The sequence below is a fragment of the Cytobacillus gottheilii genome, assembly GCF_001636345.1.
Lineage (GTDB): Bacteria > Bacillota > Bacilli > Bacillales > Cytobacillaceae > Cytobacillus > Cytobacillus gottheilii.
This window is the reverse complement of the sequence record NZ_KV440945.1, coordinates 3,199,947-3,315,289: the sequence shown is the minus strand read 5'-3', so window position 1 is coordinate 3,315,289 and position 115,343 is coordinate 3,199,947. Positions and strand designations below refer to the sequence as shown.

112 protein-coding genes and 1 pseudogene (2 of these 113 cut by a window edge) are annotated in these 115,343 nt (G+C 39.2%); 71 read left to right on the top strand and 42 right to left on the bottom strand.

The window, feature by feature from the left end; genetic code table 11:
• From A6754_RS15975 to hxlA, 4 genes are all read left to right on the top strand, one after another.
• On the top strand, nucleotides 1–440 hold the 3' end of the coding sequence (locus A6754_RS15975) for a TRAP transporter large permease (RefSeq protein WP_066447912.1). Its footprint begins 847 nt before the window's first position; the window shows 440 of its 1,287 coding nt (coding positions 848–1,287); its start codon lies beyond the left edge, outside the window; the stop codon is at nucleotides 438–440.
• Between the two features lie 28 nt (nucleotides 441–468).
• Nucleotides 469–1,143 (top strand): ribose-5-phosphate isomerase RpiA, encoded by a 675-nt coding sequence (gene rpiA, locus A6754_RS15970; protein WP_066447906.1) that lies wholly within the window; start codon nucleotides 469–471, stop codon nucleotides 1,141–1,143.
• Nucleotides 1,144–1,191: 48 nt separating this feature from the next.
• Complete coding sequence (locus A6754_RS15965; protein ID WP_066447900.1) at nucleotides 1,192–2,142, top strand: sugar kinase; 951 nt, start codon at nucleotides 1,192–1,194, stop codon at nucleotides 2,140–2,142.
• Nucleotides 2,143–2,203: 61 nt separating this feature from the next.
• Complete coding sequence (gene hxlA / locus A6754_RS15960; RefSeq protein WP_066447896.1) at nucleotides 2,204–2,821, top strand: 3-hexulose-6-phosphate synthase; 618 nt, start codon at nucleotides 2,204–2,206, stop codon at nucleotides 2,819–2,821.
• Between the two features lie 74 nt (nucleotides 2,822–2,895).
• Here hxlA and A6754_RS15955 read toward each other — a convergent pair whose 3' ends face one another.
• From A6754_RS15955 to A6754_RS15940, 4 genes are all read right to left on the bottom strand, one after another.
• Entirely contained in the window at nucleotides 2,896–3,993 is a 1,098-nt protein-coding gene (locus tag A6754_RS15955; protein WP_066447894.1) for an ABC transporter ATP-binding protein, read from the bottom strand.
• Between the two features lie 153 nt (nucleotides 3,994–4,146).
• Complete coding sequence (locus tag A6754_RS15950) at nucleotides 4,147–5,037, bottom strand: PucR family transcriptional regulator (RefSeq protein WP_066447886.1); 891 nt, start codon at nucleotides 5,035–5,037, stop codon at nucleotides 4,147–4,149.
• Nucleotides 5,038–5,165: 128 nt separating this feature from the next.
• Nucleotides 5,166–5,366 carry a hypothetical protein gene (locus tag A6754_RS15945; protein WP_066447881.1) on the bottom strand — a complete coding sequence of 67 codons (201 nt, stop codon included), beginning with the start codon at nucleotides 5,364–5,366 and terminating at the stop codon, nucleotides 5,166–5,168.
• A 93-nt stretch (nucleotides 5,367–5,459) separates the two neighbouring features.
• Nucleotides 5,460–5,669, bottom strand: coding sequence for a YheE family protein (locus A6754_RS15940; protein WP_066447878.1), 210 nt, complete (start codon nucleotides 5,667–5,669; stop codon nucleotides 5,460–5,462).
• 207 nt (nucleotides 5,670–5,876) lie between these two features.
• Here A6754_RS15940 and A6754_RS23235 point away from each other — a divergent pair, with 207 nt between their 5' ends.
• On the top strand, nucleotides 5,877–5,999 hold the full coding sequence (locus tag A6754_RS23235) for a hypothetical protein (RefSeq protein ID WP_257298207.1): 123 nt from the start codon (nucleotides 5,877–5,879) through the stop codon (nucleotides 5,997–5,999).
• Nucleotides 6,000–6,041: 42 nt separating this feature from the next.
• Here the strand turns inward: A6754_RS23235 and A6754_RS15935 are convergent, their stop codons facing one another.
• The 4 genes from A6754_RS15935 to A6754_RS15920 are packed head-to-tail and all read right to left on the bottom strand — an operon-like array spanning nucleotide 6,042 to nucleotide 11,054.
• Nucleotides 6,042–7,235 (bottom strand): YheC/YheD family endospore coat-associated protein, encoded by a 1,194-nt coding sequence (locus tag A6754_RS15935; protein WP_066447875.1) that lies wholly within the window; start codon nucleotides 7,233–7,235, stop codon nucleotides 6,042–6,044.
• Nucleotides 7,232–8,593: a YheC/YheD family endospore coat-associated protein gene (locus tag A6754_RS15930; RefSeq protein WP_066447872.1), complete on the bottom strand. Its 1,362-nt coding sequence runs from the start codon at nucleotides 8,591–8,593 to the stop codon at nucleotides 7,232–7,234. The genes A6754_RS15935 and A6754_RS15930 overlap by 4 nt, the downstream gene beginning before the upstream one ends.
• Nucleotides 8,571–9,671, bottom strand: coding sequence for a YheC/YheD family endospore coat-associated protein (locus tag A6754_RS15925; RefSeq protein ID WP_066447869.1), 1,101 nt, complete (start codon nucleotides 9,669–9,671; stop codon nucleotides 8,571–8,573). The genes A6754_RS15930 and A6754_RS15925 overlap by 23 nt, the downstream gene beginning before the upstream one ends.
• Nucleotides 9,672–9,674: 3 nt before the next feature.
• Entirely contained in the window at nucleotides 9,675–11,054 is a 1,380-nt protein-coding gene (locus A6754_RS15920) for a YheC/YheD family endospore coat-associated protein (protein WP_066447866.1), read from the bottom strand.
• Between the two features lie 121 nt (nucleotides 11,055–11,175).
• Here A6754_RS15920 and A6754_RS15915 point away from each other — a divergent pair, with 121 nt between their 5' ends.
• The 7 genes from A6754_RS15915 to A6754_RS15885 all read left to right on the top strand — a co-directional run bounded on the left by A6754_RS15915 (nucleotide 11,176) and on the right by A6754_RS15885 (nucleotide 19,371).
• Entirely contained in the window at nucleotides 11,176–12,315 is a 1,140-nt protein-coding gene (locus A6754_RS15915; RefSeq protein ID WP_066447863.1) for a DUF445 domain-containing protein, read from the top strand.
• 231 nt (nucleotides 12,316–12,546) lie between these two features.
• Nucleotides 12,547–12,897 (top strand): YlbF/YmcA family competence regulator, encoded by a 351-nt coding sequence (locus tag A6754_RS15910; RefSeq protein ID WP_066447861.1) that lies wholly within the window; start codon nucleotides 12,547–12,549, stop codon nucleotides 12,895–12,897.
• Between the two features lie 217 nt (nucleotides 12,898–13,114).
• Nucleotides 13,115–13,636 (top strand): D-glycero-alpha-D-manno-heptose-1,7-bisphosphate 7-phosphatase, encoded by a 522-nt coding sequence (locus A6754_RS15905; protein WP_066447856.1) that lies wholly within the window; start codon nucleotides 13,115–13,117, stop codon nucleotides 13,634–13,636.
• 122 nt (nucleotides 13,637–13,758) lie between these two features.
• Nucleotides 13,759–14,625: a Cof-type HAD-IIB family hydrolase gene (locus A6754_RS15900; protein ID WP_066447852.1), complete on the top strand. Its 867-nt coding sequence runs from the start codon at nucleotides 13,759–13,761 to the stop codon at nucleotides 14,623–14,625.
• A 202-nt stretch (nucleotides 14,626–14,827) separates the two neighbouring features.
• On the top strand, nucleotides 14,828–16,327 hold the full coding sequence (locus A6754_RS15895) for a coproporphyrinogen III oxidase (RefSeq protein WP_371806978.1): 1,500 nt from the start codon (nucleotides 14,828–14,830) through the stop codon (nucleotides 16,325–16,327).
• 463 nt (nucleotides 16,328–16,790) lie between these two features.
• Nucleotides 16,791–18,410, top strand: coding sequence for a long-chain fatty acid--CoA ligase (locus A6754_RS15890; protein WP_180320289.1), 1,620 nt, complete (start codon nucleotides 16,791–16,793; stop codon nucleotides 18,408–18,410).
• A gap of 187 nt (nucleotides 18,411–18,597) precedes the next feature.
• The gene (locus A6754_RS15885; protein ID WP_257298199.1) at nucleotides 18,598–19,371 is read left to right on the top strand and encodes an enoyl-CoA hydratase; all 774 of its coding nucleotides are present in this window, start codon (nucleotides 18,598–18,600) and stop codon (nucleotides 19,369–19,371) included.
• A gap of 170 nt (nucleotides 19,372–19,541) precedes the next feature.
• Here the strand turns inward: A6754_RS15885 and A6754_RS15880 are convergent, their stop codons facing one another.
• Nucleotides 19,542–19,727, bottom strand: a complete 186-nt coding sequence (locus A6754_RS15880) for a YhzD family protein (protein ID WP_066447839.1) — start codon at nucleotides 19,725–19,727, stop codon at nucleotides 19,542–19,544.
• A 137-nt stretch (nucleotides 19,728–19,864) separates the two neighbouring features.
• Between A6754_RS15880 and A6754_RS15875 the strand changes: the two genes are divergently transcribed.
• The 6 genes from A6754_RS15875 to A6754_RS15850 all read left to right on the top strand — a co-directional run bounded on the left by A6754_RS15875 (nucleotide 19,865) and on the right by A6754_RS15850 (nucleotide 28,042).
• Complete coding sequence (locus tag A6754_RS15875) at nucleotides 19,865–20,764, top strand: ABC transporter ATP-binding protein (protein WP_066447837.1); 900 nt, start codon at nucleotides 19,865–19,867, stop codon at nucleotides 20,762–20,764.
• Nucleotides 20,757–22,010 carry an ABC transporter permease gene (locus tag A6754_RS15870; RefSeq protein WP_066447834.1) on the top strand — a complete coding sequence of 418 codons (1,254 nt, stop codon included), beginning with the start codon at nucleotides 20,757–20,759 and terminating at the stop codon, nucleotides 22,008–22,010. The genes A6754_RS15875 and A6754_RS15870 overlap by 8 nt, the downstream gene beginning before the upstream one ends.
• 129 nt (nucleotides 22,011–22,139) lie before the next feature.
• Nucleotides 22,140–23,363, top strand: coding sequence for a metallophosphoesterase family protein (locus tag A6754_RS15865; protein ID WP_066447831.1), 1,224 nt, complete (start codon nucleotides 22,140–22,142; stop codon nucleotides 23,361–23,363).
• Nucleotides 23,364–23,367: 4 nt separating this feature from the next.
• The gene (locus A6754_RS15860) at nucleotides 23,368–26,367 is read left to right on the top strand and encodes an ATP-binding protein (RefSeq protein WP_257298194.1); all 3,000 of its coding nucleotides are present in this window, start codon (nucleotides 23,368–23,370) and stop codon (nucleotides 26,365–26,367) included.
• A 99-nt stretch (nucleotides 26,368–26,466) separates the two neighbouring features.
• A complete protein-coding gene (yhaM, locus tag A6754_RS15855) occupies nucleotides 26,467–27,411 on the top strand; it encodes a 3'-5' exoribonuclease YhaM (protein WP_066447828.1) in 945 nt (314 codons plus the stop codon).
• 445 nt (nucleotides 27,412–27,856) lie between these two features.
• Complete coding sequence (locus A6754_RS15850) at nucleotides 27,857–28,042, top strand: sporulation YhaL family protein (RefSeq protein WP_066447826.1); 186 nt, start codon at nucleotides 27,857–27,859, stop codon at nucleotides 28,040–28,042.
• A gap of 51 nt (nucleotides 28,043–28,093) precedes the next feature.
• Here A6754_RS15850 and A6754_RS15845 read toward each other — a convergent pair whose 3' ends face one another.
• On the bottom strand, nucleotides 28,094–29,023 hold the full coding sequence (locus tag A6754_RS15845; RefSeq protein ID WP_066447825.1) for a peptidylprolyl isomerase: 930 nt from the start codon (nucleotides 29,021–29,023) through the stop codon (nucleotides 28,094–28,096).
• A gap of 425 nt (nucleotides 29,024–29,448) precedes the next feature.
• Between A6754_RS15845 and A6754_RS22455 the strand changes: the two genes are divergently transcribed.
• Complete coding sequence (locus A6754_RS22455; RefSeq protein WP_139785739.1) at nucleotides 29,449–29,532, top strand: YjcZ family sporulation protein; 84 nt, start codon at nucleotides 29,449–29,451, stop codon at nucleotides 29,530–29,532.
• A 58-nt stretch (nucleotides 29,533–29,590) separates the two neighbouring features.
• Nucleotides 29,591–29,686, top strand: coding sequence for a YjcZ family sporulation protein (locus tag A6754_RS15840; RefSeq protein ID WP_066447818.1), 96 nt, complete (start codon nucleotides 29,591–29,593; stop codon nucleotides 29,684–29,686).
• Nucleotides 29,687–29,899: 213 nt separating this feature from the next.
• On the opposite strand, the gene A6754_RS15835 is transcribed toward A6754_RS15840, so the two are convergent.
• From A6754_RS15835 to A6754_RS15820, 4 genes are all read right to left on the bottom strand, one after another.
• Entirely contained in the window at nucleotides 29,900–30,079 is a 180-nt protein-coding gene (locus A6754_RS15835; RefSeq protein WP_066447810.1) for a hypothetical protein, read from the bottom strand.
• 220 nt (nucleotides 30,080–30,299) lie between these two features.
• Nucleotides 30,300–30,848, bottom strand: a complete 549-nt coding sequence (locus A6754_RS15830) for a DUF3267 domain-containing protein (RefSeq protein ID WP_066447807.1) — start codon at nucleotides 30,846–30,848, stop codon at nucleotides 30,300–30,302.
• A 311-nt stretch (nucleotides 30,849–31,159) separates the two neighbouring features.
• Nucleotides 31,160–31,735, bottom strand: coding sequence for an HTH-type transcriptional regulator Hpr (locus A6754_RS15825; RefSeq protein WP_066447804.1), 576 nt, complete (start codon nucleotides 31,733–31,735; stop codon nucleotides 31,160–31,162).
• A 632-nt stretch (nucleotides 31,736–32,367) separates the two neighbouring features.
• Entirely contained in the window at nucleotides 32,368–32,736 is a 369-nt protein-coding gene (locus A6754_RS15820; protein ID WP_066447801.1) for a YtxH domain-containing protein, read from the bottom strand.
• Between the two features lie 179 nt (nucleotides 32,737–32,915).
• On the opposite strand from A6754_RS15820, the gene yhzF reads away from it, so the two are divergent.
• Entirely contained in the window at nucleotides 32,916–33,095 is a 180-nt protein-coding gene (gene yhzF, locus A6754_RS15815; protein ID WP_066447798.1) for a membrane protein YhzF, read from the top strand.
• Nucleotides 33,096–33,126: 31 nt separating this feature from the next.
• On the opposite strand, the pseudogene A6754_RS15810 reads toward yhzF, so the two are convergent.
• From A6754_RS15810 to A6754_RS15795, 4 genes and pseudogenes are all read right to left on the bottom strand, one after another.
• Nucleotides 33,127–33,718 (bottom strand): annotated as a pseudogene (locus tag A6754_RS15810) (LysE/ArgO family amino acid transporter).
• A 157-nt stretch (nucleotides 33,719–33,875) separates the two neighbouring features.
• Nucleotides 33,876–34,397 carry a tryptophan transporter gene (locus A6754_RS15805; protein ID WP_066447795.1) on the bottom strand — a complete coding sequence of 174 codons (522 nt, stop codon included), beginning with the start codon at nucleotides 34,395–34,397 and terminating at the stop codon, nucleotides 33,876–33,878.
• 134 nt (nucleotides 34,398–34,531) lie between these two features.
• A complete protein-coding gene (gene serC / locus A6754_RS15800) occupies nucleotides 34,532–35,614 on the bottom strand; it encodes a 3-phosphoserine/phosphohydroxythreonine transaminase (RefSeq protein ID WP_066447793.1) in 1,083 nt (360 codons plus the stop codon).
• Nucleotides 35,615–35,772: 158 nt separating this feature from the next.
• The gene (locus tag A6754_RS15795; protein WP_066447790.1) at nucleotides 35,773–36,192 is read right to left on the bottom strand and encodes an HIT family protein; all 420 of its coding nucleotides are present in this window, start codon (nucleotides 36,190–36,192) and stop codon (nucleotides 35,773–35,775) included.
• Nucleotides 36,193–37,046: 854 nt separating this feature from the next.
• On the opposite strand from A6754_RS15795, the gene A6754_RS15790 reads away from it, so the two are divergent.
• From A6754_RS15790 to A6754_RS15780, 3 genes are all read left to right on the top strand, one after another.
• On the top strand, nucleotides 37,047–37,787 hold the full coding sequence (locus A6754_RS15790) for an ABC transporter ATP-binding protein (RefSeq protein WP_066447782.1): 741 nt from the start codon (nucleotides 37,047–37,049) through the stop codon (nucleotides 37,785–37,787).
• The gene (locus tag A6754_RS15785; RefSeq protein ID WP_066447780.1) at nucleotides 37,780–38,997 is read left to right on the top strand and encodes an ABC transporter permease; all 1,218 of its coding nucleotides are present in this window, start codon (nucleotides 37,780–37,782) and stop codon (nucleotides 38,995–38,997) included. The genes A6754_RS15790 and A6754_RS15785 overlap by 8 nt, the downstream gene beginning before the upstream one ends.
• 63 nt (nucleotides 38,998–39,060) lie before the next feature.
• Entirely contained in the window at nucleotides 39,061–39,786 is a 726-nt protein-coding gene (locus A6754_RS15780; RefSeq protein WP_066447778.1) for an EcsC family protein, read from the top strand.
• Between the two features lie 33 nt (nucleotides 39,787–39,819).
• Here A6754_RS15780 and A6754_RS15775 read toward each other — a convergent pair whose 3' ends face one another.
• The gene (locus A6754_RS15775; protein WP_066447777.1) at nucleotides 39,820–41,025 is read right to left on the bottom strand and encodes a M20 family metallopeptidase; all 1,206 of its coding nucleotides are present in this window, start codon (nucleotides 41,023–41,025) and stop codon (nucleotides 39,820–39,822) included.
• Between the two features lie 274 nt (nucleotides 41,026–41,299).
• Here A6754_RS15775 and A6754_RS15770 point away from each other — a divergent pair, with 274 nt between their 5' ends.
• Nucleotides 41,300–41,962 (top strand): phosphatase PAP2 family protein, encoded by a 663-nt coding sequence (locus A6754_RS15770; protein WP_066447774.1) that lies wholly within the window; start codon nucleotides 41,300–41,302, stop codon nucleotides 41,960–41,962.
• A gap of 115 nt (nucleotides 41,963–42,077) precedes the next feature.
• Here the strand turns inward: A6754_RS15770 and A6754_RS15765 are convergent, their stop codons facing one another.
• Together A6754_RS15765 and A6754_RS15760 are read right to left on the bottom strand one after the other, a co-directional pair.
• Nucleotides 42,078–43,484 carry a hypothetical protein gene (locus tag A6754_RS15765; RefSeq protein ID WP_066447771.1) on the bottom strand — a complete coding sequence of 469 codons (1,407 nt, stop codon included), beginning with the start codon at nucleotides 43,482–43,484 and terminating at the stop codon, nucleotides 42,078–42,080.
• A gap of 301 nt (nucleotides 43,485–43,785) precedes the next feature.
• Nucleotides 43,786–44,301 (bottom strand): antibiotic biosynthesis monooxygenase family protein, encoded by a 516-nt coding sequence (locus tag A6754_RS15760; protein WP_066447769.1) that lies wholly within the window; start codon nucleotides 44,299–44,301, stop codon nucleotides 43,786–43,788.
• A gap of 258 nt (nucleotides 44,302–44,559) precedes the next feature.
• Between A6754_RS15760 and hemE the strand changes: the two genes are divergently transcribed.
• The 15 genes from hemE to A6754_RS15680 all read left to right on the top strand — a co-directional run bounded on the left by hemE (nucleotide 44,560) and on the right by A6754_RS15680 (nucleotide 61,595).
• Complete coding sequence (gene hemE, locus A6754_RS15755) at nucleotides 44,560–45,606, top strand: uroporphyrinogen decarboxylase (RefSeq protein ID WP_066447767.1); 1,047 nt, start codon at nucleotides 44,560–44,562, stop codon at nucleotides 45,604–45,606.
• 25 nt (nucleotides 45,607–45,631) lie between these two features.
• Nucleotides 45,632–46,567: a ferrochelatase gene (hemH, locus tag A6754_RS15750; protein ID WP_066447764.1), complete on the top strand. Its 936-nt coding sequence runs from the start codon at nucleotides 45,632–45,634 to the stop codon at nucleotides 46,565–46,567.
• Between the two features lie 26 nt (nucleotides 46,568–46,593).
• Entirely contained in the window at nucleotides 46,594–48,030 is a 1,437-nt protein-coding gene (hemY, locus tag A6754_RS15745; RefSeq protein ID WP_066447759.1) for a protoporphyrinogen oxidase, read from the top strand.
• 135 nt (nucleotides 48,031–48,165) lie between these two features.
• The gene (locus tag A6754_RS15740; protein WP_066447756.1) at nucleotides 48,166–48,738 is read left to right on the top strand and encodes a TetR/AcrR family transcriptional regulator; all 573 of its coding nucleotides are present in this window, start codon (nucleotides 48,166–48,168) and stop codon (nucleotides 48,736–48,738) included.
• 71 nt (nucleotides 48,739–48,809) lie between these two features.
• Nucleotides 48,810–50,978: a YhgE/Pip domain-containing protein gene (locus tag A6754_RS15735; protein ID WP_066447753.1), complete on the top strand. Its 2,169-nt coding sequence runs from the start codon at nucleotides 48,810–48,812 to the stop codon at nucleotides 50,976–50,978.
• A gap of 315 nt (nucleotides 50,979–51,293) precedes the next feature.
• The gene (locus A6754_RS15730; RefSeq protein WP_066447751.1) at nucleotides 51,294–52,028 is read left to right on the top strand and encodes an MBL fold metallo-hydrolase; all 735 of its coding nucleotides are present in this window, start codon (nucleotides 51,294–51,296) and stop codon (nucleotides 52,026–52,028) included.
• A gap of 13 nt (nucleotides 52,029–52,041) precedes the next feature.
• The gene (lplA, locus tag A6754_RS15725; protein WP_066447748.1) at nucleotides 52,042–53,031 is read left to right on the top strand and encodes a lipoate--protein ligase; all 990 of its coding nucleotides are present in this window, start codon (nucleotides 52,042–52,044) and stop codon (nucleotides 53,029–53,031) included.
• A 150-nt stretch (nucleotides 53,032–53,181) separates the two neighbouring features.
• Entirely contained in the window at nucleotides 53,182–54,735 is a 1,554-nt protein-coding gene (locus tag A6754_RS15720; RefSeq protein ID WP_066447746.1) for a fatty acid--CoA ligase family protein, read from the top strand.
• A 142-nt stretch (nucleotides 54,736–54,877) separates the two neighbouring features.
• Nucleotides 54,878–55,657 carry an enoyl-CoA hydratase-related protein gene (locus A6754_RS15715; RefSeq protein ID WP_066447745.1) on the top strand — a complete coding sequence of 260 codons (780 nt, stop codon included), beginning with the start codon at nucleotides 54,878–54,880 and terminating at the stop codon, nucleotides 55,655–55,657.
• A 505-nt stretch (nucleotides 55,658–56,162) separates the two neighbouring features.
• Entirely contained in the window at nucleotides 56,163–57,152 is a 990-nt protein-coding gene (locus A6754_RS15705; protein WP_066447739.1) for an ABC transporter substrate-binding protein, read from the top strand.
• Between the two features lie 28 nt (nucleotides 57,153–57,180).
• Nucleotides 57,181–58,188: an ABC transporter permease gene (locus tag A6754_RS15700; protein WP_066447736.1), complete on the top strand. Its 1,008-nt coding sequence runs from the start codon at nucleotides 57,181–57,183 to the stop codon at nucleotides 58,186–58,188.
• Nucleotides 58,163–58,957: an ABC transporter ATP-binding protein gene (locus A6754_RS15695; RefSeq protein WP_066447733.1), complete on the top strand. Its 795-nt coding sequence runs from the start codon at nucleotides 58,163–58,165 to the stop codon at nucleotides 58,955–58,957. Before A6754_RS15700 ends, A6754_RS15695 begins: the two co-directional genes overlap by 26 nt.
• A 203-nt stretch (nucleotides 58,958–59,160) precedes the next feature.
• Complete coding sequence (locus tag A6754_RS15690) at nucleotides 59,161–59,895, top strand: AzlC family ABC transporter permease (RefSeq protein ID WP_066447732.1); 735 nt, start codon at nucleotides 59,161–59,163, stop codon at nucleotides 59,893–59,895.
• Nucleotides 59,885–60,190, top strand: a complete 306-nt coding sequence (locus tag A6754_RS15685; protein WP_066447730.1) for an AzlD domain-containing protein — start codon at nucleotides 59,885–59,887, stop codon at nucleotides 60,188–60,190. Before A6754_RS15690 ends, A6754_RS15685 begins: the two co-directional genes overlap by 11 nt.
• 112 nt (nucleotides 60,191–60,302) lie before the next feature.
• The gene (locus A6754_RS15680) at nucleotides 60,303–61,595 is read left to right on the top strand and encodes a M48 family metallopeptidase (RefSeq protein WP_066447727.1); all 1,293 of its coding nucleotides are present in this window, start codon (nucleotides 60,303–60,305) and stop codon (nucleotides 61,593–61,595) included.
• Between the two features lie 61 nt (nucleotides 61,596–61,656).
• Here A6754_RS15680 and A6754_RS15675 read toward each other — a convergent pair whose 3' ends face one another.
• A complete protein-coding gene (locus tag A6754_RS15675; protein WP_066447725.1) occupies nucleotides 61,657–61,893 on the bottom strand; it encodes an IDEAL domain-containing protein in 237 nt (78 codons plus the stop codon).
• A 193-nt stretch (nucleotides 61,894–62,086) separates the two neighbouring features.
• Between A6754_RS15675 and A6754_RS15670 the strand changes: the two genes are divergently transcribed.
• On the top strand, nucleotides 62,087–62,626 hold the full coding sequence (locus A6754_RS15670) for a competence protein ComK (protein WP_066447723.1): 540 nt from the start codon (nucleotides 62,087–62,089) through the stop codon (nucleotides 62,624–62,626).
• 109 nt (nucleotides 62,627–62,735) lie between these two features.
• Here the strand turns inward: A6754_RS15670 and A6754_RS15665 are convergent, their stop codons facing one another.
• On the bottom strand, nucleotides 62,736–63,134 hold the full coding sequence (locus tag A6754_RS15665) for a YhjD family protein (RefSeq protein ID WP_066447720.1): 399 nt from the start codon (nucleotides 63,132–63,134) through the stop codon (nucleotides 62,736–62,738).
• A gap of 233 nt (nucleotides 63,135–63,367) precedes the next feature.
• Here A6754_RS15665 and A6754_RS15660 point away from each other — a divergent pair, with 233 nt between their 5' ends.
• The 6 genes from A6754_RS15660 to addA all read left to right on the top strand — a co-directional run bounded on the left by A6754_RS15660 (nucleotide 63,368) and on the right by addA (nucleotide 75,489).
• The gene (locus A6754_RS15660) at nucleotides 63,368–65,353 is read left to right on the top strand and encodes a S9 family peptidase (protein ID WP_066447716.1); all 1,986 of its coding nucleotides are present in this window, start codon (nucleotides 63,368–63,370) and stop codon (nucleotides 65,351–65,353) included.
• Nucleotides 65,354–65,709: 356 nt separating this feature from the next.
• Nucleotides 65,710–66,651 (top strand): LCP family protein, encoded by a 942-nt coding sequence (locus A6754_RS15655; protein WP_082851706.1) that lies wholly within the window; start codon nucleotides 65,710–65,712, stop codon nucleotides 66,649–66,651.
• Between the two features lie 87 nt (nucleotides 66,652–66,738).
• On the top strand, nucleotides 66,739–67,353 hold the full coding sequence (locus A6754_RS15650; protein ID WP_066447712.1) for a TVP38/TMEM64 family protein: 615 nt from the start codon (nucleotides 66,739–66,741) through the stop codon (nucleotides 67,351–67,353).
• A gap of 98 nt (nucleotides 67,354–67,451) precedes the next feature.
• Nucleotides 67,452–68,006, top strand: coding sequence for a signal peptidase I (lepB, locus tag A6754_RS15645; RefSeq protein WP_066447709.1), 555 nt, complete (start codon nucleotides 67,452–67,454; stop codon nucleotides 68,004–68,006).
• Between the two features lie 264 nt (nucleotides 68,007–68,270).
• The gene (gene addB / locus A6754_RS15640) at nucleotides 68,271–71,771 is read left to right on the top strand and encodes a helicase-exonuclease AddAB subunit AddB (protein ID WP_066447707.1); all 3,501 of its coding nucleotides are present in this window, start codon (nucleotides 68,271–68,273) and stop codon (nucleotides 71,769–71,771) included.
• Entirely contained in the window at nucleotides 71,749–75,489 is a 3,741-nt protein-coding gene (gene addA, locus A6754_RS15635; protein ID WP_066447706.1) for a helicase-exonuclease AddAB subunit AddA, read from the top strand. The genes addB and addA overlap by 23 nt, the downstream gene beginning before the upstream one ends.
• A 64-nt stretch (nucleotides 75,490–75,553) precedes the next feature.
• Here addA and A6754_RS15630 read toward each other — a convergent pair whose 3' ends face one another.
• The 6 genes from A6754_RS15630 to A6754_RS15605 are packed head-to-tail and all read right to left on the bottom strand — an operon-like array spanning nucleotide 75,554 to nucleotide 77,550.
• Nucleotides 75,554–75,772, bottom strand: coding sequence for a spore germination protein (locus A6754_RS15630; protein WP_066447704.1), 219 nt, complete (start codon nucleotides 75,770–75,772; stop codon nucleotides 75,554–75,556).
• 34 nt (nucleotides 75,773–75,806) lie between these two features.
• Nucleotides 75,807–76,205: a spore germination protein GerPE gene (locus tag A6754_RS15625; protein ID WP_066447702.1), complete on the bottom strand. Its 399-nt coding sequence runs from the start codon at nucleotides 76,203–76,205 to the stop codon at nucleotides 75,807–75,809.
• A gap of 4 nt (nucleotides 76,206–76,209) precedes the next feature.
• On the bottom strand, nucleotides 76,210–76,386 hold the full coding sequence (locus A6754_RS15620; RefSeq protein WP_066447697.1) for a spore germination protein GerPD: 177 nt from the start codon (nucleotides 76,384–76,386) through the stop codon (nucleotides 76,210–76,212).
• Nucleotides 76,383–77,024: a spore germination protein GerPC gene (gene gerPC / locus A6754_RS15615; RefSeq protein WP_257299194.1), complete on the bottom strand. Its 642-nt coding sequence runs from the start codon at nucleotides 77,022–77,024 to the stop codon at nucleotides 76,383–76,385. The genes A6754_RS15620 and gerPC overlap by 4 nt, the downstream gene beginning before the upstream one ends.
• 47 nt (nucleotides 77,025–77,071) lie before the next feature.
• Nucleotides 77,072–77,311 (bottom strand): spore germination protein GerPB, encoded by a 240-nt coding sequence (locus A6754_RS15610; RefSeq protein WP_066447692.1) that lies wholly within the window; start codon nucleotides 77,309–77,311, stop codon nucleotides 77,072–77,074.
• Between the two features lie 17 nt (nucleotides 77,312–77,328).
• On the bottom strand, nucleotides 77,329–77,550 hold the full coding sequence (locus tag A6754_RS15605) for a spore germination protein (RefSeq protein WP_066447688.1): 222 nt from the start codon (nucleotides 77,548–77,550) through the stop codon (nucleotides 77,329–77,331).
• A gap of 182 nt (nucleotides 77,551–77,732) precedes the next feature.
• Here A6754_RS15605 and A6754_RS15600 point away from each other — a divergent pair, with 182 nt between their 5' ends.
• The 4 genes from A6754_RS15600 (at nucleotide 77,733) to A6754_RS15585 (ending at nucleotide 83,445) form a co-directional block, all read left to right on the top strand.
• The gene (locus A6754_RS15600) at nucleotides 77,733–78,899 is read left to right on the top strand and encodes a DUF418 domain-containing protein (protein ID WP_066447685.1); all 1,167 of its coding nucleotides are present in this window, start codon (nucleotides 77,733–77,735) and stop codon (nucleotides 78,897–78,899) included.
• A 10-nt stretch (nucleotides 78,900–78,909) separates the two neighbouring features.
• A complete protein-coding gene (locus tag A6754_RS15595; protein ID WP_066447683.1) occupies nucleotides 78,910–79,815 on the top strand; it encodes a fumarylacetoacetate hydrolase family protein in 906 nt (301 codons plus the stop codon).
• A 211-nt stretch (nucleotides 79,816–80,026) separates the two neighbouring features.
• Nucleotides 80,027–80,386, top strand: a complete 360-nt coding sequence (locus tag A6754_RS15590; protein ID WP_066447680.1) for a YisL family protein — start codon at nucleotides 80,027–80,029, stop codon at nucleotides 80,384–80,386.
• Nucleotides 80,387–80,541: 155 nt separating this feature from the next.
• A complete protein-coding gene (locus A6754_RS15585) occupies nucleotides 80,542–83,445 on the top strand; it encodes a bifunctional diguanylate cyclase/phosphodiesterase (RefSeq protein ID WP_066447679.1) in 2,904 nt (967 codons plus the stop codon).
• A gap of 62 nt (nucleotides 83,446–83,507) precedes the next feature.
• Here A6754_RS15585 and A6754_RS15580 read toward each other — a convergent pair whose 3' ends face one another.
• On the bottom strand, nucleotides 83,508–84,071 hold the full coding sequence (locus tag A6754_RS15580) for a DUF2777 domain-containing protein (RefSeq protein ID WP_066447676.1): 564 nt from the start codon (nucleotides 84,069–84,071) through the stop codon (nucleotides 83,508–83,510).
• A 493-nt stretch (nucleotides 84,072–84,564) separates the two neighbouring features.
• Here A6754_RS15580 and asnB point away from each other — a divergent pair, with 493 nt between their 5' ends.
• Nucleotides 84,565–86,409, top strand: coding sequence for an asparagine synthase (glutamine-hydrolyzing) (gene asnB, locus A6754_RS15575; protein WP_066447674.1), 1,845 nt, complete (start codon nucleotides 84,565–84,567; stop codon nucleotides 86,407–86,409).
• Nucleotides 86,410–86,474: 65 nt separating this feature from the next.
• On the opposite strand, the gene A6754_RS15570 is transcribed toward asnB, so the two are convergent.
• Both A6754_RS15570 and A6754_RS15565 read right to left on the bottom strand, forming a co-directional pair.
• Nucleotides 86,475–87,827: an MATE family efflux transporter gene (locus tag A6754_RS15570; RefSeq protein ID WP_066447671.1), complete on the bottom strand. Its 1,353-nt coding sequence runs from the start codon at nucleotides 87,825–87,827 to the stop codon at nucleotides 86,475–86,477.
• Nucleotides 87,828–87,868: 41 nt separating this feature from the next.
• Complete coding sequence (locus A6754_RS15565) at nucleotides 87,869–89,647, bottom strand: glycoside hydrolase family 13 protein (RefSeq protein ID WP_066447668.1); 1,779 nt, start codon at nucleotides 89,645–89,647, stop codon at nucleotides 87,869–87,871.
• Nucleotides 89,648–90,094: 447 nt separating this feature from the next.
• Here A6754_RS15565 and A6754_RS15560 point away from each other — a divergent pair, with 447 nt between their 5' ends.
• The 5 genes from A6754_RS15560 (at nucleotide 90,095) to A6754_RS15540 (ending at nucleotide 96,389) form a co-directional block, all read left to right on the top strand.
• Entirely contained in the window at nucleotides 90,095–91,387 is a 1,293-nt protein-coding gene (locus A6754_RS15560; RefSeq protein ID WP_066447664.1) for an extracellular solute-binding protein, read from the top strand.
• 160 nt (nucleotides 91,388–91,547) lie between these two features.
• On the top strand, nucleotides 91,548–92,831 hold the full coding sequence (locus A6754_RS15555) for a carbohydrate ABC transporter permease (RefSeq protein WP_066447662.1): 1,284 nt from the start codon (nucleotides 91,548–91,550) through the stop codon (nucleotides 92,829–92,831).
• Between the two features lie 2 nt (nucleotides 92,832–92,833).
• Complete coding sequence (locus A6754_RS15550) at nucleotides 92,834–93,676, top strand: sugar ABC transporter permease (protein WP_066447660.1); 843 nt, start codon at nucleotides 92,834–92,836, stop codon at nucleotides 93,674–93,676.
• A 60-nt stretch (nucleotides 93,677–93,736) separates the two neighbouring features.
• On the top strand, nucleotides 93,737–95,284 hold the full coding sequence (locus tag A6754_RS15545; protein ID WP_066447658.1) for an alpha-amylase family glycosyl hydrolase: 1,548 nt from the start codon (nucleotides 93,737–93,739) through the stop codon (nucleotides 95,282–95,284).
• 76 nt (nucleotides 95,285–95,360) lie between these two features.
• Nucleotides 95,361–96,389 carry a LacI family DNA-binding transcriptional regulator gene (locus A6754_RS15540; protein WP_066447655.1) on the top strand — a complete coding sequence of 343 codons (1,029 nt, stop codon included), beginning with the start codon at nucleotides 95,361–95,363 and terminating at the stop codon, nucleotides 96,387–96,389.
• Nucleotides 96,390–96,434: 45 nt separating this feature from the next.
• Here A6754_RS15540 and A6754_RS15535 read toward each other — a convergent pair whose 3' ends face one another.
• Nucleotides 96,435–97,307, bottom strand: a complete 873-nt coding sequence (locus tag A6754_RS15535; RefSeq protein ID WP_066447652.1) for an SDR family oxidoreductase — start codon at nucleotides 97,305–97,307, stop codon at nucleotides 96,435–96,437.
• 176 nt (nucleotides 97,308–97,483) lie between these two features.
• On the opposite strand from A6754_RS15535, the gene A6754_RS15530 reads away from it, so the two are divergent.
• A complete protein-coding gene (locus tag A6754_RS15530; RefSeq protein WP_156495809.1) occupies nucleotides 97,484–97,993 on the top strand; it encodes a GNAT family N-acetyltransferase in 510 nt (169 codons plus the stop codon).
• Nucleotides 97,994–98,078: 85 nt separating this feature from the next.
• Here the strand turns inward: A6754_RS15530 and A6754_RS15525 are convergent, their stop codons facing one another.
• Entirely contained in the window at nucleotides 98,079–98,570 is a 492-nt protein-coding gene (locus A6754_RS15525; RefSeq protein ID WP_066447649.1) for a YajQ family cyclic di-GMP-binding protein, read from the bottom strand.
• 142 nt (nucleotides 98,571–98,712) lie between these two features.
• Between A6754_RS15525 and A6754_RS15520 the strand changes: the two genes are divergently transcribed.
• Nucleotides 98,713–99,591 (top strand): CvfB family protein, encoded by an 879-nt coding sequence (locus tag A6754_RS15520; protein WP_066447646.1) that lies wholly within the window; start codon nucleotides 98,713–98,715, stop codon nucleotides 99,589–99,591.
• Between the two features lie 66 nt (nucleotides 99,592–99,657).
• On the opposite strand, the gene A6754_RS22450 is transcribed toward A6754_RS15520, so the two are convergent.
• Both A6754_RS22450 and A6754_RS15515 read right to left on the bottom strand, forming a co-directional pair.
• Nucleotides 99,658–99,789, bottom strand: coding sequence for a DUF3941 domain-containing protein (locus A6754_RS22450; RefSeq protein ID WP_075981472.1), 132 nt, complete (start codon nucleotides 99,787–99,789; stop codon nucleotides 99,658–99,660).
• A gap of 143 nt (nucleotides 99,790–99,932) precedes the next feature.
• Nucleotides 99,933–100,799, bottom strand: a complete 867-nt coding sequence (locus A6754_RS15515) for a DegV family protein (protein WP_066447644.1) — start codon at nucleotides 100,797–100,799, stop codon at nucleotides 99,933–99,935.
• Nucleotides 100,800–100,924: 125 nt separating this feature from the next.
• Here A6754_RS15515 and A6754_RS15510 point away from each other — a divergent pair, with 125 nt between their 5' ends.
• The gene (locus A6754_RS15510; RefSeq protein ID WP_066447642.1) at nucleotides 100,925–101,755 is read left to right on the top strand and encodes a YitT family protein; all 831 of its coding nucleotides are present in this window, start codon (nucleotides 100,925–100,927) and stop codon (nucleotides 101,753–101,755) included.
• A gap of 21 nt (nucleotides 101,756–101,776) precedes the next feature.
• A complete protein-coding gene (locus A6754_RS15505) occupies nucleotides 101,777–102,493 on the top strand; it encodes a BsuPI-related putative proteinase inhibitor (RefSeq protein WP_066447640.1) in 717 nt (238 codons plus the stop codon).
• 55 nt (nucleotides 102,494–102,548) lie between these two features.
• Here the strand turns inward: A6754_RS15505 and A6754_RS15500 are convergent, their stop codons facing one another.
• The 3 genes from A6754_RS15500 to A6754_RS15495 all read right to left on the bottom strand — a co-directional run bounded on the left by A6754_RS15500 (nucleotide 102,549) and on the right by A6754_RS15495 (nucleotide 103,920).
• The gene (locus tag A6754_RS15500) at nucleotides 102,549–102,740 is read right to left on the bottom strand and encodes a DUF3813 domain-containing protein (RefSeq protein WP_066447637.1); all 192 of its coding nucleotides are present in this window, start codon (nucleotides 102,738–102,740) and stop codon (nucleotides 102,549–102,551) included.
• A gap of 2 nt (nucleotides 102,741–102,742) precedes the next feature.
• Nucleotides 102,743–102,901 carry a hypothetical protein gene (locus A6754_RS23035; protein ID WP_180320236.1) on the bottom strand — a complete coding sequence of 53 codons (159 nt, stop codon included), beginning with the start codon at nucleotides 102,899–102,901 and terminating at the stop codon, nucleotides 102,743–102,745.
• Between the two features lie 200 nt (nucleotides 102,902–103,101).
• On the bottom strand, nucleotides 103,102–103,920 hold the full coding sequence (locus tag A6754_RS15495; RefSeq protein WP_066447634.1) for a Cof-type HAD-IIB family hydrolase: 819 nt from the start codon (nucleotides 103,918–103,920) through the stop codon (nucleotides 103,102–103,104).
• Nucleotides 103,921–104,169: 249 nt separating this feature from the next.
• Between A6754_RS15495 and A6754_RS15490 the strand changes: the two genes are divergently transcribed.
• From A6754_RS15490 to A6754_RS15480, 3 genes are all read left to right on the top strand, one after another.
• Nucleotides 104,170–104,937: an alpha/beta fold hydrolase gene (locus A6754_RS15490; RefSeq protein WP_066447631.1), complete on the top strand. Its 768-nt coding sequence runs from the start codon at nucleotides 104,170–104,172 to the stop codon at nucleotides 104,935–104,937.
• Between the two features lie 85 nt (nucleotides 104,938–105,022).
• On the top strand, nucleotides 105,023–105,334 hold the full coding sequence (locus A6754_RS15485) for a metal-sulfur cluster assembly factor (RefSeq protein ID WP_066447629.1): 312 nt from the start codon (nucleotides 105,023–105,025) through the stop codon (nucleotides 105,332–105,334).
• A gap of 2 nt (nucleotides 105,335–105,336) precedes the next feature.
• A complete protein-coding gene (locus A6754_RS15480; protein ID WP_066451664.1) occupies nucleotides 105,337–105,675 on the top strand; it encodes a DsrE family protein in 339 nt (112 codons plus the stop codon).
• A gap of 84 nt (nucleotides 105,676–105,759) precedes the next feature.
• Here the strand turns inward: A6754_RS15480 and A6754_RS15475 are convergent, their stop codons facing one another.
• Nucleotides 105,760–106,461 (bottom strand): Crp/Fnr family transcriptional regulator, encoded by a 702-nt coding sequence (locus tag A6754_RS15475; protein WP_066447621.1) that lies wholly within the window; start codon nucleotides 106,459–106,461, stop codon nucleotides 105,760–105,762.
• A gap of 362 nt (nucleotides 106,462–106,823) precedes the next feature.
• Here A6754_RS15475 and moaA point away from each other — a divergent pair, with 362 nt between their 5' ends.
• Nucleotides 106,824–107,840: a GTP 3',8-cyclase MoaA gene (gene moaA, locus A6754_RS15470; protein WP_066447620.1), complete on the top strand. Its 1,017-nt coding sequence runs from the start codon at nucleotides 106,824–106,826 to the stop codon at nucleotides 107,838–107,840.
• A gap of 72 nt (nucleotides 107,841–107,912) precedes the next feature.
• Here moaA and ric read toward each other — a convergent pair whose 3' ends face one another.
• Nucleotides 107,913–108,593 carry an iron-sulfur cluster repair di-iron protein gene (gene ric / locus A6754_RS15465; protein WP_066447618.1) on the bottom strand — a complete coding sequence of 227 codons (681 nt, stop codon included), beginning with the start codon at nucleotides 108,591–108,593 and terminating at the stop codon, nucleotides 107,913–107,915.
• Between the two features lie 213 nt (nucleotides 108,594–108,806).
• Here ric and A6754_RS15460 point away from each other — a divergent pair, with 213 nt between their 5' ends.
• From A6754_RS15460 to A6754_RS15450, 3 genes are all read left to right on the top strand, one after another.
• Nucleotides 108,807–110,072 (top strand): molybdopterin molybdotransferase MoeA, encoded by a 1,266-nt coding sequence (locus tag A6754_RS15460; protein ID WP_066447611.1) that lies wholly within the window; start codon nucleotides 108,807–108,809, stop codon nucleotides 110,070–110,072.
• Nucleotides 110,066–110,590, top strand: coding sequence for a molybdopterin-guanine dinucleotide biosynthesis protein B (mobB, locus tag A6754_RS15455; RefSeq protein WP_066447605.1), 525 nt, complete (start codon nucleotides 110,066–110,068; stop codon nucleotides 110,588–110,590). Before A6754_RS15460 ends, mobB begins: the two co-directional genes overlap by 7 nt.
• A 154-nt stretch (nucleotides 110,591–110,744) precedes the next feature.
• The gene (locus A6754_RS15450; RefSeq protein WP_066447602.1) at nucleotides 110,745–111,482 is read left to right on the top strand and encodes a YwiC-like family protein; all 738 of its coding nucleotides are present in this window, start codon (nucleotides 110,745–110,747) and stop codon (nucleotides 111,480–111,482) included.
• Between the two features lie 15 nt (nucleotides 111,483–111,497).
• Here the strand turns inward: A6754_RS15450 and A6754_RS15445 are convergent, their stop codons facing one another.
• Nucleotides 111,498–112,187: a Crp/Fnr family transcriptional regulator gene (locus tag A6754_RS15445; RefSeq protein ID WP_066447599.1), complete on the bottom strand. Its 690-nt coding sequence runs from the start codon at nucleotides 112,185–112,187 to the stop codon at nucleotides 111,498–111,500.
• Between the two features lie 271 nt (nucleotides 112,188–112,458).
• On the opposite strand from A6754_RS15445, the gene argC reads away from it, so the two are divergent.
• The 3 genes in view from argC to argB are tightly spaced (at most 13 nt apart) and all read left to right on the top strand, a layout consistent with a single transcriptional unit that may run on beyond the window.
• Entirely contained in the window at nucleotides 112,459–113,490 is a 1,032-nt protein-coding gene (argC, locus tag A6754_RS15440) for an N-acetyl-gamma-glutamyl-phosphate reductase (protein ID WP_066447595.1), read from the top strand.
• 12 nt (nucleotides 113,491–113,502) lie between these two features.
• Complete coding sequence (gene argJ, locus A6754_RS15435) at nucleotides 113,503–114,738, top strand: bifunctional ornithine acetyltransferase/N-acetylglutamate synthase (protein WP_066447592.1); 1,236 nt, start codon at nucleotides 113,503–113,505, stop codon at nucleotides 114,736–114,738.
• A 13-nt stretch (nucleotides 114,739–114,751) separates the two neighbouring features.
• On the top strand, nucleotides 114,752–115,343 hold the 5' portion of the coding sequence (argB, locus tag A6754_RS15430; RefSeq protein ID WP_066447589.1) for an acetylglutamate kinase. Its footprint extends 182 nt past the window's final position; the window shows 592 of its 774 coding nt (coding positions 1–592); its start codon is at nucleotides 114,752–114,754; its stop codon lies off the right edge, out of view.

Below are 115,343 nucleotides of genomic sequence, written 5' to 3'. Positions count from 1 at the left end.
GTGCAAGCGCGCTTGGCGAATTGATGAGTTATTATCAGCTGGGAACAGCAGCGCAAGAATTCTTTACAAATAATGTTGGCTCAGAATGGCTGTTCATTATTATTCTAATCGCATTCTTCCTTTTCATTGGAACCTTTATGGATGCAATTCCAGCGATGATATTATTCGTGCCAGTCATTCTGCCGACAGCATTAGAATTTGGAATGGATCCAGTTCACTTAGGACTTATTGTTGTAATCACCTTAGCAATTGGGCTGATTACACCGCCATATGGGCTCTGTCTATTACTGGCAGCAAAAATTGGCGATATGTCAATCGAAAGATCGTTTGTAGCTGTTATTCCTTATATTGCAATTGTTGTGATTGTCCTGCTGTTTATCGCGTTTTTCCCAGAGATTGCATTCTTTATTCCGAAAGCGATTAATCCGGGATTATTCTAAGTTAATGTTTGAGGAGTGATTGATTAAGATGGACGATAAACGTATAGCTGCTGAGGAAGCTGTGAAATATGTGAAAAATGGCATGACTGTTGGTTTAGGCTCAGGATCAACCGTTGATTTCATGCTTCATGCGCTTGGGAAACGGGTTCAAGAAGGACTCCAAATACAAGGAATTCCTTCATCAAAAAAGACGGAGAAACTGGCTAAAGAATTGGGGATTCCGCTAGTAGATTTTTCAGTAACCACACATATTGACTTGGCAATTGATGGAGCTGATGAAATTGATCCCTCCTTGAATCTGATCAAAGGAGGGGGCGGATCGCTCGTCCGTGAAAAAGTAGTCGATGCTTGTGCAGATGAGCTGATTATTATTGCCGATTCATCAAAAGTGGTTTCCGCATTAGGCCGTTTTCCGCTGCCGATTGAGGTTCTGACGTTTGGTTTTGAAGTTACCGCTGAATATATTAAAAAGCTAGGCGGTGACCCAGTATTAAGGAAAAAAGATGGGGAAGTTTTTATCAGTGATAATGGGAACTACATCCTTGATTGTTCCTTTGGCCACATCGATGATGCTGCTACATTACATGAAAAATTAGTTGAATTGGTTGGAGTAGTGGACACGGGGATTTTTGCAGATATGGCAGACAAAGTGATTGTTGCCAACAAGGGAGAAATCGAATTGTTTCAAAAAAAGCAAGAGTAGTATTCTCCAAGAGAAAGAATCAGGGGAGAAAAGTTTGGAGGCTTCAACATGATGGATATTATTACGATTGGGGAAGCGATGATCGCATTTAACCCAATAGCAACAGGTCCGATGAAGTTTGTAAACAGTTTTGAGAAAAGAATAGGCGGTGCAGAGCTTAACACAGCAATTGGCTGTGCCCGTCTTGGCTTAAAAGCTGGCTTCATCAGCAGACTGGGCAATGATGAATTTGGAAGGTATATTCTAAATTATGCCCGCGGAGAAGGCATCGATGTTTCAGAAGTAGAATTTGTAGACGGCTATCCGACTTCCGTTAATTTCAAAGAGATTATGGAGGACGGCAATGTACGAACCTTTTTCTACCGTGATAAATCACCGACATTGACAATGACGGGGCAGGACTTAGATGAAACGTATATCAGTCAGGCAAAAATTCTTCACATTACAGGCATCTATCCTGCAATAGGCGAGAGAAATATTGAAGTGATTAAGAAGGCGATTGAATACGCCAAAACAAATGGCGTGAAAGTCTCATTTGATCCCAATATCCGCCTTCGCATGTGGAGTAAAGAAGAGGCACGCAAAGTGTTATCAGAAATCCTTCCGCAAGTTGATATTTTACTGGCTGGCGATGAAGAAATGGAGATTATTCTCGGTGAAAAGGATCCAGCCATTATTATTGAAAAAGCAAAGGCATTAGGTATTTCAGTGATTGCAATAAAGCAAGGCGATAAAGGCTCTGTTGGATACATGGAAGGTAAAACAGTGAATGCTGCCCCTGTAAAAGCTGCAAAGGTTGTTGACACGGTTGGAGCAGGGGATGGATTTAATGCAGGTTTCATTTATGGATTTTTATATCAGTGGCCTCTTGAGAAGATTCTTCATTTTGCAAATACGATTGGTTCGATGGTGGTTTCTGTTAAGGGAGATAATGAGGGGTTGCCGTATTTGCAAGATGTTCAAGCTAGACTTGGAGAAGTGGAACGGATTGAAAGATAATAGATTTGCAGCAGTCTTAGGGTACTGACAGTTGTGAACGAAAGATAAACGAGGTGTTATATTGAAATTACAGCTGGCATTAGATCGATTAACAAAAGAAAAGTGTATCACCATTGCGAAAGAAACTGAGGCGAACATTGATATTATTGAGGTGGGAACAGGCGTTATTAAAGAGTATGGAATGTCGATCATTCGTGAATTGCGCACTCTTTTCCCAGAAAAATTAATTCTTGCTGATATGAAGACATGTGACGCAGGTAAGCATGAAGCCTGGCAAGCCTTTGAGGCAGGAGCAGATATTACGACAGTCATGGCGTTTTCGTCAGATGTGACAATAAAGGACACAATGCAGGCTGCACGAGAAATGGGTAAACAGGTCATGGTCGATTTACTGGAGGTTCATTCAAGAGCAAGAATAGAGGAGCTTAAGGAGCTTGGTGTTCAGCTTGTCAGCTTGCATGTTGGTAAAGATCAGCAGACGGTTGGCAAGTTTAACACGGAATTGTTTTCACTTGTGTCAGGTTTTGATTTTAAAGTGGCAGTAGCAGGTGGAATTAATCTCGATAACGTACGTGAAATTGCCGGACACAAGCCGGATATCATCATTGCTGGCAGCTCTCTGACAGGTGCAAAAGACCCGGCGGCGGCTGCACACATGATGAAAGCTAATCTTCAATAGAACCAATATAAAAAGTCTAAAAAAGGAAATCCCCGGGTGAATGAACCCGGGGATTTCTTTTACATTAATCTAAATTAGTGAATTCTCTGCTCAGTGCCAGCATCAAAGAAATGACCTTTGTTCATATCAAATGCAAGCTGCAGAGACTGTCCTGGTTTAATATCAGAACGGGAATCAACACGTGCAATATAATCCTGACCTGCAAGGCTGGCGTAAATCATTGTTTCAGCTCCTGTTAATTCGGAAACATCAATTTTCGCTTGAATCGTAGTCTCTGGGAATGAATCAATCATAAGCTGCTCATCATGAATATCCTCAGGACGAATGCCAAAAATAATGTCTTTTCCATCGTAACCTTGTTCACGAAGAGCCTTTAATTTTCCTTCTGGTACAGCCAGGGCAACATCGCCAATATAAAATTTGCCTTCTTTTAACTTACCGTTGAAAAAGTTCATAGCAGGTGAGCCAATAAAGCCGCCGACAAAAACATTTTCAGGCTTTTCATATACTTCTTTTGGTGCTCCGACTTGCTGAATGATGCCATCCTTCATAACAACAAGGCGAGTCGCCATCGTCATTGCTTCTGTTTGGTCATGTGTAACATAAATCGTAGTAGTTTGCAGACGCTGGTGAAGCTTGGCAATTTCTGCTCTCATTTGTACACGAAGCTTAGCATCCAGGTTTGAAAGCGGCTCATCCATTAAGAATACCTTAGCATCCCGGACAATAGCACGCCCTAGTGCTACACGCTGGCGCTGACCGCCTGATAAAGCCTTTGGCTTTCGTTCCAAATAAGCTTCCAGTCCAAGAATTCTTGCTGCATCCTGCACACGTCGATCAATCTCTTCCTTTGGAAACTTGCGCAGCTTTAATCCAAAAGCCATATTGTCATATACGCTCATATGCGGATACAATGCATAGTTCTGGAATACCATTGCGATGTCACGGTCCTTAGGGGCAACATCGTTTACACGCTTATCATCTATATAAAAATCACCTTGAGAAATTTCTTCCAGCCCTGCAATCATTCTGAGTGTAGTGGACTTTCCGCATCCAGATGGTCCAACAAAAACAATAAATTCCTTATCTTTAATATGCAAGTTAAAGTCTTCTACAGCAGTTACCTTGTTATCATAAATTTTGTAAATATGGTCTAATTTCAATTCTGCCATGTAAATCAGCTCCCCGTCTTAGATACGTTTATTGTAAAACACTGGACTCTAAAACCATATGGGAAACCTGCACAAAGATAATGAAAGCGTTTTATGCAATGTGCTGAAAAAAGTTTAAATGCTCTACACAATTGCCAAAACCAATGGTGAATGTTATTCTGTACTGCTTTGCTTTAAGTACAAACAGGCAAGATAAACGGTAGATGCCTGTTTAAAGTCTTTTAAATTTATGCCTGTTTTTTCACTGAACTTATCGAGTCTATATTGCAATGTGTTGCGGTGAATAAATAACTTTTTCGCAGTCATGGAAGCATTGGATCCATTATTCAAAAAGACCATTATAGTAGTTAATAATTCCTGGTCATCTAAAAGAAATGAAAATCTAGCCAGCAGACTGTTCTGTATGTATTTTGGCATCTCATTAATGAGTATGACGGGAAGAAGAGTCTCAAAAGTAAAGATCTTTTCAGCTTGGTTTCCTTTTTTGGCTGTTTCAAATATGTTTTGATCATGCTGAAAGTTTCTTGGTAAATCTTTTGTAACTGGCTGAGGTGTACCAATGTATAATGTTAAATCTGTTAAGAAATCACTCTCAATCGCATGGCAGATTCCTTCAAATTCATCTGATTGAGGTGAGTGATGGTTATATTCTTCAATAATGGCGCCTTCGAAGTCATTCTTCCAAAACATGATCATACTTTGGTGAAAAAATCCTTTAAAGGCTGTTTCAAAATCGTAGGGTGTCCAGTCGCCTTTTGTAACAGCAAAGTGAATAATTCGATAGTCTGCATCTTTCGAATGCTGTGGAAATGCCCCATCCTCGGATAAAAATTGTCGCCATGACTCGGCAGCAGGTGAATGATTCAGATTGGGGATTTGCGGAGTAAAGAGGGTTTGCAGTAAATGAAGCTCATTTGCTGTCAGATCGGCAGAAGGAATGCCAAGCCATTGAGCGCCCTCTTGAAACCAGTGATAATGGCTATTATTTTGTATAGCATCAGCCAGGATTGAATTTGGATAATGACGATGTATTTTTAAGAGCATGATAAAACCTCGATTTTCCTTTTTAAAAATTATAGCATAACCTTGGTTATGAAATCGTTTTAAGGTTAGTCTTCTTTTTTAGGATACAAAGAAAGGACATTGAAGATTTTTCAAATGTCCTTTTTCGCTTATCGATTCAATTCAGAATTATGCGGCGGTGTTTCTTCCGGGAAATCAACGGCTTCCTCAATGTTGGCAAACTCATCTTTTCTATGAACGGATCCGCCCGATAAACCTTCATTGATCATACGATCAACGTCCATATAAACTTTGTCTTTTCCTTCATATTGCAAATCTTGCGTCATATTCTTCTTTTTATGTTTGCTCATTAAAAAACTCCTTTTTAGAAGGGCAAATTAGCATTGAGCAATCATCATATGCTCAGAAGTGCTTAAACATAGCCTTTGAAAAAAAGTTAAAGCCTATTCGTATACATGAAAAAGCATTAATTCATGAATTTGCGATTTAATTTTATCGAGATCCTGTGCAGGAGGTTTGGAATGTGTCCATTCAATTTTGCCATCCTGATGATAAACACCATCATACCTTTGTTTTTCATAATAAAAATGAATAGTCCATCCAGGAAGCTGTGAATTATTGTATAAAGGTTTAAACTGAAAATGCTGAAGCATATTTATTCCCCCTTTATGTTTCATTGTAACTGCTTACATATGAAATCCCAACCATTAAATACGAGGAAAAAAACTTTTCTTTTTCAGCAGATTAAAGGGCGGATTCTCAGGGAAACTTACAGATAGTCATGGCTTTTGGGTGACAAGTGTTTGTTTTTTGAAATTGAGGGAATAAAAAGAACACGATATATACAGGAGGGATTCTTTATGAAAAATAAATTAGCATTTACAACCGTAGCATTAGGAGCAGCTTACTTAATGAGAAATAAAGACGCTCGTCAAAAATTAAAACAGCAGTTTCAATCCTTTACAAACTCAAAACGTTCCTAAAGATAAAGCTGCAAAAAAGCCAGGCGAAGGTTTCGCCTGGCTTTATTTCATTCCATTTTGAAAAGGTTTAAATCCAGTTTCTTTAAAAAACAGGGTGCAAAGCTGCTGAATTCTTTTCGACTCGATTTCTTCTTCATCAAAACTCATCGGTTTAGAATTGACCTCGTAAATATAATAATCCCCTGTGTCTGAAATGCCGGCATCTATGGAGAATTCTCCGAAAAAACCAAACGCTTCAGATAGACTGTGTCCGAGCTTTGCTGCAATATACTCAATGAATTGATCATGTTGCTTTGTTTGAATAAGCGTATAAGGAAGGATTTTTCCTCCGTTCGGGATATGTGTGGTAATCTGCTGAGAATTGGAGACTCTCAGCCCAATTCCTGTCACATTATAGCTGTGATCAGCGTAGTGCACGAGTATACGAAAGTCATAGCGGGAGCCGTGTATTAAAGCAGGGGAAATGGCTTCCTGAGCGATATAATCTTTATGTTTAAACTGGCTTTCTGTATCTTTCCAAAATAGTTGAAAAGAGGGATAGAGGGATTGCGCAGTGTGTGAAGTGAGTGCAATAGCATGGTCTTCACGCCATTCTGCAACATATATGCCTTTTCCTTTGGCTCCGCGTGAAGGTTTTAAATAGATGCGCTTATACTGCTGAAGCAGCGATTTAAGCTTGGATGCAGTAGGATTTGTTAAGGTGGCCGGCAAATATGGAGCTAAGTCCTCTGAGGAACTGATTAACTCATAGAGTTCTTTTTTTTCAATAAAACCTGGATTGAAGAAAGGGATATTCATTTTACGAATATTTGTAATAGCATTATGAAAGCTTTGTGTATTTTCGTGCTTTCGAAATGGTGCCCGGTTATAAATTAGATGGGGGAATGGGCATGACACGGGAATCCATTTATCTTCTGCAGGCGAATAAAGAAAGCCGTTTACACCGTTTTTGTGCAAATGTTTTGCGGTGAACACAACAGAAACTCCCCCTTGGTGCAAGAGCTCTTTCTGCAGCCGCATAAACAAGGGTCCGTTGCCGGCCAGGTTTCCGTGTTTATCTTCACCTGTTAAAATGCCGACTAAGGGGCCAGCATTGTTGCCCTTTAAGGAGAGAGAGAAAGGAATCATCTCATGATTCCCTGTCTCCCTCCTTTGAACTGGCTTCCCGCTGCTTCCAAATGTCAGGACTTCATCGCTATACCAGCTTTTGTCAGAAGGGCAATAGAATACATTCATTTAATAACTTCCCCAGGTGAAGTGATGGCCTTTTCAGTCAAAAAGACAGCATAGGATAAGCTGAGCTTCCGGGTCAGCAAGTCAAATTCTCTCAGCTCAGGGTGTTTAAAAATAGAGCGGCCAGGTTTGCTGTTAGCTTCGAACAGCCAGACATTTCCCTGACGGTCGAGTCCAAGATCAAAACCGATTTCACCGATTAGCCCTTCAACTGTTCCTTCCAAGGCTTTGCTTATCTCTAGAGCTGCTTTACTTAATGAATCTACAGCTTGTTTTTGCTCCTCTTTGTTTGTAAAGATTTCTTCAGCTGTCATAATGACTCCACCGCTTTTTACATGTGTCGTCACACTTCCCCGGCCGGCAACCTTAGCTGCGAGGGCAGAAATCTGCCACTCTCCATGTTCATCTTTGTTTGTATGCACACGGAAATCAATAGGCCGCTGTTCTTTGCGGATTAAATGAATACCTTGCTGAACAAGCATACTGTTAAGATTTCTGTTTTTAAAAATGTATTTACTTAAAGCCTCAAGGCTGCTGAACTTTTGCAGTTTGTTTTCTTTATTTTCATCTCGGTACCGGCAATAATAAGCCTCATCCTGACGATCATAAATAATCTGATGAATACCCAGTCCCAGACTGCCGTTTATTGGCTTCATATAAACATGACCATAGTCAGCCAGCATTCTTTCAACGATGGAAAAAGAAGTGAAAGGATGTGTTTCCGGCAAGTATTTTTCTACAGAAGTTTGCTGCAGTCTTTCACTGATATCCAGCTTGTTAAAAAATCCTGGGTTATACCAAGGAATGAAGTATTCTTCCTGCAGCCGTGCTTTAACGGCACGATATTGCTTTTGTCTTTCTGTTTTACGGTTCGGCAAGCGATCATAAATGGCATTAGGATAAGGGACTTCCATTGTAATCCAGCCTTCTTTAAAGTAAAAGTATCCATTAATTGTGCCTTGTTCCCAATTGATATGCTGTTCTCCAAAGACAAATGGAATCGCACCTATGTTGCTTTTCACAGACAGCAGTTTGGCAAAAAACATCGTCCGTTCACCAATAGGTCTCATTGGAAAGGAGGTAAATCCGGAAGTGAAAATGCCAATAAGCGGTCCGATGACCATTTCCTCTCCTTCAATAAATAAATGAAGAGGCACCTTTAAATCCGGAAGTAATAAACGTTCTGCAAGCTCAGAGCTAAGGATGACTCTTCCTTCTTTTCCTGCTGTTTTTACTTCTACGTTTTCTGCTGAATGGGTGCCAAATGTTATTTTCATCTGCTGTGGCAGCTTTAGGCTGCTTGGTACAATAATCGTATTATGCAAATCCTCAGATCTGCTAATTTGATATTGTTTTTTCATGGTGGTCCTCCTTAGATTGCAGATTCTTATCAGCTAAATAGTTAGCGTATAGAAGGGGGGCTTTATATAGGTCATCAGAGCTTTCTGGATACAATGTAAGCATTACTTTTCTGCCGGGCTTTGAATTGATATCGAGGATCCAAATGGCTCCATTTGTATCAATCCCTATATCAATGCCTAATTCAAACAAGGGAGGAAAGTGTTTTTCCAGCAATACAGGGATGGTCTCTATAATATATTGCAATTCCTCGATGATAAAGGCACTTTGTTTTGCTGGTAAGGTTTTTAGCCAATCATCTGTTTTTGAAACCAATCCGCCTGCACTCATATTTGAAATGAGTCCATTCTTTCTGCCTGTTCGAATGCCGTTTCCAGCCTGATGCCACTTTCCTCTTTTATCTTTTTGCAGAAGAAAGCGAAGATCAAAAGGCTCCTGATGCTGATTGACAAGTGTTAAGTATGGCTGATAAAAATAAGCATTATTTTCAGTGAGCTGTTCAAGCCATAATGCTGCCTTTGAGGCAGGAAAGGTTTTAGTCATATATTGATTTTGTTTATCTGTTTCAATTAAGATATGATCCTTCAGCTTTGTTACTTTATAGATGCCGCGTCCCTGTGAGCCGTTAGCAGGCTTTAATACGACAGGCACAGAATCATGCAAACTTTTAATAAACGCATCTGGACTAGTAAATGCTGCTGTTATAGGTAAATAGGGATTAAGCACAGTTTGGCGCAGCTGTTCGTATAATGACAGTTTATTCGGCAGGCCATATCCTATAAATGTTAGATCCTCCCGCTTTTTCAGCCAGTTAACAATCGATGCGTTATGCTTGGAATAAACACTATCTGAATAAAAACAGCGATCGTATAGGATGGGAGGAATATCAAATTGACAGCTTTCCCACCTGTCGTTCTCAGGATTATATTGTTCTCCATCTGCTTTCTCCGTCATGGGATTTATACTGCTTGGAATAAACCGGTAACATAATAGATTTAACGCTGAAGCTTTTTTTGCCATTTCAGTATGATAGGTTGTTTCACTCGTTTTACTAAGAGTCATAATTCCAATGGATCGCAATTTCTATTCCTCCCCTTTAGCAGTTTGGCGAAACGCCATGGATAGACAATATTCAATGACAGCACGGGCAGAGGGGCGAACTTTGCTTGTTTGCTCCTCTGTATTTTTTGAGGGTTTCACATTTGCTTCAATAATCCACAGTTTTCCTTCTTCATCTAACCCAATATCAATGCCGAGTTCAGCAAAGAGGCCTCCGGATTTTTGATCAATGATAGACGAAACCTCTACGGCAAGCTCCTTCATAAGTGAGAGCTGCTGTACAGCTTGTTTGTGGTCCGTATAGATTGAAAGGATTTTTAATGGCTTTACCATTTCTCCTCCGCGCGCTAAATTGGAGACAAACTGATCTTCAGCTGAGATCCGGGCAACAGCAGAAGTGGCTTTCCAGATATTTTGATAGTTTTTATGGCAAAGAATCCGAAAATCGAGCTGACGATTTTCAAATGTTTTAAGAGATAAAGCTCTTTGAACAATATAGCTTTGCTTTGTTAAATAGTGCGAAAAAAATCTGTTAAAGTGGTTATAATCTTTAAACTCTCTAACCGATCCTCGTTTCCCGGCAGTTGAGGCTTCACTATAAATAACTCCATCTGAATACTGCACGCGCAGAATACTGCGCCCTTGACTTCCTGTTACAGGTTTAAGATAAATGCATTCATACAAATCAAGAAAATCTTTAATCGTCTGCTTATCTGCTACAGCACTTTCTGGGATATAGGCCTGCATATGCTCTTCAGGATAAAGCAGCTCGTGTACATCATCTTTTGCCAGGAATCGGTCATTGAAAAGGGGGATATTCAGTTCATTGATTGTCTCTCGAAATGTTTGAAACTGATGGCTGCCTTCAAGTTTTCTGGAGTGGAGACGATTGTAAATCACACCAGGCAGCGGGAGACTTGTTTTGATCCATTGATCATCTTTAAAAATATAGCCGCTTACTTCTCCGTTTACGAAGTCTTGAAGCTTGAATACATACAGTATTCCGCCAATATCTGCTGCTGCCTGATGTAATTCCAAACAAAAGCTATGAATGGAGCGAAAGTTCGCTTCTCCATTTTTCTCTTTATAATCGGTTAAAATTCCGATCACAGGACCAATCACAAGTGTGTTTTGATTCCGCAGAAAACGGGCAAGCAGTTGAAAGGGAGCTGAATCTAATTTCCATTGCTGTAAAATATGACTGCTTAAATGAATATGATTTGTCTCAATCGCTTCAATCCGCACATGTACAAGTTCGACTGTACTGCCAATCTTTATGTTCAGCGGAAGATCGGTATTGATTTTCAAGTGTTTTGCCAGGGACTGGCTAATATGCATATATTTATGGTCATTTTGAAACGTTTTAAGTGCTGCAATCGTAATAGGGGTTAAAGAAACACTCATACACATTCCTCATTTGCTCGTCTTCGATTGTGTTAGTATAATGAAAAAATAGGCAAAAGCTGATAAAGCATCGTATGATTTACGTGGACTTTTTGTGCTTTTATGAAAGAAGGTAGAGGGAATGCAAATTACGATAACCATTTTACTTATGGCCGGTATTGGAGCTGCAATCGGCGGCTTTACAAATTATCTGGCGATCAAGATGCTTTTTAAACCATATAATCCTGTTTTTATTGGAAAATGGCAGGTGCCATTTACCCCTGGATTAATTCCGAAGCGCAGAGGAGAGCTCGCTGATCAAATGGGTAAGCTTGTTGTCAATCACTTGCTTACGCCTGCAAGCATTAAACAAAAATTTATGAATGAAAAGTTTCGAACTGAATTGACTCTTCTCGTTCAAAAGCAGCTTAGCAGTTTTTTAACGTCAGAACAAACACCAGAACAGCTATTTGAAAAAATGGGCATAACAAATGCTGTAGAAAAAACAGAAACACAACTTGACTTGCTAGTGGAAAATAAATATGAGCAATTTATGGGCAAATACCGTGATAAGCCCTTGCGTGACGCTTTGCCAGCTGAGATTATTGAAAAAGCAAACAGTAAAATACCGCTCATTACATTAATGATTCTGCAAAAGGGAATTTCTTATTTTTCCAGCATGGATGGGTATATGCGCATTCAGCGCATGGTCGATGATTTCGTCCGCGAAAGAAACGGCATGTTTGGCAATATGCTGCAAATGCTGGCTGGAAACATCAATCTCGCAGATAAAATTCAGCCGGAAATCATTAAGTTTCTAAAAAGTGAAGGAACGGCAGATCTAATTACGACTTTAATAAAAAATGAATGGGAAAAACTGCTTGAACGCGAAGCTGCTTTTTTTGAAGATCAATTTGAAAAAGAAAAGCTCGTTGGGATGGCCAAACGATATGTAAAAAAAGCTGTTAACGCAGAAAAACTATATAATACTCCAGTTTCAGAGCTGACTGCGAAATATCATGACACTATCGTGGATGACATAGCACCAAAAATGGTTGCATTTGGTGTAAATGAGCTATCAGAAAAAATAGAAACACTGATGGAACGCCTGCGCATAGCAGATATTGTAAAAGAACAGGTTAGCGGATTCTCAGTAGCAAGGCTCGAAGAAATGGTCTTCTCGATTATAAAGAGCGAGCTGAAAATGATTACGTATTTAGGCGCTCTTCTTGGAGGAATAATCGGAATAGTCCAAGGGATTATTGCACTATTAATGAATTAAAGGTATATGATTAGATTTCAAAGAACCAGTCTGTTATAGTGGTTTGGTATGAAGAAAAGCGGAAGGCGCTTGCTTAGGGACGACAAGCTTAAGGCGAGACGGCTGGAAGGTTGCCCTTTAACCTTCAAGACGGATTGACTTAAGACCTCGAGTCCCTAGCGCCTGAAGCTAGACAAAGAAAAGCGGAAGGCGCTCGATTAGCGCCAGCTGCTAGAAAAAGGAGTGTCTATTATGGCAGTAAACGTATTTGATTCAGCATATGAACTTGAAAAAACAGTGCGTCAGAGCGAAGAATATGTATCATTAAAAAAAGCGTATGATGAAGTGAACGCAGATCCTTCTGCAAAATCAATGTTTGATAACTTCCGCAACATTCAATTAGAGCTTCAGCAAAAGCAAATGTCCGGCCAGGAGATCAGTCAGGAAGAAGTAGAGCAGGCTCAAAAAGCGGTTGCGCTTGTACAGCAGCATGACAAAATTTCTGCTCTTATGGAAGCAGAACAGCGTATGAGCATGGTGATTGCTGAACTGAACAAGATCATTATGAAGCCGCTTGAAGATTTATACGGAGCTGGCGAGTAAGAAAGAACATAAGCATATAACAAGAACATAGAGCCGAATGATTAGGAAGTGAACCTCTAATCATTCGGTTTTTTGTTTGTGATTTTATTATATAACCAGCAAATAAAAGCGCAGGTGGAACAGGCTTGTTTAAATGCACAAACCATATGCAATAGTGTATGAATTTAATGGAATTTGCCGTTACTATATAAAGAGAAAAGAAAGGAGCAGAGACCATATGAAGCAAGCAATTTTTCTGGATCGTGATGGCGTCTTAAATGAAGTTCTGACAGATCGGGTCAAATTTGTAAACAAACCTGAACAGCTTTTTCTACTAGAAGGTGCAGCTGAAGCTGTTGGAGAACTTACAAAAAGCGGTTATGACATTTTTGTCGTGACCAATCAAGGCGGAGTTGGTTTGGGGTTTATGAAGGAAAAACAGCTGGTCGAAATACATAGCAGGCTGGAAGAGCTAGTTGGTGAGCATGGGGGCAGCATTACAGAGGTGGCCTATTGCCCTCATAAACCAAAAGAAGGCTGTGAATGCCGCAAGCCAAATGCTGGAATGCTTCTAAGGCTTGCTGAAAAATATGAAATTGATCTCGCAAACAGTGTCATGGTAGGCGACCATGAACGTGATATAGAAGCAGGGATTAAAGCGGGCTGCAAAACGGTTTTTATCGGAGATGAAGAAACGAAAGCAGATCGAAGAGCAGATTCGCTTAAAGAAGCAGTACCATTGATTTTAGAATTGCTTTAAAACCTCGAAAAGATAAATCAGCATTACTAGAAAAGCTCAAGCTGCAGTGATTGTTCTATTTCTGCTTTCGCTCTCATACAAGTGTTATAGGGACAATTTACACCATGAATGGGGGCAAAAATATGATTTATCGACTGCTCGCTTTAAATATTGACGGTACACTGCTGCAGTCAAACGGCAGGCTGCACAAATCTACAAAAGAAGCAATCGAGTATGTGCAGGAAAAAGGCATATATGTAACCTTAATTACATCCCGCAGTTTTCCATCTGCGAAAAAGGTTGCGAAGGCTTTGAGGCTGGACACACAGATTGTGACGCATAGAGGAGCATTTATCGGCAAAAACATCGATAAACCAGTTTATGTGAATAGAATTGCAGAAGAAGTCACATATGATATTATTCGATTTCTTGAAGGGTTTCCTTGTCAAATTAGAATCGTACATGAAAAATTTGCATTAGCCAATAAATATAAGCTTAATCATAACTTAATGGCAAAGACGGTATTTTCTTCAGGGGACCCAGTTTTCTATTCACAGCAATTTGTTGAGTCTGTAAGCGAGACTATTTTAGAAGAGCCTGTTTCACCGCCGAAGATCGAAGTGTACTTTGAGAACAGTGACGATCTTGAAGACGCAAGAACGGCTATCAGAGGGATGTTCTCGGAGGTAGACATGCTTAAGCTCAATGACCTTCGCCTTGAGATTGTCAGTGCTGGCGTTTCAAAGCTTAATGGTCTCTTATACTTAGGTGAGCAGCTTGGCATCCGCAGTAACCAAATGGTTGTCATTGGAGATGGAATGGATGATCTTGAAATGATTGAAGCAGCCGGGTTAGGAGTGGCAATGGGCAATGCGCCAGCTGAGGTTAAAAATGCTGCAGACTGGCTGACAAGAACCAACGACCAGCACGGCGTCACCTACATGGTCAAAGAACACTTCCGCAAACAGCAGCCAATCCAATTTTTGCGCAAAATGAACTTATTAAAATAATATTGCATTTCCTGGGCTAAAGAAGAAATTCTTTAGCCTTTTGAATATAAAGCTAAATGAAAGACAGGATCGTTTACACATAGAAGTTACTCTAATATTGACCTAATAAACTCTCTTTTGTAAACTTAAAGAAGTTTGTTTAAATACGATCCTATTTCCACAAGGGAATAGTTTTTATAAAAAGGTGATTCTAGTGAAACTAATGATACAAGGTATAGAGGATGACCGTTTTCATCGTCCGCTTCGTCTGATTGCCAATTTGTTTTTTGAAGAAAGTCACATTGTGATGGAAAATGAAGCAGAGGATGCCGATGTGCACATCGCTTTTGAATTTTCTATGGATACATCGGTTCAAGTTTCTGCAAAGCTGCAAGATCTGAATGGAGTAAGCCATTCTGCTCAGTACGAACGTATTCTTGGATCGGATCTTACAGAAAAAGAAGAGTTTAAACAGTTGAAGCATGCTGTTTCATATGTCTATTTGACAGTATTGCAGGATTGGACAGGTGTAAGACAAAAGTGGGGCATTTTAACTGGCATAAGGCCAACGAAGCTGCTGCACCGCCACATACAAAACGGACACCCGCTTACTGCGGCACATCAGCAGCTAAAAGAAGATTATTTAATTACAGATGAGAAGATAGAGTTAATGCAAAGGATTGTCGATCGCCAGCTTGCAGTTGTGCCGGATCTATATGATCTCCAAAAGGAAGTCAGCATTTATATTGGGATCCCCTTTTGCCCAACGAAATGTGCGTACTGTACTTTTCCCGCATATGCCATCAATGGCAGACAAGGTTCGGTGGATTCATTTTTAGGCGGCCTTCATTTTGAAATTAGAAAAATCGGGGAATGGCTTAAAGAAAATAACGTCAAAATTACGACCGTTTATTATGGCGGCGGTACACCGACGAGTATTTCGGCCGAAGAGATGGACATGCTTTATGAAGAAATGTACACCTCATTTCCAGATGTAGAAAACATCCGTGAAATTACGGTCGAGGCAGGACGGCCGGATACGATTACACCGGCAAAATTAGATATATTGAAAAAGTGGAATATTGACCGGATCAGCATTAATCCGCAATCCTATACGCAAGAAACACTTAAAGCCATCGGCAGACATCATACTGTTGAAGAAACCATTGAAAAATTTCATCTTGCCAGAAATATGGGTATGAATAACATAAACATGGACTTAATTATCGGTTTACCAGGTGAGGGCTTAAAAGAATTTGAACATTCTCTTGATGAAACAGAAAAGTTAATGCCTGAATCTCTAACTGTTCATACACTTTCGTTTAAGCGTGCTTCTGAAATGACGAGGAATAAAGCGAAGTATAAAGTGGCGGAACGCGATGAAGTCGAAAAGATGATGGAAATGGCTGAAAAGTGGACAGTTGAAAAGGGGTATGAGCCGTATTATTTATACAGGCAGAAAAATATCCTCGGCAATCTCGAAAATGTAGGTTATGCTCTTCCAGATCAAGAGAGCATCTATAATATTATGATTATGGAAGAACTGCAGACCATCATTGGCATCGGCTGTGGAGCAGCAAGTAAATTTATTGATCCTCAATCAGGAAAGATCACGCACTTTGCCAATCCAAAAGATCCGAAAACATACAATGATAGCTTTGAAGCGTACACACAAGAAAAAATTGATATATTGAACGAGCTATTTTTACAAAAACAAGAATAAACCTTCAAGAAAAAGGCTGTGACATAAGTATTTAACATGACATAGAACTGAATGATTAGGAAGTTCTTCTTTCTAATCATTCGGTTTTTTATTTGTTATTTAAAAATAGTTCTTTTAAATATGAGTGAAATGGAGCGGAGGACCCTCGACTCCGGAGGGAAATAGAGGAAAAGGTGAGACCCCGCAGGAGCCCGTGCGACGAGGAGGCTCAGCTTCCTCCCCTCGGAAAGCGAGGGTCCGCAGCGCAATGGAACGCGCTTGTTTAAATTACCAAACCAATTACATTTATATTCAAGTCTTAGAAATAGAATTTTCGTTTTGTCCAAGAGCTTTTCTTTTTAAATAAAAAATTTTCATCAAAGCAGGATAATCATCATGGGAGACGAATGATATAAAGACAATCAATCATATACTTCTAAGAGTAAAATGTAAGCGTTTACTATATAAAGGGGGAATGTTTATGATGATGCAAACACCTTTGACGATGACGCAGATGATTAGAAGAGCTGAAAAGTTTTTTCCAAAAAAAGAGGTTGTCTCAAGAACAGGCAGCGGCATTCAGCGCTTTACGTACAAAACGATTGCAGAACGAACAAAAAGGCTGGCTGAAAGTCTGCAGAAGCTGGGCATTAAACGTGGAGATAAAGTTGGTACATTAGCATGGAATCATCACCGCCACTTAGAAGCCTATTTTGCGATTCCGTGCAGCGGTGCTGTTCTGCATACAATTAATATCCGACTTTCTCCGCAGCACATTATATACATTATCAATCATGCAGAAGATCAGGTGCTGCTGATCGATCCTGACATTTTCCCATTAATTGAAAAGGTAAAGGACCAGCTGACAACTGTGAAGGCCTTTATTGTCATGTGTGCTGAAGATGAAATGCCTGAAACAACGATAGAATCTGTTTATAATTATGAAAGATTGCTGCAGGAAGCAAGCGGAAACTATGAATATCCTGATGATTTAGATGAAAACGCACCTGCAGGGATGTGCTATACATCAGCAACAACAGGTAATCCAAAAGGAGTTGTCTATTCTCACCGCGGCATTGTTTTACACAGTATGGCGCTTGGAATGGCAGATAGCGCCGCTGTCAGTGAAAAGGATATTGCACTGCCGGTCGTGCCAATGTTTCATGTCAATGCCTGGGGACTGCCTTTTGCAGCGGTATGGTTTGGCACAAGTTTAGTTTTGCCTGGTCCTTACTTTACACCAAAATTAATAGCGGAACTAATAGAGTCTGAGAAGGTGACCATTACTGCCGGCGTTCCTACCATTTGGCTTGGGCTGTTAAAAGAACTAGACGAAAACAATTATGACATGAGTTCACTGCGAAGTGTCCTCTGCGGCGGATCAGCAGCACCACGCGGGATGATAAAAGCGTTTGAAGAGAAGCACGGCATTCCGTTTATGCATGCTTATGGAATGACAGAAACGAGTCCGCTTGTTGTTATTTCTTCATTAAAAAGCTATCAGGAAGAACTTTCTACAGAAGAAAAGTTAAATATTAAAGCCATGCAAGGCATTCTCGTCCCTGGCTTGGAAATGAAGGTTGTCGGAAAAGATGGAGAAGCATCATGGGACGGTAAGGAAATGGGCGAATTAGCGATACGGGGACCGTGGATTGCATCGGGGTATTATCGTGATGAGCGATCGGATGAAGCGTTTCGGGATGGCTGGCTTTATACCGGTGATGTAGTGACTGTTGATGAAGAGGGCTTTATGAAAATTGTAGACCGTACAAAGGATTTAATAAAAAGCGGCGGTGAGTGGATCTCCTCGGTTGATCTTGAAAATGCATTGATGGCACATGAAGCCATATTTGAAGCGGCTGTCGTTTCTGTTCCGCATGAAGAATGGCAGGAGCGTCCCGTTGCCTGTGTTGTTTTAAAGGAAGGATACAAAGGAAAAGTAACGAAAGAAGAGTTATACACCTTCTTACAGCCGCAGTTTGCGAAATGGTGGCTGCCTGATGACATTCTTTTCATGGAGGAAATACCAAAAACGTCTGTCGGGAAGTTTCTGAAAATGAGATTAAGAGATCAGGTTCGAATGATGAGTTCGGAGCTGAACTAATATACGGATCGAGCGCTTGGGATATTTTGTCCAAGCGCTTATTCAATTGTTCCCTTTTACAAAGCCTGTTACTTTTACAAGGACTTCATGAAGTCAGATATTATTTTAATGAATTATTCTGAAAATATTTCTCAAATGGTGATGTTGTCTTTATAATGGAAGAGAGATGGAAAAGGAGGGAATAATGATGGGAAAAGTAAATCTGAGTGTAAACGATCGAGTTGCAACGGTCGAGCTAAACCGGCCTGATTCGTTAAATGCACTTGATGTTGAGATGCTGAAAGAATTATTGAGTGTATTAAAAGATGTGAGTAATTCGGATGGAATTGATATTGTTGTCCTGCTTGGTAAAGGCAGAGCGTTCTCATCTGGCGGGGATATAAAGACGATGATGGCGGCTGAAAATGAAAGCGATTTCTATCAGGTTATGGACTGTATTAACGAATTGGTTGTAACTCTTTACAGTATGCCTATGCTGACAATTAGTGCAGTGAGAGGGGCAGCTGCCGGTCTTGGGCTTAGTTTAGCTCTTGCAACCGATTATATTATCGCTGATTCTGCCAGCAAGCTGGCGATGAACTTTATTGGCATCGGCTTAATCCCTGATGGAGGGGCACATTTCTTCCTTGAAAATAGAATTGGTGAAGATAAAGCAAAACAGCTGATCTGGGAAGGGAAGATCTTAAGTGCTGAAGAGGCATTTTCCAAAAACATCATTCATGAAATAGCTGCTGGAGAGCTGGAAGAGGCCCTTGATGTGAAGATTAATAAATGGCTGAGCAGTCCTGTACAAGCTATGATCAAAACGAAAAAAATACTATCAGATAAAAATCGCCCATTGCTTTTAAAGGTGCTGGAGCTTGAAAAGCTGGGACAGGCCAAAATGAGAGAAACACAGGATCATAAAGAAGGGATACAAGCATTTATCGAAAAAAGAAAGCCAGTATTTCAAGGCAAATAGTTTTAGTTAGGCGGGACTATCCAATGTTGCTTTACGCAAATTGGATCGCCCGCCTTCCTTTTGTAAACTGTTATTCTTTCATAAATCCATCAGTAAAAAGGATGTTTTACATAAAAAAGAGAATGCTATGAAAATAAGGCTGGACAGAGCCAGATGATCAATCCACATATTCAGCGGTGGAATAGAATGAGTTTGCCAGCAGGAGAGGTACAGCGATGCGTTTTTTCATGCATGGCTTTTTCGTGCAGCAGGTTCTCTCCTTTTGTTTTTGCTTCTTGGTCATTTTGTGCCTGAAAGGCTTCATCCAGAATTTTTTCACCGTCTTGTTCAAAGACTGTCAGTTTATATGTTTGCATAAGATTCTCCTTTTCATAAAGAATTCTGACTGTTACCACTATTCAATCATACGAATAGAATGAACGCAATTTTTTAATGGAACTTTTTTCTTTTCTCATTCGTATATAAGATATGGCCGTTTAAAGGAGGAGATTATATGGTATTAAAGCTGGCCCAAGTCACAAAAAGATTTGGTTCATTTACAGCCGTTGATGATTTATCACTGGAAATCCCGGAAAAAGAGATGTTTGGCTTTCTTGGTGCAAACGGTGCAGGTAAAACAACTACCTTTCGCATGGTCCTTGGGTTAATTGATCCTACCGATGGAACCATTACATGGAAAGGGAACAGGATTGATTATAAGACAAGTCATATTATCGGTTATCTGCCCGAAGAACGCGGTCTTTACCCAAAAATGAAGGTAAAGGATCAGATTGTCTATTTAGCACGATTGCGGGGAATGGAGAAGCAGGATGTTTTGTCGGAGCTTGATTATTGGCTGAATCGATTTAAGGTGCCAGAATACGCTGACAAGAAAGTGGAAGAGCTGTCTAAAGGCAATCAGCAAAAAATTCAATTTATCACAGCAGTTATACATAAACCTGAGCTATTAATCTTAGATGAGCCTTTCAGCGGGCTAGACCCCGTTAATGTTGAATTATTAAAAGAAGCTGTAGTCGATTTAAAAGAAAAAGGAACAACGATTGTCTTTTCTTCACACCGAATGGAACATGTTGAAGAGCTTTGTGAGCACTTATGCATTATGCAAAAGGGAAAGCCGATTGTGCATGGATCGCTTAAAGAAATTAAACGTTCATTCGGTCGCAAAAATTTAATCGTTCATGGCGATTTTTCAATGGAGTTTTTCAAAACACATCCTCTTGTTCTGAAGGCGAAGCTAACCGCAGAGGGTGCACATCTGCAAATCTCAAAAGAAGAGGATGCGGAAGCTATTTTAAAAGAAATAGTCGGGAAAGGCTTTATCCGCAAATTTGAATTAGAAGAGCCTTCATTAAACGATATCTTTATTGAGAAAGCAGGTGCGGCATATGAATAGTTTTTGGATTATATTATCTCATACCTACTTTTCTAAGCTAAAAACGAAATCATTTATAATTACCACGATCATAACAGCTTTGCTTGTAGCAGGATTGGCAAATATGAACAATATCATCGGCTTCTTTGAAGGAGATGAAGCGGCAGATCAAGTACTGGTTATGGATCAGGAATCAGAATTATATGCTCCTTTGGCAGAACAGCTTGAGCTTGCAGAGAGTGAACTGATTGTTGAACAGTTCACTGGAACAGAAGAAGAGGCAGAGGAAGCAGTAACAAATGGAGAGTATAGCGGTTTGCTGCTTTTATCGATGAATAGCGATAATATGCCAGAAGGATTATATAAAGCAAGAAGTGTGGCAGATTCAACAATCTCCGGAGAATTACAGGGTGCACTTCAGCAATTGAAGACGGTCATGGCAGCCTCAGAAGTTAACTTAACACAAGAGCAATTAAATCAGCTTTATGATCCAGTTTCTTTTAATACAGCTGCACTTGAGGATAATGCTAAATCAGCAGAGGAATTGAATCAGGCACGCGGTCTCGTGTATGTTCTTCTCTTTGTTATTTATTTTGCGGTGATTATGTACGCAAATATGATTGCGATGGAGGTTGCAACAGAGAAATCATCCCGTGTTATGGAAATTCTCATTTCAAGTGTGCCACCGATCCGACAGATGTTTGCCAAAATATTGGGTGTTGCCCTATTAAGCCTGACACAAATGCTGGTCATCCTTGCTGTTGGATATTATTTTGTAAAACAGAATCTTGACTCGATGCAGGGCGGCTTTTTTGAATTCTTTGGCTTTGGCGATGTTCCTGCTATCACGATCACGTATGCTGTCATTTTCTTTATTTTAGGATATTTCCTGTATGCGACTCTTGCTGCATTTTTAGGATCACTTGTCAGCAAAATTGAAGATGTGCAGCAGATGATTACACCAATGACAATGGTAATTGTTGCGGCCTTTTTAATTGCCATGTTTGGATTGACGGATCCTGAAGCATCCTTTGTAACGATCACATCCTACATCCCATTTTTCACTCCAATGATTATGTTTATGAGGGTAGGAATGCTGACTCTTCCAGTGTGGGAGCCGATTTTAGGAATCGCAATCCTGCTGATTTCCATCATTGTGCTCGCCATCTTTGGAGCCAAAGTATACAAAGGCGGCGTATTATTATACGGCAAGTCTTCTTCGTTTAAAGACATTAAGAAAGCATTGCAGCTGTCCAATAAGGAATAAAATGTTCTAGGCTCCCATCTGGGGGCTTTTTTTATGGTTTTTTTACCGAATACGATATATGGAGAACGTGCATTCGCTTTTGAATTCATGTACAATAAGTGCATAAAACCTAGTTAAAGAGGGATCGGAATGAAGAAAGTAACATTTATTCATGCGGCGGATTTACATTTAGACAGCGGAATGGCTGGACTGCGCCATTTGCCTCAGCCTATTTTTTCAAAACTGAGAGAGAGTACATTTGAATCGCTCTCGAGCATAGTGGATGCTGCGATCATACATAATGTAGATTTTGTTGTGTTAGCTGGTGATTTATTTGATGCAGAAGACCGCAGTATTCGTGCCCAAATCATTTTTATAAAAGAAATGGAGCGGCTCGCCGAAAAGGGTATTTCTGTATTCGCTGTACATGGGAATCATGATCACATGGAGGGCAGCTGGATTCATCTGCCTCTCCCGAACAATGTTCATCTCTTCTCAAACCAAGTTGAAACGGTGGAGTTTTTAACAGAGTCACAAACTTCTGTTCATTTATATGGATTTAGTTATCATAGCAGGCATGTATATGAGCGCATGATTCAGCATTATAAAAAAAGAGATGGAGCGGATTTTGACATCGGTATTCTGCATGGTCAGCTTGAAGGAGAAAGTGAGCACGGAACCTATGCTCCTTTTACCATCTCTGAGCTGGCAGATAAGAACTTTGATTATTGGGCACTCGGACATATACATAAAAGAAATGTAATTCAAAATGAACCGCCAATAGTTTATCCAGGCAATACCCAAGGCAGGCATGTGAAGGAAACAGGAGATAAGGGCTGTTATCTCGTTCAGCTTTCAGAAAAAGGTGCAGAAATGACATTTATAAAGACAGCTCCAGTTGTGTGGTCTGAAAGAGAATTAAACTGTGAGGAAGCTGCTTCTTTTCAGGAAATCTATTCAAAGTGCCTAGACCTTTTAGATGAAGAAAAAATGAACGGCCAAGCAAAAATTTTAACCCTGACTCTGCAAAATACAGATCTACCTTCAAAGGATGCAGCTGCTATTCGCGAGGGGGAGCTGCTTGAAATGCTGCAGGAGCATGAAGCAGAAGGGGAAGATGGCTTTATATGGATTGCTGACCTTCTTGTAAATGAAAGAAAAAAATGGAACAAAGAGAAACTGATGTCCGAATCCGCTTTTTTTGCAGAAATGTTTCATGCAGCTGGCGATTTGGAAGGAATTGGCATGAGCTTAGAACTTTTATATAAGCATCCGGAAGCGAGAAGGTTTTTACAAAAAAAGAGTGAAGATGAGCTGGATTCCATTTCAAAAGAAGCAGAAAATCTGTTAATGCAGTTACTATATCAAAGCTAAGGAGGTGCTCATCCTGAAGATTATAGAAATACAAATCTATGGATACGGCAAGCTAGTGGATAAGACCTATTCACAAATTGGCGATTTTCAAGTGTTTTATGGTGAAAATGAAGCAGGAAAATCAACGATCATGGCCTTTATACATGCTATCCTCTTTGGATTCCCGCCCAAACAGCAAAACGAATCGAGGTATGAACCAAAAGAAGGCAGCAAGTATGGAGGCAAGCTGACCGTTTTATTTCCAGGCAAAGGCAAAGCGGTTATTGAACGGGTGAAGGGAAAGTCAGCCGGAGATGTTACGGTCAGAATGGAAGATGGAAGTGCTGGTTCTGAAGCGCTCTTAAAAGAATTATTGCATGACATGGATAAAAAAATGTTTCAATCAATCTTTTCTTTTAATGTTCATGGATTGCAGAATATCCACCAGATGAATGGCGAGGATCTGGGCAGGCTGCTCTTTTCTGCTGGCGCCCTTGGCACAGATCAGCTCCTTCTGGCAGAGCAAACGCTGCAAAAAGAGCTGGAAACGCGTTTTAAACCGAATGGAAAAAAGCCAGCATTAAATCAAAAAATTTCAGAAGTAAAAGAACTGTACAAAAAGCTTCAAATGGCAGAGCAAAAAAACGAGGAATATTGGCATCTTATAAAAGAAATAGAAAAGCTTGAGAAACAGATTAAGAGAATGCAGAAAGACCTGGCTGAAAGCAAAGAGAATGTTCATACTCTTACTTCCTGGCAGCAGATAGAGCCAGTCTACAAGGAAAATAAGCTTCTGGAGAAAGAATGGATTGCATATAAGGACCTCGTATTCCCAATCGATGGTTTAGCTCGCTTCGAACGGCTTCTTGAAGGGCAGCGACCGCTTCTCGCAAAGCAATCTGCTTTAAAGAAGCAGATTACACAATTATCCGAGGAGATTCGAGCGGGCCAGGCAAATAAAGAAATATTGTCAGCTGAAAAAGAAATAACAAGTATTTCGGAACAGCTTCCGCTTATGCAAAAACTTAGAGAAGAGGAAAAGACACTTTCTTTAAAACGTGCAAACATAGAGAGTGATGTTCAAGACTTAAACGAAAGGTTAAATATAACCTTATCTGATGGCGAAATTGCCTCTATTGATACAAGCATTCATAAAAAGAAGCAAGTATCAGAAGCTGAGGATGAATATAAAAGATTAGTTGCCAAGAAAGCGGATTTGGATGAGCAATTTAATGAGAGTACAAGGGAATTGGATCTGCTCGAGAAAAAAGTGAACGAGCTCAAAGCTCTGCTGCTGTCTTCTAAAGAAGAGGATGAATTACAGAAGAAACAGGATGAGGTTGAGGAAAGAAGCAGGCTGCAGCAGGAACTTGATGAAATGAGGAAGAAACAAAAGGCAGAGAATTCGGGTCGATCTGGACAGCGGCAGCAAAGAAAACCGAAAAACGATGCGAAGCCAGCCGTTTTATTAGCCTGTTTGTTCTTCATTCTTACTGTTTGGTCGCTGCTTCAGCAGGAATGGCTCATAGGGATAATAGGTGCTGCAGGTCTGCTATTTGTTATATATCATTTCATAGTAAAGTCTAAGGCAAAAATGGATGCAGGAGACACTGCGGGCTTAGAGCAGCGGCTGATAGACATAGAAAAGCGCCTCGAAGAGCTTCCAGACCACGATATAAAGACCCTTGCTGTTTTAAAAGCACAAAACGACGAACGAAAACAGAAACTAAAAGAGCTGGAGATCTATATGCAGCAGGAGATTCTCTCAAATGAAAAGATCATTTCAGGATTTGAACGTTGGGAAGTTGCCTTTCAGCAATCCAAAAAGAAGCTGCAGGAGCTTTGCGCTCATCTTCATCTTCCTTTGCATAATGAAGAGACACTTGAGCAACTAGGTGAAGCCTATCGTTTGCTTGAACAATTGAAAACCGCTGTAAAAGGAAAAAGACATATTGTTCAAGAGTATGCTCAAACATCTGAAAGTCTAAAAATGCTGCAAGAGAAAATAGATAAACTGGCAGAAAGATTTCACCTTCATCATGAATTAAGTTATGCAGAGAAGGTTTATGAATTAAGAAAAATGTTAAAAGATGAAATAGCTAAAAAAGGGAAGGAAGAGGAAGCTGCTCGGGAACTTCAGAAGCTGGAAGAGGAAGAGCACACCTATCTGCTTGAGATCAGTCAGTATCAAGAGGAACTTTCAGAACTAATGAAGCAAGGAAATGCAGCAGATCAAGAGCATTTTCGAGAGCTGGCAAAACAAGCAGAACGAAGAGAGCAGATAAAAGCGAGAAGAGATGCATTACAGATGCAATTGCAAATTTCACCGTTATCATTAGAACAAATGGAGTATTTGGCAGGTGAAAAGAATGAAAAACAAACGCTTGAAGAGTTAACAGATCTTGTTGACTCACTGGAAAATTCAATTCCCGACTGCCAAAAAAAGTTGGCAGAGATGAAATATGAAGCGAAACGGATTGAAGAAGGCGGTACACATGCAGAATTGCTGCATCGATATAAGCTAATCAAGGCCGAGCTGGATCAGGATGCACAAGATTGGGCTAAATATGCAGCTGCACAGCATATTTTGAGAAAAACGATTGCTGCTTTTAAAGATGAACGTCTTCCCAAGATTATAGCGAAAGCAGAGGAACATTTGAGCATACTGACGGGCGGAGAATATGTTCGGATTTGGCCAAAGCAGGAAGAAAGCGGCTTTTATATTCAAAACAAAAGAAAAACCTCTTTTGAAGTTTATGAACTAAGCCAAGCTGCAAAGGAACAGGTATATGTTGCTCTTAGATTAGCCTTGGCGGAAACAGCTTATGAAAAAGAGAACTATCCGCTAATCATCGATGATAGCTTTGTTAATTTTGATCATAACAGGACAGAGCGAATGATGAAGCTTCTTCGTTCACTGACAAACAGGCAAATTCTATTTTTTACCTGTCATCAGCATTTGCTTTCCCAATTTTATGATAAGGAAACGATTGAATTGACAGCCCCATTGCTGACTAACAGATAATTGTTAGTGGAGGCATAAGGGTGTCTGTTCCTGCCTGAACTTCGAAACTATCGCTTTCTATGTTATACTATTTTCATAGAAGGGAGCGTCGGTGCACGTATGAGCAAAGGAATTGTATATTACGAAGTTGGAGAACAAATAGAAGTATTTCTGCTGATTAAAAACGCAACAAAAGGGATTGCCAGCAACGGCAAGCCGTTTTTAACATTAATTTTTCAGGATCAGAGCGGAGAGATCGAAGCGAAGCTCTGGGATGTATCAGATGAAGATGAAAAAAGCTACAGTCCTGAAACGATTGTAAAAGTAGCTGGTGATATTTTAAATTACCGTGGACGTAATCAGCTTCGTATTCGCCAAATTAGACCAGCGTCTCCTACAGATCCAGTAAAACTAGCAGATTTTCTTGAAACTGCGCCTGTAAGTACAGATGAAATGATGAGTAAAATCACTCAATATATATTTGAAATGAAAAACCCGAATGTGCAAAGAATAACCAGACATTTGCTCAAGAAACATCAAAAAGCGTTTCTGGAATTTCCGGCTGCAACAAAAAATCATCATGAATTTGTATCCGGTCTTGCCTATCATGTTGTATCTATGCTTGACTTGGCCAAATCAATTGCAGGACTCTACCCTAGTCTTGATAAAGACCTCTTATATGCAGGTGTGATTCTTCATGATTTAGGGAAGGTTACGGAGCTTTCTGGTCCTATATCAACTGTGTATACCGTTGAAGGGAATTTGCTTGGACATATCACGATTATGGTGAATGAAATTGGCAAAGCAGCAGAGGAACTTTCTATTAGCGGTGAAGAGGTTATGGTTCTTCAGCATCTCGTTCTGTCCCATCATGGAAAGGCAGAGTGGGGGAGCCCGAAACCGCCGATGATTAAAGAAGCGGAAATCCTTCATTATATTGATAATTTAGACGCAAAAATGAATATGCTAGACCGTGCGCTCCATCGCACAAAGCCTGGCGAATTTACAGAACGAGTTTTTGCACTCGATAATCGATCCTTTTATAAGCCAACCTTTCATAAGTAAAAGAATGAAAAGAGGCTGGGATATAAATATTTAACACACTTATAGAACCGAATAGTTAGGAAGTTCATCTTTCTAATCATTCGGTTTTTTTTTTTGTAATTGTAAAATATATTTTAGTAACATGAGTGAAATGGAGCGGAGGACCCTCGACTCCTGTGGGCAATAGAGGAAAAGGTGAGACCCCGCAGGAGCTTGCTCCTGGGAGGCTCAGCTTCCTCCCCACGGAAAGCGAGGGTCCGCAGCGCAGTGGAACGGACTTGTTTAAATGAGCAAAACAAGATATTGAATATTGGTGTTTATTTCTTTTTTCCAGCTTCTTTTTCTATTTAAAAATATAGTAGCTCCACATAGCCGCGAAGGCTACATAAAAATAGCATAAATCTATGAAAACTGCATAAAGTTTTAATAGGTAATAGGACAAACTAAGAAGAGATGAGGGATTAACTTGATTCCAGTATGGGTGTATTTTATTGCGGCAGGAATCGTTTTTTGTGCAATTATGGCGATTAAAACAGGCAGAGATGAAAGACGTGAGGAAAATGAAATGATTGAGCGCGAAGGAGAAGTGTATATGCAGCGGCTAGAGGAGAAGAAAGAGGAGAAAAAGGCAGGCGAACGCTCCTTTGGATGAGACGTGCTAAAGCATAAAAAACGGGTTCCTTATTCAGGAACCCGTTTGTCTTTATTCTGTTTCAGTTTCTGATTCTTCAGTGCTTTCTTCTTCAGTGTTCTCTGTGTCAGCATCTTCACCTTCTGCAGAGCTGTCACTTATGATGCTTTTCAAATCTTCATCCTTAACATCTACATTTGCATCTTTCAGTTCTCTGTCCAATGCAGCTTGTACAATCGTTGGATCCTGTTGAAGCTTAGCTACTTTAAGATCATGTTCCATATCTTCTTTCATTTCATCAAAAGACTTTTTCTCTTCTTTTTCAGTTACTTGGATAACATGGAAGCCATGCTGAGATTGAACAGGCGCACTGATTTCATCTACATCAAGTGCATACGCCGCTTCTTCAAATTCTGCTACCATTTGACCTTGTCCAAACCAGCCTAAGTCGCCGCCATTTGCAGCAGAACCAGGGTCTTTAGAATATTCAGTTGCTAATTCTTCAAAGTTTCCGCCATCATCAAGCTTTTGTTTCACTTCGTTAGCTGTTTCTTCATCCTCTACAAGGATATGACGAGCCTTAATGCGAGGCTGATAATTATCATAGTATTCTTGTACTTCTTCTTCAGATACTTCTACATCTTTAACTGCAGCTTTTTCCTGCAATAAAGTTGCACGCAGTGTTTCTCTAAGCTGATCTTCATCTTCATAACCGTATTGCTGCAATGCTAGCTCAAAATTTGCACCAAGCTGCTGCTTTAATTCATCCATCTGTTCATTCAATTCTTCATCCGTAACTTCATAGTTTTCGGATAGAACTTTTTCGTATACAAGCTCACGAAGTGTCTGTTCACCATATTTTTCCTTCATCGCTTCATATAGCTCGTCCTTCGTTATATCGCCATTTCCTGTTTCAACAACAGCGTCAGAGCCTCCATTGCTACAAGCACTTAATCCTAAAACTCCAGCAGCAAGGGAGAAGGAAATAACCCATTTTTTCATGTTGAACACTCCTAATCGTTAATTTCAATTGGCTGCTTTCAAAAACGCAGTTGTTCATAAGGTGACGGTTTCTTCCACACGAATCTAATGAATGGCCGATTTTACAGATGACAAAAGCTTATATTCTTTGCCTTGCATTCAACTTATTAAAAACAACAACATTTAGAAAAAGCCTATTTTTGTACACATCCATTACTATACCATAATGTATTTAATAAAAAAAATAAAACTACATAGTCAATTTAAAAAATTTGGGTATTTGCCTATCCCGAAATTTGATTTGCTACATATGATACATAGAAACTGCGATAAGCGGTTTTGAAAAACAGCCAGGAAAGAAATTTCAGATTCCTGGTGAAAATGCCTACTCGAAAACAGAAGGCTTTGAATAGTATATGGTAGCAACCTATGAGGGAGGTGTTATCATGGGCGGTGCATACGGCAGCGGATTCGCTTTAATCGTTGTGTTGTTCATCTTATTGATCATCGTTGGTGCAGCATGGCTTTAATTTAAAAAGACATTGGGTTCTCTGAACCCTTTGTCCCAACGAGAAAGGAGGAATTTGAATGTCTGGTTCAAACGGATATGGTTATGGTGGAGGTTTCGCGTTAATCGTAGTTCTTTTCATTCTGTTAATTATCATCGGAGCTTCTTGGCTGTAACTTAGAAGACCGTACCTTGTAGATGAAGGATACTTTCTTATATAAGGAATGCTGATGGTACTAAATCAGTATGAGTATCTCCCGGCTTTAACCCGGGAAAATGCAAAGGACGCCATAAAGCGTCCTTTGCATATGCAATTCATATTTTTATATCATTTATACAAAATGAGACAAAAATAACCAAGCTGTGATATACAGCCTGGTTATTTGGCATTACGTAAATGAAATTTCTACAAAAGAAGAAATAAGAAGAATCGTGATCAGAACATTAATTGTTCTATAAACCTTTGGCTGGCGTTCTTCAGGTATTTCCTTTTGCAGACAAAGGGAATATGTCATTTTGTTAATATAGAATAGAATAAATATAGCAAACACAATAAAAATGGAGATCAACGAAGATTCCCTCCCCATCGGCGAAGTTTTCTTACTTAATTACAATAACAAAATTTAAATAAAAAAGATAGTATTTAAGATTGTAACAGGATTTTCTTTTCTAATTAAATTTAGCATATGAAAAAAAGACATCCATTATGAGATGTCTTTTAAAGAATAACTGAAATAAGCAGAATCTGTCAAAAATTTAGTATGAAGAAGGAGTGCCTTTTACCCAGTTTTAACCTTCTCTTTGCAATAATATTTCAAAACCATCTTCATTTTCTTCTATAAAGGACTGAGCAGGAGCTTTCATGACATCTTTCATGATGATCATGTCAAAAAGACAAATCCCTGTATGATAAGCTATTAAAATAACAAAATAGTGAACATAATGAGGGAAAAGAAAACATCCAGCAGCCAACAGCGCATTAATTACAATAAAAGGGGTGCAAAGGGCAATTAAAAAGGTAAAACGCGTAATTGGTTCATTTACAATAAAGTGCAGAATCGGCATAATGCCAAATCTCATTTCTGCTGTTTTTTTCACCTTTTTTCCACAAGGTATTAATGGAATGAAGTGAAGAATTTTATGAAGCGGATAAAGAATCCACATTCCTGCCACAAACAAAATAAAATAATTATCATAAAAGTAGTTCGGAACAAAAAGATAAGTAGCTGGTACATACACTATTATAAAAGTAAGTAGCATTGTTAAGGAAGACAATATAAAAAGCCGCTCGGGTCTATATTGTTTAGTGAAATTAATCGTCTTCCAGCAGTTCATCATGTTAGACCTCCAAAGGGAGAAAGTATTAGTTAAATCCAAAACTTACTAAGATACTTTACGATGAATAACATGAAAAATCAATAGGTATTTTTATGGTTAATATTAGAAAAAATGAGGAGTGATTTTATAGTCATTTTGATGAATTATTATGTAGATTATTCTGGGGCTTTGCAAAGGTTTTTTTTAGTGTACAAATAGCATAGAGATTAATCGAAGGATGATTTAAGTGGTCCAGCTGCTGTTTGATTATGCAGCAGCTGGAGTGATTATAAATTTTACATAAGTGGAGGGGAGTCAAAGCATTTGTTGTATCAGACGAGTTCTTTTTCTGATTTATCCTTTTTTTCGATGATTCCGTTGTTATCTGTAAATTCATTTTCAATATTCTCAAATGATTTTTCAAAAATCTCCATAAAATCATCGCCATAAATATTTCGGACAATTGTCATTACCTCGATCACATCCGGGAACTTTCCATATAATTCTCTCAATGGGGAGGCTCCTGAAAATACTGAGTTCTCTTCAGGATTATAGGACTCCATCATACTTAGTAAAACGTTTTCACCTTCTGGGGTAAGTTCAATATACGTATTTCTTTTATCATTTTCCTTTTTTGAGAATCGTAAATAGCCTCGTTCCTCTAACTTCTTTGAAAAGTTAAACGCGGTAGAAACATGCATGACGCCAAATTTTGCAACATCAGAGATAGAGGCTCCATTCAGATGATAGGAAATCCATAAAATATGGTGCTCATTAATATTAAGATCATACGGTTTAATCCAATTCTGCCAATCCTTCTCAACGGCTTTCCATAAGGCTTTACTTAACTGAGCTATTCTCTGACTGAAAAGTAATGCCTCTTTCATTGTATATTCTTTATTCGACATACACTTATTCACCTGCTTTATAAGGAAATTAAGATTTCGATTTTTTGATTTTTACGGTTGCGCTTCAAGAATGAGCAAGCCGTTTCCACATTTCAAGTAGTCCAGTTCCAGGCGCTAGGAGCTCGAGGTCTTAAGCCAATCCGTCCAGAAGGTTAAAGTGCAACCTTCCAGCCGTCTTGTCTTAAGCTTGTCGCTCCTGGGCAAGCGCCTTCCACATTCTAAGTAGTCCAGTTCCAACGGCTAGTCCCTCGAGGTCATAAGTCAATCCATCCAGAAGGTTAAAGGGCAACCTTCTAAATGACTTGCCTTATGCTTGTCGGGACTGAGCGAGCCGTTTCCACATTTCTTATTATCATTATGCCAATAAAACAAAAATTAATAAAGGTATTAATTTGCGAAATTTTTAGAAATTATTTCTTAGGAAGTTGCTTGTTATGAGTTTCAATCGATTTTTAGAAAAAAAGAACGAAATTGTATACGCTTTACTATTTTTAAAACCATTTTTATAATATATTAGTTTTCGTTCTGAAGGAGGCAAAATCCTTCTTTTCTAATGTATTAAACTTAAAAATATAAAAAAGCAATAAAAAGCATCTTTCCAAAGAAATTTATTTCTTGGAAAGATGCTGATCTTACCTGGAATTTTTCCCTTGATTTAGTGTGGTCTCTAATTCTTGAATGGCTGTTTCGATCTCCTGGATTTCACGTTTTAAGTTCTGTTCATGAGGACGAATTTCGTTTTTCCAGTCGTGAATCGAACCTTTCAGATCCTTTGACAGTTCAGCAAAAGCACTTTTTCCTTCTGTTGTAACTGTTGTCGTTGCCCGTTTTATATCAAGAAGCTGTTCTTTTAAATAATCTAATCGATGTTTAACAATATTTCCGTTCGTATGAATAACGGTTCTAGTTTCTTTTCCGGAAGCAGGTGCTGTTAAAAGGGCAGAAATGCCAGCAGCTGTTCCTCCAGCAATCAAACCTAATAGAAATGATTTTGCCTTCATCATGATAACCTCCCCAGATAAAACGTTTTCATAGTTTTATCTTACACAAATTTTTACGATCAATAAACACCTTTTTATGTATTTAACACAATATTGTCGTATTTAAACGTTTTTGTATTTCATAAGAGAGCGGAGGCAGGCATATATTGGTACAAGGCTAAGAAGGAGTGGTGGCAAAGATGACAAGTATTTTACTTATTTTGGGCTTTACCATGCTGGCTGGTGCAGGGTATTGTTTCCTTTTAATTAAAAAGCCAGGCATGTATCCGCCGAAATATTTGTTAAAAAAAAGAGCAGCCACCCTTGGAGCAGGGGGAGGCTTGCTCCTATTATTAGGAATCGTCACACTCTTTTTTTAGGAACGGCGGGAAATGAAAAAACATTCTAGGCTTATCCGCTAAAAGCTTTCACTGCAAGATAAATGGCAATTCCCCAGATGATAAAGGCTGATACTTGATTAAACCTTTTGACCAAGCTGCCGGTTGCATCAACCTTCCCCAAAATTCTTCCCGCTATGGCCAGACCGAAAAACCAAATCCAAGAAATGCCTATACAGGATAAAGTAAAAACAACTAGCTCATACCCTTTATAAGCTAATGAATTCGGACCGATTACTCCTATAATATCAATAATGGCATGAGGATTGAGTAAAGAAACGGAAGCTGCGAATGTGATTTGCATTTTAGTCATCGGCTGCTGAATCACTTTTTAGTATTGTCCATCCCATATAAACTAGAAATATAAATCCAATAGCATAAATGAGAGTAGTTAGCCATTCAAATTGGAAAATGATTAAAGATACTCCTGTGACCGCTAATAGAATTAATAGAGTATCACAAAGTGCTGCTGTTACAATGGCTGGTATACTGCGGGCGAAATTTTTATGGATGGCTCCTTGGTTAAAAATAAAGACGTTTTGAACGCCAAGCGGTAAAATAAGGCCGAATGCCAGTGCGGTTCCATGAATAAAAGCTTCTATCATTATGATGTCCTCCTTCAAGCTGATAGGCTTATTCTAATGAAAGATCCATGAAATGTCTCCATCCAATTGGTTGGGATACAATAGGCATTAGACTGTAGTTTTTAATACAAACAAATTAAAAGGTCCAAATCAGTTGATTTGGACCTAGAGTTTATTGTTAGTTACTTGCAGGTATTAACTTTGTCCGCTTCCCAATTGTTTGTGCAACCGGATAAAGAATGACCATCAGCACTGTGTTGATTGCCATTGCAGGCAGTACAGTCCCGGTAAACAAGATAGCAAATGCACCAGGCAAGCCGACTAGCAGATAGGCTGCTGTTAAGAAAATAACTCCTGAAATCAGCGTGCCAGCTGCTGTTAATATTGCAACAGATAATGTAGGTTTGTTGAATTTTTTAATGATTAGGTAGATGCCGAAAAATAAAAAGGCTGTAATCGGTTTATCGATCATATTTGGGATCTGCCCTAATGGAAATGAGGTAGTTAAAGCGGAAATTACCCCAGTGGCAATGCCTAATAATAAAACGCTTCTTACATCAGGGAATAATAAAATTCCAAGAAACATCATGGTTAACATCATATCAGGCTTCATGCCAAATACAAATCCAGGTACAACTGTGTGCAAAACGGCACCCATTCCAACGAGTAGCGCCAATGCTACAACATTCTTACTATTCATTTCTAATCTCTCCTCTGCTCTGCTGTTCTCTTTTTTGTTCTTTGTCTCTCCTGCAGTGCACTCTTTGCCTGCAGCGAAAAACTTTCACTCATTATACCACAGAATGATTTTTTTCAGCATGTTTTTTTTACTTTTTAAGAATTTCGTTTAAAGCTTTTCATAAATTGTGCAAGCTTATATACATGATCTTCAGGTACTGCATTGTAAATGGAGGCGCGGCAGCCGCCAATTGATCTATGGCCATTTAGTCCGATAAAACCTGCATCAGATGCCGATTGTAAAAATAAAGCTTCTTTCTCTTTATCAGCTAGATTAAAGGTAACATTCATCAATGAACGGCTGCTTTTTTCTGCATGCCCTAAATAGAAACCGTCACTTTCATCTATGGCATCATATAAATATTTCGCTTTGTTTTCATTCATTTTTTCAATGGCTTGCAGTCCGCCTTTTTCCTCTGCCCATTCCAGAACAAGGGACAGTAGGTAGATCGCAAGTGTAGGAGGTGTATTGTATAAAGAGCTGTTATTCGCATAGGTTTTATATTGAAGCATAGTCGGCAAGTGATTATTATCCTGTGAAATGAGATCTTTATGAATAATCACAACTGTTACTCCAGATGGTCCAAGATTCTTTTGTGCACCAGCATAGATCATCCCAAACTGATTTATGTCAATTTGCTTGCTTAAAATATCACTGGACATGTCAGCGATTAAAGGCATATGCAGCTGTGTCGGATAAGTGTGCCATTGTGTGCCGTAAATCGTGTTATTGCTTGTTATATGCAAATAGGCTGCATTCTCAGTTGTGTTGATATCTGATAGTTGTGGAATTGAACGATAGGAGTTTTCTTTAGTGGAAGCTATTGGAGCGGTGCTGCCGATTTTTTGAGCTTCCTTTAACGCTTTTTCAGACCATGATCCTGTTAAAACATAATTTCCTAAAGTGTTCTCATGTAAGAAGTTCATGGGGATCATAGAAAATTGGAGACTTGCTCCACCTTGAATAAATAAAACTTCATAGTCACTTGGAATGGAAAGCAGCTTTCTCAGTCCTTGTATGGCGTTTTCGTGAATTTGTTCATATTCTTTGCTTCTATGGCTTAATTCCATGACAGCCATGCCGGTATCAGCTATGTTAAGCCAATGCTTTTCGGCTTTTTTTAAGACTTCTGCCGGCATTGCAGCTGGGCCTGCATTAAAGTTTAGCGCACGCTTCATTTCAATAACCTCCGTTATGCTGTAATACGATCGTACTGTAAAGAGCTAAAGATACATATATGTTAACAGACTTTGTAAATTTGTACAGAGGCTAAACAAGAATATTTAGAAAAATTAAAAAGAGAAAATGCCTCTCTAAATGAGAAGCATTCATGACTTTATAATTGGTCTTTAATTGAAGAGGCAATTTCCTGCAAATCTGCTGGCGTATAAGCTGATTGATTGGATTTCCAAACGACACCCATTCCATCTCCTTGACCATAACGGGGGATGAGATGCATATGATAGTGGAATACAGATTGTCCAGCAGCTTCTCCGTTATTATTTAGGAGGTTTAAGCCAATGGGATTATAGGCTGCTTTAATGGCACGGGAAATTTCTGGAATTGCTTTAAAGTAATTGGCAGCTGTCTCCTCATCTAATTCATATACATTTTCGCTATGTACCTTTGGGATCACAAGTGTATGTCCCTTTGTTACCTGGCTGATATCTAAAAATGCCAAGCAATGCTCATTTTCAAACACCTTAGCAGCTGGAATATCTCCATTTATAATGCTGCAGAAAATACAATCACTCATATAAACAACTCCAATCAAATTTTTTTGTTGTTTGAATTTTATCATAAAATGGATGAAAATTCGACGCAATGGAAGCTAGATTCAGTGTGTTTGGTTTAGGTTCGGGTAGTTTGAAGTTCGGGGTGTCACAGTGACGCCTCGGAATTTGTCGATAGTTCGACACGTCACAGTGACGCCCCGAAACACCCCGAAACACCCCGAAAAACCCCGGAATTTGTCGATCATAAGAACACAGGAAAGGCAGGATCCCGCTTGGGAATCCTGCCTCGTGAAGGAGAAACTTCTGAATACTGTTCTAAAACGGGAAGTACTCTTTAACAAACACCTCATTTGTAAATGAATTGTGTTTACATTAGAGACATTCGATCTTTGTTCAAGCTAACCATCCCCTATTTGTCTTTATATGTTTCACAACTTATAAAGAAAGTGATGTTAGTCTTTGATAAACACCTCATTTTAAATTAAATGATGGAAGGCAATATACGGTTGATACGGCCTTAGTGTTTAAGATCTGCGGTTTTCATTACTTTCGTGCAATGCAACCATCCCCTTATCTTAGGAACGTTTCAGGTTAAATCACGTTTATTGAAAGATTGCTGTCTGCGACAAGCACCTCATTTCAAATTTTGAATATCTGTTAGATGTTCAATTAATGATTTGTTTCCCCTTCAAGAATTAGAATGCCCGCATATGAAGCTTATATACATTTTTTTACGGAGAAAAAATTTTATAATTAGAGAACTGCTTATATCAAGCAGATAAGACAGCGAATGTATGCGAAAAATGACGACACTGGACAATGCACTCACCCTTTTTTACAATGAAATCATGATATATGGAGAGGACGTTTTAAGATGGCTCTATTGGAGATAAAGAATGTCACAGGCGGATACACAAGAAATCCTGTATTAAAAGATGTGAGTTTTGACGTAAAAGCAAATGAAATTGTTGGTTTAATCGGATTAAATGGGGCAGGTAAAAGTACTACCATAAAACATGTGATTGGCTTAATGGAGCCTCATAAGGGAGAAATTTCGATTGCCGGCAAATCTTTTCTTGAAAATAAGGAAGAGTACCGGAAACAATTCACGTTTGTTCCAGAAACGCCGATTTTATATGATGAATTAACCTTAGACGAGCACCTGCAGATGACAGCGATGGCATATGGAATCAGCAGTGAGGAGTTTAAAGAAAGAAAAGGAAAGCTGTTAAAAGAATTCCGGATGGAAAAGCGCTTAAAATGGTTCCCTGCTCACTTTTCAAAAGGGATGAAGCAGAAGGTTATGATTATGTGTGCATTTTTGGTACAGCCATCCCTTTATATTGTAGATGAACCTTTTGTTGGTTTAGATCCGCTTGGGATTCAGTCTCTGCTTGATTTAATGAAAAAAATGAAGGAAGAGGGAGCAGGCATTTTAATGTCAACTCATATTCTTGCTACAGCTGAACGGTATTGCGACCGTTTTGTGATTTTACATGAAGGAAAGGTGCGGGCGAAGGGGACATTACAGGAGCTTCAGCAGCAATTTAATATGCCGGATGCGACTCTTGATGATCTATATATACAGCTCACAAAGGAAGAAGATTATGTTTAATGAGAATACATTATGGAAAGAACGACTGGCGCGCACCAGCAAAGAGCTGAGTTCTTATCTGAGGTACATATTTAACGGCCATCTAGTGATCGTGCTCGTTTTTCTCCTTGGAACTGGAGCTTATTATTATCAAGGCTGGGTAAAAGAGATGCCCCTTGATTATCCCGTCCCAGCCATCATGGCTGTATTTCTGGGAATATTGCTTACATATAGCCCGATTTTTACGTTTTTAACGGAGGCTGATCGGATTTTTCTTTTGCCGCTTGAAACAAAATTACACGGGTATTTCCGCAAATCCATAATGGTTAGTTTTTTTCTACAGGCGTATTTACTACTGATGCTGCTGGCATTGTTTATGCCGATGTATGCAAAGGTGAACGGAGGGAGCTTTCAGGGCTTTTTCCCTTTATTAGCCGTTTTACTTTTGGTGAAATGGCTGAATTTGGAGATTCGCTGGAGAATTCAGTATTACACAGAGCAAAATGTGCTGAGATCTGATTCTGCCGTAAGGTTTGCTGTTAATGCCGGCTTTTTGTACTTGCTATTTTCTGGTGCTTCTTATTTATATATCGTTCCTGTCGGCTTGCTCTTCGTTTTGCTGCTCCTCTTTTTTAATGGCAAAATCAAAACGAAAGGCTTGAAATGGGAATATTTAATTGAACAAGAAGAACGAAGAATGACAGCATTTTATCGGCTTGCCAATATGTTTACAGATGTCCCAAAATTAAAAAATGCAGTTAAAAGAAGAAAGTGGCTGGACCCTCTGTATTCAGGCGTTCCTTTTTTACCGGAAAAAATATATGCGCATTTGTATATTCGGACATTTTCAAGATCAGGTGATTATTTAGGCCTATTTGTTCGTTTAACGCTTATTGGTGCAGCTGTTATTTATTTTATTTCATATGGGTATGGTCAAATCCTGCTTGCGATCCTATTCATGTATTTAACGGCCTTTCAGCTTCTTCCGCTGTTTTATCATCATGAAAACAAATTATGGGTGAAATTATATCCAACTGGGGATGCATATAAGGAAACATCTTTTAAACAATTAATGGGAAGTATACTATCACTGCAGGCGTTTCTATTGGCACTGACAGTCCTTTTAAAAGGAGAGTTTACAACTGCTATTCTAACGCTTACAGCTGGTCTGCTCTTTTCTTATCTTTATGTTTTTCTCTATATGCCGAAGCGATTGCAGACAAAGGATTAAAAAAAGGAAACATTTTTCGTTATTGTCTCGTATAAAATAGCACAAGACGAAAGGAATGTTTCTATGAATGAGTATGAACTGCAGGTATATGATGAAATTGTTGAGTGGAAAAGAGGCTTGCTAAAGCGCTCAAGTCTGATCAGCCGATTATCGAAAAAAGCTCAGACAAGAGTTAATTCGTTAATCCCTGAGAAAGCGCACGAAGTGATTACAAGCAGCATTAAGCAAATGGTCAAAGCAACATTAACTGGTTCTGACTTTACAACGAAACGTTCTCAGTCAACGGGTTTAAGCTTAAAGGAACGTGACGCCGTATTCGCAGAGAAAATGACTTTTTATAGAAGAACAGCAACAGTGGAGGGTGCAGGAACTGGTGCGGGAGGAATTCTTTTAGGACTTGCTGATTTTCCGCTTCTGCTCTCGATTAAGATGAAACTGTTGTTTGAGGCAGCATCTATTTATGGTTATGACACATCCAAGTATGAAGAACGCCTCTTTATTCTGCATATATTCCAGCTGGCTTTTTCAAGTGATGAAAAAAGAAGGCAAGTGCTGCCGATCATTGAAAATTGGGATCAGTATAAAGAAGAACTGCAGGATATGGATTGGCGGGAATTTCAGCAGGAGTACCGCGATCACATTGATTTTGTGAAAATGCTGCAGCTTGTTCCTGGAGTAGGTGCAGCAATCGGAGCTTATGCGAATTATAACTTACTGGATGCGTTAGGAGTTACCGCAAAAAATGCCTACAGGTTAAGATTAATAAAAAGCGTTCCTCCCGTTCAATAACGAGAGGAACGCTTTTTTATTTTACCGATCTTCTTATACTTGTGCACTTTCCGTTTCCAAAGCATTTTGTTCGTTATGAACATTTAGGGCTGCACTGCCTAATGTTTTGGCAGCAATCAGCATGGACTTCTCATCAATATCAAACATAGGGTGATGATGTGGGTAGTTTTCATTGCCTTCAGGTTTTGCTCCAGTGAAGAAGAAGCTTCCTTTCACATGCTGCAAATAGTAGGCAAAATCTTCTCCGCCCATTTGCGGTTCTGTTTCCTCAACTGCTGTTACTTCTGCGATATTTCGTGCACAGTTAACAAGGTACTCTGTTTCTTCCTCATGATTCACGACAGCAGGATAGCCTCTTTCAAATTCATAGCTGTAAGAGCTGTCGGAAGTATAGCAAATGCCTTTAACGATTCTCTCTATTTCTTGTTCAATTGAAGTTCTCACTTCTTCATTAAAAGTTCTAACTGTTCCAGTCAGCTTTGCTTTGTCTGCAATTACATTAAACGCATTTTCGGCAACAAATGAGCCAACTGTTACAACAGCCGAGTCAATAGGGTTCACTTTGCGGCTGACAATTTGCTGAAGCTGTCCAACAAGAGAAGAAGCAGTAACAATAGCATCTTTTGTGCGATGAGGCTGTGCACCATGGCCGCCTTTTCCTTGAATCGTTATTTCAAAGCGGTCTGCAGCTGCCATAATTGGCCCGACTCTGTATTGAATCTTTCCAACTGGCTCAGATGCCCACAAATGTGTTCCGAAAATAACATCAACACCATCCAGACAGCCATCCTCGATCATGGAAATTGCACCGCCTGGGGCATATTCCTCTGCATGCTGATGAATCATGACATATGTACCGTGCAAATCATTTTTCATTTCATGAAGCGCCTTAGCTAATACAAGTAAAGTAGCAGTATGGCCATCATGACCGCAAGCATGCATCACACCTGGTACAAGAGATTTGTAAGGTACATCCTTTTCATCTTGGATAGGAAGTGCATCAAAATCGGCACGCAAAGCAACTGTTTTGCCAGGCTTTTGTCCTTTAATGGTTGCCACCACACCATTGCCGCCGACATTAGCGCGTACATCAATGCCAAGGTTTTCATAATAGTTTTTAATATACAATGCTGTTTTCTCTTCTTTAAATGATAGTTCTGGATGCTGATGAAGATATCTGCGAATGGAAACCATCTCATCATAATATTTTTCTAAAGAGCTAAAGAGCTGTTCTAGCAAAAAAATCTCCCCTAACTTCTTTTTTGTACTATATTATATAATATTATGAACATTTTTAAAATTATATAAGAGAATTTTTTTCTGTTTCCGAAATAAATTGCTGGATACATTTCCTCATACAAGAATCATTTAAGTGCACAATAGGATTTACTCTGGATAATTTTTAAAGGGTACAAAAAAGAACATGAAAATGATGGTAAAATAAGTATCGATATTTGTTATTGTGTAAAATTTTTTAAATGAAGCCTTTATTTAGTTTAGAGGGAGAGAGGTTATGAATGTACGAAAGTCAAAATTGTCTTATGTTTTTTTAGCCATTGCCATTATTTTTACTATATTGCTTGTAATGGCTGTCCAAACAGGTGAGCGCTTGAGTTTTGATGTACAAGTTACAGCAGTTTCAAGCGACCTTTTTGGGGGCGAGCTGCTTCATCAGTTGTTTATTGGTCTGAATTGGCTGGGCAATACAATGGGAGTAGGCGTAGTTGCCATTATATTTATTCTTTGGCTTGGTTTCTTCAAAAGGGACTTTGTGGGAATTGCTGTTTTTGTATTTGCAGTTGCTGTAGGAAATGAGGTTAATAAGTGGCTGAAAAATACGATTGGCGGAGAACGTCCCGATGCTGAACATTTAGTAGAGGTCAACAGTTTAAGTTTTCCGAGTGGTCATGCCATGATCAGCATGATCCTATACTTTATGATAGCCTATTTAATTATTATTTCTCTTCAAAAAAACGAAACACGGTGGCTTGTTGGAGTGCTGGCAGCAATAATGATCCTTCTCATGGGCATCAGCAGAATTGTATTGGGTGTCCACTATCCAACTGATGTTGCTGCCGGCTATACATTTGGTTTTATATGGGTGTTTCTGTGCATTATTTTGTATGAGCTTTTGCTTGGCGTTTTAGGAGATCGGAGGAAAGCGAAAGGAAATTAGCAGGAATTTATAGTGAATAATCTAACTCGATATTTAAGGTAAGTGAAAAGGGAGAATGCTTGGAACACTGTGTTCCAAGCATTCTTTATTCTTCTTACTGTCTCTTTTCAGTTCATCAAATTAAAAACATAGCAACAATAGTAGTCACTGTAAGTCCTATAACTACAGGAATCAAGTTTCTGCGTGCCAATTCAAAAGGGTCGACATTACAAATGGCTGCAGCAGGAATGAGCGCCCAAGGGACAAGCGTGCCTCCGCCTACCCAAATGGCAGCTATTTGCCCAAGAGCTGTTAATACGGCTGCACCTGACCCGATGGCAGCTGCAAATAAGCTGGCAATAGATCCAGCGAGAGAAATGCCTGAAAAGCCAGATCCATCTAAACCTGTGATGGCGCCAACAACTGTTAAAGTAATGGCTCCAACCTCTGCGGATAATGGAACAATGGATGCAAGTGCAAGCCCAAGGTCATTGACAATGCCAGATGAAGCCTCTGGTAAGTATTCACCGATAATGGCGGTAAAGCCAGCATCGCCCAGATAGAAAAATGCAGCAATGGGGATTACAGCACCAAATACTTTAAACCCAAATTGAAAGCCTTCGATTAAATAGCCTGTTGTTTTTTCAAGCCCTTTGTTTTTATGAGCGACAATGGAAATGATCAGAAGGATAAAGATCGAGGTCCCGCCAACCAGTGCCGTAGCATCTCCGCCTTGAAGATTTAATGCAAACATCGCTGCCACGTCAGCAATAAGCAGGAGGGGAATGAACAAGGCGAAAAAGCGCTTCTGGCCAAGTGTCAGCAGTGATTCTTGAACATAATCTTCTTTTTCTAAAACTTCTTCTTCTTTTGACTTGCCGGTTTGTGCAGTTAATTTTCCGCTTTTCATGTCTCTTCTAATAAAGTAAAACGCGGTGATCGTTGTAACTGCACCCATGACAATGACAAGCGGTATGCTTGCGGAAACGACCTCAGATACGGGCAGTCCTGCTGCATCGGCTGTAAGCTTTGGTGCAGCTTGAATAATAAAATCTCCTGATAGTGCAATTCCATGGCCGAATAGGTTCATTGCCATTGCCACGCCTAAAGCCGGTAAACCGACACGAATAGCTACTGGAAGCAGGACAGCTCCAAGTAGAGCAACAGCGGGAGATGGCCAGAAAAAATAAGAAATAACCATCATTAATATTCCGATTGTCCAATAAGCTAAAGCAGGTGTTTTAATAAATTTCGCAAAAGGAGAAATCATCACATCATTAATGCCGGTTTTTGTCAGTGTTTTGCTCATGGCAACGATAATAGAAATAATGAGAATGGTTGGCAAAAGCTCAGTGATGGCATAAATAAAACTGGAAAAAATACTGCTGACAGATGCACTTAAGGAACCAGAGGCTGCAATAGCAATTAGAAATATGCCAACGATACAAACTATGGTCGTATCTCTTCTCATCACCATAAAGCCGATTATTGCTATAATAAACAGGACATAAATCCAATGAAGTAAAGTAAGCTCAACCCCCATAAGGAATTCCCCTTTCATAAAACATTAGGCTATCGCCTGTTATACAGATTATGAAAAAGGCGTGCAGGTGTGAATGAAATTAAATTTGGGCTAATAGACTGGCGGATTGGATGAATAAATGGAGTTACTAGATTCATAACTCGAAGCAGGAGAATAGAGGCATAGCTGTAAGAAGGTGCTGGAAAAGCTGAATATGAATGATCTGCAATGAGTGACGTTTATTAAAAAATGTAAATAGAGAACAAAATAAAAAGCGGAATGACAAAGGAATGAAACTCCTCGTGATTCCGCTTTATATCATTTATTCATCTTCATTTGCACGATAGTATTTGGTAATGTAGGAAGCACCGGCAAAAATCTGCGGCGGTTTGCTCTGTTCTTCTTTTTGTCCGTCTGGTTTGCTGTGCGCCTGTTTAAAACTATTTGAGTTTTGCCAGTTGTTGAACGATTTTTCATCTTCCCAAAAGGTTAAAACGATATATGTATGATCTTTTTGGGGACGCAAAACGCGCAGACCGATAAAACCAGTTTCATTTTCAATTTTGCCTTTCCGGTTCTTAAACCGATATTCAAAAAGGGGTCTTCCTTCATCTGTAACAGGGATATTGTTTAATACGGCAAAGCCGGGTTCTGAGAACTCACCAGCACTTTCAAAGATTTCATAGGATCTTGGTGCACTAAAAAAGGTGCTGCCAGAAGATTCATGGATTAGCAGTGCATTGTTTTCATTCTCCAGCAGGACAAGCTGTTCATTTGTGTGTTTTTCTTTAATATTCTTTAAGAAATCATAGGTGCCGGAAGTAAAATACATAAACATTCTTCAACACTCCTTTCAAATTCAAATGCTCAGCTCTATTATACATGCTGGAAAATGAATATCCTAATAATATAGAACGCTTTCATTTTCGCTAAAAAAGAATATTTTTTGACATTTCGTCTGATTTTCTATACAAAATACGGGGAAAAACGATATATTGTAAGCAATCACAAACAAGCTAACCTTCAAATTTCTATTTTTAAATTATATATATTACAATGTAAGGCAGACAGGTTTTGAAAGGTGGATATAATGTAAATGACAAAAGTAATCAATGAAACATTTTTAAAAGCAGCAAAAGGGGAAAAGACAGACTATACGCCTGTTTGGTATATGCGCCAGGCTGGCAGATCTCAGCCGGAATACCGAGCGATTAAGGAGAAATACTCTTTATTTGAAATTACGCATCAGCCTGAGCTTTGTGCTTATGTAACAAAGCTGCCGGTGGATCAGTACAACAATGATGCAGCTATTTTATATAAAGACATCATGTCACCATTGCCGGCTATCGGTGTCGATGTTGAAATCAAATCTGGAATCGGCCCTGTGATTGATAACCCTATTCGTTCAAAAGCAGATGTTGATAAATTGGGGGAAATTCATCCAGAAGAAGATGTGCCGTATGTGTTAGATACCATTAAACTCCTGACACAAGAACAGCTGTCAGTTCCGTTAATCGGTTTTGCGGGAGCACCATTTACTCTTGCAAGTTATATGATTGAGGGAGGTCCTTCAAAGAATTACAACAAAACAAAAGCATTTATGTATTCTGAGCCAGCTGCTTGGTTTGCATTAATGGACAAGCTTGCTGACATGACCATTACATATGTAAAATCTCAGATTTCAGCTGGAGCAAGAGCTATTCAGATTTTTGATTCATGGGTTGGTGCATTAAATGTAGCGGATTACCGTCATTTTATTAAGCCGGTCATGACAAGAATCTTTACGGAATTAAAGGGAGAAAATGTGCCATTAATTATGTTTGGTGTCGGTGCGAGCCATCTTGCATTAGAATGGCATGATTTGCCGCTTGATGTAGTGGGTCTTGATTGGCGGCTTCCAATTAAAGAAGCGAGAGAGCTCGGAATCACAAAAGCGGTGCAAGGAAATCTGGATCCGGCCATCTTACTCGCTCCTTGGAGCGAAATCGAGAAAAGAACGATTGAAATTCTTGATCAGGGACTGCAAACTCCAGGTTATATCTTTAATTTAGGGCATGGTGTGTTTCCTGAAGTTAATCCGGAAACATTAAGAAAACTTACAGCATTTGTTCATGAATATTCTGCAGAAAAATTAAGCAAGTAAGATAAGAAACTTAGAGGTGAACATCATGGAAAGAAAGAAACTTGGATTATTAGTTATGGCATATGGAACACCGTATCGTGAGGAAGATATTGAACGGTACTATACACATATTCGTCACGGACGAAAGCCTTCTGACGAAATGCTTGAGGATTTGCGCAGCAGATATGAGGCAATTGGCGGCATATCACCGCTTGCACAAATTACAAAAGAACAGGCTGAGGGATTAGAGCAGCATTTAAATGCCATCCAAGACGAATATGAATTTAAAATGTATATCGGATTAAAGCATATTGAACCTTTTGTTGAGGATGCTGTACAGCAGATGCATGCAGATGGCATTACAGAAGCTGTTAGCATTGTGCTTGCACCACATTTTTCGACTTTTAGCATAAAGTCTTACAATGGCAGAGCAAAAGAGGAAGCAGAGAAACTAGGCGGTTTAACGATAACATCCGTTGAAAGCTGGTATAAGGAGCCGAAATTTATTCAATATTGGTCAGACGCTCTAAAAACGGTTGTAGATTCAATGCCAGAGGATGAAAAGAATGACTTTGTGCTAGTTGTATCTGCACATAGCCTGCCAGAAAAAATTATACAAATGGGAGATCCATATCCAGATCAGCTCAAAGAAACGGCTGACTTAATTGCAGAAGCTGCGCAAATCAAGAGCTATGAAATTGGCTGGCAAAGTGCCGGCAATACGCCAGAGCCTTGGTTAGGACCTGATGTTCAAGATTTAACGAGAGATTTATACGAACAAAAAGGCTATAAAGCATTTGTATATGCTCCTGTTGGCTTCGTTGCTGAGCATCTTGAAGTATTATATGACAATGACTATGAGTGCAAGGTAGTCACGGATGAAGTTGGTGCGAGCTATTATCGTCCAGCAATGCCAAATGCGAAACCAGAATTTATTGATGCAATGGCAGCTGTTGTTTTAAATAAACTGAAAGAAAAATAATAGGAAAAGAAAAGAAGGCGAGAATCGTGCAGGGAGACAATCACAAGGTGGTAATTATTGGAGGCGGCATAACTGGTTTGGCAACTGCTTACTATTTGCAGAAGTCTGCAAAGGAATCAGGAAAGTCCCTTGATGTAAAGCTGATTGAAGCAACTCATCGCCTTGGAGGGAAGGTACATACCGTAAAGAGAGATGGCTATGTAATTGAAAGAGGTCCGGATTCCTTCCTCGCCCGTAAGAGAAGCGCTTATCGGCTTGCAGAGGAAGTTGGAATGAAAAAAGAACTTGTTACAAGCACATCAGGCAAATCATTTGTTCTTGCACGGGAGCGCCTGCATCCTATGCCAGGCGGCTCTATTATGGGTATCCCTACTGAGATTGCTCCATTTATCACAACAGCCCTCTTTTCGCCAGGAGGCAAACTGCGGGCAGCAGCAGATTTTCTGCTGCCTCGGTCAGCTCCAGTTTCAGATCAGTCTCTCGGCGGATTTTTCCGCAGAAGGCTTGGGAATGAAGTTGTAGAAAATCTGATAGAGCCTTTATTATCAGGAATTTATGCTGGGGACATTGATCAATTAAGCTTAATGTCAACATTCCCTCAGTTTTACCAAGTAGAGCAGAAACATCGCAGCTTAATTCTCGGAATGAAAAAAGCAGCGCCAGCAGCTCCAAAAAAGGAGCAGCATAAAGAAGAGAAACAAGGTGCATTTTTAACATTTAAATCCGGGTTAGAATCTTTTATTCATGCTATAGAATCAAAGCTTGAAAGTGGTTCTGTCTATAAAGGTCTCCGAACAGAGAGCGTAACTAAACTCTCAAAAGGCTACAAAATATCAATGAATGGCGGAGTGGAGATTATCGCTGATAGCGTTGTCCTGGCTGTTCCGCATCACGCTGCTGCATCAATACTTAATGAAACAAAGATAATGGATGAGTTTAAAGAAATGCCTTCCACATCCGTTGCTACAGTTGCATTAGCATTTCCGGAAAAAGCCATTGTTAAAGATATAGATGGCAGCGGATTTGTCGTTTCAAGAAATAGTGATTACACCATAACAGCTTGTACATGGACACATAAAAAATGGCCGCATTCAGCTCCAAAAGGAAAAGTGCTGCTCAGGTGTTATGTTGGCCGCGCAAACGATGAGACAATCGTCGACTTATCAGATGATGCCATTATTGCAAGTGTTTTAGAAGACTTAAGAAAAACAATGGATATCACGATGGAACCTGAATTTTCGGTTGTTTCAAGATGGAAGGATTCAATGCCGCAATACACAGTTGGTCATAAAAAGCGAGTAAGCAGTACACAAGAACAGCTGTCAGCAAAAATGCCAGGTGTATTCTTTGCGGGAAGCTCTTATGATGGCTTGGGCATGCCTGATTGTATAGATCAGGGAGAAGAAGCGGTAGATAAGGTGTTAGAGTTTTTACAATATAGAGAGAAGCAGGCTGCCTTTTAATTAAGGCAGCTTTTCTTTGTTTTGGTGAGATTATGCAGGAAAATATTTGATGGTTGCAAACCGATAAGAATCATGCTAAATTATTTTTATGAAAATTGACCGATTTGTTCATTTGGTCAGTTGTGAGGTGAAGGAATGTCTGTTGATCGTAAAAGATTAATCATTGAGGCAGCAACAAAGAGCTTTTCTTTATTTGGCTACAAAGCAACAACGATGGATCAGGTAGCAAAAATTGCAAATGTAGGTAAAGGAACAATTTATACTTTTTTTAAAAACAAAGAGGAGCTCTTTGATGAAATCATTTCAACATTAATTTCTGAAATGAAAAGGGAAGCCGACGAGGCGATTGATCCTGAGCTGCCTTTTCACGAAAATGTCCATCGGGCACTTTACAAAATCCTGGAATTCCGCAAACAGCATCAGCTGACAATCAAGCTCTTTCAGGAAGAAAAGGAAATGGGCACACCTGCTGTATTAGAGGTGATGACGAGGCTGGAGGCTGCCATTATCCATTATGTGAAGGAAAAGGTGATTGAGGCAATTAAAAAAGGTGAGATACAAGCATGTGATCCAGAATTGACCGCCTTTATTATGTTAAAACTGTATGTCTCACTCATATTTGATTGGGAGAAAGGGCACGAACCTCTCGAAAAGGAGAGGATAGCAAAAATATTTGAGCAATACGTATTTAAAGGATTATCTGTGTAGATAATCCTCCATTTTTTCATTAAAATGACCAATTGAACATTATGGTCAACAGTACTGGAGGAAGGACATCTATGAAGGGAAGTTTACTAAAAGCAGAACTTAAATCCATTTTCGGCAATAAAAAAGTGCTGATTCCAATTATGGCTATTTTATTTATCCCCATCTTATATGCGGGCATGTTTCTTTGGGCATTTTGGGATCCATATGGACATTTAGATCAATTGCCTGTTGCGATTGTAAACGACGACAAAGGTGCTGATTTTGAAGGTGAAGAACTGCAGCTGGGAAATGATCTGGTGGAAAACTTAAAGGAAAGCGCTGATTTTTCCTTTCATTTTCTAGAAAAAGACAAAGCATATGAGGATCTTAAAAATGAACAATATTATTTGCTCGTTGAGATTCCTCAAAATTTCTCTGAAAACGCGACAACTTTGCTGAAAGATCACCCTGAGAAATTAGATTTAAAATATGTTACGAACGAAGGCTACAACTTTTTATCCGGAAAAATAGGAGATTCAGCAATCGAAAAGATTAAATCATCTCTATCAGAAAAAATTACGGAAACTTACGCTGAAAAGATGTTTGATAAAATGACAGAGGTTGCTGACGGTCTTGGAGAGGCAAGTGATGGTGCTGCTGAGCTTGATGCAGCTGCCAAAGATTTAAAAACGGGGTCAGGAGAACTGCATAAGAATCTAGTCACATTAGCAGAAAAATCCATTGCATTTAATAATGGAGTAGGTGAAATCAATAGTGGTTCAAAAGAGATTGCAAATGGTGCCGGAAATTTGGCCAGCGGCATGCAGCAGCTGGAGGAAGGACATAAACAGCTTGAAGGAGCAGCAGGACAGCTAGCAGCCGGTCAAAGTGATTTAGCATCAGGCATTCAGCAGACTGAGGAAGGGATCCATGCTGTTGACGAAAAACTTCCTGCTTTAACAGGCGGCACAGAAGAATTAGAGTCTGGTGCAAAAACACTATCATCATCTTTAGTACAGTGGGAATCTAGTGCTGAAAAGGTAAGTAATGGTATTAAAGATTTAAAGGCTAATCTGCAGGCAATGATCTCCCAGCTTCCAGAAGATTCACCTGAAAGAGTTGCTTTAGAATCAAGTTTAGAAAGTCTTATAGCTGGAACAACACAGCTTGCAGACTCTGCTTCCGATTTGTCTGCTGGTGCGACCGAGCTTGCTGCTGGACTAACGGGCTTACATGAAGGTCAAACAGGATTACAGCAAGGAATACAAAAACTTGCAGAAGGGGCTTCCGCTTTAAAAAGCGGATCTGACTCACTTGTGCAAGGACATTCAGACTTTCAAGCAGGCATGGAGCAATTTGCTGCTAAATTTACAGAAGCAAAGACAGGAGCAGCTGAGCTTGCTAAAGGAGCAGGTGTATTATCTGGAGGTGTTGGTGAGCTTACGAATGGATCTGCTAGTTTTGCAGATGGTACCAAAAAATTATCGGACGGTTCAACAAAGCTTGCAAATGGAAACGCCAAAATGTCTGATGGTTCTGGCCAGCTTGCAGACAGTTTAGCTAAAGGTGCCGATCAGGCTAGTTCCGTTCACGCTACAGACCAGACAGTTAATATGATGGCGAGTCCAGTAGAACTCGACTCTGATGGCATCAGTGATGTGCCAAATTACGGAACTGGCTTAACGCCTTACTTTTTATCACTGGGATTGTTTGTCGGTGCCTTATTGCTTACAATTGTTTTTCCGGTGAAAGAACCTGCTGCAGAGCCTAAAAATGCATTCAGTTGGTTTATCGGCAAATTTGGCGTGATTGCAGGTGTAGGTGTGATTCAAGCACTGATTGCATCGTTTGTGATGCTGGCAGGATTAAACCTTGAGGTGCAAAATGTAGGCTTGTTTATTCTTTTTGCGATCATCACAAGCTTAACCTATATAGCAATCATCCAGTTCCTGGTTACAAGTTTAGGAGATCCTGGCCGTTTTATCGCCATAATCATCTTAATTCTGCAGCTCACAACTAGTGCAGGGACATTCCCGCTCGAGTTAATTCCAGATGTTTTACAGCCAATTCACGCCCTTCTGCCAATGACTTATTCTGTTGCTGGCTTTAGAGCAGTCATTTCTAGCGGAGACTTCAGCTCCATGTGGCATAATGCAAGCTTCTTAGCAGGATATATGATTGTTTTCATAATGGGAAGCATGCTGTATTTTCAATTATTATATAAACGATTGCACGGGGGTTCAGAATCCTTAACACATTGATTGTAATTAACATACTAAGAATTAGTGGGGAAGGTCATTGACGGATGGCTTTACCCACTATTTTTCTTTTTTGAGATATAGTGAGGCTGAGTCATAAATTTTAAGCCCAGGGAAAGCCCAAACAATTAGTTGATGGTCTGCAGATTTGTTTGGGTTTTTTTGATGCCTATAGCAGTGAGAATACACACTTCAAGTTGCTGAAAAAGATGTTTTAATAGAGAGAGGCGCAATTTTCCGATCCCAATATCAAAAAAGTGAATTTATGGACATGATAAAGTATATTGGAATTAAGAAATTTAATTTGGAGGTTATCGGATGAAACTAACGATTATTGGCTGCTGGGGCGGCTATCCAAAGATGAACGAAGCAAGTTCTGGCTATCTTTTAGAACATGAAGGTTTTAAGCTGCTTGTAGATTGCGGCAGCGGTGTGCTTTCGAAAATGCAGGAGTATATTCAGCCGGAACAACTGGATGCTGTTATTCTTTCACATTATCATCCAGATCATAATGCAGATATCGGTGTTCTGCAGCATGCCAGATTAATTCAGGGATTCCTAGGAAAAGACATGCCGGAACTGCCTATATACGCTCATGATGGAGATGGAACTGAATTTAAAAAGCTTACTTATAAAAATATTACAAAAGGCATTAAGTATAATCCTAATCAGCCATTAACAGTAGGACCATTTAAAATTACCTTTATGGAAACGGTTCATCCTGTGCTTTGTTATGCCATGCGCATTGAAGCCGGCGGAAAAATGCTGGTATACACGGCAGATACTGCCTACAAGGATGAATTGGCCGGCTTTAGTCAAGGTGCAGATTTGTTAGTAGCTGAGTGTAATTTTTATGGAGATCAGGATGGCAGAAATGCAGGGCACATGAATAGTTTTGATGGAGGGAAGCTCGCAAATAACGCGAATGCTGGGCACTTAGTCTTAACTCATTTACCCCATTATGGTAAACTTGAAATGCTGATTGAAGAGGCTGGACAAGTGTTCAAAGGCCCTATATCGCTTGCAAAAACAGGTGAATGCTTACATATTTGAGGAGTGAATTGAAATGTTATTTATAGATAACAAAGGCATTAACGATCCGCAAATTAACCTTGCGATTGAAGAATACGCATTAAAAAACTTGGACATCAATGAAACATATTTATTGTTTTACATTAATGCTCCTTCCATTATTATCGGTAAAAACCAAAATACGATTGAAGAGATCAGCACCGAGTATGTTGAAAAGAATGGGATTACAGTCGTGCGCAGACTCTCTGGCGGAGGAGCGGTTTACCATGATCTTGGAAATCTAAATTTTAGTTTTATTACAAAAGACGATGGTGAAAGCTTTCATAACTTCCGTAAATTTACCGAGCCTGTTGTTAACGCATTGAAAAAGCTTGGTGTTAATGCAGAGCTTAGCGGCCGCAATGACTTAACGGTTGAGGGGCGCAAGATTTCCGGCAACGCACAATTTTCTACTAGAGGCAGAATGTTTAGTCATGGCACTTTAATGTTTGATTCTGAGATTGATCATGTTGTATCTTCCTTAAGAGTTAAGAAGGATAAAATTGAATCTAAAGGAATTAAATCGATTCGAAGCAGAGTGGCAAACATCTCAGAATTCCTGCATGAAAAGGTAACAATTGAGGAATTCCGTACACTTCTATTAAAAAATATCTTTGGTGATATTGACGATATTCCTGAATATGTCCTGACAGAGGAAGATTGGGAAAAAATCCATCAGCTTTCTAAAGAAAGATACCAGAACTGGGATTGGAATTATGGAAAATCTCCGAAATTTGATTTGCAGCATTCTCACCGCTTTCCAGTTGGTTCCATTGATATCAGACTAAATGTCAATAAAGGAATCATTGAAGAATGCAAAATATATGGTGACTTTTTTGGTGTAGGTGATGTAGGTGAAATTGAAGAAAAGCTGACTGGTCAGCGCTATGAAAGAGCTGCAATTGAAGAAGCTTTAAAAGGTACAGACATCAAGCATTATTTTGGAAATATTACGATGGAAGATTTTTTGCAATTAATATATTGATGGAAAACAGAGAGAAGTGCGTATTTTGCACTTCTTTTTTCTCCAGCTATTGCGGGAGGAAAGATCTTTTACTATAATTATATTTAGAAAATTTTTAATTATAAAATGAATGATTGCTCATTCATATTGTCATTCAAAGGGGATGAAAGGATGAATTTGACAAAGCAACTGCATGAGACAGCTTTAAAAAATGGAAGCAGAACTGCGTATTATTTTATGGGAGAAAGCAGCACATATGCTGAATTAGATGGAGCTGTTACAAAGTTTGCTTCAGCACTGGCTGATTTAGGGGTAAAGCAAGGCGATCATATTGCTTTGCTGCTTGGGAACTCACCGCATTTTGTGATCTCACTGCATGGAGCTCTTAGACTAGGGGCTACTGTGATCCCTATTAATCCAATTTACACACCGGATGAAATTGCTTATATTGTGAATAACGGCGATGCTAAGGTTGTAATTATGCTTGATTTACTTATGCCGCTTGCCGAAAAAATGCATCAGGCGCTGCCGTCAGTTGAACATTTTATTGTATGTGAAACACCGAATGGACAGGCAGCCCAACAAGCTGATTCTTCCATAACACAGTCTAGTAAAATGAAATCGTTTACACATTTACTTTCTGAAGGAAGTCTTCACTATCAAGGTCCTGATACAGCAGATACTGATGCGGCTGTAATTCTGTATACGTCAGGAACAACTGGAAAACCAAAAGGTGCCATACTGACACATGGTAATTTATACAGCAATGCCAAAAGTGTGAGCGATTTTCTTCATATGAATGAAAATGATATTGTAATTACCACGTTGCCAATGTTTCATGTGTTTTGTTTAACCGTTGCCTTAAATGCTCCCCTTTTGAATGGAGCAACCATTTTAATTGATCCGAAGTTTAGTCCAAAAGAAATCTTTAAGCTGGCGAAGGAATATAAGCCGACTGTTTTTGCAGGGGTGCCCACGATGTATAATTTCCTTCTTCAATATGAAGAAGGTGAAGCTGCTGCACTTGAAAGCCTGCGTCTCTGTATTTCCGGCGGTGCATCTATGCCTGTAGCCCTTTTAACCAGTTTTGAAAAGAAATTTAATGTTGTAATCTCGGAAGGCTACGGATTGTCTGAGGCTTCTCCAGTGACCTGCTTTAATCCTTTAGATTCCCCGAGAAAGCCTGGATCTATAGGAAAGTCCATCATTGATGTTGAGAATAAAATTGTAAATGAACTTGGTGAAGAAGTTAAGCTCGGGGAAGTCGGTGAATTAATTGTCCGCGGTCCGAATGTCATGAAGGGCTATTACAACGCACCGGAGGATACAGCAGCAGCTCTGCGAGAAGGATGGCTGTACACGGGAGATTTAGCCAGACAGGATGATGAAGGCTATTTTTATATTGTGGATCGAAAAAAGGACATGATCATTGTCGGCGGCTACAATGTATATCCGCGGGAAGTAGAGGAAGTTTTATATGATCATCCAGATGTAATTGAAACAGCTGTCCTTGGAGTTCCAGATGCTAACTTAGGAGAAGCGGTGCACTGTTTTATTGTCAGCAGAAATCCGCAGCTGACGGAAATAGACTTGTTAAGTTACTGCGGTGCGCACCTGGCAAAATACAAAGTTCCAGCTTCAATTGAATTTATTGATGAGCTGCCGAAAAATACAACTGGAAAAATATTGCGCAGAGCATTACGGAATAAGCTGGCAGCAAAATAATATGCCGAGCAGACCGCTTGAAGGTTTATGTGATTCCTGCATGAGCTTTATAGCGGTTTTGTTTTTATTTAGAAGATTGAAAGGGTTTACATTGTTTGTTCTTGAATAGTATTTAGATAGATGTATACGAGGAGGGGCAGTCATGAGTTGTATCTTAGTAGAGAAGTTTGATTTTATCAGTGTGATCCGTCTAAATCGCCCAGATGCTTTAAATGCCTTTAATTATGAAATGCTTAATGAACTTCAAAATGTAATAGAAGGAATCCGGATAGATAAGGATATCAGAGCCGTTATTTTTACGGGAGCGGGTGAAAAGTCATTTAGTGTGGGTGCTGATCTTAAAGAACGCAAAACATTGTCTCAGGAAGAAGTACGCCGCAATATTTATAAAATTGGAGAGGTGTTTACAGCAATAGACACACTCCCCCAGCCTACCATTGCGGCGATTAATGGTTTTGCCTTCGGAGGCGGCATGGAAATGGCTTTATCATGTGATTTTCGATTTGCTGTGAGAGATGCCAAAATGGGATTAACGGAGACCAGTCTCGGGATTATTCCAGGGGCAGGCGGAACACAAAGGCTTCCGCGGATTATTGGAGAAGCAAAGGCACTTGAACTCATTTTAACGGCAAAGCGATTCATAGCAGAAGAAGCACTGGAATGGGGACTAGTGACAGGGGTATCCGAAAAGCCGCTGCATGTATTAGATGAATGCCATGCGTTTGCTGAGCTCTTACTCAAAAACGGCCCGATTGCCCTTCAGCAGGCGAAATTTGCGATTAAACAAGGCATGAATACCGATCTGCAAACAGGATTACAGATAGAGAGAAAAGCATATGAAGTAACAATTCCGACAAAAGACAGGGTAGAAGCATTGGAGGCCTTTGCGGAAAAAAGAGCACCTGTTTTTAAAGGGGAGTAATAAAGTGAATGGCGTTAAGATCATACTTTGGGGTATGATCTTTTTTAGTTTGAAAGATATAAATAGGTGGTGAGGCGACTATTAGGCGGGTGCTGGTATTTGATAGGAAACTTTGCTGATTTGATAGGAAAAGCTTTTATTTTGATAGGAAAGCGGGGAAGTTTGATAGGAAAAGCAATAAGTTTGATAGGAAAATCGGAAATTTTGATAGGATCTCCATAAATATGCTTTGAAAACTTCGATTAAAAGGGAATCTCCCTCATTTTTAGAATAGAAAAATGCAAATTCAATCATAAAGTAATCGGAATTCCCCTGATAAATCCCCTCATTTAACGATGCTATAATCTGCAGTACTCCCGCAGCCTTATTTTAAATGTACAACTCTTGACATAAAAATTTCATAATTATCTCCCAATTACAAAAAATCTCTTGTGTTTGCTCTCCATCGGATTTATAATTTAGTGAATAAAAGCATAAAAGCGTTAAAGTAGAGGGGGAGCAAGAAATGAAAAAATTAATTTATAGTGCAGGGTTATTAAGTATGCTGCTGCTCAGCGGCTGCGGAAGTTCTGCAAGCGGTGATGATGCAAACAGTAATAGCGGTGGTGAGGATGCTTATAAAATAGGTGTTACACAATTGGTTGAACATCCATCTTTGGATGCTGCGTTTGAAGGATTTAAAAAGGCGCTTGAAGAGGAAGGCCTTGAAGTTGAATATGATGTGCAAATTGCACAGGGAGATCAAAATAATAATCAAACCATTGCAAACAATTTTGTTGGAGATGGTGTGGATCTGATTTTTGCTAATTCAACTCCAAGCGCACTGAGTGCTCTGAATGCGACAAGTGATATTCCGATTATCTTTACATCTGTTACAGATCCTGTCGGTGCTGAACTGGTAAAGTCAGTAGATGAGCCAGGTGAAAATATTACGGGTACGATCGACAATCATCCAGATGCTATTCCTAATACGGTTAAGTTTATGGACGAAGAGATGGACGGTGACAGTGTTGGAGTGGTTTATAATGCTGGTGAACAAAATTCTGTTGCGCAAATCAATCTTGTAAAAGAGGCAATGGAATCTACAGATTTATCACTAGTAGAAGCGACGGTTTCAAATTCATCAGAAGTAAAGCAGGCTGCCGAATCTCTAATTGGTAAAGCAGATATGATCTATATTATTACAGATAATACCGTTGTTTCAGCGCTTGAATCTGTTATTCAAGTGGCAAATGATGAGGACCTTCCGCTGTTTGTTGGGGAATTGGATTCTGTCAGCCGCGGGGGCTTTGCTGCATATGGATTTAATTATGATGATATTGGCTATGAAGCAGGCATCATGGCAGCACAAGTATTAAAGGGAGAAAAACAGCCTTCCGAGCTTCCTGTTCAATATCCTCAAAATCTAAAGCTATTAATCAATAAAAACGCTGCAGCTGAAATGGGTGTAGAACTAAAGACAGAATGGGAAGAGATTGCGGAGTTTGAAGAATAATAGCGGCAAATAGAAAGGAAGAGCTTTTATGCCTATTGCAATTTTTAACTCTATAGAGGCAGGTGCGATATATGCCTTAATGGCATTGGGCGTGTATTTATCATTTAGAATCCTTGATTTTCCCGATTTAACGGTCGATGGCAGCTTTGTGACTGGTGCAGCTGTTGCTGCGGTGCTGATCGTCGGAGGAGTAAATCCATTTATCGCCACTGCCGCAGCCATGCTCAGCGGTTTTCTGGCAGGCTGCTTAACAGGTCTGCTTCATACTAAAGGAAAAATTAATCCTTTATTATCAGGGATTCTTATGATGATTGCCTTATATTCAATTAACTTAAGAATAATGGGGAAATCAAATATACCTTTACTATCTGAAGAAACGATGATGACAAAGCTTACTTCATTCTGGAAAAGCTTAGGGATTGATGAGTTTTTGGAGAGTATGATGCCAGGATTTATTCCAAAAACATGGGGAATTATTGTCCTGATGCTGCTGCTTGCCTTTTTGTTTAAATTCCTGATTGACTGGTTCTTAAAAACAGATATCGGGTTGGCCATTCGGGCGGCAGGAGATAATGAAACAATGATTCGCAGCTTCTCAGCCAATACAGATTTATTGAAGGTGCTTGGCCTTGGATTATCCAATGCACTCGTTGCCCTTTCTGGAGGATTAATTGCCCAATATAATGGTTTTAGTGATGTGGGAATGGGAATTGGAATGATTGTAATTGGGCTTGCTTCTGTCATTATAGGTGAAGCCGTCTTTGGAGCAAAAACAATTATGAGAGCAACACTTGCCATCATCGGCGGAGCAATCCTTTATCGAATTATTGTAACGCTGGCACTTCGTGTAGAGTTTCTTGATACAGGAGATATGAAGCTTATTACTGCTTTAATTGTCATCGGTGCCCTTGTCATTCCAAAGCTGATTGAAAATCAGCGTGAAAGGCAGCGGCGTAAAAGAAGAATGGCAGAGGTAAGCAGAAACATGATGGAAAAGAGTGGTGAACAGCTTGCTGCAGCTAAAACAGATTCATAAAGTGTTTAATGAGGGAACCGCGGACGAGAAGGCGGCGCTCAAAAATCTCAATCTACATCTTGCACCTGGTGACTTTATGACCGTCATTGGCAGCAATGGTGCAGGCAAGTCTACATTGATGAATGTAATCTCTGGAAAAATGATACCCGATGTTGGGGAAGTCAGGATCGCTGAAAGTGATGTAACGTTTTGGAAAGAACATAAACGTTCAGAGCTTATCGGAAGAGTCTTTCAGGATCCTATGGCTGGTACAGCTCCTTCCATGACGATTGAAGAAAACCTGGCTATTGCATATACGAGAACACGCCGGCGCGGATTGAAAATGGGAGTAGCAAAGAACAGACGCAGTTTCTTTCAGGAAAAGCTTGAAATGCTTCACCTAGGATTGGAAAATCGCCTGCAGGCAAAGGTTGGTCTTTTATCAGGAGGAGAACGTCAAGCATTGTCCTTATTAATGGCGACTTTTACTGAACCGAAAATTTTGCTGCTGGATGAGCATACGGCTGCACTTGATCCTTCAAGAGCCGAGCTGATTACAGAACTGACGAAAACCATTGTGGCCAATTTTGGACTTACGACCTTAATGGTGACCCATAATATGCAGCAGGCACTTGATCTTGGGAATAAACTGATTATGATGGATAAAGGCCAAATTATTATGGAAGCAACTGAAGAGCAAAAGCAAGGGCTGACTGTTACAAGTCTTCTAGAAGAATTCCAGCGCATTCGCGGTGAACAGTTAACCAATGACCAAGCTATTTTAATTTAATGATATGTTCGAAAAAGGCAGGATCAGCTACTTGGGTGATCCTGCCTTTGCATGAATAAATACTCCTTATTAGTAATACATAATGGCTTGAAAGCGAGTAACGTATATATAATAGAAATGTTAGAATGTGTATATGTATGATAGAAGATTCAGTGAAAAAAACATTACGCTTTGTTTACACTTTTTAGTAAGGTGGTTACAGTATGACTGAAATTGCAATGAAAGAACAGACTTCTCCCTCTGATTTTAAAAAAGGGCTGCATTCAGGGCTGTCGATCGCAATCGGCTATGCACCGATCGCGTTAACGTTTGGTCTATTAGCTAAGTCGACAGGCTTAACGCTTGCGGAAACTGTTATGATGAGTATGATTGTGTTTGCTGGTGCTTCTCAATATATGTCGCTGACCATGCTTACATTAGGAACGAGTATTTTTGAGATCATTACAACAACATTTATTGTGAATATCAGACATTTTCTGATGTCAGCAGCTCTAAATGAAAAAGCAGAGGATGATTCAACCTTATCGAAGGCTGTTTATTCGTTTGGCATTACGGATGAAACTTTCTCTATAGCTGCTGTAAAGGAAGGGAAGATTACAGCAGGGTATATGCTGGGTGTTAATCTGATTGCCTATGCAAGCTGGGTTGTCTTCTCGGGAGTTGGCCATGTGATTGGTGCGAGCATCCCAGCTGTGTTACAAGACAGCATGTCGGTCGCTCTTTATGCCATGTTTATTGGACTGCTTGTGCCTTCTATGAAAAAAGGGGTGAAAGTGGTCATTCTTGCGGCAACCTCAGCCTGCTTGAATAGTATTTTCACAGTTACTGAGAGTTTATCTACAGGGTGGTCGATTGTGGCTGCTACACTTATCTCTGCAGTAGTGGTTGAGGCTGTACAATACATAAAAGAAGGAGGCAGGAAGTACAATGAGCAGTGAAATCATGTGGATGATCATTGGAATGGGTGTTGTTACATATCTTCCTCGCCTGCTTCCTTTTCTCCTTTTTAAAGGGGCAGAGCTGCCTTCCTTTGTTCAAGGTGTCCTGCAAAATGTTCCTTATGCAACCTTAGGTGCATTAATTTTCCCTGGCGTTTTATTTATCGGGGAAGATATTTGGTTTGGTCTGCTTGGAGCCAGTGCAGCCTTTATATTGGCGTATTTAGGGGTGAATGTCATTTTTGTGGTTCTTGGATCAATTGCTTGTTTAGCAGTCTATTCTTATTTGATTTAGTCTTCTTTATTTATAAAATGTAATCTCATCTTCGGATTGTCCAAATTAACAGTTCTAATTTTTGTGTTTTATACTACACTAATAATGACAAGTTTGTACAAGGGGGGATGAGATGGCAAGGAAAATTGGCTTATATGGAATTTTAGCCTATTGTTTATATGGGTTATTTTTTTATTGGTATTTATTTTATTTTGCGGATGCAAGTCTTCCGTTTGAATATGAAGGTTCGCGCGCAGACCCTGCCACGTTTTTAAATGGCAGAGAGCTGATGCTGAGTGAGGAATATTCGAAAATTAGAAATCTGCTCTTCTTTTTGTCAACGCCATTTGAATGGCTCCTTTATCTTTTTATCTTATTATTTGGCCTTTCAGGCGTTTTTAAAAAATGGGCAGAGCAATCTTCAACATATAAATTTGTGCAAACCATTATATATGTGGCATGGCTTTCATTTATTGCGTTTGCAGCAACATTGCCTTTAAGTTATATCAGCTATTCTTTATCTAAAACCTATAATATCTCAACACAAAGCTTCAGCAGCTGGATGAAGGATGAGCTAATCGATTTCTGGATTAATTTTGGCACAATGGCTGTCATTGCAGCCGTCCTCTATTGGCTCATGCAAAAAAGCATCAAACGATGGTGGCTGTACGCCTGGCTTCTATCTGTGCCATTTTCACTATTTATCATGTTTTTACAGCCGGTGATCATTGACCCGTTATACAATGACTTTTACCCGTTAAAAAACCAAGAGCTTGAAGAGAAGATCTTAAACCTTGCTGACCAGGCGAATATTCCTGCTGAGCACGTGTTCGAAGTAAATATGGCTGAGAAAACAAATGCTCTGAATGCTTATGTGACGGGCATTGGTTCTAATTCAAGAATCGTGCTTTGGGATACGACGTTAAACAGACTGGATGATGAGCAAATTCTCTTCATCATGGCACATGAAATGGCTCATTATGTGGAAAAGCATATTTATATTGGCATTGCTGGTTATTTGCTGCTCACCTTAATTGGCTTGTTTTTAGCTGCGAAAATAATGGAAGCGGTTGTTACCCGTTTTGGCAAAGCGCTGAGAATTCCAGCGGTTCATGATATTCGTTCTTTCCCGTTATTTTTAATGATTGTTTCAATGCTGCTATTTGCTGCAAGTCCTTTTGAAAATCTAGTTTCCCGATATCAGGAAACACGGGCAGATACTTATGCAATTGAGATGACTGAAAACACGGATGCAGCCATCGCCACTTTTCAAGAGCTGACTCGTGCAGGACGGAGTCAAGTGAACCCGCCGCTTCTAGTAAAGATCTTCCGATACGGACATCCTTCCATGCTTGAGCGGATTTCTATGCTCGAGGAGTTCGAAATTCAAAAAAGAAATCAAGAAAAAAACGAGCAGAGTCAGTAACCCTGCTCGTTCCTTATTAAAGAAAAACCTCTCCTCTATTGTTAGCAGGAGAGGTTTTCTTTTACGTTCCAAATTGTTTGGTGAGCCCTGCATATTCCTTTGCCAGCGTCATAAACCGGGACTTGTCACGCTGATCGATGGCAAGGTCAATCTTTTTCAGCAGTAAATCTTTTTTATGCAGTAATTCAGCTTCATACACAAGCATGTCAATATAGAGCTCTAGAATAAAATCTTCTTTCAATCTTTTTCTTTTCATCGCGCGAGCCTTCATCAGTTCGGTGTTTGATTGATCTTTCATGAAAATCACCTCAGCTGCTTTTTAATAGTGTATGTGGTGAGAGCATGTGCTATCATTAGATTTTTGAATTTTTAGAAAATAAATATTACTGGGGTGAAATGTGAACATTTTAGGAATATTGGCACAATTAAGCCTAATGTCTTGTACAATTCGTTATACTTGAAGGGATATTATGTAAAAGGAGCTGAAAGGAATGAGTAAATCAATTATTGAGGAATATGAAATCAATCCTAACACCATGCTAATTCGCCCTATTCAATATGGCAGTAAAACATACTCCCAAATTTTTGAATTAGATGAGGAAGTGACTTCCCCGTTTAAACCATTGGATATTATAAAGGAAGGCTGCAGGTTCTTTGGATCAAGCTATGAAGGCCGTAAAGAAGGCACAAAGCAATTGACTGGAATTACTCATAAGGCACCAATCACCATTGACTCCACAAACTATATTTACTTTTTCCCTACCGCATCTGCCCATAATATTGAATGTACTTGGATTTCAGCTGAGCATATTTTTTCACATAAGCGTATTGAAGGCGGAGAAACAGAGATCACGTTCAGAAATAAGCTTAGTCTCAGGCTGCCTGTTTCATACAATACATTTACAAACCAGCTCCTGCGTACGGCACTATTAAAAACAACCTTAATGAGCAGAATTGAAGAATCAGAAAGAAAAACGATTTATTTTGTAAGTGAAAATAGACCAAGAATGTCGGCGGCTAAAAAAGGTTGAGATCCTAAGGCAACCAATAGTGTAACCTGAGCAGGTGAGGTCATGGAAAGACACCTGGAACTGCTAGTTAGCTGATGTGACAAATTCTATTTCCTCACTTTTTAAAAGTTTATGCTTCAGAGCGTTTCCGTTCAGAAATCTTTAGCTGGATCATGTATCTCTTGAATAAATAATATTCAAGAAGCTCCTGAACTTTATTGCGGATCCGCGGATTAAAATAATTATGATGTTCTTCATATCCTTTGTATAGAAACATAAACATCGTGAACGCATCATCACTCTTGATCTGCTGTACTTTCAGGCGATTTTTGTTCATATACTGTTTAACCTCAGCCAGTTCCCTCTGGATCACCTTCAGTGTTTCTTCCACTAAATTCAAATAAGGCTGCTTCAATTTAAAAGGGCTCTTTTGGATGACTTGAAGATCGCGGTTTAATATTGTTAAGACCATCGGCAAATAGATGGCTTGCTCCATGATGTCCCGATCTGCTTCTGGAATTCTCGTCATGATTTCCTGCTCCCTCACTTAAAATAGAACACATGTTCTTATTTTTATTCTACAATGGATTTCTTAACATCGCAACTGTTTCCCAAAAATCATTTTCTTATTTTGTGATGATGTGGAATTTGCTTCTATTCTTAATATGTCTATCTCATTAAAAAAAATTGTAGAAATAAGAAGGGGATTTATTTCAGATGTCGAAATATTGGGGGTGTAATATTAAATAAGGGGATGAAAAGATGGAAAAGAAGCAATTGCGCAATATAAAGGCTGAGGACTTATATAACTTAAAGTCGGTTGTGGATCCTCAGCTTGCTGCTAACGGCAGTGACCTAGTTTATACCCAAACGATTGCCAGCGAAGAGAAAAACGGGTATAACTCGAATATTTATTATATGAATACAGAGCAAGGACAAGAAATACAATGGACATTCGGAAAGGCAAGAAATCATTCTCCGCGCTGGTCGCCTGATGGAAAGAGGATTGCTTTTGTGTCTGACCGTGATGAAAAATCACAAATATACATATTGAATAAAGATGGCGGTGAAGCTCGTCAGGTAACATCATGCCTTCATGGTGCGTCAAATCCAATTTGGTCGCCAGACGGAACAAAAATTGCTTTTAACACCTCTTTAAAAGAGGGAGAGGCGGTTTCAGATCAGCCTGAAAAAGATAAAAAGGAAAAGCCGGCTCCTCTAGAAATTGATAAGATGAAGCATAAGTCCGATGCTGCAGGCTTTTGGGATGGCAAATACAAGTATGCTGCTATTGTTGATGTGAATACAGGAGAAGTTGAATTGGTCACGTCCGGGCAGCATGATTATCATGTACATTGCTGGTCGCCTGATGGAGAAAAATTAATTGTGACTGCAGATTTAGCAGAGGATTTAGATTTCTCTTTTCAGAATGATGTCTTCTTATTAGATGTATCTTCCAAAGAACTGAAAAATCTAACCAATGGTACAGGCTTTTTTGGAAATATATCTTATTCTCCGGATGGTAAATATTTAGGAATGACAGGACATACGCGAGAATATGAAAATGCCACATTAACAAAAGTCTGGCTCTATCAGCTTGAAGAAGAATCCTTAACATGTCTGACTGAAGAATGGGATACTCTTGTTGGCGATTTTGCCATTGGTGATTTCCAGCAGGGGGCGGTTAATTCGGGCATTCTTTGGGGAGAAGACAGCCGCAGTTTTTATTTCATTACAACGGATCATGGCAGTACAGCTGTTTACTATGGTTCTGTTGATGGGGAAATGTATCCAGCCCTTCATGAATGTCAGCATGTATATGGACTGACAACCGGAGGAAGTCTTGACAAAGCTGTGGTTGCGATCAGTAAACCATCGGAGCCTGGTGACTTATATCATTTAACAATCACAACAGGAGAATTAAAAAGACTTACAAGTGTCAACGCTGAGTTTTTACAGGAAGTGGAATTAGCTGACGCAGAGCCATTGCAGTTTAAGTCTTCCGATAATTGGGACATTCACGGCTGGCTCATGAAGCCTGCTGGATATAAAGAAGGAGAGAAATTCCCTCTTGTTGTGGAGATCCATGGCGGGCCACATGCAATGTACGCTAATTCGTATTTTCATGAGTTCCAATGCCTTACAGCACAAGGAAATGCAGTCCTATTTATCAACCCGCGCGGAAGTCATGGATATGGCCAGAAGTTTGTTGATGCAGTAAGAGGAGATTATGGCGGCAAGGACTACGAAGATATTATGGAAGCAGTTGACCACGTCCTCGCTAACTATGATTTTATTGACGAGAATCGACTCGGTGTTACTGGGGGCAGCTATGGCGGATTTATGACAAACTGGATTGTTGGTCATACGAATCGCTTTAAGGCAGCTGTAACACAAAGATCCATATCTAATTGGATCAGCTTCTATGGTGTAAGTGATATCGGATATTATTTCACTGACTGGCAAATTCAATCCGACTTGAATAATATTGAGAAACTATGGAAGCATTCTCCGCTTGCTTATGTAAATAACATAGAAACACCTCTGCTCATTTTGCATGGTGAAAAGGATTATCGCTGTCCAATTGAGCAGGCTGAGCAATTATTTATTGCACTGAAGCACCGGAAAAAAGAAACGAAATTTGTTCGTTTCCCTGAATCTAATCATGAACTATCAAGAAGCGGAAAGCCGAACTTGAGAATAGATAGACTAAACTATATTACAGGCTGGTTTAATGACCACTTATAAAAAAGAAAAAAACACCGTATTTGCCTAATTGGCTGCGGTGTTTTCTTTTGTTCTTATAGTTAAGATAGAATAGAAGCAAGCTAATGATTCAGTGAGCAGTAATTGTGGAAAGCATAGCTAGTTAATGTATTAACATTTTTAAATAGTTCATAAGCACATATATAATAATTAATAGAAGTATGTGAATTGCAAAAAAATGATAATAGAGGCAAAATAGAAGAGGAAGGCAGAAAATACCACATTTTTAAGGAAACTTTTTATATAAAAATGCAGTCTTACTATTCGAGAGAAATTGATTTCTCTTCTTATAGATTAATCAGATTGTTGTATTTTGTATTCAGAAAGGATTTTATATCATGAGATCTGAAAGACACCAAATGGTGAAGAAAAGAAAAAAGAGAAGATGGAAGTCCATCGTTGCAATACTATTGCTGATCATTGCCGCTGTACTTATTTATTCCTATTATCAATTTAAACAAGGTATGTCAGCAGCGCAAGAGCAATCAGAAGTGCAGGAAGAAGAATATGAATTTAATGGTGAACAGGACCAATACGGCGGAACAAATATATTACTGCTTGGAAGTGATTCACGCGGGGAAGAAAATGCAAGAGCAGATACCATTATGGTGGCTCAATATCATCCTGACAACGGCACATATAAGCTGATGTCTTTTATGCGGGATATGTATGTAAATATTCCAGGGTATGGTGAAAGCAGAATTAATACAGCATTATCTCAAGGCGGTCCTGAGTTATTAAGACAAACCATTAAAGAAAATTTCGATATCGATTTACAATACTATGCCATTATCGATTTTGATGGTTTTGTTCATGTGATTGATGAGGCTTTTCCGAACGGAGTGGAAATAGAAGTAGAAAAAGCAATGAGTGAAAAAATCGGTGTGACACTTGAGCCGGGCTTGCAGCGATTGGATGGAAAGCATTTACTCGGTTATGTTCGTTTCCGTCATGATGCCAGAGGTGATTTTAACCGTGTTGAACGCCAGCAAACGGTACTTAAAGAGGTTGCAAATCAGTTTACGAGCCTGCAGACACTAACAAAGCTTCCAAAATTAGTGGGTGTGGTAACGCCTTATATTAACACGAATATGGGGACAGGCAATATGTTATACATGGGAAAAGATGTTTTGACAGGCGGTGCGCCTGTTATTCAAACAATGCGGGTTCCTGTTGATGGGGCATTTGAAGAAACGACAATCAATGGTGCACAAGTTCTTACAGTGGATTTAGAGCAGAATAAAACAGCGATTCGCGAGTTTTTATCTCCATCAGAATAAGCAGAGTGTAAAAGGGCAGAAAATGAGGTAAAGAGAAAGAATAGAGAGTATTATGCTGTTTTTTTAGGAGAGAAAAGGTGATTTCATTTGGATCTAGAATTATTTAGAGATTGGTTTACAATGGAAAATGTTATGGATTTAATTGAAGAGTATCGGTCACTAGGTCCGCTTCCGGGCATTCTATTGCCATTACTGGAAGCCTTCCTTCCATTCCTGCCGCTTTTCTTATTTGTTATGGCAAATGCAAATGCATTTGGTTTATGGTTTGGTTTCCTTTTTTCATGGGTGGGAGCGACGGCAGGTGCACTGCTGGTGTTCTTAATTATACGGAAATATGGGCAAAAAAGAGTGTTGGGATTTATTAATAGACACCAAAAAGTCCAAAAACTTGTAAGCTGGGTAGAACGCCATGGATTTGGACCTTTATTTATTCTTTTATGTTTTCCTTTTACGCCATCTGCTATTGTCAATATTGTTGCTGGATTGTCCAAAATCAGCGTTTACCAATATATGCTGGCAGTCGGTGCCGGGAAAATTGTTATGATTTTTACAATGAGTTTTGTAGGCTATGATATTCGCGCTCTCATAACACAACCAATCCGGACAGCCATCGTGGCGGTGGTAATCTTTATTTTATGGTATGTTGGAAAAAGAATTGAGCTAAAGTTAAATACGAGAGTAGATAACCAGCAGCAGAAATAAAATGTCTGCTGGGGCTGTGGTTTCTCGGTTCATCCCCGTTTTCTTTTTAGCAAATCACAGCTGCTGTAAATATACTTCAGCCTTTGGAGGGGACTGTCTTGAAAGAGGAACTTAAGAAAGAAAGTGCAGAATGGCTTAAAGCACTTCTGATTGGGGTTATTATTTTTGCATTCATACGGACATTCTTTTTATCCAATTACGTGGTTGAAGGGGAATCAATGATGCCAACCCTCAAAGACGGAAACAAATTAATTGTCAATAAAATCGGCTATCAGATTAGTGATTTTGATCGATTTGATGTCATTGTTTTTCATCATAATGACAAAGAAGATTTTGTTAAACGAGTAATTGGCCTTCCAGGTGATAAGATTGAATATCAGGATGATCTTCTCTATGTCAACGATCAAAAAATAGACGAGCCCTTTCTGGAAAGCTATAAGGAAGTCGATCCTTTTGGACATTTAACAGGTGACTTCACATTAGAAGAAGTAACTGGCTCTGAAGTTGTGCCTGAAGGTAAATTGTTTGTTCTGGGAGACAACCGCGCCGGCAGCTGGGATGGCAGGCATTTTGGCTATATTGCAATTGAACAGGTGGTCGGGAAGGTTGATGTGAAATATTGGCCTTTAAATGAAATGGATGCATCACTATAAGATGAGTTATGAAGCATACTGCCGAAGTTTGGCAGTGTGCTTTTTTTCTGAGCAGAAAGAGCTATGAATGGAATAAAACCAGCTTTCGTAATTGATGGATGCTTAAGGAAACAACATGTTATTCTAAAAAAATCAGCAGAGATAAAGACAGTATAGGAAGAATGATGACTTCAATTATTTTACAAATTCTGAAGTGCTATGCTCTTGAATTTCTATGATAAAATAATAAAATATGCTAGTTTCGAATGAAAGGCGGTAGAATAAATGTCCGTACGTATGATAATGGGACGTTCAGGCAGCGGAAAAACAGAATTATGTCTGAGTGAAATCCGTCAAAAGTTGGAGAGTAATCCAGAAGGAAATCCGATCATTTATTTAGTGCCAGAACAAATGACATTTCAATCTGAATATAATATATTAGCAAACCCTAACATTAACGGAATGATCCGTACACAAGTGTATTCATTTACACGGCTGGCCTGGAGAATTCTGCAGGAGACCGGAGGAATCAGCCGGCAGCATTTAAACAGCACAGGCATAAGCATGCTGATTCGAAAGCTGATTGAAGATCATAAAGAGGAGCTTCATATTTTCCAAAAAGCTGCTGATAAAAATGGATTTATTAAACAAATGGAAACGATGATGACAGAGTTTAAACGCTATTGCATCAATGCTGAAGAATTATCCTCAAGAAGACAGAATTTGCAGGGAAACAATGAAATTAACAAGGCTTTAAATGATAAACTTCACGATCTGGAAGTAATCTATAGAAGTTTTGAAGAATCATTGAGCGGAAAATACGTTGATTCAGAAGATTATTTTTCTTTGCTGTCAGAGAAGGCTGCACAATCAGACTATCTAAAAAATAGTGAAGTATATGTTGATGGTTTCTATCGTTTTACACCTCAGGAATATTTGGTGCTTGAACAGCTGATGAAGCACTGCAAAAAGGTAACAATCACAATGACAATGGATGATCATCAATCCCGTTTTCGTTCGGAGCTTAGTTTATTCCGAATGAGCAATGAAACGTATGAAACCATAGAGGATATCTCGAATCGTTTAGGGCTGGATGTTGAGGAAGTAGTGCTATCCCAGCAAAAACGCTGGATTTCACCGGCAATTCAGCATGTAGAAGCTCAATTTGAAACCCGTCCAAACATGCCCTTCTCCGGGTATTCTGATGTGCACCTTGCTCAAGCTGTCAATAGGAGAGCAGAAATCGAAGGTGTTGCACGCCGCATGAAGCAGTTGGCAAGACAAGGCCAGCGTTACAAAGATATGGCGGTTCTTGTACGAAACGGAAATGAGTATCACGATATCATGGAAACCGTTTTTACTGATTATGAAATTCCTTTTTTTATTGATCAAAAGAGAACGATGTTAAATCATCCGCTTATTGAGCTGATCCGCTCAAGCTTAGAGGTTCTGTATGGGAACTGGCGGTATGAACCCGTTTTTAGAGCCGTCAAAACAGAGCTGCTGTTCCCGGCAAAGTTGAACCAGCAAAAGCTGCGTGAACAAATGGACCGGCTGGAAAACTATGTGCTGGCATATGGAATCCAAGGCTCTAAATGGACAGGCAAATCAGACTGGACTTACCGCAGATTCCGCGGTCTTGAACTTGAAAATATTGCCCAGACAGACGCTGAAAAGCAAATAGAACGGGAATTGAATGAGCTTCGTGATTATATCGCACAGCCAATTGCAAGAATGGGAAAAAGAATGAAGAAGGCAACAGATGGCCGCGGTTATTGTGAGGCAATCTATTTATATCTTGAAGAACTAGCTGTTCCAGAAAAACTGGAAAAATGGGCAGCCATTGAAGAAGAAAAAGGGAATTTAATAAAAGCAAGAGAGCATAATCAAGCATGGAGTGCTGTCATTGAACTGCTGGATCAATTTGTTGAGATGCTTGGTAATGAGGAAGTGGCGCTGCAAAAATTTGCTTCTATCCTAGAAGCAGGAATGGAATCACTCCAATTTTCACTCGTTCCGCCTGCAATTGATCAAGTAATAGTTGCCGATATGGAACGTTCACGCTTATCCAATATAAAAACTTCTTTTGTGATTGGTCTAAATGAAGGAGTTCTTCCTGCTAAGTTTCCTGAAGATGGCGTGTTAGCTGATCAGGATCGTGAAGCACTGCTTGCAGCTGGCATGAAAATAGCTCCAAGCACAAGAACGAAGCTGCTTGATGAGGAATTTATTGCGTATAAAGCGTTTGTATCTTCTTCAGAAGAGCTCTATATCAGTTATCCATTAGCAACTGAAGAAGGAAAAGCACTGCTGCCATCTCCTTATATTAAAAAATTCACTGATACCTTTCCAGAGATGCAGGAAGATTTTTATATGGCAGATCCGTTTGAATTGCCTGAAGAGAAGCAGGTTGAATATGCGGCAGGTTATCAAACCGCATTAACCTTTTTAACATCACAGCTTCAGTTGAAGAAAAGAAACTACCATATCTATGATTTATGGTGGGATGTCTATAATCTCTATATGGAAAGTGACCAATGGAGAGAAACAGCAGGACATGTTTTAGAGAGTTTAACCTATGAAAATAGGACAGAAAATTTAAGTGAGGATATGACGAAAGAGCTTTATGGAGATCATATTCTCGCAAGTGTTTCACGAATGGAGCTGTATCATAGCTGTCCATTCTCTCATTTTGCGCAGCATGGCTTAAAGCTGAGAGAGCGTCAGATCTTCCGTCTGGATGCGCCGGATATTGGGGAGCTGTTTCATGCAGCACTTAAATATATTGCTGAAACCATCAGTGTGAAAAAGATGGCATGGGACAAGCTGACTCGGGATCAATTTGAAATTTTGGCCAAGGAAGCAGTCGAGCTCCTGGCTCCAAAGCTTCAAAATGAAATTCTCTTAAGCTCCAACCGTCATTACTATATAAAAAGAAAGCTAGAGCAGATTATTACGAGAGCTTCCTTTATCTTGGGAGAACATGCGAAGGTAAGCGGCTTTGCACCAGTTGGATTGGAATTAGGATTTGGTCCAAAGGCTGAACTGCCATCCATGACCTTCCCGCTTAAAAACGGAGTGAAAATGGAGCTTGTCGGCCGAATTGACCGTGTTGATAAAGCAGAGGATGATCAAGGCATCTTTTTAAGAGTCATAGACTATAAATCAAGCAGTAAAGATTTAAACGTCAATGAAGTGTATTATGGGCTTGCCATGCAAATGCTCACTTATTTAGACATCATCATTGCTCATTCTGAAACACTGGTCGGAAATAAGGCATTCCCTGCAGGGGTGTTATATTTCCATGTGCATAACCCAATGTTAGCAGTCAGTAAAATGCTCAAAGAAGAAGATCTGGAACAGGAATTTATGAAGAAGTTTAAAATGCAAGGTCTTATGCTCGGTGAAGAAAATGTGATTCGCCTGATGGACCAATCAATTGATAATAGTGACTCTGCCATCGTATCTGCCGGCTTTAAAAAGGATGGTTCGATTTCTAAAAAATCCAAAATTGCGAGCAAGCAGGAGTTTGACTCTTTACGAAGCTTTGTGCGGCGGAAGTATATTCACTCAGGTAATGAAATTATGAGCGGAAATGTTCATATTTCTCCTTATAAATTAAAAGAGCAAACACCATGCACCTTCTGTGAATATAAGTCGGTATGTCAATTTGACGACTCAATTGAAAGTAATAGTTTCAGGCTTTTAAATACACAGTCGAAAGAAGAAGTGCTTGATCGTATTAAAAAGGAGGTGGATGAGCATGAAAACAATGATACCGCCTAAACCAGCTGAAGCGACCTGGACGGATGATCAATGGAAAGCCATTATGGCAAAGGGCAAGGATATTCTCGTTGCAGCGGCTGCCGGGTCGGGGAAAACGGCTGTCCTTGTAGAACGAATCATCAATAAAATCCTTGATGAGAATGAACCGCTAAATGTGGATGAACTCCTGGTGGTTACGTTTACAAATGCATCAGCAGCAGAAATGAGACACCGAATCGGAGAAGCACTTGAAAAGGCAATTACGGCTGATCCTGCTTCTCTTCACTTAAGAAAACAGATTAGCACGCTAAATAAAGCATCCATTTCTACTTTGCATTCCTTTTGCTTGGATACAATTCGTAAGAACTATTATGAAATTGATATTGATCCTGGATTTCGGATTGCAGATGAAACGGAAGCACAGCTGTTAAGAGATGAAGTGCTCGAAGAACTGTTCGAAGATGAATATGGCAAGGAAGGAAACGAGCAGTTTTTTGAGCTTGTCGATATTTACTCCAACGACCGGAGTGATACAGGACTGCAGGATATCATTCGTCATTTATACGATTTTGCTATGGCCAATCCTTCGCCAGAATCCTATCTGAATTCAATTGTTGACATGTATAGCATGGAAGAAGATGCAGTCATAGAGGATTTGCCTTTCACGCACTTTTTGCTGCAGGACATTGAACTGCAGCTGAATGGCGCTAAAAAAATGCTGGAACAGGCGCTGAAATTAGCCAAGGAGCCAGGAGGACCAGCTCCGATGGCGGAAAATTTTATTGATGATATTCAAGTGGTTGATATGCTGATTGCCGCAAAAAATGATTCATGGGCCACTCTTTATGAGGCGATGAACTCCTGGAAATTTGGCCGTGCCAAAACGGTTAAAGGCGATGAGTATGACGCAGCATTAGTGGATCAAGCGAAAAAGCTAAGAGATAAAACCAAGAAAATCCTGCAGGATCTTCAGAGTGAGCTATTCTCCAGAAGACCTGAAAGCTTCTTAAAGGATATTCGTGAAATGAAGCATCATATGGAGCTTCTGACGTATCTCGTCAAACAGTTTGAAGAGCGCTTTACCTTAGTAAAAGCAGAAAAAGGAATCGTAGATTTTGCGGATCTGGAACATTACTGCCTTCGAATATTAGCTGTGAAGGATGAGGCAGGAAGACTGCAGCCCTCGAACGCTGCCTTAGCATACCGAAAGCAATTTAAAGAAGTATTAGTAGATGAATATCAGGACACAAACATGGTGCAGGAAGCAATCCTTCAGCTTGTGACAAAAGATTCTGAGCAAGAAGGCAACCTGTTTATGGTCGGAGATGTAAAACAATCAATCTATCGTTTTAGGCTGGCAGAACCTAACCTGTTTTTGACAAAATATAATCGGTTTCTGTCTGCTGGAGAAGGAAGCGGCTTAAGGATTGATTTAGCGCGGAATTTTAGAAGCAGAAAAGAAGTGCTGGATGGAACCAACTATATCTTCAAGCAGATTATGGGTGAAAAAGTCGGCGAAATTGAATACGACGAGGATGCAGAGCTTGTGAATGGTGCTCCTTACCCAACAGATGAGGAACATCCAATTGAGGTAGCTCTTATTGATATGGAATCCGGAAGTGATGAGCCGACTGAAACGGAAGAAGATGCATTTGATCAGGCTGAGCTCGCACAATCACAAGTAGAAGCCAGATATATGGCGGCAAAAATCAAAGACCTAATTGAAAATCGCAAAGAGGTGTACAATCCCAAGCTGAAGGCAAATCGTCCAGCTATGTACCGTGACATAGTTATTTTACTGCGTTCAATGACATGGGCTCCGCAAATCATGGAAGAGTTCAAGCAGCAGGGAATTCCTGTATATGCGAATTTATCATCAGGTTATTTTGAAGCAACAGAAGTATCGATTATGATGTCTCTTTTAAAAGTAATTGATAATCCATACCAGGATATTCCGCTTGCTGCCGTGCTGCGTTCCCCTATCGTCCGATTAACAGAAGGAGAGCTTGCGAAGATTAGGATACATCATAAAAAAGGGTCTTTTTATGAAGCGTTAACCGCAATCTGTCTTCAAAAACCTGCTGGTGAATTGGAAGAATTATATGAAAAGGCCGCTCCTTTTCTAGAAAAATTAACAGGCTGGAGAACCATGGCCCGGCAAGGATCATTGTCCGACCTGGTCTGGCATTTGTACCGTGAAACAAGGTTTTACGACTTTGTAGGTGGGATGCCAGGCGGGAAGCAGCGCCAGGCAAATCTTCGCGCGCTCTATGATCGTGCCCGTCAATATGAAGCTACCTCTTTTAGAGGACTTTTCCGCTTCTTGAGATTTATTGATAGAATGCGCGAAAGAGGCGATGATTTAGGTGCGGCCAGAGCGTTGGGAGAACAAGAGGATGTTGTCCGCATTATGACCATTCACAGCAGTAAAGGACTCGAATTCCCATTTGTGTTTATCGCTGGACTAGCGCGCAATTTTAATACAATGGATCTTAAGAAATCATACCTATTTGATAAGGATTATGGTTTTGCAGCTAAATATGTTCATGCGGAAAAACGCATTACCTACCCATCATTGCCGCAGCTCGCACTAAAGAGGAAAAAGAAGATGGAGATGCTTGCTGAAGAAATGCGTGTTTTATATGTGGCATTAACACGTGCAAAAGAAAAGCTTTATTTGATTGCCTCAGTTAAAAATGCAGAGAAGAAAATAAAGGTTTGGCAGCAGGCTGCTTCAGTCGGAGATTGGCTGTTAAGTGAGTATAACCGTGCTGCAGCCTTAGGATATATGGACTGGATTGCTCCGGCAATTGTCAGACATCGAGATAGCGGTCCGCTAAAACACGTTGACGCTGTATCTGAAGAGCTGCTGAAGCATCCTTCAAGCTGGAAAATTGATGTGATCAATCAGTCCGAGGTCGTTATTCTTGGGGAAAATGAAACGGATGAGGGAGATTCCTTTCTTGATGATGTGTATGCAAAAAGGCGGGTACCGATCCAATCGCCATATAAGGAGCAGCTTCAGGCACAGCTGGACTGGACTTATGAATACAAAGAAGCTGCACAGCATAGATCCAAGCAATCTGTTTCGGAAATTAAGCGTCAGAAGGAAATTTTTGCTGCTGAGGAAAGCGGAATCGAACTTGTCCGCAAGCTTAGCAAACCGATTTTTAACCGTCCAAAATTCATGCAGGAGAAAAAGCTGTCGCCTGCTGAACGAGGCACGGCCATGCATATGCTGATGCAGCATATAGATTTAAGGACAAAACCGACCATTCAAAGTATTCACGTTTTAATAGATGATCTCGTGCAAAGAGAACTTTTGACAGCCGAACAGAGTGACGGAATTGATCCAGAGCAGGTTTTGCCTTTTTTTGATAGTGATATTGCGCAAAGGATGCAGCAGGCTAGAAACATTTACAGGGAAGTTCCGTTTAGTCTTGCCCTTCCTGCTAGTGAGGTATATCCGAACTGGGACGCTAGTGACGAAAACGTCATCGTACAGGGAATTGTCGATTGTTTATTTGAGGATGAAGAGGGTCTTGTGTTGGTAGATTATAAATCAGACGCTGTTGATGGGCGATTCCCAGGCGGTCAGGAACAAGCAATCATCGAGCTTGCCAAACGTTATGAAACACAACTTAATTTATATACAACTGCCATAGAACATATATGGAATCGGAAGGTCAATGAGAGGTATTTATATTTATTTGATGGCCGATTTACGATTAAACTATAAATATGATATGAAAAGAAGCCGGCTCGATAAACTTTCGATTGCCGGCTTTTTTTAAGTTTCTGTATTAATTATTTCCTATCATTGGCTGGTCAACTAGGTTGGTATCAAGCACATTGCTTGCACTTAAACCATTATTTGTGACAACAAAAGCGCCTGTATTAGCTGCGCCTGAACCCGAATTTGATTTACCTGTGCTTTTTGGAGAAATGATCAATGAGTCTCCAAATTGTACAATTCCATCAGAGTTATTAACAACCTGCACAGGACCTACGATGGCTGGCATGTGGCAACCTCCTGAATATATGAATTTATTTTTGTTAACTGTTTACATCCGAATTCTGCGGATTACCGTTTGAGGTAACGTGGCGAATATGTTTAATTCTTGATTCCATGAATATTTTTTTGGTGTTCCCGAGCTGTACGATCGAAGATGAGGATGCCCCAAGAACATCAATATCATGAACTTTAATGCCAGGATTTAATTGTGTAACCTCCATTGTGACTGCTTCATCAATGGAAGGCAGAGGAATGGGTTCTCTAAAGATTGGATATCTTCTAAAACTGCCTTCATCACTTCGGAAAAGCGGTTTTTGCCGCTGATTGGCAATTGCCCGTGAAAACCCTTGAATATATGAAACATCACCAATTTCAAAAATGGAAGAAAAGGATAGTGTATTTATACGGATATGATCTACTATGGATGTTCTTTGCAGCATAAGCTTACTCCGGCGATAAAGGCACAAACGGCCCGATAATTAATGATTCAGCCGGAGTATCAAAAGTAGATGCCAGCTGTATAGTTTCAGCGTCACCAACCAATAAAATGGAGGAGCTGGAAACACCAATTACTCTAATATTTCCAACGTTTAAATTCCGATTATAGACTTGAAAGATCATTCTCTTTTCTCTCCTCTCATATTTTCGGGCAAGTTATTGGCAAAAATGGAGACACCATTACGAATTTCTTGTTTTAGCATACTGGTTACATGATCTTGCAGTTCTTCTTCAGCAATCGCTGCGTGTTCCTTTTTTAAGTAATAGTCAATCCGTTTCGGCAGCTGTTTCAAAATGTCTTCCTTAATAAAATTGATGTAGGATTCATCTAATGAAATATTTGTTTCGGCTTGAACGTCTTCAATCACTTCTGGGAGGTCTTGTTCTAAATAGCGATACATTTCATTTTCCACGCCCATGCTATGATACATAAAATCTTTTGGAGAAGGAGGAGCGTAGGTGTCTTTAATATTAGGTGCATAAACATCCTTGTTATCGATTGCAAATTCTTCAATCTGTTCCTGCAGATCTGTCGGGTTTAATCCGATATTCAACGTTCCTTCCAATGTTTCCACCTTTAATTGGTCAAACTTATATTCAATAGTATCAATATGCACAGGTGGGCGGTTTTGCAGCTGACGTGTTTCATCTTCAAGCTCCGCAACTTTTTTCTCAAGTTTGGAGATCCGCTTTTCGAGCGTTTGAATATAGCCTTGCAAACCCTGCAGATAGGAATAAAGATCTTGGCTCAACGGCTCCACCTCATTTCTAAAAAATTTTAATGGAAGCTGCAGCATGTAATGTGGCCTTAAGCATTAGAAGGAGCGACAAGAGGGACAGCTGGTGAATTTATTAAAGTATCCGTGACTGGCATATTTTCAACCTCACCAATCACTTCTGGGGCAGGCTCTGTAAAGCCGCCTGTATTATACAAGTAGGAAGCGGGCTTAATAATCCCTGCACTGCCAATCTGCAGGACAGAAGAGTTTGAAACTCCTCCGATTTTTATCATATTAATGTGTATGGATTGTTGAATATAAAAATTCATCATCATCACCTATTACTTTATAAATTCATTATATTTGCCTGATCGATGCCATCGGAATCATAGGTGTTTGTTGTACTATAATGATTGGTGACCTTTAAACCGTCTCCGGTGTTAAAAGAGCCTGATCCGGAAAAAGTTTTAGCTGTAGAAATGGGCATCATTTTGTAGACGTCCCCTATATTAAAGATAGAACTGCTTCCAACCGAAATGACTTGCACAACACCGACTATTGCTGGCATATAAGACACCCTTTAATTGTTTTTCTCCGCCTTAAGAAAGTAGGCGGGTAGTTAATAATATCATCCTATGTGTCAGAGTATATTGTGTGATACATTCGCCTAAATTTTATTTGTTTTGTAATAGACAAACATATCCAAAATCTTCTATGATGAATGGAGATATAACATGAAGGGAGATAGGGATGAGTTCAGTTACAGAAAAAGAAAGAATTATATCATTGGATATTATGAGGGGTTTTGCGATATTAGGCATCTTTCTCGTCAATATGCTCTCTTTTCATTCGCCATTTCTCTATATTGATCCGCTCAGCTGGTGGACAGACAGAAGCGATCAAACCGTTTACGGTGTGATTGATGTTCTTGTGCAAGCAAGCTTCTATCCTTTATTTGCTCTCCTTTTTGGCTACAGTGTAATCATGCTGAGGGAGAGGGTATTAAAGAAGGAATTGTCTTTCAATGTCATTGCGGTAAGAAGGTTTTCGTTTTTGTTGTTATTGGGTTTAGGACACGCCTTTTTTCTATGGTTTGGGGATATTTTGGCAATGTACGCAATTTTGGCCTTTATCTTTCTTTTATTTGTCAAAATAAATGGAAAAAGCATGCTTATTACAGGTTTGGTCATTTATATTATTCCGAATCTGCTTCTTTGTCTCTTATTATTTGCTGCTGAATTAATCTTCCCGCCGGATGATCTTACAATGTATGATAACAGCTTAGCCGAAGATGCAGCGGCAGTGTATCATACAGGTACTTTCACAGAAATAACTGCTGAAAGAATAGAAGATTGGTATGCAAATAATGTAGGCGGATTTCCGGTAATGCTCATTTCCATTTTGCCATTATTCCTTATTGGCGGAGGTGCGGCAAAGCTGAAATTTCTTGAGAATGCGGGTCAGCGGCGATCATTATTTCGAAATATGGCCATCATTACTTTCATTCTTGGTCTGCTTATAAAACTTCTTCCTTACATCATGAATGGATCATTGGCTCTTGATTATGTTCAGGATACGTTTGGCGGACCATTGCTGGCGGTTGCATACGGAAGTTTTATTGCCTGGGCAGTTGGCAACATGCATTTGCTTAAACTTTTAAAACCGCTGGCTTATATAGGCAAAATGTCTTTAAGCAATTATTTGTTTCAATCTTTGCTATGCAGTATTCTTTTTTATGGTTATGGTTTTGGATTATTTGGCGAGATATCCGTAGTGACAGGCACTGTGCTCGTAATCATTATTTTTTTCATCCAGCTGTTGTTTAGCAGGTTTTATGCTAAAAGGTTTTTGTATGGTCCTGTTGAATGGGTATGGAGATCATTCACGTACTGGGAAATTCCAAAAATGAAAAAATAGGAGTGACATTATGAAGCTACTTACCTTTAAAAAAGAGAATCAAATCTTAGCAGGCGTTTTAATGGAAGACGAACATTTTGTACTAGATCTGACTAAAGCTGCTGAATTAAGCGGACAAGACCATTTTCCAGAGACACTTTTGGACTGTATTAAGACCGGAAATCAAATTGTAAATGATATTGAGAAATTAACAGAGTGGGCAGAAGCCAATGAGGAAAAAGCAAGGGAAGCCATATATGAAGTTAAAGAAATGCAACTGCTTGCCCCAATCCCAAGACCGCTAAAAAATGTATTTTGTATCGGCAAAAATTATGCAGAGCATGCAATTGAATTGGGAAGTAAGGATGATATCCCAGAGCATATCATGGTGTTTACAAAAGCACCAACAACAGTCATTGGCCATGAGCAACTAATTGAAGCGCACGAATCGGTAACGTCTGAGCTGGATTATGAAGGAGAACTTGCTATTGTGATTGGGAAAAAAGGAAGAGCAATTCCCAGAGAAGAAGCAATGGATTATGTGTTTGGATACACCATTATCAATGATGTTACAGCAAGGGATCTTCAAAAGCAGCATAAACAGTTTTTCTTAGGCAAGAGTCTGGATAGCACCTGTCCTGTCGGTCCTTGGATTGTTCCAGCATCTTATGTGGAAGATCCATCTAAATTGAGGATTCAAACTCGTGTAAACGGAGAAGTTAGGCAGGATTCCACTACAGATCAGCTGATTTTCCCGCTAGATGAAATTATTTCGGTTCTTTCATCCGGGATGACACTTGAGCCTGGCGATTTGATCGCAACAGGAACGCCGGCCGGTGTCGGAAAAGGGTTTAAACCGCCTCGTTTCTTAAAGAAGGGTGATACAGTTGAAATTGAGATTGAAGGAATTGGGACGTTAAAAAATACAGTAGAATAAGTTATTCCTGCAAGTTAAAAGGATATAGGGAACAGTAAGAAGTTAAACGAATATAACCCTTGTTGAATTTGCTGAGTCAATTATTTTAGTGATTTGTCAAAAATTTGACACATATTGTATCGGCGAAAATCCCGCAGCTATCTTAACCTTAGGATTTTCAATGTCAATATGATATGATGTAAACGAACTTTAGTAGAGGGGGCAGTTAGGAATGACACATGCTCATATAACGACATGGGTAGTTGCATTAATCCTATTTTTTGTTGTACTTAGTCTTCAAAAGAGCGGCAAAGCAAAAGGTGCAAAAATTGTACATATGGTATTAAGACTCTTTTATTTGCTGATCATTGGGACAGGCATTTGGATGTTAACATCAATAAGTAATATTGATATGATGTACATTTTGAAATCTTTAATTGGCATTTGGGTAATTGCTGCGGTAGAGATGGTTCTTGTTCGCACCGCTAAAGGCAAGAAAACAGGTATTCTCTGGGCTCAGCTTGGTATTTCCTTAGTTCTTGTCATTTATTTAGGATTAAAACTGCCATTAGGTTTTACTCCTTTTATGTAAATCGCTGTTAAAAAGCTGTCAAATCGACAGCTTTTTTATTTTTTCATATCAATAGTCCTATAAATATGGTATTTTTAAAAAGATAAGGGAAAAGTTTATAAAAACTTTTCCTGCGCTTATTAACTAGAATAATACTTTATTAGTGGTGGGTTATGATGGCTAAAACATATTCTTGCATGTATACAAACGATGACCAGCTGTATAGTTTTATAGAAGATCATGAATTAACTACATATTCAAATGTACTTGTTCAAGTCTTTTCAGGCACTACTGATAAGGAAAAACTGGAGCAGCTGCTGGCGGCTTTGCGTATGTATATTCCTCTGGGAATAGTTACGGGCTGCACTGCATCTGGTGAAATATTTCAAGGGAAACTATCGGAAAATAACATTATTCTAACGTTCACCATTTTTGAAGATACAAAAATTAAATCCATCTATATAGATACAAATCAAAATAATAATAGTATAGAAATCGGCCGAGCTCTAAGTGAGTTAGCAGAAGAAAGGACGAAAGCACTGATTTTGTTCTTTGCAGGCTATGAACTGAATGTACAGTCTGTATTGGAAGTGCTGCATGAAGATTACCCTGAGATCATCCTAGCAGGCGGGATGGCCGGTTGTTTAAAGACGGCAGATGATTCATTGGTTTTTAACCAAGATCGTATTATATCAAATGGCGTTACGGCTGTCGCTTTACAAGGCGAGTATTTAAATGCTCATTCTTATGTAAATTATCAGCTTGAGGAAATTGGCAGGCCGTTTACTGTAACAAAGGCGAATGGAACATCAATTTACGAAATTGACGGAAAGGATCCACTGCTGCTGATAAAGAACTATCTTGGTGAACATAACGCTTCCCATTTAAGCAAAGCAAGCATGGAATTTCCTTTTTTGCACGAATATAAGGGAGAAAAATTGCCTGTCTTTATTACTTCGATTCAGACGGATGGAAGCATTAAAGTTAGCCGGCCAGTAAAGGAAGGCGATCTGCTAAGTTTTGCTTATACCAATATCCAAAATATGATTCATCATACTTCAGACTGGATGGAGAAACTGAGCCAGCAAAGTCCTCAATCCATTTTTGTATACAATTGTATTGCAAAAAAGAACTACTCTCAAGATTTTGCTGAGATGGAGCTTGCCATGCTGCAGAGCATTGCTCCGTCAAACGGCGTTTTTCTGCATGGTGAAATTGGGTATACAAATGGCCGGCAGCCCAAAATGCTTGGTCATTCCTTTTCATGCTTAGCCCTTTCAGAAGGAAGTATTAAGATGGCAGAGAAAAAATCGTTTGATTATGAGATTCCTCATTACATTAAAACGATTGATTCTTTAACACATTTAATGCGCGCATCACTTAAGGATATTGAGGAGTTAAATAACAGTCTATCACTTTCAGAACAGCACTATCGCTCGTTGTTTGATCACAACGCGGATATCGTTTATTCAACTGATTTAAACGGCGTTTTTACGAGTGTGAATAAAGCATTTGAAAAAACCTTTGAATATAGTAAAGAAGAGGTAGTTGGAACATCTGCTTTAAACTATATAGACTCTGCAGATATTCCAAGAATTCGAATTCACTATGCCCGAGCGTTAAAAGGTCAGCATCAGCATTATAATATTGAATTAACGACTAAAACTGGTGAAAACAATTTATATCAAATTAAGAATATACCAGTTATAGTGAATGGTCAGACCGTTGGTGTATATGGAATTGGAAAAAACATCACAGAGTTAAAGAAGATTGAAGAAAAAGTGACCGAGTTATCATACTTTGATACACTCACCGGTCTTCCAAACAGAGTGAAGTTTATTGAGCAGCTGGAGGAATTTACGCGAAAAGCGGAAAATCAAAAGCGAATGCTTGCAGTACTATCTGTTGATATTGACCGTTTCAAATTTATTAATGACGGTTTTGGACATGATGCGGGTGATTTGATCTTAAAAGAACTTTCAGAAAGAATTGAAAAAGTACTAACTGCCGGCACTTATTTAAGCAGCTTTGGCGGTGATAAGTTTACGCTTGTTTTCTCGCGGACAAAGGATATGGAAGATGTCATGAAAAAAGCGAAATACATCCTTCAAGAAATTGCAAAGCCAGCTTATTATAAGGGAAAAGAATTTTTCCTGACGGCAAGCATTGGTGTCAGTTTATTTCCGAATGACGGGGAAGATCAAAATTCTTTAATAAAGAATGCCGACATTGCGATGAATCGTTCAAAAAAGCAAGGAGGCAATCGCATCACATTTTTTTCAATGGAAATGGATAGTCAGGCAATGGCAAGACTTGAACTGGAAAGTTATTTGCGGAAAGCATTACAGAAAAATGAATTCCACTTATGCTATCAGCCTTTAATCAATCTTGAAACCGGGAATGTATATGGAAGTGAAGCACTGATCAGATGGAATCACCCCATTTTAGGTGTAGTGTCACCAGCAGACTTTATTCCGCTTGCTGAAGAAACAGGCCTAATTGAAGAAATTGGAGCTTGGGTTTTACGAACGGCTTGTGTTCAAAATAAACAGTGGCAGAGGCTGGGCTTAGGCATGCTCTCTATTTCTGTGAATGTATCAGCAAATCAATTTCAGCAGCCAAATTTTGTTGAACAAGTCAAACAGGCATTATTGGATTCTGAGCTCGAAGCCAAATACTTAACGTTGGAATTGACAGAAAGCACCATGCTGAATGATGTAGACTATAGTATACAAGTCATGAAGTCATTGCAGGAACTTGGAGTAAAGGTGTCAATTGATGATTTTGGGACAGGCTATTCTTCTTTATCCTATCTAAGAAACCTGCCAATTAATACGCTGAAAATTGACCGCTCGTTTATTAATAATTTAAAGCTGGATACATCGGATGTTGCCATAGTCAAGGCGATTATTACAATGGGACAAGGCTTGGATGTTCAAGTAGTGGCAGAAGGTGTTGAAACGGAAGAGCAAATAGAACTGCTAAAGGAAATGAAATGTCACTTTGCACAAGGATTTTTCTATCACAAACCCTTAAAGTCGGCAGATTTCGAAAAAGATATTAAAGGAGTTTCCATCTAAAATTACTAAGTTCCCAAAAGAGTAAATTAATAAGAAGGATGCAGCTGGACGCTGCATCCTTTTTATGATGATATCTTCTCAATCACCATTCTTTTCCCCGTATTTAATGTAAATTCAAAACGGTCACTTATACCTTCGTAATAGCTAAAATGATGCTGGACACTGCATATATGCTCCTGATTGTCGAATATAATGAAATTAACACCGGATTTTCTGTCTTCATCATGTACAAAAGTTAATTGATTGTAACAGTAGATGCAATCATAAATTGAAAACTGCATGGAATTTAGGGTGGTTACAAATTGGTAAAAAGCATCATCATTTAATTCATCCAGCAGTTTTTCTAATGCAAATACGAGCGATTTTCGAATGCGGACGGTATCTTGATCCCTTAAAAACACTAGCTCATCAGAACAGGCAATCTTTCCTTCACCAGCCAATTTTCCTTTTTTCCACCTTTTATGGCGTGCTAACTCTATTTCCATATGGAGATAATCGTCTAACATAGCTGCCTCATCTGTTTCCCGGTCAAAGAAGATCCATTGATCATTTATATATTCTACATTGCCTTCTGTGAAAGCACGGGTTTGATATTCAATCAATTTTATTCGCTGCTGTTTTTTCATAAACTACCTCCACTTTCATGCTGATTTCAACTTCGCGATTTAAAAAAGCGATGATTAAAGAATAATACGTCAACTTTCTTTCTTGACATCTAATGTCCTTTTTATACCCTTTCAGCTCATGTGATTTCAGCAAAAAAGAATATTTTCGCTGCAGGATTATTGCTTCTTTTAGGCAGATGGTACGCCTTTGCTATAAGGGTTTCACCCTCCTTACCACAAACAACTTCCTTTCATATGCAATAATGTCAGTATCATTTTTTTAAAGGCCCTTAAATAAGCTTAATGTGGAAGATCAACATGGTTTGTAAATTTTGCCCATAATTCAGCATAGGACAATTAACCAATGACCATTTCCTGCATACAATAAATCCATGTGAAAGTGCCCAATTATTCACTTTGAAATTGGGTGAATAGGACAAAGGAATTCGTAAATTTTATTGCCCTGCGAAAACGGCCACCCGAGATTGATACGGACAGAAAGGATGATTATTGCATGTGCGGTATAACAGGCTGGATTGATTTTAACAACAATATAAGTAATCAAACTGAAATCCTTGGAAAAATGACAGAGACACTCTCAAAAAGAGGGCCGGATGATACAAATGTATGGGCAGCTGAGCATGCTGGTTTTGGCCATAAGCGTCTTGTGGTTGTAGATCCAGAAGGCGGCATACAGCCAATGACAATTGAAAAAAGAAATAGCAGCTATACCATCTGCTATAATGGCGAATTATACAATACGGAAGACATCCGAAAAGAACTCCTTATAAAAGGATATTCTTTTAAAGGTCATTCTGATACAGAGGTTTTGCTGACTTCTTATATTGAATGGGGAGAAAATTGCGTTGATCACTTAAATGGGATCTTTGCATTTGCCATCTGGGATGCTAATAAAAATCAGCTCTTTATCGGGAGAGACCGTCTTGGAGTTAAGCCTTTGTTCTATAAAGAAACTTCAGCGGGACTTTTATTTGGTTCAGAGCTAAAGGCGATACTGGCTCATCCAGAAGTGAAAACAGAAATTGATCGGGAAGGACTCTCAGAAGTATTTGGTCTTGGGCCATCAAGATCTCCAGGCTCTGGTGTGTTTAAAGGAATAAAGGAACTTCGGCCAGCACATGCCATGACGGTTACAAAGAAAGGCATAAACATAAAACGCTATTGGAATGTCAAAAGCGCACAGCATACCGATTCGCTTGAAGATACCGCAGGAAGAGTACGAGAGCTGTTTACAGATGCAGTTAAAAGACAGCTTGTATCAGATGTACCTTTATGTACTTTTTTATCGGGAGGATTAGATTCAAGTGCCATCACGGCCATTGCTGCAAAGACATATGAGGCAGAAGGAAAAAAACTTCATACTTACTCAATTGATTATGAGGGCAATGATGTATTTTTCAAAGCAAATGACTTTCAGCCAAATTCAGATGCCGCATTTATTCAGAAAATGACGGAAACATTTAATACTGTGCATCATAGCTCGATCATTACACAAGAGGAGCTTGCAGAACATTTAATCGAAGCTGTACATGTACGAGATTTGCCTGGGATGGCGGATATTGACTCATCACTTCTTTGGTTTTGCCGTGAAATTAAGAAGGATTATACGGTCAGCTTATCTGGTGAATGCGCAGACGAAATTTTCGGCGGCTACCCTTGGTTCCATCGACCAGACGATTTAAGCCGCGAGGGCTTTCCATGGATGAGGTCGATTAATGAGCGTCAAGGGTTATTGAAAGCAGACTTGCAATCAAAATTAAATTTAAAAGATTATACAATTGATAAATACAATCAAGCAATTGCCGAGACTCCTAGACTTGAAGGGGAAAGCGGAATTGATGCAAAGCGCAGAGAGCTTTTCTATATCAATATGATTTACTTTATGACGACGCTGCTTGACCGCAAGGACCGTATGAGTATGGGAGCAAGTCTTGAGGTGCGTGTACCGTTTGCAGATCACCGTCTAGTTGAATATGTCTGGAATATTCCATGGGATATGAAAATGCATGGCAACAGGGAAAAGGGGCTGTTGAGAAAAGCACTAGAGGGCATTCTTCCAGATGAGGTTCTTTATAGGAAGAAGAGTCCTTACCCGAAGACACATAATCCTACTTATACGAACGCGGTACAAAAGATGCTAAGCGAGATTTTAGAAGATCGTTCTTCGGTTCTATATGAGCTTTTTGACGAGAAAAAGCTGAAAAGCATCATTGAAACAAAAGGGGAAGCTTTTAAAGAGCCTTGGTTTGGTCAGCTGATGACAGGACCGCAGCTGCTTGCTCATCTTGCACAAATACACTTCTGGGTAAAAGATTACAATATTAATATAGTTGATTAAGGGTAAACAAAGAGCCAGCATAGGAATGCTGGCTCTTTGTTTATTCTTTTAATAAAAAAATCAATTTACGCACCCTGCTTTGCTGTCACAAAGCCTTTGCTTCTCCAGACACCTGATCTCCAGCGGAAAAGCATGAGAATGCCTCGCAGCCATTCATCAGCAATAAATGCAATCCAAATGCCAGTCAGCCCAAGTCCAAAATGGATTCCGAGCAGATAGGATAGGGTTACGCTTACGCCCCACATGGATAAGATTCCGATATACACAGGGAATTTCACATCTCCAGCCGCACGCAAAGAGTTTATAACGACGAGATTAAATGAGCGTCCAGGCTCTAATATAATCGTCAGCAGGATCAGAAATGCACCAGTTTCAATGATTTCTGGGTTAGATGTGAAAATACCAAGCAGATTCTCGGAAAAGATGGAAAATAAAATGGCTGTACCTAAAGAAATGGCGATCGCTAAACGTAAGCTTTGCATACATCTTTTATAAGCTTCTTCAAATTTGCCTGCACCAATCATATGGCCAATTAAAATTTGTGTACCTTGGCTAATTGCGACACTGAAGAGAAAAATGAACATCATGATGTTTTGTGTGTATACTCGGGCCGTTAATGATTCGGTGCCTAGAGCAGCAATAAAAATCGTAATCACCATTTGGGAAGCATTATAGGACAGCTGTTCACCTGCAGAGGGAATTCCGATTTTTAACAAATTGCGTATATGCTCCTTAGGCAGCTGAAATAGCTTTTTGAAAGGAAGTGCACCGTTTGTTCTTTTAACGAGAACCATAATAGAAACGATTAGACCAATAAATCTGCTGACAGCAGTCGATATGGCAACTCCTTCAACCCCTAATACGGGAAATCCGAAAGGACCAAAAATAAAGAGGTAGTTTCCAACCACATTAAGGATGTTCATCCCGATCGTAATGTACATAATATCTCTTGTAAAACCATAGCTTCTGACTGTTGCACCAATCGTCATAATGACTGCTTGAACAAAGGAAAAACCGCCAACAATAACTAAATAAATATAGGCTTCATCCAGCAGCTCGCTTGGCAGATCCATTAAAAGCAATAAAGGTTTTCCAGTGAAAAACAGCAAAATACTTAATAGGATTCCAAACACAAGATTGGCAGCAAGTGAAACAACAGAAATCTCTCCTGCAGTCTGAAGTCTGTTTGCACCAATGTTTTGAGCAATTAGTATGGCGGTGCCTGTCGCTATAAAACCAAACATGACAATGACCAATGAAAGGATTTGATTAGCCACTCCAACGGCAGCAACAGAATCATCAGAATACTGGGAGAGCATTAATGTATCTGCATTCCCCATAAGCATATGCAAGAGGACTTCAATAAAAATCGGCCATGTTAAAGCAAATAAGGTGAGCTTTTTCTGATTTTGACTCATTCAATTTTCTCCTGACTGTTGACTTAAACTAAATTCCAATTTTAAAGGATGGGATTTGCATGGTCAATAGACAAAATAGAAAAATCAAGTCCTTTCAGTTTCACTTGGAGAGTATCTGCTTCTCCAGCAAAGTCTTCATTACTGTATAAATTGCGGACAAGCTGCCCTTTTAATGAGTAAGGCAATGTGTAAAATACTTCATCATCCGATGCATTCACCAGCACGATCACAGATTTAGAAGTCGTGAATTTCCCAAACGCAACAAGACCAGGGAAGTCTGTTTTTAAAAACTCAAGCTCACCTTCATTTGCAAGAAGCTTTTCCGACTTGCGAAGAGAAATAAGTTTCTGTACATGCGAAAACATATCTCGATCCTGTTTTTCCACATCCCAAATCATACATTTACGGCAGCCAGGGTCCATTTCGCCATTTAAACCAATTTCATCCCCGTAATAAAGGCAAGGGGAGCCGATAAACGTAAATAACAATGTGAAAACTAATTTCACGTGATCCTTACTGTCTCCGCATTCCGTTAAAATTCTTGGAGTATCATGACTGCCGACCAAGTTAAAGGCAGCTGTATTTACGGTTGATGGATAACTATGAAGGACAGCGGTCATATTATCAGCAAATTGCTGGGCTGTAATGGTTTTTGCAGCCAAAAGGTTAAGGACATTGGTAGTGAAAGGATAATTCATAACAGCGTCGAATTGATCACCGCGCAGCCATGGCATTGAATTGTGCCATACTTCTCCTAAAATATATAAATCCGGTTTAACGGTTTTGACAGCCTGCCGAAATTCACGCCAGAATTGATGATCGATTTCATTGGCAACATCTAATCTCCAGCCATCAATATTGAACTCTTCAATCCAGTATTTCGCTACCTTCAATAAGTAGTTTTTTACATCTGCATTTTTAGTGTTCAATTTTGGCATCGCACCAACAAAGGCAAAGGTTTCATAGTTTGGGCGTTCAGCCTTTGTGTCCAGTGGAAAGCTGTGCGGGTGAAACCAGTCTTTATATTGTGATTGGCCCCCGTTTTTTAATACATCCTGAAAAGGAGGGAAGTAGTATCCACTATGATTAAATACAGCATCAAGCATGACACGTATGCCTCGTTTATGGCATTCAGCTACCAGCTTCTTTAATGTCTCCTTTGTGCCAAACTGTGGATCTAAATCAAGATAATCAATGGTATCATATTTATGGTTCGAATATGCCTTAAAGACAGGCGTAAAGTAGATGCCATTAATGCCAAGCTCTACTAAATAATCAAGGTGCTCAATAACACCTTCAAAGTCTCCGCCAAAGAAATTAGCAGGAGTAGGCTCTTCACTTCCCCAAGGCAATGTGCCTTCCGGATCTATTGTCGTATCCCCATTTGCGAATCTCTCAGGAAAAATTTGATACCATACGGTGTCTTTCACCCATGCCGGAGCTTGAAAGACTTCAGATTCATGGAGATAAGGAAAGTTGAAATAATAGCCTGAATCAGCAGGGGGTGTATCATAAAATCCTTTTTCAGTTAGTATCACTGTTTCTTTTTCATTTGTAAGTGCAAAGCCATATCTGCTGCGGCGGTAAGGAGGCGTAATGGCTGCAAGCCAGTAATCATAGTGAAGATCGCTGCCCGCTTTTTTCATTTCTGTTTGTTCGTAAACCCATTTGCCATCTTCCCATATATATTGATCTCCATGGAGCAGACTGACGGACAGAATATCATCCTTTTTTGTGTGAATTTTTATATGTAAGGTCTTATTGTCTGCAGCATACACAAATTGATCTGCAGGGAAATGGATAATCGAGGATTTTTCCATATCTATATCACTCCTTTTAGTGCAATCGGTTGCATTATAACATATTTTCAGAAAGATTCATTATCTATTTTTTTTAGCTCTGCATTAGACGAAAATCCATAAAGAATTTTAGAAGCTTTAAAATATATAGAATGGCATGTAACTGTTGAATATATGCAATAATGGAGCACTAATATGCAAAAAAAAATTATAGGGAATATCTGATTAGCTCAGCATATTTCAATAAGAGCATAAAAAAAATATTGTCAAAACAAAAAAAGCCTGTATAATAAAGATTGAAATTGTGCAATCGTTTTCACTAAGAATTAAACAGATAGTTAGAGTGAAAAGTAAATGGATAAAAAGGTAAGCAATTATTTTTTACAAATGCAATAATAACGCTTACATTTTTGTGCAAACGGTTGTACAATGACAATAGAAACATAACTATTAGGAGGGGGCAATACCATGAAAAAATCATTATCTATTTTTATGATGCTGGTTTTACTATTAGGATTGCTTGCAGCATGTGGTCCAGATCGAGAAGCAAGAGAACAAAGTACAGAAGACGAAAATAATAATACAGAAAATCAAGGTGAAGAGCCAAAACCAGAAAAGCTTGTTGTCTGGGAAGATGTAGATAAAGGCATTGCCTTAGAACCTGCCATTGAGTCATTTGAAGAAGAATATGGCATTGAAGTAGAATACGTTGAATTAAATATGGCCGACAAGATTCGTGATCAATTAAGATTAGATGGTCCGGCTGGAAATGCTCCAGACGTTGTTACTCTACCTCATGATCAAATTGGTCAGGTAGTAACAGAAGGTCTTCTGCAGGAAATCCAAGTAGAAGATGCGGTTTTAGATACATTCAGCGAGTCATCCATTTCTGCTCAAATGTTTGACGGCAAATTATATGGACTTCCAAAGTCAACTGAAACACCAGTATTTATCTATAATAAAGCATTAATGGATCAAGCGCCTGAGACAATGGATGAGTTATACGAGCAGGCAAAAGAGCTTACGAGCGGTGATCAATATGGCTTTATCGCAGTATTAGATGATTTCTATATGGCTCATGGCTATCTTGCCGGAATGGGCGGATATGTATTTAAAGACAATGAAGGTGCATTAGACCGTAATGACATTGGTTTAAATAATGAAGGTGCAATTGCTGGCGCTGAGTTCATTCAAAAATGGTATGCTGACGGATTATTCCCAAGCGGAATTATCGGTGAGACAGGCGGAGCGGCTAGAGACGGATTATTTAACGAAGGAAATGCTGCTTCTGTCATGAATGGCCCTTGGGCACTTCAAGGAATGAAGGACGCTGGAATTGATGTTGGGGTTGCTCCGATGCCGAAGCTTCCAAATGGAGAGCCTGTAAAAACATTTATGGGTGTTAAAGGCTGGCATGTAACACAATTCACGAAAAACCCATACTGGTCTACAAAATTTGTTGAGCATATTACAAACGAAGAGAATGCAAAAACTCGCTTTGAATTAACACAAGAAATTCCACCGGTGAAATCACTAATCGATGATCCGATTATTGCGGAAAATGAGGCTGCAAAAGCTGTTGCAGAACAATCTCAATATGCAATTCCAATGCCAAACATTCCTGAAATGGGAGAAGTTTGGTCACCAATGGCATCTGCACTGCAGACAATTGCTACTGGTAAATCTGATCCAAAAGCGGCTTTAGATGAAGCTGTTGAAACAATTAAAACGAATATTGAAACAAACCATCCAGGCAACTAATTAATAAAAGAATCTAGAACACATAAAATAGCGGCAATGCTCTCAAATAGAGTATTGCCCTATGCTTAGATTAAACTGATACAATCATGATGCGGCAAGACCCTTGCCGCTTTTAAATTATAATAAACTTTCTCTTTCATAGAGGAGGAGGGATGTACCAATGACCGAACATACTATTAAAACTAACCATGGCAGAAATGCTGCACTGCTGTCGATTTTACCAGGCATAGGGCAGTTTTATAATAAACAATACTTAAAGGGAATCATCTTTCTCATTTTAACGGCTTCCTTCTTTATTGCCTTTACAGATACATTATCGTGGGGGTTTTGGGGCCTGTTAACACTAGGTGAAATTCCGAATCTAGATCATTCCATATTCTTATTGATTGATGGAATTATAGCTCTCATTGTAACAGCTTTAGGTCTCGTTATTTACGCATTTAATATTTATGATGCCTTAAGCAATGGAAGAAAACGGGATGAAGGCAGAAAGTTAAATAGCGTAAAAGAACAGTATCATAATTTACTTGATAGCGGTTTTCCATATTTAATGATTTCTCCGGGATTTTTTCTTTTAGTCTTTGTTGTTATTTTCCCAATTCTTTTCGTTATCTTACTTTCCTTTACAAATTACGATTTATATCATTCACCGCCGGCTAAGCTTGTTGATTGGATCGGTGTTCAAAACTTTATTGATATCTTCAAGCTGGATCTTTGGAGAGAAACATTCATTGGTGTATTTGGCTGGACGATTGTATGGACTTTTGGAGCAACTACATTGCAGGTTGCACTTGGTATCTTCCTGGCAATCTTAGTCAATCAAAAGGATTTAAAAGGAAAAGCCATTATTAGAACGGTATTAATTTTACCTTGGGCAGTACCATCCTTTATTTCGATCCTAATATTCTCAGGAATGTTTAACGAATCATTTGGTGTCATTAATCGTACCCTGCTTGATGCAATCGGCATTGGAGCAATCCCATGGATGACAGAGGAAGGCTGGACAAGGCTTGCCCTTATTTTCATTCAGTCCTGGCTTGGATTCCCATTCATTTTTGCCATGACAACAGGTGTTCTTCAGTCTATACCAGATGAACTCTACGAGGCAGCAACTGTAGACGGGGCATCCATGCTGCAGAAGTTCAGAAAGATTACCTTACCGCTTGTGTTATTTGCGACAGCGCCAATCATTATTACACAGTACACGTTTAACTTTAACAACTTTAATGTTATCTTCCTCTTTAATGGCGGAGGACCTGCACTTCCAGGGCAAAATGCCGGGGGATCGGATATTTTAATTTCATGGATCTATAAATTGACCATGACATCTGCTCAATATGGGAAAGCAGCAGCTATTACGATGATTCTATCTTTAATTGTTATAAGTATCGCCTTATGGCAATTCAAACAAACAAAATCATTTAAAGAAGAGGATATGATGTAGCTATGAGTATGAAAAAAAATAAAATCGTTCGCTTAACTGTATCCTATTTAATTATTGCGTTTGTGGTATTAATTGTTATTTACCCCCTTCTTTGGGTAATTGGTTCATCTTTTAATCCGGGGCAGAGTTTATCAGGAAGCAAAATGTTTCCTGAAAATCCAACTCTAGATCACTATCGATATTTGTTTGATATGGAAGAATCGAATTATGTGAAATGGTATCTTAACTCTCTGAAAATTAGTGTCATGACAATGATCTTAACCGTCATTACTGTTTCATTGACAGCTTATTCTTTCTCAAGATACCGTTTTGTCGGCAGAAAAAATGGTTTGCTTACGTTTTTAATCTTACAGATGATTCCTAACTTTGCAGCTCTTATTGCTATTTTCGTTCTTGCAACAAGAACAGGTTTAATTGATACACATCTTGGATTAATTCTTGTATATGTTGGCGGTCAAATACCAATGAACACTTGGCTGATGAAAGGATATTTGGATACGATTCCGAAAGAGCTTGATGAATCAGCACGCATGGATGGAGCAAGTCACTTTAGAGTCTTTTTCCAAATCATTATGCCGCTTGCAAAACCCATTGTGGCAGTTGTGGCGTTATTTTCATTCATTGCACCATTTGGTGATTTCATTCTTGCGAGAATTATTCTTAGAACAGATGAAAAGTTCACGATGGCAGTTGGGTTATATGAGATGGTAGCAAAACAGTTTGGTAATGAATTTACAAAATTTGCAGCTGGTTCTGTGCTGATCGCGATCCCAATCGCAATTCTTTTCTTGTTTTTCCAAAAATATTTTGTATCTGGTTTGACGGCTGGGGGAACAAAAGGCTAATCTTAAAGGGCTGAACAATTTACAAGCAATACTTTGCTTGAAACTGAAGGAGGAGCGGCGATGAAATTCAGAGTATGGACTCTCATCTTAATCCCGTTTCTTCTTTTTTGCGCCCTACCGGTAGGAGCAGTTGAAAAAGAAGAGCGTAGCTGGCAAGATGAAACAATTTATTTTTTAATGATTGATCGCTTTAGCAATGGAGATAACTCCAATGACTTTAAAGTGAATGTAAAGGATCCTAAAGCTTACCACGGCGGTGATTTTCAAGGTGTGATGGATGAGCTTGATTATATTCAAGAAATGGGGTTTACAGCTATTTGGCTGACTCCTGTTTTTGATAATCAGGATATGGGCTATCACGGATATTGGATTAATGATTTTTATAATACCGAAGAGCATTTTGGAACGATGGATGAGTTTAAAGAACTTGTAAAAGAAGCACACAAGCGTGATATAAAAGTGATTCTTGATTTTGTTGTCAATCACACCGGAACAGAGCATGAATTTGCTCAAGACCCCGAGAAAGCAGACTGGTTCCATGAAAAGAAGGAAATTACGAACTGGTCAGATCAAGAAGAGCTTGAAAATGGCTGGATTTACGGACTTCCTGACTTAAATCAAGAAAATCCTGAAGTGAGAGATTACTTAATTGATGCAGCAAAATGGTGGATTACTGAAACAGATATCGATGGCTATCGCCTAGATACGGTTAAGCATGTTCCGAAAGCGTTTTGGACTGAATTTTCCAAAGAAGTGAAAAGTGTAAAAGACAATTTTTATTTACTTGGAGAAGTTTGGGCTGAAGATCCTGAATATATAGCAGATTATGCTGAAACGGGTATTGATGGATTTGTAGATTATCCCTTAAATGACCATTTAAGAACTGCATTTGCAGAACCAGATCAGTCCCTGCACTGGCTATTTCAGACTTGGGAAAATAATAAACAAATATATGAACAGCCATATCTATTAGGAACGTTTATGGACAACCATGATACTGCCCGGTTTACGAGAGATGCAATTCTTAAAAATCAGCATCCTGGGCCGAGATGGAGGATGGCTCTTTCCTATCTGTACACTGTGCCTGGAATACCGATTGTTTATTATGGAAGTGAAATTGCCTTAGATGGCGGAGAAGATCCAGATAACCGCAAGCAAATGGACTTCCGCACGGACAAAGAGTTAATCGAGTATATAACAAAGCTAGGCGAGGTACGCAATGAACTGCCATCTTTAACTAGAGGTTCAATGGAATTATTAAACGAAGACCAGGGGATGGCTCTGTATAAAAGAGTTTATGAAGATGAAACAAGTATAGTAGCATTAAATAATACATCTAAAACTCAAACTGTCGTATTAACAGAAGAGGATATACCTGCTGACATGGAATTAAGGGGTCTTTTAAATGGCGACCTTGTCCGAAGTGATAATGATGGAAATTATACGATTGTAACAGATCGTGAAGAAGCTGAGGTTTATGTATTAGCAGAAAAAACGGGCATTAATTTTACACATATAGCCATTATGGTTGGAATTATTGTGGCGTTTATTGCTTTTTTAATTATTGTCAAAAAAAGATCAAAACAAAACGAACCCGAAACAAATTAAAATACGGTTTTAATATATGAGAGTATGAGATCAATGCTGTTGATCATAAGGCAAAACGTAGTAGGAGATGATGGTCATGGCAGTTACGATTAAGGATGTTGCAAAACTCGCAAATGTAGCACCGTCGACCGTTTCCAGAGTAATTGCAAATAACCCTCGCATTAGTGAAAAAACAAAGAAAAAAGTAAAAGAAGCGATGAGACAGTTAGGATATCATCCTAACTTTATTGCCAGAAGTCTCGCAAGCCAGTCAACACAGGCAATTGGTCTTGTGATGCCAAGCTCAGCAGATATTGTTTTTCAAAATCCCTTCTTCTCTACAGTCCTAAGAGGTCTTAGTGAAGGTGCCCATGTAAAGCATTATGCCCTTCATATGACAACAGGCAAGACAGATGAGGAAATTTTTGACGGAGTTATGCAAATGGTGCAAGGTGGCCGGGTAGATGGAGTGATCCTGTTATATTCCAAGGTCGAGGATAAAATTCAGTCCTACTTGCGTGAACGGAATTTCCCTTTTGTTGTAATTGGAAAACCATTTAAAAATGTAGAAGAAATAACTCATGTGGATAATGATAATTTCCGTGCTGCAAAGGATGTAACAGAGTACTTAATCAAGCTTGGCCATCAGCAAATTGCTTTTGTCGGCGGAAGCTTAAATATGGTTGTCACAGTTGAACGTCTTCTAGGCTATGAAAAGGCCATCAGAGAAGCAGGAATTCCCCTTGTTAATGAATATATTGTCCATGAGCAATTTTTGCGGGAGGGCGGTCAGGAAGCGATACGAGGTTTGCTTTCATTAGAACGCCCGCCGACTGCCTTAGTGGTCTCGGATGATTTGATGGCGTTAGGGGTGTTAAATACACTTAACGAGATTGGACTGGCAGTACCTGAGGATATGTCTATTATTAGCTTTAACAATGTTATTATTGCAGAGATGTCGCGGCCGCCGCTAACATCGGTTGATATTAATATTTTCGATTTAGGCTTTGAGGCATCAAGGAGTCTTATTCAATTGATTGAGAACCCAAAAGAGCCTGTAAAACGAATTATCATTCCGCATCAAATTGTTGAGAGATCAACTTGTGCTGCACCGAACTTGGGATAAAGCAAAAAAACACAGAGAATCTCTGTGTTTTTTTGTTTTCCTCTTTTATCCGTTAAGCACTTTTCCGCCATTTACATGAATCATTTGTCCGCTGACATAAGTGGAGTCATCAGATGCTAAGTAAACATAGCTTGGTGCGAGCTCAAATGGCTGTCCAGGACGACCAAGCGGCGTATCTTGTCCAAAGGTCGAAACATTTTTCTCATCAAATGTAGATGGTATTAATGGTGTCCAAATTGGACCTGGTGCTACTCCGTTTACGCGGATGCCTTGTCCTGCCAGTGAAGCGGATAACGAACGCGTGAACGATACAATGGCTCCTTTTGTGGATGAATAATCGATAAGAAGTTCATTGCCGGCATATGCCGTAACCGATGCTGTGTTAATGATGGAGCTCCCTTTTTGTAAGTGAGGAAGTACAGCCTTCGTTAAATAGAAAAATGAAAAAATGTTGGTTCTGAATGTTTTTTCAAGCTGTTCGGACGTAATATCCAAAAGACTCTTTTGCGGATGCTGTTCTGCAGCATTGTTGACAAGAATATCAATTTTCGAGAACTGATCCAATGTCTTTTTCACTACTTCCTTACAAAATTCTTCTTTTCCAATATCCCCGGAAATCAAGAGACATTGCTGCCCTTCCGCTTCAATCGCAGTTTTTGCGTCTTCTGCATCTTTATGCTCGTCCAAATAAACGATTGCTACATCTGCACCTTCTTTAGCAAAATAAATAGCAGCCGATTTCCCGATTCCGCTGTCTCCTCCAGTAATAAGAGCGACTTTTCCTTTCAGTTTTCCAGAGCCTCGATAGTCCGGATCGACATAAATAGGTTCAGGCTTCATTTTATCTTCTACACCAGGCTGCTCGTTTTGATGCTGTGCCGGTACACTTGTTGGAATATTAAGCTTATCGTTTGTCATGTTAAATACCTCCAAATAATAACTGTGATATATAATACATTCCAACTTAGTATCAGAAAAAAACATGGGAATTATTAGCAAAAAATAAATCGTTCTAAAAAAAGGCGAAAAGACAAAAAATTGAGTTTATAATGAAAATAAGAAAAACCTTAGATCTATAAAGGCGGGGAAAAGATTTGATTACAATTAGAAAAGCTGTGTTAGAAGATGCTAAAGGCATTATTGAACATTGTAAACTAGTGTTTGAAGAAACTGACTTTTTGTTAACAGAGCCAGAGGAATATGAAATGACCATTGAAAAGGAACAGAAATGGATATTGAATAACTCATATCCGAAGCACCTGCTGCTTGTAGCTGAAAATGAAGCAGGAGAAATTATCGGGATGCTGAACTTTTCGCCAAAAGAAAGAATGAAGGTTCGTCATATAGGCTATTTTGGCATCTCCATTCAAGCAAAATACTGCAATGGCGGACTTGGTTCTGCACTCATTGAGGAATTACTTCATTGGGCAAAAAAAGAGCCTGGAATTGAGAAGGTATGCTTAGAGGTCTTTTCCCATAATGATAGAGCTTATTATTTATATAAGAAGCTTGGTTTTAAGGAAGAAGGAAGAAAAATTAAACACATTAAAACGAGTGATGGTCATTATCATGACGAAATTATGATGTATCAATTTGTGAAGTGAGAACCGATGGCAGGCAGCAGGGGGGCATACATACTCTACTGCCCCCCAAAAAAAAGCAGCCAATGGCTGCTTCATAAGTGAACCTTTATCTGTAATTAACAAATTGTACGTCTACTGTTAGATCTGCGTCCTTAACGGCTGAAATGATTTGCTGCAGGTCATCACGGTTTTTGCCTGTGACACGAACCTGGTCATCCTGAACCTGGCTTTTTACTTTTAGACCGCTGTTTTTTATCAGTGTGTTAATCTTTTTGGCATTATCTTTGTCAATGCCCTGAATCAGCTTTGCCCGCTGTCTGACCGTACCGCCTGAAGCTCCCTCAATTTTGCTGTAGTCGAGGTTGCGGATAGGAATGCCTCTTTTAATCATTTTACTGATTACAACATCCTTCAATTGCTCCAGCTTGTACTCATCATCTGAGACGAGCACTAATTCCTCTTTATCAAGTTTTACATCACTTTTGCTGCCTTTAAAATCATATCGTGTTGAAATCTCTTTCATCGCAATATTAATGGCATTTGTTACTTCTGAAAAATCTACCTTTGATACAATATCAAATGAACTTTCCTTTGACATACTATTCCTCCTTGCTCTTAGAAAAAACCATAATTTCTACGGCTGCAGTTATAATAAATGATAACGCTTGATAGAAGAAGATTCACTTTCTATTCTTATTATAGTAAAATATAGCAAGCCAAACAACTTTAGGAGGAATATGATGGCTTTACATGATTTTATTGGACGTATTACGAAATTAACCGTTTCAAGAAAAGCGGATTTTGGATATTTTTTAACAGATGGAGAAGAAGATGTACTTGTACATAATAATGAATTGCTAGAAGAACTTGAGCTGGATCAAGAAGTAGATGTCTTTTTATATATAGACTCTCAAAATAGAATTGCTGCAACAACGATCTTGCCGGAAATTACGGTTGGCACATATGGCTGGGCAAAGGTCAGCGATGTAAAACCCGGGATCGGTGTCTTTATAAACATTGGCATTCAAAAGGATATGCTGCTTGGTGAAGAGGATTTGCCAGTGCATGAAAGTGTTTGGCCGGAAGTGGATGATCTGCTGTACATTACACTTCGAGTCAACAAGAATTATCGGATCTATGTGAAAACAGCCACTGATCCAGTGATTACAGATATCTCTGTAAAAGCAGAGGCAAGTGATTTCAATAAAAACATTCATGGACATATTTACCGAACAGCAAAAGTGGGCAGCTGGATTTATACAGCCGAGGGCTTTAAAGGATTTATTCATGAATCACAGAGAAAAAGAGAGCCGCGTTTAGGAGAAAAGGTAGAAGGAAGAGTCATTGATATAAAAGACGATGGCACCATTAATGTTTCATTGATTCCGCGAAAACAAGAAGCACTGGACGATGATTCACAGGTTATACTATCTTATTTAGTGTCACGCGGCGGAGCGATGCCATATTGGGATAAAAGTGCTCCCGAAGATATTAATGACCGTTTTGGGCTTAGTAAAGCTTCATTTAAAAGAGCGCTTGGCAGGTTAATGAAAGAGGGACGTGTCTATCAGGAAGAAGGATGGACATATGTTAAAAAGGAAAATAACGAGCCAAGCTAAGCTGGCTCGTTATTTCTTTGCTGAATGATTACATAAAACAAGGGAAGAAGTCTTATTGCCGGTAACTTATAAATGATCCGTTTTCTTCGAATACTGGTGTTTGCCTGCTTTACGGTTTTTTTCACGCATCATGTTTTTTTCATGGCGAAGGGCATTGTTGTCTTTTGCTTTCTTGTCATTATCTGAAGTATGCGGCATAAATAAAATACCCCTTTCATTCTTATCATAAGGTTTAGGATCTGAGGAATCGTAACCTCAAAGAAGATCTTCATCTTATTGTTTGTCAGAATAAAAGGAGTATGTATAGATTGTATTGCCAATAATGGAACCATGCCTTCTGCTTAATGAGCAGCAGGAAGTTTGTTTAGAAAGAAAATAGCGATTGTGCCTGAGCCGGTATGAGAACCAATAGCAGAGCCAATTGAGGAAATATAAACATTTCTGACATTCAGTTCCTGTTTCATCATCTCTTTTATTTCAGAGACCATTTCTTCGTTATCAGCATGGCTAATCCCAATTACTTGCTGATGTAGAGAATCGCCGCGCTCATTCATAACCTCGATGATTCGGCGCATCAGTTTTTTCTTGCCGCGCAGTTTTTCAATTGGAACCAACTTTCCATCTTCGACATTTAGAAGAGGTTTAATATTCAGCAATCCGCCTAAAAAAGCAGAGGCTTTTGAAACTCTTCCGCCTTTTGCTAAATACTCTAAGTCATCAACTGTGAATAAATGCTCCATTTGTTCACAGTGGAATTTTACCGCTTCTTCGATTTCGGAAAAGGATTTGCCTGTCTTAGAGAGCTTAACCGCTTCCATAACGACTAATCCGGCTCCTAATGATGCACATTTAGAATCAACAATTTTTAGGTTAAAATCAGGAAAGTTTTCTTTTACTTGCTCGAGCATCATTACTGCGGTTTGATATGTACCAGATAATTCAGAAGAAAAGGCAATATAAATTCCATCTTCACCATTCTTAGCCATATTCGTGAAGACTTCTTCAAATAAAAGCGGAGATACTTGAGAAGTTTTTGGTACATTACCTAAGCGGATGGCTTCATAAATTTTTGTAGAGTCGATGGTAAGCAAATCTTCGTATTCCTGACCATCTAAATGGACTTTTAATGGGAAAAGTGTGACATCGTTTTCCTTAAAGAAACTTAAGGGCAAATCACACGCACTGTCAGCTAGTATTTTGACTGACATCTTCTTCACCTGCTTTCGAAACTATATGTATTCAGTTTAATGAATTTATCAGAAAAAGACAATGAATAGTATTCAAAACAGCATGATTGGGGAAACGTTTAAATATAACATTCTAGGAGGTAACTATGGTTTGGCTTGAAACAAAAAAAATTATTATCGTTTTAGCGGGGGCTTTGTTAAATGCCATTGCTATGAATTTCTTTTTAATACCGGCAAATGTTTATGCAAGCGGTTTTGCAGGGGTAGCGCAGCTGTTATCTGGAATGCTTGGCAGCTTTGCTTCAACAGGTATCTTATTGTTTATACTGAATATCCCGGTAACGATCTTAGCGTGGAAAAAGGTAGGCAAATCGTTTACCGTGTATAGTTTTATCAGTGTTTTCTCAATGTCACTTTTTCTTGAGTTGATTCCGATCATCCATTTATCAGGAGATATTCTGTTAAATGCTGTATTTGGAGGTGTTATAGCCGCTGTAGGAGTGGGAATAACACTTAAGTGGGGTGCTTCAACAGGCGGGATGGACATTATCGCAATGGTCCTTTCCAGACTGAAAGATAAGCCAGTCGGTACATATTTCTTTACATTAAATGCCATCATTATTATTACAGCAGGAGTTTTATATGGCTGGGAAAAAGCATTGTACACACTTGTTACTTTATATGCTTCAACAAGGGTGATCGATACGATCCACACTAGACATGAAAAATTAACAGCTATGATTATCACCAAAAAACAGGATGAAATGAAGAAAGCTATACATGATCGGCTTGTAAGGGGAATTACCATTATTCCTGCCAAAGGGGCATTTACAAACGAAACAAGAGAAATGCTTATGATTGTTATCACACGTTACGAGCTTTTTGATCTCGAACGGATTATTAAAGAAGTTGATCCGAATGCATTTACAAATGTTGTTCAAACAGCAGGAATTTTTGGCTTTTTCCGTAAAGATTAAACCACTTAAAGGAGTGTTTAGATGTTAAATCTCTGGATTGGCGCGGCCATGATGTTAAGTTTGAATGCAGGAACTAGTGAGAATATACGGTTTGATGTAAATCCTTCCATTGATAATGGCGAAGTTGTTATGGATTTAAAGCTCGAAAATATTGGGGACGAAACGGTCAATTTCGATTTTCATTCATCACAGAAATATGAAATTGAAATTTCCGATGAAGCTGGCAATGAAATTTATACGTATTCAAAAGGAAAATCCTTTTTACAGGTTCTTCAGAATCTTGCTTTAACTCCCGGGGAAAGCAAGCATTGGACTGAAAAGTGGAACTTTCAAAAAGAGGGGAAAGAACTGAATCCCGGTACCTACAAAATTACGGCAGCACTTACAGGAAGACAGCTTAAAGAGGGTGCTGGACCACTGACAGCGCAATCACAATTTACTATAGCAGAAAAGAATGCGATCAATGTCCAAACAGTAGGAGAAAATGGCATCTATAAGGTCACTGGGGAAGTGAAAGATTCGGCAGAGGACCTATATTATACGGTTGAAGATGGGCATCATGTTTACCAAAAGGAACAAAAGGTGCACATAAAGGATGAGCAATTTGAAATCAACATAGAAATTGCCGAAAGTAAATTGCCTAACCACGCAACACTGATGCTAAATTTATATAAAAAAGGTGAGGATGAAGAAATCAGTTCAACACAACCGATCGTGCTGGAACGGTTTAATCATTAACCACATATAGAAATGATTAAAGGATCGGGCAATGGTATTTCGCCCGATCCTTCTGTTATTGAGTACTGTATTGATCTAGCTTTGCCTGCAATTCAGCAAGTTGTGCCTGCTCTGCTCTAGTACTGTTTGCATAAGCGGAGCTAAGTGCATTTTTAGCATGTGAAATCGCTTCTTGCTTTCCAGCTGAATTCGCATTTTCTGCTATTTCAACATATCGCTGTGCTTCTTGAAATAATCTGTTGCCCATTTTTATATTCCTCCGTAGGAAGATTCTTTCACATTTTTAACTTGTTCAGCTTCTGCCTCAGCTTCAGCATATGTCATGTGATAAGGGATACGCTCATCATGCTTAGATACAGTATCTACTCCTTGCTGTACAAAGCGTTTTGATTTATTACGTTTGCCCATTAGAATCCCCTCCGAATCATTTTAGAAGCTAAAATCATGCTTCAAAAGATAGTATATGCTCTTTTCCTTTTTTCAATAGGGTACATGTTGGGCAAAGATGAAATTTTGTACAATGCTGAAACGAAGCAATTTTTTTAACGAATACAGTAAAAAAACAGCCTTGAACAAAATGGTTCGAAGGCTGTTTATCCTGCATATTTTTAAAGTGCTTTTAAGTTCAGCAAGTCATTTAAGTAGACAGCAACGCCGTCCTCTTCATTTGATAAAGTGATATCCTTGGCAATCGTCTTCACTTGATCAATGCCATTTCCCATTGCTACTCCATAACGGGCGTATTCGAGCATTTCGAGATCATTGTCTTCATCACCGAACGCAATGATTCGATCTTGAGGGATCTGCAGATAATCAGCCGCTTTTTTGAGGCCTACTGCTTTATTGAGACCATGTTTAATGATTTCAATAACATGAAACGGTGCTGCCCAGCTGCGATGATCAATCACTTCAGCATGCACATCGGATAAATGCTGACGGATCGTGTCTACATGTTCCTCATCTGTGTGGATCAGCATACTTGTAGGAGAGTCTTTTAAGAAATTACGCAAATCTCCAGTTGTTACTTGCGGATTGCCCATATGAAAGATCTCAATAAGCTTTTCATCATGATAATGGAAATACACTTCGTCGATTACTTCTGCAATAATATTATGGAAAGTAAAATCGCTGCAAGCTTCAACAATATCCTTTGCAACATCTACAGAAAGAGGAGAGTGGAAAGCACCCCATTCTGATTTTTTGGGATGATGCACAAATGCGCCATTAAAGTTTACAATTGGTGTAGTAAGGTTCAGTTCATGATAATATATTTCACTGGAACGATATGGTCTGCCGGTTGAAATCATGACTTCATGGCCAAGTTCACGTGCTTTTTGCAGAACCATCTTAGTCTTATCAGAAATCGTCTTGTCATCTTTTAGTAGTGTGCCGTCTAAGTCTAATGCGATCAAATGTTTTTCTGCCATAGTATCTCCTTTAACATATGTATAAATTTTTTAGGCTAAATGTTTTGGTGTGAAATTTAAACATGATAAACTACTTATCGAAGACTTTTTTTATAACGCTTTAAGTAAGTAGAGAAAGATCATTTTAAGCAAAATAAGCTTATATTTATTTTCCTTTCTTACTATGTTACCAATTTTATTATAGATTTGTAAAAGAAATTACTTTTTACATTATTTTTAGATAATCTTAACACTTCGGGGGAATGAAAATTGATTTGCGTCGAGCACAGAGAAATCAGCACGATCCCTGCATTACATGTAGTTAAGCAGGATCTTGCACAAAAACAATTGCCGCTTGTATTTTTTATACATGGCTTTACAAGTGCAAAGGAACACAATTTACATTATGCATACTTGCTTGCTGAAGAAGGATACAGAGTTATTTTGCCTGATGTTCTTTATCATGGCGAGCGGCACAAGGGATATTGCGAAGCAGAACTAAGTCTGCGCTTTTGGGAAGTAGTTTTACATACAATAGGTGAATTAAATATTCTTAAAGATGAATTAGAACATGAAGGACTAATTGATTTAAACAGAATTGGGCTTGCAGGCACATCTATGGGCGGCATTATAACACTTGGTGCTCTCAGTACGTATCAGTGGATTAAAGCTGCTGTCAGTTTAATGGGCATGCCATATTATGAAAAATTTGCTGAAATGCAAATTACGCACCTTAAACAAAAGGGTGTAAATATACCGCTCAGTGAAGCAGAGATTGCACAGCTATTTTCTCAAATTAAAGAATTTGATTTAAGTGGACAGCCTGAAAAGCTGAATGGCAGACCGCTATTATTTTGGCATGGAGTTAAGGATCAGACAGTTCCATATGCACCAGCTCATCAATTTTTTGAATCCTTGCTGCCAATGTACGGCAGTTTTCCGGAAAAACTTCAATTTATTACAGATCAAAGGGCAGGCCATAAGGTGAGCAGAGAAGGGTTGCTTGCAACCGTAGATTGGTTTAAAAAATTCGTGTAAAATCATATTCAAATTGTAAGATTGTCAATTTCTTTCGTGATTTGGTATGATGAAGGCAAAGATGTCCAAAGGAGTGTGTCATAAAGTGGATAATGAATTAAAAGAGAGTATAATGGGTGCCCTCGAGCTTGTTGTGGACCCAGAACTTGGTATAGATATTGTCAATTTAGGTTTAGTATATGATGTAAATCTAGATGAAAGCGGAACAGCAACGGTTGATATGACTTTAACATCGATGGGCTGCCCGCTGGCAGGAACCATTGTTGATCAAGTAAAAGCAGCATTGGCTGATATTCCTGAAGTAAAAGAAACAGAAGTAAATATTGTTTGGAATCCGCCTTGGACAAAGGATAAAATGTCCAGATATGCAAAGATTGCTTTAGGTGTTCGTGACTAATGATGAAGAATAAAGTCATTTTAGTTAGCTCAGATCAGCTTGGAAAAGGTGAGAAGGAACTGGGAGAAACGGTACTGGAGACTTTTTTTACACTGATTAAGCAGAGAGATGACCTTCCTAAAGCGGTGTTTTGTATGAACAGCGGTGTTTTTACCTTAACGGAAAGCTCTTATGTTTCAGTGCATTTAAAGGAGCTTGAAGCAAAAGGAGTAGACGTGCTGGCATGCAAGACATGTGTAGATTATTATGACCTCGAAAATCAGCTAATTGCCGGAAGGATTAGCGGCATGCCGCATTTCATTGAATTGGCTGCTGAGTATGAGGTTATAACGATATCTTAAAAAGTAAAAAACAGGGGCTTATCAGAGTCCCTGTTTTTTATACTTTTAGAGAGGTAAAGTGCAACTGTACGTTTCAGCAAGCTTTTATTCAATATTGCAATAAACAGCAGGACATTGTTCACAGCCGATTTCTGTTTTCAAGTAATGCAGATTATGAACGGTAATTTTACCCTTCTTAATGGATATGATGTGATCCTTTTTCAATTCATTTAATATACGGTTTGTGCTTTCTCTTGAAGTTGCACAAAACTTTGCTAATTCCTGATTGGTTAATGGCAAGTCAATTAAAATACTGCCATCAACATTTGTAATGCCATAGCTATTTGTCATTCGGATAAGTGTTGAATACAAAGCACCCTTTTTGCCATTTAAAACAAGATCCCTGAACTTTGTTTGTGTTCGGCGAAAATGATCACTCATCCATTTCATATACTCGAAAGCAAGGTCACTGTTGCGAAACAGTTCATTCTCAAGGGTATCACTGCTGACCACAGCAATTTCTCCTTCTTCTAGAACTAACGCACTTAATAAATAGGTAGGAGAGTCAGTGAACAAGGTCAACTCACCGCACAGATCATTTTCTCCGCATATTCTAAGGGCCAGTTCTCTTCCATCTGCCGTAATCTTGCTGATCTGAATTCGGCCAGACTTAATGATGTATAGTTCTTTTGCAGGCATACCTTCTTGAAAAAGGAATTCCCCTTTTTTACTATGAAATGTTCTATAAGCTAATTTTAAAAGTTCTTTAATTTCTATGGAATGAGTAGCTTTAACCGTTTGAGGCATAATAATAAACCGCCTTTATTATAAAATATCAAATCGATCTGGCTCGTCTTATACTTTTTCTTAGCTGGTCAAGTCGCATCCGCTTTTCTTATTATAACGGTTGTTAATTTGTAAAGCTGTGAAAGCTTTATGAAATCATGAAAAATGGCGTGTTTGGATGATGATTTTGGATAAATTATGACAGCATCATGACAATTATGAGGTTTTTCACCTTTTCTAATAAATTTATGTTGTAATAACAATAGGAAAAGTATCAGATAGAGCAGCATAGTTTGTGAAATCCGCTATTGTAATCAGCAATTGTGTGAATTATTCGGTGAACATCAGCCTGAATATATTATGCAATCATGGAGTTGACTAGAATGACAAAAACAATCATAAAGGATCAGTTAAAAAGACCTTTACGTGATTTAAGAATATCTGTAATAGATCGCTGTAATTTTCGCTGCACATATTGTATGCCTGCAGATATATTTGGACCTGACTTTGCCTTCCTGCCCCGGAGTGAATTATTAACCTATGAAGAGATTGACCGTCTTGCGAGAATATTTGTTGATCTTGGGGTAGAAAAAATAAGGTTAACTGGCGGGGAGCCGCTTATGAGGAAGGATCTTCCTGTTCTTGTGGGAATGCTTTCAAAAATTGAAGGGCTAAACGATATTGGGCTGACAACTAATGCCGTTTTGCTGCCGAAATATGCAGAGTCTTTAAAGCATGCAGGACTTAAGAGAGTAAATATCAGTCTGGATAGCCTGAAGGACGAACTTTTTGGAGAAATCAATGGCCGGGGAGTAGGAATAAAACCCGTCTTAAAAGGGATAACTTCTGCAAAAGAAGCCGGATTAGGTGTAAAAATCAATATGGTTGTAAAAAAAGGCTTAAACGACGAAGAAATTGTACCTATGGCAAAGTTTTGTAAGGAAGAGGGACTTCAGCTTCGCTTTATTGAATACATGGATGTTGGAAGCACAAATGGATGGAAAATGGACGATGTTGTGACCAAACAAGAAATATTTAATCTTTTAAGTGAACATTTCTTGTTGGACCCAGTTGATCCTGATTATTTTGGAGAAGTAGCAAAGCGATATCGATATAAAGATAAAAATGTGGATGTAGGTTTTATTACTTCTGTATCTGAATCATTCTGTTCAAGCTGCACACGCTCAAGATTATCTGCGAATGGACAGATTTTTACTTGTTTATTTAATGGCAATGGCCACGACTTGAAGGAATTCATGAGAGCTGGTGCCAGTGATGAAGAGATACGTCAGCGCATTATTTCTATTTGGGATGGACGAAGAGACAGATATTCCGATGAAAGAACGGCAGAAACAGCAGCTAATCGCAAAAAAATAGAAATGTCCTATATCGGCGGATAGACGGCAATAAGACTGAAGATAATGCAATAAGAAAAGAGGGGATTCCATCAATGGAAATCCCCTCACTTTTTATTATGAATATCTTGGAAATAAAATATTGTTTTCAAGATGAATATGCATAAATGTCTGTTCTTCTAGCCTTTCAAGACGTTTGTAAACAAGCCGGTATGTTCCGCAAGCATCATGAGGAGGCGTGAAGTTGGATGTAACTGAGCGTAGCTCCGCTAAAATCTGACCAACCTCTTTATGTTCGTCTATTAAGGATTGCAACTGATCTGCAGGATTTCCTTCGTTTTGTTCCAGTTGAATAAGAATAGGAAAGACTTCTTGCTCTTCCTTTTCCGTGTGTTCAAGCAATTCTTTTTTTAATGCGTAAAATAGCTCATAGACTCTTTTTAATTCAGGTTTACGATCTCCATGCACACGGGAAACTTTTGTTACATAAGGGCTTAGTGCCGGAAGCTCCTCCTTTAGCTCAGCATGATAATATTCCTGAATATGCTGAATTAATTGCTCAGAGCTCGAATTTGTCCAAATATCAGGCTGATCCTGTTTGTTTTGCTCGTTTTGTACAGATTCATGTAATTCACTCATCAGCTGCTGCAGTGATATTGCTTTATTCTCAACTGCATGTAGTAAGGAATTGTTGCCTCCGCAGCAAAAATCGATCTGATAGCGTTTAAATATATCACTTGTCCTTGGGTATTCATTCACAATTTCTTTTACAATGCTTTCTTCATTTAATACAATCATTTGTGTATCCTCCTTGATATGGGGTATTTTTAGTTTACTAATCCTTTCAATTGGATTTAGTGATTTATATCACATAAAATGAAAAAGTTTATGATCCTTCCTATAAAGAAGGGAAAAGTGTGAGTTAAATCATGATGTTCACTCAATAAGAGATTTATAATAGTAATTAGAATAGAAATGCTACAGATGTTTAGTACATAGGAGTTGATCATTTTGCTGGACAAAAGAAACCCAATCAAAATTGCTGAGGCTGTTTCGAGGGTAATGAAATATGAGAAAAAAGGTGAAACAGAATATAGTTCTATTTATACAAGTAATGGAAGATATTTAGCTGATGATATAAAGGCTACACACGATGTACCGCACTTTGATCGCGCACCATATGATGGCTTTGCTGTCCGCTCAGTGGATACTGCTCAAGCATCACAGAGCAATGAAATAGTATTTGAAGTTATTGATCATATTGGTGCTGGTCATGTTACAAACAAGGTACCAGCAGCTTTTGAAGCGGTTCGGATTATGACAGGTGCCCAAATGCCCGAAGGCTGTGATGCAGTCTTAATGCTTGAACTATCCAAATCATTCGAAAAAGATGGTAAGACTTATATGTCCACCAAGCGTAAATTAAAAACAGGTGAAAATGTGTCCTTTAAAGGGGAAGATGCTAAAACGGGAGAAGTATTAATTCATAAAGGGACCTTAATTAATCCCGGTATACAAGCTGTGCTGGCTACTTTTGGATATGCACAAGTACCCGTTGCAAAAAAACCTGCAATTGCCTTATTTGCAACAGGCTCTGAGTTATTAGAGGTAGAAGATGACCTTGAACCTGGAAAAATCCGCAATAGCAATGCACTAATGATTACCGCTCAAATTGAAAGAGCAGGCGGGAATGCCTCGTATTTAGGCAAGCTGCCGGATGACTTTGATACATGTTTTACTGCTGTAGAGAATGCCTTGCACGAGAGTGATTTCCTTATTACAACAGGCGGAGTATCAGTCGGTGATTTTGATTACTTGCCCGCTATTTATGAGAAACTTGGAGCTGAGGTATTGTTCAATAAAGTCGCAATGAGACCTGGCAGTGTAACAACTGTCGCCCAACTGGATGGAAAACTTCTGTTTGGGCTTTCTGGCAACCCTTCCGCCTGCTATGTTGGGTTTGAATTATTTGTGCGTCCGATTATTCGTACATTTTTGTTTTCTAAAAAAGCTCATTTAAGACGTGAGAAGGCTATTTTAACAGCCGATTTCCCAAAAGCTAATCCATTCACCCGCTTTGTCAGGGCGATTTTAAGTGTGGAAGATGGCAAGCTTGTCGCTGCACCAAGCGGTATGGATAAATCTAATATCGTTATGAGCCTTGCTGGAGCAAATGCCTTAATGATTCTGCCTGGTGGCAGCAGGGGCTACATGAGCGGAGATGAAGTAGACGTCCTCATGCTTGAAGAATTTACTGGCAGCGAGTGGCCATGGTAAAAAAAAAACCTTTTATTTTTCAAATCGTTGGATATCAAAATAGCGGAAAGACGACTCTCATAGAGCAAGTGATTCGCCGTCTTAAAGCGAATGGAAAAAAAACAGTTGTCATCAAACATCATGGCCATGGAGGAAAGCCTTCCTTAGATGAAGATAAGGATTCATTCAGGCATGTAAAAGCTGGAGCAGCAGCTGCTCTTGTTGAAGGAGACGGAAGGCTGATTCTTCATGCAGAAAAGCAGGAATGGTCCCTGGATGAGAAAATTGCCATGGCGACTTGTCTCAATCCAGACCTCATATTACTTGAGGGACATAAATATGAAGAGTTTCCGAAGGCAGTACTAATCCGCAAGGTCGATGATCTCCAGCTGCTCCATGAGCTGTCAAACATAATGGTACCATTTTATTGGGATAAACAATTGCAATTGAATGGTTTTTATATAAAAGATCAAGCTGGTGTGGAATGGCTAGTATCGTATTTATTAAAGAAAATAGAGGATGGTAAAACGGAGCTTTGATCATTGAGCTCCGTTTTTCTATTTAATTGTAAAAGCATCTAACCACTATTAACGGATTTAATTACATTCTGCTTTATCTGACGGATATGTGATATACAGCACTTAGCTTCATTCCGTAATCGTTTATGATAACGAGACAGGGGGGAGATACGGAATGAAATTATTTTTACCAAAACAGCATGGAGCGTGGGCGATGCTCATAATTCCATTTTGGCTTGGTGTTGCAGCAGCCGGAGATTCTGATTGGAGAATGCTTCTGCTATTTGCAGGATGGTTTTTCTTATATTTAGGGACATATCCATTTCTATTGCTGTTTAAAAGAAAAAAGAAAAAAGAGCATATGGTTTGGGCAGCTGTTTATTTTACTAGTGCATTTCTCTTGCTGATCATACCTGTAGTTCAAGAACCAAAGCTTGTTTGGCTAGGTATTTTCTTTATTCCGTTTATGCTATTAAATATGTATTTTTCATCCAAAAATCAAGACAGGGCATTTTTAAATGATCTATGTGCCATCATGATTTTTTCTCTTTCTGGGCTGGCAGGTTCTATATTAATCAATGGGTATGTGAGAGATTTAAGTATATTAATCACTATATGTACGCTGCTTTTCTTTACGGGCAGCACGTTATATGTGAAAACCATGATTCGTGAAAAATCCAATATTACATATAAGCGGCTATCTTGGGGCTACCACATCGCCATTCCCTTGGCGATATTCATTTTGGGCGAGCCGCTCGTTGCGATCGCTTATCTGCCGAGCTTATTTAGAGCCATCTATCTATATGGGAAAAAACGCTCAGTAATGAGAATTGGTATTTATGAAATCATCAATTCAGCTCTATTTTTTATCATAATGATTCTATATGTATTAGAAAAGCATCCGGCTTACTGAAGAAGCCGGATGCTTTTATTCGATGCTGCATATGGAAATCGGACAATTTTCACAATCGATTTCATCTTTTAAAAACGACAGATTATGTATCGTTATATAGCCTTTATTGATCGAGATAATCTTATTTTTCCTCAAGTCACTGAGCATGCGATTAATGACTTCACGTGATGTGCCGCAGAAATTTGCCAAATCCTGATTCGTTAGACTTGAATCTAGACGAATATCTTTTCCACTCGCCACACCATAGCTATTAGATAACCGTATTAACGTAGAGTAAAGTGCACCCTTTTTCCCATGAAGAACCAGATCTCTAAGTTTTGTTTGATTTATTTGGTTTTGAAGGGTGATCCATTCCAAGAGCTCAAGAGTCAGTTGATGATCTTTCTTCAGTAATTCATTTAGTTCAGCTTTTGGAATGACAGCCGCTTCGCCATCCTCGATAATTTTGGCACTATGCGTATATTGAGATTGTGCACAAAAGATGGACATATCTCCAACGATTTCTCCGCTGCCGCTCATTCGAAGTGTAAGCTCTTTCCCGTTAGGAATGATTTTAGTAATCTGCACTTTCCCAGTTAGAAGTAAGTATAGTCCCTTTGCTGCCTCTCCATCTTGAAAAAGATACTCTCCCTTATTCATTTTAACTTTATACGAAGCTGAAGCAGTAAGTTTTTGGAGTATAGGTGAAAGGTGTGTAGTAGACATCGGTCTTTGACTCCTCCTCTAAAATAACAGCGCTTTTGGCACATTTAGAAAGGCTAAAATTAGCAGTTAAGAATATTAGTATGGATAAATGTCTCTATTGCAAGTAATACTTAGCTACTATTTATACTATCACTATATAAAAAAATAACAATACATTTGAGATATTGGTTGATTTTCAGAATTAATATTTTTATAATAAGCATACACCAATTAATAAATATACAGTAAAATGAGTAAATATAAACAATGAAACGGTTAGGAAGGAGATTATATGAAGGCTTCAATTATTGGAACTACAGGATATGGCGGTGTAGAATTGCTGCGGATATTACATCAGCACCCTGAATTCGACATACATTCTATTCATTCGACTTCATCTGAAGAGCCTATCTGGAAGGAGTATCCCCATCTGTTTCCTGTAATGAAAGAAAAGCTGCAGCCAATTGATCTTGATGAAATCTCAGCAAAAGCAGATGTTGTATTTTTAGCAACACCTTCTGGCGCTTCAAGTGCATTAGCGGAAAAGTTGATGGAGAAGGATATTAAGGTTATTGATTTATCTGGAGATTTAAGACTAAATCCTGATTCCTATGAAAAGTGGTATAAGAAAAGAGCTGGAGATCCGTCTATTATAAAGCAAGCGGTTTATGGATTAAGTGAGTGGAATGAAAATGAAATACAAACGGCACAATTAATTGCAAATCCTGGGTGCTATCCGACAGCAACACTTCTTGGATTAGGTCCAATTGTAAAAGAAGGCTTGGTTGATATGGGGAGTATTATTGTTGATGCCAAATCAGGGGTGTCAGGAGCAGGAAGAGGATTAGCCAGAACGTCAAGCTATGCAGAAGCAAATGAGAATTTACGTGTGTATAAAATGAATGAGCATCAGCATATTCCAGAAATTGAAAAGCAGCTGCAGATATGGAATGAGGACACGAGGCCAATTTCATTTACGACACATTTGCTGCCTATAACAAGAGGGATTATGGCCACTTGTTACGCGCAGCTTCAGTCTGAATTTGAAACAAAAAATATTTTGGAGCTTTACCATGATACATATAGCGGGAAACCATTCGTTCATATTCTTCCTGAAAATCATTTTCCTGCTGTTAAGGAGGTAGCAGCTTCTAACTATTGCAATATCGGTCTTCATGCAGATCAGCGCACAGGCAGGATAACGATTATTTCTGTAATTGATAATTTAATGAAGGGTGCTGCCGGTCAGGCAGTCCAAAATGCAAATATTATGTTTGGGATGAATGAAGATGCAGGCCTGAATTTTGTGCCAATTTATCCATAAGGAGGATGTATTATGCAAGCATTGTCACAATCAGCAGAAAAGATCAGTGAGGTCCAAGGCGGCAGTATTGTTTCACCTATTGGCTTTAAAACAGCGGGAGTCCATGCCGGCCTTAGATACTCTAAAAAAGATTTAGGCGTTATTTATAGTGAAAAACCTGCTCAAGCAGCAGCCGTATATACAACAAGCATGGTGCAGGCAGCACCTCTGCATGTGACCAAAGACAGTATTGCGGCAGAAGGATTAATTCAAGCGGTTGTTGTCAATAGTGCTTGTGCAAATGCATGTACAGGAGAAAGAGGCTATCAGAATGCATTGCAGATGCGAGAATATGGAGCAAAACACCTCGGCATTCCTTCCCATTATGTAGCCGTAGCCTCTACTGGTGTCATTGGAGAATTTCTGCAAATGGATAAAATTGAACAGGGCATAAAACAATTAGCACCAGATTCATCCGGCAGCTGTGCAGAAGACTTTCAAACAGCGATACTGACAACAGATACAGTGCAGAAGTCCTGCTGTTATACTACTACGATTGACGGAAAAACGATATCAATGGGAGGCGCAGCGAAAGGCTCTGGCATGATTCACCCGAATATGGCTACAATGCTTGCATTTGTTACAACCGATGCAGAGGTGGACAGCGGTTCACTGCATGAAGCGCTAAAGGAAGTAACCAATCATAGCTTTAATCAGATAACCGTTGATGGAGACACCTCAACAAATGATATGGTTCTGGTCATGGCTAACGGGAAAGCAGATAATTCTCCTTTATCTCCTCAGCATCCAGAATGGAAAGCTTTTGTTCAGCTGCTTTCAATGACATGTGAAAATTTGGCGAAGCAAATTGCACGGGATGGTGAAGGTGCCACGAAGCTAATTGAAGTTGAAGTGACAGGTGCAGTTAATGATGATGATGCAAAAAAAGCGGCTAAACAAATTGTTGGTTCAAACCTCGTTAAGACTGCCATGTTTGGAGCTGATGCTAACTGGGGCAGAATCATCGGCGCTTTAGGTCAAAGTGGAGTATCTATTGATAACAGTATGGTTGATATCAGAATAGGGGATATTCAAATGCTGCAAAAAAGTGAACCACAGCCTTTTTCTGAAGAAGAAGCCACTGGCTACTTGAAAAATAAAGAAGTGAAAATTACCGTCGATCTCCATCAGGGAACAGGTTTGGGAAAAGCATGGGGCTGTGATTTATCCTATGATTATGTGAAAATTAATGCCAGCTATCGGACGTAGGAGGTAAGATCAGATGAGAAAGATTGTGATCAAGTGCGGTGGCAGTGTATTGGATTCGTTATCTCCATCTTTTCTGCAAAATGTAAAATCACTAAAATCCGAAGGCTATCAGTTTATTTTTGTTCACGGAGGAGGTCCAGATATTAATAAAATGCTTGAACTTGTTCAAGTTCAAAGTGTATTTGTAAATGGACTGAGAAAAACGACAAAAGAAGTATTAGAAACTGCTGAAATGATCTTGTCAGGCAAGACAAACAGAAAGTTGACAGCTCTGCTGCAAACAAGCGGCCTTAAAGCCTTAGGTATTAATGGAAGTGATGTTAGTCTGCTGCAGGGAACGTACTTAAATGAAAAAGAATTGGGATATGTCGGCAGCATAGAAAATGTAAATACAGAATTTCTTCAGAGCATATTAGCTCTTCAAATCATACCGGTCATTACACCTATTGCTTTGGGTGAAAATGGAGTGAAATTTAATGTAAATGCCGATACAGCTGCTGCTGCGGTTGCGGTTGCAATGGGTGCTGAGCGATGCATTTTTGTCACGGATGTACCAGGCATAAAAATCGGCGGAGAGTACTGCTCAAGTATTGAGGTGGAACAAA

Excerpts from the sequence above, each read along its gene's own strand:
- A6754_RS15560 (WP_066447664.1), top strand. The coding sequence starts at position 90,095 with ATGAAAAAATCATTATCTATTTTTATGATGCTGGTTTTACTATTAGGA.
- A6754_RS15820 (WP_066447801.1), bottom strand. The coding sequence starts at position 32,736 with ATGAAGGCAAAATCATTTCTATTAGGTTTGATTGCTGGAGGAACAGCT.
- A6754_RS15840 (WP_066447818.1), top strand. The coding sequence starts at position 29,591 with ATGTCTGGTTCAAACGGATATGGTTATGGTGGAGGTTTCGCGTTAATC.
- A6754_RS15670 (WP_066447723.1), top strand. The coding sequence starts at position 62,087 with ATGAGTAAATCAATTATTGAGGAATATGAAATCAATCCTAACACCATG.
- A6754_RS15630 (WP_066447704.1), bottom strand. The coding sequence starts at position 75,772 with ATGCCAGCCATCGTAGGTCCTGTGCAGGTTGTTAATAACTCTGATGGA.
- ric (WP_066447618.1), bottom strand. The coding sequence starts at position 108,593 with ATGATTGTATTAAATGAAGAAAGCATTGTAAAAGAAATTGTGAATGAA.
- A6754_RS23035 (WP_180320236.1), bottom strand. The coding sequence starts at position 102,901 with ATGGGCAAACGTAATAAATCAAAACGCTTTGTACAGCAAGGAGTAGAT.
- A6754_RS15955 (WP_066447894.1), bottom strand. The coding sequence starts at position 3,993 with ATGGCAGAATTGAAATTAGACCATATTTACAAAATTTATGATAACAAG.
- A6754_RS15685 (WP_066447730.1), top strand. The coding sequence starts at position 59,885 with ATGAGCAGTGAAATCATGTGGATGATCATTGGAATGGGTGTTGTTACA.
- argC (WP_066447595.1), top strand. The coding sequence starts at position 112,459 with ATGAAGGCTTCAATTATTGGAACTACAGGATATGGCGGTGTAGAATTG.
- A6754_RS22455 (WP_139785739.1), top strand. The coding sequence starts at position 29,449 with ATGGGCGGTGCATACGGCAGCGGATTCGCTTTAATCGTTGTGTTGTTC.
- A6754_RS15905 (WP_066447856.1), top strand. The coding sequence starts at position 13,115 with ATGAAGCAAGCAATTTTTCTGGATCGTGATGGCGTCTTAAATGAAGTT.
- A6754_RS15740 (WP_066447756.1), top strand. The coding sequence starts at position 48,166 with ATGTCTGTTGATCGTAAAAGATTAATCATTGAGGCAGCAACAAAGAGC.
- asnB (WP_066447674.1), top strand. The coding sequence starts at position 84,565 with ATGTGCGGTATAACAGGCTGGATTGATTTTAACAACAATATAAGTAAT.
- hemH (WP_066447764.1), top strand. The coding sequence starts at position 45,632 with ATGGAAAGAAAGAAACTTGGATTATTAGTTATGGCATATGGAACACCG.
- A6754_RS15765 (WP_066447771.1), bottom strand. The coding sequence starts at position 43,484 with ATGGGGGTTGAGCTTACTTTACTTCATTGGATTTATGTCCTGTTTATT.
- A6754_RS15910 (WP_066447861.1), top strand. The coding sequence starts at position 12,547 with ATGGCAGTAAACGTATTTGATTCAGCATATGAACTTGAAAAAACAGTG.
- A6754_RS15540 (WP_066447655.1), top strand. The coding sequence starts at position 95,361 with ATGGCAGTTACGATTAAGGATGTTGCAAAACTCGCAAATGTAGCACCG.
- A6754_RS15585 (WP_066447679.1), top strand. The coding sequence starts at position 80,542 with ATGGCTAAAACATATTCTTGCATGTATACAAACGATGACCAGCTGTAT.
- A6754_RS23235 (WP_257298207.1), top strand. The coding sequence starts at position 5,877 with ATGAAAAATAAATTAGCATTTACAACCGTAGCATTAGGAGCAGCTTAC.
- A6754_RS15760 (WP_066447769.1), bottom strand. The coding sequence starts at position 44,301 with ATGTTTATGTATTTTACTTCCGGCACCTATGATTTCTTAAAGAATATT.
- A6754_RS15450 (WP_066447602.1), top strand. The coding sequence starts at position 110,745 with ATGAAATTATTTTTACCAAAACAGCATGGAGCGTGGGCGATGCTCATA.
- A6754_RS15675 (WP_066447725.1), bottom strand. The coding sequence starts at position 61,893 with ATGAAAGATCAATCAAACACCGAACTGATGAAGGCTCGCGCGATGAAA.
- A6754_RS15890 (WP_180320289.1), top strand. The coding sequence starts at position 16,791 with ATGATGCAAACACCTTTGACGATGACGCAGATGATTAGAAGAGCTGAA.
- A6754_RS15880 (WP_066447839.1), bottom strand. The coding sequence starts at position 19,727 with ATGCAAACATATAAACTGACAGTCTTTGAACAAGACGGTGAAAAAATT.
- addA (WP_066447706.1), top strand. The coding sequence starts at position 71,749 with ATGAAAACAATGATACCGCCTAAACCAGCTGAAGCGACCTGGACGGAT.
- A6754_RS15920 (WP_066447866.1), bottom strand. The coding sequence starts at position 11,054 with ATGAGTGTTTCTTTAACCCCTATTACGATTGCAGCACTTAAAACGTTT.
- A6754_RS15950 (WP_066447886.1), bottom strand. The coding sequence starts at position 5,037 with ATGCTCTTAAAAATACATCGTCATTATCCAAATTCAATCCTGGCTGAT.
- A6754_RS15830 (WP_066447807.1), bottom strand. The coding sequence starts at position 30,848 with ATGATGAACTGCTGGAAGACGATTAATTTCACTAAACAATATAGACCC.
- A6754_RS15870 (WP_066447834.1), top strand. The coding sequence starts at position 20,757 with ATGAATAGTTTTTGGATTATATTATCTCATACCTACTTTTCTAAGCTA.
- A6754_RS15620 (WP_066447697.1), bottom strand. The coding sequence starts at position 76,386 with ATGATCTTTCAAGTCTATAATCGGAATTTAAACGTTGGAAATATTAGA.
- rpiA (WP_066447906.1), top strand. The coding sequence starts at position 469 with ATGGACGATAAACGTATAGCTGCTGAGGAAGCTGTGAAATATGTGAAA.
- A6754_RS15930 (WP_066447872.1), bottom strand. The coding sequence starts at position 8,593 with ATGAAAAAACAATATCAAATTAGCAGATCTGAGGATTTGCATAATACG.
- A6754_RS15565 (WP_066447668.1), bottom strand. The coding sequence starts at position 89,647 with ATGGAAAAATCCTCGATTATCCATTTCCCTGCAGATCAATTTGTGTAT.
- A6754_RS15480 (WP_066451664.1), top strand. The coding sequence starts at position 105,337 with ATGAAGAATAAAGTCATTTTAGTTAGCTCAGATCAGCTTGGAAAAGGT.
- A6754_RS15610 (WP_066447692.1), bottom strand. The coding sequence starts at position 77,311 with ATGAATTTTTATATTCAACAATCCATACACATTAATATGATAAAAATC.
- A6754_RS15535 (WP_066447652.1), bottom strand. The coding sequence starts at position 97,307 with ATGACAAACGATAAGCTTAATATTCCAACAAGTGTACCGGCACAGCAT.
- A6754_RS15770 (WP_066447774.1), top strand. The coding sequence starts at position 41,300 with ATGAATGTACGAAAGTCAAAATTGTCTTATGTTTTTTTAGCCATTGCC.
- A6754_RS15475 (WP_066447621.1), bottom strand. The coding sequence starts at position 106,461 with ATGCCTCAAACGGTTAAAGCTACTCATTCCATAGAAATTAAAGAACTT.
- A6754_RS15700 (WP_066447736.1), top strand. The coding sequence starts at position 57,181 with ATGCCTATTGCAATTTTTAACTCTATAGAGGCAGGTGCGATATATGCC.
- A6754_RS15940 (WP_066447878.1), bottom strand. The coding sequence starts at position 5,669 with ATGCTTCAGCATTTTCAGTTTAAACCTTTATACAATAATTCACAGCTT.
- A6754_RS22450 (WP_075981472.1), bottom strand. The coding sequence starts at position 99,789 with ATGCCGCATACTTCAGATAATGACAAGAAAGCAAAAGACAACAATGCC.
- A6754_RS15660 (WP_066447716.1), top strand. The coding sequence starts at position 63,368 with ATGGAAAAGAAGCAATTGCGCAATATAAAGGCTGAGGACTTATATAAC.
- A6754_RS15655 (WP_082851706.1), top strand. The coding sequence starts at position 65,710 with ATGAGATCTGAAAGACACCAAATGGTGAAGAAAAGAAAAAAGAGAAGA.
- moaA (WP_066447620.1), top strand. The coding sequence starts at position 106,824 with ATGACAAAAACAATCATAAAGGATCAGTTAAAAAGACCTTTACGTGAT.
- A6754_RS15885 (WP_257298199.1), top strand. The coding sequence starts at position 18,598 with ATGGGAAAAGTAAATCTGAGTGTAAACGATCGAGTTGCAACGGTCGAG.
- A6754_RS15595 (WP_066447683.1), top strand. The coding sequence starts at position 78,910 with ATGAAGCTACTTACCTTTAAAAAAGAGAATCAAATCTTAGCAGGCGTT.
- A6754_RS15495 (WP_066447634.1), bottom strand. The coding sequence starts at position 103,920 with ATGGCAGAAAAACATTTGATCGCATTAGACTTAGACGGCACACTACTA.
- A6754_RS15865 (WP_066447831.1), top strand. The coding sequence starts at position 22,140 with ATGAAGAAAGTAACATTTATTCATGCGGCGGATTTACATTTAGACAGC.
- A6754_RS15570 (WP_066447671.1), bottom strand. The coding sequence starts at position 87,827 with ATGAGTCAAAATCAGAAAAAGCTCACCTTATTTGCTTTAACATGGCCG.
- A6754_RS15935 (WP_066447875.1), bottom strand. The coding sequence starts at position 7,235 with ATGAATGTATTCTATTGCCCTTCTGACAAAAGCTGGTATAGCGATGAA.
- A6754_RS15525 (WP_066447649.1), bottom strand. The coding sequence starts at position 98,570 with ATGTCAAAGGAAAGTTCATTTGATATTGTATCAAAGGTAGATTTTTCA.
- A6754_RS15845 (WP_066447825.1), bottom strand. The coding sequence starts at position 29,023 with ATGAAAAAATGGGTTATTTCCTTCTCCCTTGCTGCTGGAGTTTTAGGA.
- A6754_RS15735 (WP_066447753.1), top strand. The coding sequence starts at position 48,810 with ATGAAGGGAAGTTTACTAAAAGCAGAACTTAAATCCATTTTCGGCAAT.
- A6754_RS15555 (WP_066447662.1), top strand. The coding sequence starts at position 91,548 with ATGACCGAACATACTATTAAAACTAACCATGGCAGAAATGCTGCACTG.
- A6754_RS15730 (WP_066447751.1), top strand. The coding sequence starts at position 51,294 with ATGAAACTAACGATTATTGGCTGCTGGGGCGGCTATCCAAAGATGAAC.
- A6754_RS15790 (WP_066447782.1), top strand. The coding sequence starts at position 37,047 with ATGGCTCTATTGGAGATAAAGAATGTCACAGGCGGATACACAAGAAAT.
- A6754_RS15520 (WP_066447646.1), top strand. The coding sequence starts at position 98,713 with ATGGCTTTACATGATTTTATTGGACGTATTACGAAATTAACCGTTTCA.
- addB (WP_066447707.1), top strand. The coding sequence starts at position 68,271 with ATGTCCGTACGTATGATAATGGGACGTTCAGGCAGCGGAAAAACAGAA.
- A6754_RS15805 (WP_066447795.1), bottom strand. The coding sequence starts at position 34,397 with ATGAATAGTAAGAATGTTGTAGCATTGGCGCTACTCGTTGGAATGGGT.
- A6754_RS15545 (WP_066447658.1), top strand. The coding sequence starts at position 93,737 with ATGAAATTCAGAGTATGGACTCTCATCTTAATCCCGTTTCTTCTTTTT.
- A6754_RS15875 (WP_066447837.1), top strand. The coding sequence starts at position 19,865 with ATGGTATTAAAGCTGGCCCAAGTCACAAAAAGATTTGGTTCATTTACA.
- A6754_RS15600 (WP_066447685.1), top strand. The coding sequence starts at position 77,733 with ATGAGTTCAGTTACAGAAAAAGAAAGAATTATATCATTGGATATTATG.
- A6754_RS15590 (WP_066447680.1), top strand. The coding sequence starts at position 80,027 with ATGACACATGCTCATATAACGACATGGGTAGTTGCATTAATCCTATTT.
- A6754_RS15680 (WP_066447727.1), top strand. The coding sequence starts at position 60,303 with ATGGCAAGGAAAATTGGCTTATATGGAATTTTAGCCTATTGTTTATAT.
- argJ (WP_066447592.1), top strand. The coding sequence starts at position 113,503 with ATGCAAGCATTGTCACAATCAGCAGAAAAGATCAGTGAGGTCCAAGGC.
- A6754_RS15445 (WP_066447599.1), bottom strand. The coding sequence starts at position 112,187 with ATGTCTACTACACACCTTTCACCTATACTCCAAAAACTTACTGCTTCA.
- A6754_RS15625 (WP_066447702.1), bottom strand. The coding sequence starts at position 76,205 with ATGCTGCAAAGAACATCCATAGTAGATCATATCCGTATAAATACACTA.
- A6754_RS15785 (WP_066447780.1), top strand. The coding sequence starts at position 37,780 with ATGTTTAATGAGAATACATTATGGAAAGAACGACTGGCGCGCACCAGC.
- A6754_RS15580 (WP_066447676.1), bottom strand. The coding sequence starts at position 84,071 with ATGAAAAAACAGCAGCGAATAAAATTGATTGAATATCAAACCCGTGCT.
- A6754_RS15665 (WP_066447720.1), bottom strand. The coding sequence starts at position 63,134 with ATGACGAGAATTCCAGAAGCAGATCGGGACATCATGGAGCAAGCCATC.
- A6754_RS15720 (WP_066447746.1), top strand. The coding sequence starts at position 53,182 with ATGAATTTGACAAAGCAACTGCATGAGACAGCTTTAAAAAATGGAAGC.
- A6754_RS15895 (WP_371806978.1), top strand. The coding sequence starts at position 14,828 with ATGATACAAGGTATAGAGGATGACCGTTTTCATCGTCCGCTTCGTCTG.
- A6754_RS15705 (WP_066447739.1), top strand. The coding sequence starts at position 56,163 with ATGAAAAAATTAATTTATAGTGCAGGGTTATTAAGTATGCTGCTGCTC.
- yhaM (WP_066447828.1), top strand. The coding sequence starts at position 26,467 with ATGAGCAAAGGAATTGTATATTACGAAGTTGGAGAACAAATAGAAGTA.
- A6754_RS15965 (WP_066447900.1), top strand. The coding sequence starts at position 1,192 with ATGATGGATATTATTACGATTGGGGAAGCGATGATCGCATTTAACCCA.
- A6754_RS15795 (WP_066447790.1), bottom strand. The coding sequence starts at position 36,192 with ATGAGTGATTGTATTTTCTGCAGCATTATAAATGGAGATATTCCAGCT.
- lplA (WP_066447748.1), top strand. The coding sequence starts at position 52,042 with ATGTTATTTATAGATAACAAAGGCATTAACGATCCGCAAATTAACCTT.
- A6754_RS15500 (WP_066447637.1), bottom strand. The coding sequence starts at position 102,740 with ATGGGCAACAGATTATTTCAAGAAGCACAGCGATATGTTGAAATAGCA.
- mobB (WP_066447605.1), top strand. The coding sequence starts at position 110,066 with ATGGTAAAAAAAAAACCTTTTATTTTTCAAATCGTTGGATATCAAAAT.
- A6754_RS15715 (WP_066447745.1), top strand. The coding sequence starts at position 54,878 with ATGAGTTGTATCTTAGTAGAGAAGTTTGATTTTATCAGTGTGATCCGT.
- A6754_RS15515 (WP_066447644.1), bottom strand. The coding sequence starts at position 100,799 with ATGTCAGTCAAAATACTAGCTGACAGTGCGTGTGATTTGCCCTTAAGT.
- yhzF (WP_066447798.1), top strand. The coding sequence starts at position 32,916 with ATGACAAGTATTTTACTTATTTTGGGCTTTACCATGCTGGCTGGTGCA.
- A6754_RS15505 (WP_066447640.1), top strand. The coding sequence starts at position 101,777 with ATGTTAAATCTCTGGATTGGCGCGGCCATGATGTTAAGTTTGAATGCA.
- A6754_RS15780 (WP_066447778.1), top strand. The coding sequence starts at position 39,061 with ATGAATGAGTATGAACTGCAGGTATATGATGAAATTGTTGAGTGGAAA.
- A6754_RS15945 (WP_066447881.1), bottom strand. The coding sequence starts at position 5,366 with ATGAGCAAACATAAAAAGAAGAATATGACGCAAGATTTGCAATATGAA.
- A6754_RS15690 (WP_066447732.1), top strand. The coding sequence starts at position 59,161 with ATGACTGAAATTGCAATGAAAGAACAGACTTCTCCCTCTGATTTTAAA.
- A6754_RS15510 (WP_066447642.1), top strand. The coding sequence starts at position 100,925 with ATGGTTTGGCTTGAAACAAAAAAAATTATTATCGTTTTAGCGGGGGCT.
- A6754_RS15605 (WP_066447688.1), bottom strand. The coding sequence starts at position 77,550 with ATGCCAGCAATAGTCGGTGTTGTGCAAGTCATTTCGGTTGGAAGCAGT.
- A6754_RS15550 (WP_066447660.1), top strand. The coding sequence starts at position 92,834 with ATGAGTATGAAAAAAAATAAAATCGTTCGCTTAACTGTATCCTATTTA.
- A6754_RS15915 (WP_066447863.1), top strand. The coding sequence starts at position 11,176 with ATGCAAATTACGATAACCATTTTACTTATGGCCGGTATTGGAGCTGCA.
- A6754_RS15825 (WP_066447804.1), bottom strand. The coding sequence starts at position 31,735 with ATGTCGAATAAAGAATATACAATGAAAGAGGCATTACTTTTCAGTCAG.
- serC (WP_066447793.1), bottom strand. The coding sequence starts at position 35,614 with ATGAAGCGTGCGCTAAACTTTAATGCAGGCCCAGCTGCAATGCCGGCA.
- hemE (WP_066447767.1), top strand. The coding sequence starts at position 44,560 with ATGACAAAAGTAATCAATGAAACATTTTTAAAAGCAGCAAAAGGGGAA.
- A6754_RS15900 (WP_066447852.1), top strand. The coding sequence starts at position 13,759 with ATGATTTATCGACTGCTCGCTTTAAATATTGACGGTACACTGCTGCAG.